The 96,113-nt window shown below is 58.7% G+C and carries 69 protein-coding genes and 19 pseudogenes; 62 read left to right on the forward strand and 26 right to left on the reverse strand.

The annotated features are described in order from the left end of the window. Positions 1-151: pseudogene (locus AB4Y40_RS36940) on the forward strand (IS630 family transposase); the annotation flags it as partial. A gap of 5 nt (positions 152-156) precedes the next feature. Here AB4Y40_RS36940 and AB4Y40_RS36945 read toward each other — a convergent pair. Next, positions 157-633 (reverse strand): hypothetical protein, encoded by a 477-nt coding sequence (locus tag AB4Y40_RS36945; RefSeq protein WP_368692136.1) that lies wholly within the window; start codon positions 631-633, stop codon positions 157-159. Next, a complete protein-coding gene (locus AB4Y40_RS36950; RefSeq protein WP_368692072.1) occupies positions 630-1,871 on the reverse strand; it encodes a site-specific integrase in 1,242 nt (413 codons plus the stop codon). Before AB4Y40_RS36950 ends, AB4Y40_RS36945 begins: the two co-directional genes overlap by 4 nt. Positions 1,872-1,996: 125 nt before the next feature. Between AB4Y40_RS36950 and AB4Y40_RS36955 the strand changes: the two are divergent. The 10 genes and pseudogenes from AB4Y40_RS36955 to AB4Y40_RS37000 form a co-directional block, all read left to right on the forward strand. After that, positions 1,997-2,125, forward strand: a pseudogene (locus AB4Y40_RS36955) (transposase domain-containing protein); the annotation flags it as partial. Positions 2,126-2,437: 312 nt separating this feature from the next. Further along, on the forward strand, positions 2,438-3,346 hold the full coding sequence (locus tag AB4Y40_RS36960) for a dimethylarginine dimethylaminohydrolase family protein (RefSeq protein WP_368692073.1): 909 nt from the start codon (positions 2,438-2,440) through the stop codon (positions 3,344-3,346). Beyond that, positions 3,343-4,686 carry an aspartate aminotransferase family protein gene (locus AB4Y40_RS36965; RefSeq protein ID WP_368692074.1) on the forward strand — a complete coding sequence of 448 codons (1,344 nt, stop codon included), beginning with the start codon at positions 3,343-3,345 and terminating at the stop codon, positions 4,684-4,686. Before AB4Y40_RS36960 ends, AB4Y40_RS36965 begins: the two co-directional genes overlap by 4 nt. Before the next feature lie 76 nt (positions 4,687-4,762). Continuing rightward, entirely contained in the window at positions 4,763-5,542 is a 780-nt protein-coding gene (locus AB4Y40_RS36970) for a transporter substrate-binding domain-containing protein (protein ID WP_368692075.1), read from the forward strand. 87 nt (positions 5,543-5,629) lie between these two features. After that, positions 5,630-6,877, forward strand: a complete 1,248-nt coding sequence (locus AB4Y40_RS36975) for a Zn-dependent hydrolase (protein ID WP_368692076.1) — start codon at positions 5,630-5,632, stop codon at positions 6,875-6,877. Between the two features lie 182 nt (positions 6,878-7,059). Beyond that, positions 7,060-7,827: an ABC transporter ATP-binding protein gene (locus AB4Y40_RS36980; RefSeq protein WP_368692077.1), complete on the forward strand. Its 768-nt coding sequence runs from the start codon at positions 7,060-7,062 to the stop codon at positions 7,825-7,827. 46 nt (positions 7,828-7,873) lie between these two features. Next, a complete protein-coding gene (locus AB4Y40_RS36985) occupies positions 7,874-8,560 on the forward strand; it encodes an ABC transporter permease (RefSeq protein WP_368692078.1) in 687 nt (228 codons plus the stop codon). Next, positions 8,557-9,255, forward strand: a pseudogene (gene hisM, locus AB4Y40_RS36990) (histidine ABC transporter permease HisM); the annotation flags it as partial. The gene AB4Y40_RS36985 and the pseudogene hisM, both read left to right, overlap by 4 nt. A 273-nt stretch (positions 9,256-9,528) precedes the next feature. Next, positions 9,529-11,691, forward strand: coding sequence for a N,N-dimethylformamidase beta subunit family domain-containing protein (locus AB4Y40_RS36995; RefSeq protein ID WP_368692079.1), 2,163 nt, complete (start codon positions 9,529-9,531; stop codon positions 11,689-11,691). A 198-nt stretch (positions 11,692-11,889) separates the two neighbouring features. After that, complete coding sequence (locus AB4Y40_RS37000; protein ID WP_368692080.1) at positions 11,890-12,837, forward strand: 3-keto-5-aminohexanoate cleavage protein; 948 nt, start codon at positions 11,890-11,892, stop codon at positions 12,835-12,837. Positions 12,838-13,016: 179 nt separating this feature from the next. On the opposite strand, the gene AB4Y40_RS37005 is transcribed toward AB4Y40_RS37000, so the two are convergent. Then, a complete protein-coding gene (locus tag AB4Y40_RS37005) occupies positions 13,017-13,907 on the reverse strand; it encodes a FadR/GntR family transcriptional regulator (protein WP_368692081.1) in 891 nt (296 codons plus the stop codon). Between the two features lie 263 nt (positions 13,908-14,170). Further along, positions 14,171-14,782: a PaaI family thioesterase gene (locus AB4Y40_RS37010; RefSeq protein ID WP_368692082.1), complete on the reverse strand. Its 612-nt coding sequence runs from the start codon at positions 14,780-14,782 to the stop codon at positions 14,171-14,173. A gap of 469 nt (positions 14,783-15,251) precedes the next feature. Between AB4Y40_RS37010 and acs the strand changes: the two genes are divergently transcribed. Next, complete coding sequence (gene acs, locus AB4Y40_RS37015) at positions 15,252-17,234, forward strand: acetate--CoA ligase (RefSeq protein ID WP_368692083.1); 1,983 nt, start codon at positions 15,252-15,254, stop codon at positions 17,232-17,234. Positions 17,235-17,299: 65 nt separating this feature from the next. Then, complete coding sequence (locus AB4Y40_RS37020) at positions 17,300-17,704, forward strand: hypothetical protein (protein ID WP_368692084.1); 405 nt, start codon at positions 17,300-17,302, stop codon at positions 17,702-17,704. 129 nt (positions 17,705-17,833) lie between these two features. Here the strand turns inward: AB4Y40_RS37020 and AB4Y40_RS37025 are convergent, their stop codons facing one another. Then, positions 17,834-19,237 (reverse strand): PLP-dependent aminotransferase family protein, encoded by a 1,404-nt coding sequence (locus tag AB4Y40_RS37025; RefSeq protein WP_368692085.1) that lies wholly within the window; start codon positions 19,235-19,237, stop codon positions 17,834-17,836. Positions 19,238-19,350: 113 nt separating this feature from the next. On the opposite strand from AB4Y40_RS37025, the gene AB4Y40_RS37030 reads away from it, so the two are divergent. From AB4Y40_RS37030 to AB4Y40_RS37050, 5 genes and pseudogenes are all read left to right on the forward strand, one after another. Further along, positions 19,351-20,676: an aspartate aminotransferase family protein gene (locus AB4Y40_RS37030; RefSeq protein WP_368692131.1), complete on the forward strand. Its 1,326-nt coding sequence runs from the start codon at positions 19,351-19,353 to the stop codon at positions 20,674-20,676. A gap of 47 nt (positions 20,677-20,723) precedes the next feature. Next, positions 20,724-22,248 (forward strand): annotated as a pseudogene (locus AB4Y40_RS37035) (CoA-acylating methylmalonate-semialdehyde dehydrogenase). A 936-nt stretch (positions 22,249-23,184) separates the two neighbouring features. After that, positions 23,185-24,336, forward strand: a complete 1,152-nt coding sequence (locus AB4Y40_RS37040) for a porin (protein ID WP_368692086.1) — start codon at positions 23,185-23,187, stop codon at positions 24,334-24,336. A 200-nt stretch (positions 24,337-24,536) separates the two neighbouring features. Next, on the forward strand, positions 24,537-24,812 hold the full coding sequence (locus AB4Y40_RS37045; RefSeq protein WP_368692087.1) for a transposase: 276 nt from the start codon (positions 24,537-24,539) through the stop codon (positions 24,810-24,812). A gap of 416 nt (positions 24,813-25,228) precedes the next feature. Beyond that, complete coding sequence (locus tag AB4Y40_RS37050; RefSeq protein WP_368692132.1) at positions 25,229-25,624, forward strand: carboxymuconolactone decarboxylase family protein; 396 nt, start codon at positions 25,229-25,231, stop codon at positions 25,622-25,624. Between the two features lie 11 nt (positions 25,625-25,635). On the opposite strand, the pseudogene AB4Y40_RS37055 reads toward AB4Y40_RS37050, so the two are convergent. Beyond that, positions 25,636-25,761: pseudogene (locus tag AB4Y40_RS37055) on the reverse strand (DUF1445 domain-containing protein); the annotation flags it as partial. Between the two features lie 526 nt (positions 25,762-26,287). On the opposite strand from AB4Y40_RS37055, the gene AB4Y40_RS37060 reads away from it, so the two are divergent. The 8 genes and pseudogenes from AB4Y40_RS37060 to AB4Y40_RS37095 all read left to right on the forward strand — a co-directional run bounded on the left by AB4Y40_RS37060 (position 26,288) and on the right by AB4Y40_RS37095 (position 34,245). Then, positions 26,288-27,097 carry a LysR family transcriptional regulator gene (locus AB4Y40_RS37060; protein WP_368692133.1) on the forward strand — a complete coding sequence of 270 codons (810 nt, stop codon included), beginning with the start codon at positions 26,288-26,290 and terminating at the stop codon, positions 27,095-27,097. Positions 27,098-27,198: 101 nt separating this feature from the next. Further along, positions 27,199-28,005: pseudogene (locus AB4Y40_RS37065) on the forward strand (IS5 family transposase). Positions 28,006-28,738: 733 nt separating this feature from the next. Next, positions 28,739-28,801 (forward strand): annotated as a pseudogene (locus AB4Y40_RS37070) (PT domain-containing protein); the annotation flags it as partial. Next, positions 28,794-29,000 (forward strand): annotated as a pseudogene (locus AB4Y40_RS37075) (PT domain-containing protein); the annotation flags it as partial. The pseudogenes AB4Y40_RS37070 and AB4Y40_RS37075, both read left to right, overlap by 8 nt. Beyond that, positions 29,000-31,063: a phosphocholine-specific phospholipase C gene (locus tag AB4Y40_RS37080; protein ID WP_368692088.1), complete on the forward strand. Its 2,064-nt coding sequence runs from the start codon at positions 29,000-29,002 to the stop codon at positions 31,061-31,063. The pseudogene AB4Y40_RS37075 and the gene AB4Y40_RS37080, both read left to right, overlap by 1 nt. A gap of 750 nt (positions 31,064-31,813) precedes the next feature. Beyond that, on the forward strand, positions 31,814-31,990 hold the full coding sequence (locus tag AB4Y40_RS37085) for a hypothetical protein (protein ID WP_342933371.1): 177 nt from the start codon (positions 31,814-31,816) through the stop codon (positions 31,988-31,990). A gap of 390 nt (positions 31,991-32,380) precedes the next feature. Then, positions 32,381-33,544 (forward strand): annotated as a pseudogene (locus AB4Y40_RS37090) (transposase). Positions 33,545-33,975: 431 nt separating this feature from the next. Continuing rightward, positions 33,976-34,245, forward strand: coding sequence for a hypothetical protein (locus AB4Y40_RS37095; protein WP_368692089.1), 270 nt, complete (start codon positions 33,976-33,978; stop codon positions 34,243-34,245). Between the two features lie 323 nt (positions 34,246-34,568). On the opposite strand, the pseudogene AB4Y40_RS37100 reads toward AB4Y40_RS37095, so the two are convergent. From AB4Y40_RS37100 to AB4Y40_RS37120, 5 genes and pseudogenes are all read right to left on the reverse strand, one after another. Beyond that, positions 34,569-34,979 (reverse strand): annotated as a pseudogene (locus AB4Y40_RS37100) (transposase); the annotation flags it as partial. Positions 34,980-35,212: 233 nt separating this feature from the next. Continuing rightward, on the reverse strand, positions 35,213-36,562 hold the full coding sequence (gene ltrA / locus AB4Y40_RS37105) for a group II intron reverse transcriptase/maturase (protein ID WP_368692090.1): 1,350 nt from the start codon (positions 36,560-36,562) through the stop codon (positions 35,213-35,215). 109 nt (positions 36,563-36,671) lie between these two features. Continuing rightward, positions 36,672-38,219 (reverse strand): annotated as a pseudogene (locus AB4Y40_RS37110) (IS66 family transposase). A gap of 51 nt (positions 38,220-38,270) precedes the next feature. Beyond that, positions 38,271-38,591 carry an IS66 family insertion sequence element accessory protein TnpB gene (gene tnpB, locus AB4Y40_RS37115; protein WP_368692134.1) on the reverse strand — a complete coding sequence of 107 codons (321 nt, stop codon included), beginning with the start codon at positions 38,589-38,591 and terminating at the stop codon, positions 38,271-38,273. Positions 38,592-38,615: 24 nt separating this feature from the next. Continuing rightward, the gene (locus AB4Y40_RS37120) at positions 38,616-39,032 is read right to left on the reverse strand and encodes a transposase (protein WP_368692091.1); all 417 of its coding nucleotides are present in this window, start codon (positions 39,030-39,032) and stop codon (positions 38,616-38,618) included. Positions 39,033-39,419: 387 nt separating this feature from the next. Between AB4Y40_RS37120 and AB4Y40_RS37125 the strand changes: the two genes are divergently transcribed. The 4 genes from AB4Y40_RS37125 to AB4Y40_RS37140 all read left to right on the forward strand — a co-directional run bounded on the left by AB4Y40_RS37125 (position 39,420) and on the right by AB4Y40_RS37140 (position 42,619). After that, positions 39,420-40,013, forward strand: coding sequence for a hypothetical protein (locus AB4Y40_RS37125; RefSeq protein WP_368692092.1), 594 nt, complete (start codon positions 39,420-39,422; stop codon positions 40,011-40,013). A 98-nt stretch (positions 40,014-40,111) separates the two neighbouring features. After that, a complete protein-coding gene (locus AB4Y40_RS37130) occupies positions 40,112-41,548 on the forward strand; it encodes a DDE-type integrase/transposase/recombinase (protein WP_368692093.1) in 1,437 nt (478 codons plus the stop codon). Next, positions 41,545-42,402, forward strand: coding sequence for an ExeA family protein (locus AB4Y40_RS37135; protein WP_368692094.1), 858 nt, complete (start codon positions 41,545-41,547; stop codon positions 42,400-42,402). The genes AB4Y40_RS37130 and AB4Y40_RS37135 overlap by 4 nt, the downstream gene beginning before the upstream one ends. Before the next feature lies 1 nt (position 42,403). Beyond that, on the forward strand, positions 42,404-42,619 hold the full coding sequence (locus AB4Y40_RS37140; RefSeq protein ID WP_028231560.1) for a hypothetical protein: 216 nt from the start codon (positions 42,404-42,406) through the stop codon (positions 42,617-42,619). 509 nt (positions 42,620-43,128) lie between these two features. On the opposite strand, the pseudogene AB4Y40_RS37145 reads toward AB4Y40_RS37140, so the two are convergent. After that, positions 43,129-43,659, reverse strand: a pseudogene (locus AB4Y40_RS37145) (IS5 family transposase); the annotation flags it as partial. A gap of 440 nt (positions 43,660-44,099) precedes the next feature. Between AB4Y40_RS37145 and AB4Y40_RS37150 the strand changes: the two are divergent. Then, positions 44,100-45,215, forward strand: coding sequence for a glycerophosphodiester phosphodiesterase family protein (locus AB4Y40_RS37150; protein WP_368692095.1), 1,116 nt, complete (start codon positions 44,100-44,102; stop codon positions 45,213-45,215). Between the two features lie 32 nt (positions 45,216-45,247). Next, a complete protein-coding gene (locus tag AB4Y40_RS37155; protein WP_368692096.1) occupies positions 45,248-47,629 on the forward strand; it encodes a pectinesterase family protein in 2,382 nt (793 codons plus the stop codon). Positions 47,630-47,763: 134 nt separating this feature from the next. On the opposite strand, the pseudogene AB4Y40_RS37160 reads toward AB4Y40_RS37155, so the two are convergent. Beyond that, positions 47,764-48,662: pseudogene (locus tag AB4Y40_RS37160) on the reverse strand (IS3 family transposase); the annotation flags it as partial. 35 nt (positions 48,663-48,697) lie between these two features. On the opposite strand from AB4Y40_RS37160, the pseudogene AB4Y40_RS37165 reads away from it, so the two are divergent. Next, positions 48,698-48,871, forward strand: a pseudogene (locus AB4Y40_RS37165) (IS3 family transposase); the annotation flags it as partial. 39 nt (positions 48,872-48,910) lie between these two features. After that, positions 48,911-49,687 carry an IS4 family transposase gene (locus tag AB4Y40_RS37170; RefSeq protein ID WP_368692135.1) on the forward strand — a complete coding sequence of 259 codons (777 nt, stop codon included), beginning with the start codon at positions 48,911-48,913 and terminating at the stop codon, positions 49,685-49,687. A 106-nt stretch (positions 49,688-49,793) separates the two neighbouring features. On the opposite strand, the gene AB4Y40_RS37175 is transcribed toward AB4Y40_RS37170, so the two are convergent. Genes AB4Y40_RS37175 through AB4Y40_RS37190 form a run of 4 tightly spaced genes read right to left on the reverse strand, consistent with a single transcriptional unit; the run spans position 49,794 to position 53,393 of the window. After that, positions 49,794-50,108 carry a hypothetical protein gene (locus AB4Y40_RS37175; protein ID WP_368692097.1) on the reverse strand — a complete coding sequence of 105 codons (315 nt, stop codon included), beginning with the start codon at positions 50,106-50,108 and terminating at the stop codon, positions 49,794-49,796. Positions 50,109-50,159: 51 nt separating this feature from the next. After that, positions 50,160-51,068, reverse strand: a complete 909-nt coding sequence (locus tag AB4Y40_RS37180; protein WP_368692098.1) for an NAD(P)-dependent oxidoreductase — start codon at positions 51,066-51,068, stop codon at positions 50,160-50,162. Positions 51,069-51,093: 25 nt separating this feature from the next. Then, positions 51,094-51,765: an HAD family hydrolase gene (locus tag AB4Y40_RS37185; protein ID WP_368692099.1), complete on the reverse strand. Its 672-nt coding sequence runs from the start codon at positions 51,763-51,765 to the stop codon at positions 51,094-51,096. Positions 51,766-51,800: 35 nt separating this feature from the next. Then, complete coding sequence (locus tag AB4Y40_RS37190; protein WP_368692100.1) at positions 51,801-53,393, reverse strand: glutamine amidotransferase class-II; 1,593 nt, start codon at positions 53,391-53,393, stop codon at positions 51,801-51,803. Positions 53,394-54,512: 1,119 nt separating this feature from the next. Between AB4Y40_RS37190 and AB4Y40_RS37195 the strand changes: the two are divergent. Both AB4Y40_RS37195 and AB4Y40_RS37200 read left to right on the forward strand, forming a co-directional pair. Next, positions 54,513-54,656, forward strand: a pseudogene (locus tag AB4Y40_RS37195) (ATP-binding protein); the annotation flags it as partial. Positions 54,657-54,791: 135 nt separating this feature from the next. Next, positions 54,792-55,232, forward strand: a pseudogene (locus AB4Y40_RS37200) (zinc-binding dehydrogenase); the annotation flags it as partial. Positions 55,233-55,553: 321 nt separating this feature from the next. On the opposite strand, the gene AB4Y40_RS37205 reads toward AB4Y40_RS37200, so the two are convergent. Both AB4Y40_RS37205 and AB4Y40_RS37210 read right to left on the reverse strand, forming a co-directional pair. Then, complete coding sequence (locus AB4Y40_RS37205; RefSeq protein ID WP_368692101.1) at positions 55,554-57,305, reverse strand: FAD-binding protein; 1,752 nt, start codon at positions 57,303-57,305, stop codon at positions 55,554-55,556. 152 nt (positions 57,306-57,457) lie between these two features. Continuing rightward, positions 57,458-58,537: a LacI family DNA-binding transcriptional regulator gene (locus tag AB4Y40_RS37210; protein ID WP_368692102.1), complete on the reverse strand. Its 1,080-nt coding sequence runs from the start codon at positions 58,535-58,537 to the stop codon at positions 57,458-57,460. Positions 58,538-58,821: 284 nt separating this feature from the next. Between AB4Y40_RS37210 and AB4Y40_RS37215 the strand changes: the two genes are divergently transcribed. The 7 genes from AB4Y40_RS37215 (at position 58,822) to AB4Y40_RS37245 (ending at position 67,438) form a co-directional block, all read left to right on the forward strand. Further along, positions 58,822-60,150: an MFS transporter gene (locus AB4Y40_RS37215; RefSeq protein ID WP_368692103.1), complete on the forward strand. Its 1,329-nt coding sequence runs from the start codon at positions 58,822-58,824 to the stop codon at positions 60,148-60,150. Positions 60,151-60,253: 103 nt separating this feature from the next. Beyond that, positions 60,254-61,465, forward strand: coding sequence for a CaiB/BaiF CoA transferase family protein (locus tag AB4Y40_RS37220; protein ID WP_368692104.1), 1,212 nt, complete (start codon positions 60,254-60,256; stop codon positions 61,463-61,465). 77 nt (positions 61,466-61,542) lie between these two features. Next, entirely contained in the window at positions 61,543-62,781 is a 1,239-nt protein-coding gene (locus tag AB4Y40_RS37225) for a CaiB/BaiF CoA transferase family protein (protein ID WP_368692105.1), read from the forward strand. A 65-nt stretch (positions 62,782-62,846) separates the two neighbouring features. Further along, on the forward strand, positions 62,847-63,629 hold the full coding sequence (locus tag AB4Y40_RS37230) for an enoyl-CoA hydratase-related protein (RefSeq protein WP_368692106.1): 783 nt from the start codon (positions 62,847-62,849) through the stop codon (positions 63,627-63,629). Positions 63,630-63,752: 123 nt separating this feature from the next. After that, the gene (locus AB4Y40_RS37235; RefSeq protein ID WP_368692107.1) at positions 63,753-64,682 is read left to right on the forward strand and encodes a dihydrodipicolinate synthase family protein; all 930 of its coding nucleotides are present in this window, start codon (positions 63,753-63,755) and stop codon (positions 64,680-64,682) included. A gap of 126 nt (positions 64,683-64,808) precedes the next feature. Next, complete coding sequence (locus tag AB4Y40_RS37240; RefSeq protein ID WP_368692108.1) at positions 64,809-66,419, forward strand: aldehyde dehydrogenase (NADP(+)); 1,611 nt, start codon at positions 64,809-64,811, stop codon at positions 66,417-66,419. A 359-nt stretch (positions 66,420-66,778) separates the two neighbouring features. Further along, entirely contained in the window at positions 66,779-67,438 is a 660-nt protein-coding gene (locus AB4Y40_RS37245) for an HAD-IA family hydrolase (protein WP_368692109.1), read from the forward strand. Positions 67,439-67,627: 189 nt separating this feature from the next. Here the strand turns inward: AB4Y40_RS37245 and glcF are convergent, their stop codons facing one another. Genes glcF through glcD form a run of 3 tightly spaced genes read right to left on the reverse strand, consistent with a single transcriptional unit; the run spans position 67,628 to position 71,500 of the window. Beyond that, positions 67,628-68,920, reverse strand: coding sequence for a glycolate oxidase subunit GlcF (gene glcF / locus AB4Y40_RS37250; protein ID WP_368692110.1), 1,293 nt, complete (start codon positions 68,918-68,920; stop codon positions 67,628-67,630). A 13-nt stretch (positions 68,921-68,933) separates the two neighbouring features. After that, positions 68,934-70,001: a glycolate oxidase subunit GlcE gene (gene glcE, locus AB4Y40_RS37255; RefSeq protein WP_368692111.1), complete on the reverse strand. Its 1,068-nt coding sequence runs from the start codon at positions 69,999-70,001 to the stop codon at positions 68,934-68,936. After that, positions 70,001-71,500 (reverse strand): glycolate oxidase subunit GlcD, encoded by a 1,500-nt coding sequence (glcD, locus tag AB4Y40_RS37260; protein ID WP_368692112.1) that lies wholly within the window; start codon positions 71,498-71,500, stop codon positions 70,001-70,003. The genes glcE and glcD overlap by 1 nt, the downstream gene beginning before the upstream one ends. 218 nt (positions 71,501-71,718) lie before the next feature. Between glcD and glcC the strand changes: the two genes are divergently transcribed. Beyond that, positions 71,719-72,498, forward strand: coding sequence for a transcriptional regulator GlcC (gene glcC, locus AB4Y40_RS37265; protein WP_368692113.1), 780 nt, complete (start codon positions 71,719-71,721; stop codon positions 72,496-72,498). Positions 72,499-73,284: 786 nt separating this feature from the next. Next, a pseudogene (locus AB4Y40_RS37270) lies at positions 73,285-73,439 on the forward strand (IS5/IS1182 family transposase); the annotation flags it as partial. 287 nt (positions 73,440-73,726) lie between these two features. On the opposite strand, the gene AB4Y40_RS37275 reads toward AB4Y40_RS37270, so the two are convergent. Continuing rightward, positions 73,727-74,800: a LacI family DNA-binding transcriptional regulator gene (locus AB4Y40_RS37275; protein ID WP_012406566.1), complete on the reverse strand. Its 1,074-nt coding sequence runs from the start codon at positions 74,798-74,800 to the stop codon at positions 73,727-73,729. A 299-nt stretch (positions 74,801-75,099) separates the two neighbouring features. Here AB4Y40_RS37275 and AB4Y40_RS37280 point away from each other — a divergent pair, with 299 nt between their 5' ends. The 11 genes from AB4Y40_RS37280 to AB4Y40_RS37330 all read left to right on the forward strand — a co-directional run bounded on the left by AB4Y40_RS37280 (position 75,100) and on the right by AB4Y40_RS37330 (position 86,770). Then, a complete protein-coding gene (locus AB4Y40_RS37280) occupies positions 75,100-76,599 on the forward strand; it encodes an ABC transporter substrate-binding protein (protein ID WP_368692114.1) in 1,500 nt (499 codons plus the stop codon). A gap of 100 nt (positions 76,600-76,699) precedes the next feature. Further along, positions 76,700-77,650: a carbohydrate ABC transporter permease gene (locus AB4Y40_RS37285; RefSeq protein ID WP_368692115.1), complete on the forward strand. Its 951-nt coding sequence runs from the start codon at positions 76,700-76,702 to the stop codon at positions 77,648-77,650. A gap of 12 nt (positions 77,651-77,662) precedes the next feature. Continuing rightward, a complete protein-coding gene (locus AB4Y40_RS37290; protein WP_368692116.1) occupies positions 77,663-78,523 on the forward strand; it encodes a carbohydrate ABC transporter permease in 861 nt (286 codons plus the stop codon). Then, positions 78,520-79,464 (forward strand): ribokinase, encoded by a 945-nt coding sequence (locus AB4Y40_RS37295; RefSeq protein WP_368692117.1) that lies wholly within the window; start codon positions 78,520-78,522, stop codon positions 79,462-79,464. The genes AB4Y40_RS37290 and AB4Y40_RS37295 overlap by 4 nt, the downstream gene beginning before the upstream one ends. After that, positions 79,464-80,234, forward strand: a complete 771-nt coding sequence (locus AB4Y40_RS37300) for an SDR family NAD(P)-dependent oxidoreductase (protein ID WP_368692118.1) — start codon at positions 79,464-79,466, stop codon at positions 80,232-80,234. The genes AB4Y40_RS37295 and AB4Y40_RS37300 overlap by 1 nt, the downstream gene beginning before the upstream one ends. Continuing rightward, on the forward strand, positions 80,227-81,048 hold the full coding sequence (locus AB4Y40_RS37305) for an HAD-IIA family hydrolase (RefSeq protein ID WP_368692119.1): 822 nt from the start codon (positions 80,227-80,229) through the stop codon (positions 81,046-81,048). Before AB4Y40_RS37300 ends, AB4Y40_RS37305 begins: the two co-directional genes overlap by 8 nt. Further along, a complete protein-coding gene (locus AB4Y40_RS37310) occupies positions 81,041-82,156 on the forward strand; it encodes an ABC transporter ATP-binding protein (protein WP_368692120.1) in 1,116 nt (371 codons plus the stop codon). The genes AB4Y40_RS37305 and AB4Y40_RS37310 overlap by 8 nt, the downstream gene beginning before the upstream one ends. A gap of 462 nt (positions 82,157-82,618) precedes the next feature. Beyond that, on the forward strand, positions 82,619-83,803 hold the full coding sequence (locus AB4Y40_RS37315) for a Tm-1-like ATP-binding domain-containing protein (RefSeq protein ID WP_368692121.1): 1,185 nt from the start codon (positions 82,619-82,621) through the stop codon (positions 83,801-83,803). Beyond that, entirely contained in the window at positions 83,800-84,633 is an 834-nt protein-coding gene (locus AB4Y40_RS37320) for a phosphoenolpyruvate hydrolase family protein (protein WP_368692122.1), read from the forward strand. Before AB4Y40_RS37315 ends, AB4Y40_RS37320 begins: the two co-directional genes overlap by 4 nt. A 34-nt stretch (positions 84,634-84,667) precedes the next feature. Further along, the gene (locus AB4Y40_RS37325) at positions 84,668-86,464 is read left to right on the forward strand and encodes an FAD-dependent oxidoreductase (protein ID WP_368692123.1); all 1,797 of its coding nucleotides are present in this window, start codon (positions 84,668-84,670) and stop codon (positions 86,462-86,464) included. 102 nt (positions 86,465-86,566) lie between these two features. Further along, a complete protein-coding gene (locus tag AB4Y40_RS37330) occupies positions 86,567-86,770 on the forward strand; it encodes a hypothetical protein (RefSeq protein ID WP_012406554.1) in 204 nt (67 codons plus the stop codon). A 9-nt stretch (positions 86,771-86,779) separates the two neighbouring features. On the opposite strand, the gene AB4Y40_RS37335 is transcribed toward AB4Y40_RS37330, so the two are convergent. Next, positions 86,780-87,841: an IS630 family transposase gene (locus tag AB4Y40_RS37335; protein ID WP_368692124.1), complete on the reverse strand. Its 1,062-nt coding sequence runs from the start codon at positions 87,839-87,841 to the stop codon at positions 86,780-86,782. Between the two features lie 936 nt (positions 87,842-88,777). Between AB4Y40_RS37335 and AB4Y40_RS37340 the strand changes: the two genes are divergently transcribed. The 6 genes from AB4Y40_RS37340 (at position 88,778) to AB4Y40_RS37365 (ending at position 94,943) form a co-directional block, all read left to right on the forward strand. Next, positions 88,778-90,601: an alpha/beta fold hydrolase gene (locus AB4Y40_RS37340; protein WP_368692125.1), complete on the forward strand. Its 1,824-nt coding sequence runs from the start codon at positions 88,778-88,780 to the stop codon at positions 90,599-90,601. Positions 90,602-90,657: 56 nt separating this feature from the next. Continuing rightward, the gene (locus AB4Y40_RS37345; RefSeq protein WP_368692126.1) at positions 90,658-90,909 is read left to right on the forward strand and encodes an acyl carrier protein; all 252 of its coding nucleotides are present in this window, start codon (positions 90,658-90,660) and stop codon (positions 90,907-90,909) included. Further along, positions 90,906-92,093 carry an acyl-CoA dehydrogenase family protein gene (locus AB4Y40_RS37350; RefSeq protein WP_368692127.1) on the forward strand — a complete coding sequence of 396 codons (1,188 nt, stop codon included), beginning with the start codon at positions 90,906-90,908 and terminating at the stop codon, positions 92,091-92,093. The genes AB4Y40_RS37345 and AB4Y40_RS37350 overlap by 4 nt, the downstream gene beginning before the upstream one ends. Before the next feature lies 1 nt (position 92,094). After that, on the forward strand, positions 92,095-93,186 hold the full coding sequence (locus AB4Y40_RS37355) for an amino acid--[acyl-carrier-protein] ligase (protein ID WP_368692128.1): 1,092 nt from the start codon (positions 92,095-92,097) through the stop codon (positions 93,184-93,186). Between the two features lie 413 nt (positions 93,187-93,599). Continuing rightward, positions 93,600-93,758: a hypothetical protein gene (locus AB4Y40_RS37360; protein ID WP_368692129.1), complete on the forward strand. Its 159-nt coding sequence runs from the start codon at positions 93,600-93,602 to the stop codon at positions 93,756-93,758. 87 nt (positions 93,759-93,845) lie between these two features. Continuing rightward, positions 93,846-94,943 carry an IS5 family transposase gene (locus tag AB4Y40_RS37365; protein ID WP_368692130.1) on the forward strand — a complete coding sequence of 366 codons (1,098 nt, stop codon included), beginning with the start codon at positions 93,846-93,848 and terminating at the stop codon, positions 94,941-94,943. Positions 94,944-95,115: 172 nt separating this feature from the next. Here AB4Y40_RS37365 and AB4Y40_RS37370 read toward each other — a convergent pair. Then, positions 95,116-95,292 (reverse strand): annotated as a pseudogene (locus AB4Y40_RS37370) (transposase); the annotation flags it as partial. Between the two features lie 618 nt (positions 95,293-95,910). Next, a pseudogene (locus AB4Y40_RS37375) lies at positions 95,911-96,113 on the reverse strand (IS630 family transposase); the annotation flags it as partial.

The raw sequence follows: 96,113 nt of genomic DNA on the forward strand, positions 1-96,113 counted from the left end.
CATTGCGCGTGGCGTATTCACCAGCACCAGGGATCTCGACAAAAAGCTCATGCGGTACATACTTCAATACAATAAGCAAGCACTCCCATTGAAATGGAAGTACTCCGATCCATCGCGGCGAATCCGGTGCAATTCATCTGGTTCAACGGACCTAACTCACGACACTAGGTCAACGTCGTCACGATGCAAGGCGAGCGCCTCGCCGATCCTCATTCCCGTTACCGCGAGGACGCCGAACAGGCAATGAAAAGTCCATCGACGCAAGCCATTCGCGGGCCTTAGCTTCAAGGCCGCAGCCATCAGGTCTCGGATCTCCTTCTCATTGTAGAGATATGGTCGCTTGCGTTGCGGCCACCGAATGAGATCCGTAGGCAGCACCTCTGTATTGGGTTCTGACATGCTCAGATAACGAGCGAACCCACGAACGTCGTCCAACCGTAGTGCAGATGTCGGGCGGTTGGCGCCGAGTTCGGTAGCCCATTCAAGAGCCAGCCTGTTCGTCACGATCGTTGCGCTGTGACCTTCCATGAATCGGACGAATTCGGCAAGGCGCTTCTCCTGATTGGTAAACTTGAGTCCTAACCCGCGACGCATTGCAACGTAGTTGAGAAGGGCCCTGCGGATCGCATTCATCTCACACCTCCTGGCCAGGGTAGCGCAACCGTACGCAGCTGCGAAACGTCGACCTTCGCGTAAATCCTCGTTGTATCGGGGTGCTCGTGACGTAGTAACTGACCAATTTGGGTCAGCGACGCACCGGACCGGAGTAACTGGGTCGCAAGACTATGCCGGAAAAGATGGGGGCCCTTGGAAGCAACATCGTCGATCCCAACACGTTCCAATGCCATTCGGGCGATGAGGTAGACCGCAGATGATGACGCGAAGCCACGATGCGGAGCCAATTGACGTATGAATACGCGCCTGCTGTTCGATCGCGGGCGGCTATGCTCAAGGTAATCCGCCACAGCGGCGCCAACCTCCATTGGCAACGGTAATTCAGCACGTCGTCGCCCTTTACCCTTAATGGTAAGCGTGCCGGCACGCCAGTTGATATCGGCCAGTTCAAGTAACGTGACCTCGTTCGAGCGCAATCCCAGCCGGGCCAGTAGCAGGAGCACCGCGTAGTCTCGACGCCCGAGCGATGTATCTCGACGGCAGGCGTCAAGAACTGATTGAACCTGGTCGGGCTGGAGATAGGTCGGAAGCGAGGAGAGTGTCCATCGCCTTATACTCGGGACACTCGCTGCGAGGTCACAAGTGACGTAACCACGGTATCGCAGGAATCGTGAGAAAGAGCGGAGCGTCCAGCACATGATTTGCGCGGATCGTGGACTGTGATCACCGACGTGCAGCTCAATAAAGTCCACCACATCTCTCGCGGTCAGCTTACTGAGGGACCTCGTGCTGTCGATGCGCTTCTCGCGCAAAAACATGCGGATCACCGGGAGATGCCGAATCACCGATACCCTTGCAAGACCGTGATCCTGCTGCAAATGATGCACGAAATCCTGCTCCACCAGATCGGCGAACCTGGACGGTGTAGGTTGTGCCGGCGGACTCGCCTCGATCTCGCGCAGGAGGGCAAGCATCCTCATCAGAGCCGGACCTTCAAAGACTGATGGGCGCAGCTGTCGTCGCCGAAACGGCAGATACGAACTCACGGTCTGTTCGTCGACGTCATAAGCGGCAATGTGTTTACGAGCAAGCCAATGGCTGAAGTCACACACGACGTGCAGATTGCGCCATGCACCTTGTTGGCAGTGCCCTTCGTGTTGCAATCGATCGGCAAACAGATCAATGTAATTGCCAAGTGGCCCTTCGCGAAGCTGCACCAGCAATCTTGGTCGACGATAGTACGTTTCGATGCCCATGTCCGTCGCTCCTTCCCGTCAACTGGCGGGGTCGAGCTCCAGACTATGCCGAATACTCATGCAAGGTTCGGCCTACTGTGCACGCTAATAGCTCTGCGTTCGGCATAGTTGGGCAATCGGCATGAACGGCAAAGGCCAACGGTATCGATCCCTACCGCTACCTCACGTGGCTGTTCCAGCGGCTACCTCTGGCGAAGACTGTCGACGACTACGACGCGCTGCTTCCCTGGAAAATGCCTGCCCACTTCCGCTGACCAACACCGCTACTACACATCACGCGCTCTGCCACCTCGCTCTGAGGGGCGTCCTTCGTGGACCGCATACGGTCAAAGCACCTCTGGTGCGGGGTATCAATCGTGCTCCGGACACAGTCTTCTGCTTGCAACCGAAGGTGCCGTTCATGAGTGTAACGGGTAGGGAAAATACTACCGAGCCCTTTGCCCACTAATCATTATAATGATTACCATGATGAGGTTTCAGGGACCGCGGGATAGTCAGGGCGAGGTCTTGACGCATCTGCGGTCCGGGCTAATGTCGGCTTAATCGAAACAATGGACAAACTTTTCATGAACCAAATCTCGTCGGGAAAGGTGGTAGAAGGTGTCGACGCGAACGCATTCCTCGATAGCGAATATGGCCGCCTCACGGAGGTGCTCGTATGCGATGCAACGTACTACGATTGGGCGCGCTCAAACACCATGGTTATTGGCGCGCTGGATGCGGGGAAGACCGCGGATGTTGCCGCCGCGATGAGCCAGCATCGAGAGTTGCGGTCCGCGCTTGCCGAAGCTGGTGTCATCTGCCGTCTTCTTGAGCAGGATCCACACCTCTTTTATCAAACGTATACGCGAGATAGCAGCGTCATGACGCCCTTTGGCTTGCTTCTGTGCCAGATGGCTAGACCCGAGCGACAGGGAGAGTGGGGGCCGATCGTCGACTTCTGCGCCTCGTCTGATATTTCGGTGTGGAAAAAGGTGACTGCTGGAAGTCTCGAAGGTGGGGATGTCCAGATCCTGTCGCCGGGTCAAGTACTCATCGGCGTGAACGAGGTACGGACAACGTATGCGGCGGCCCAGCAGGTTGCCGCATGGTTTGCAGAGGCGGGCTGGCAAACACGCTTTATCAAGGTTCCGGCGTACTTTCTGCACCTCGACGTTCTGTTCAGTGTTGTCAACGACAAGGTAGCGCTGTGCGCCACAGATATTCTCGACCCGGACGATGTTGCGTGGCTGCGAGAAAGGTATGAACTGGTTGACGTCGGTTACCGCGAGGTGATGAGCATGGGTGCCAATGCCGTCGCCCTTGGCGACGATCGCGTGCTTTCCTCCAAACAAAATCCTCGTGTCAACGCCGCGTTGCGGGCACAGGGTTTTCATGTGTTCGATCCGGACCTCGAGCAATTCGTCATTGAGGGCGGCGCCGCGCATTGTCTGACGATGCCGCTTCGCCGGAATCTTGTCGGGGGGGCGAAATGAGCAAAGTCGAACTTAAGGGCGGTACGACGATCGCCGCTCCGAAGTTGCCGAAGGTGCAGTATGGTCGAGGCGTCTATGTCTTCGATACGACCGGCAAGCAATACATCGATGGCTCGTCTGGACCGGCTGTCTACAGTCTTGGACACGGGAATGAGGAAGTCAACGAGGCCGTCGCTGCGCAACTCAGACAGATCGCCCATGGCTACCGGTATCTGTTCACCAGCGACCCTCTGGAAGAGCTTTCCGATCTTGTCCGGGAGGCGTGTGGGCCGGACTTTACGTCGATGGTCTTTGTATCCGGAGGGTCGGAGGCGGTCGAGTCGGCATTGAAGCTCGCTTTGCAGTATCACAGCGCGCTTGGCAACTCGAGCCGTCGACGCTTTATCTCACGCCAGCGGTCATGGCACGGGAACACTCTTGGCGCCCTTTCCATATCCGGTTTTCTCGAACGCAGGGCGCCCTTCGAGGGCGCTCTCATTCCCGCATCGTTGATCAGCCCGGCCAACGAGTATCGGCCCCTCGATGGCGTGTCCGCGGATGAGCTGGGCAGGGCCTGTGCCGGCGAACTGGAACAGGAAATCCTGCGCATTGGCGCCGACAATGTTGCAGCGTTCGTATTTGAGCCCGTGGTCGGCGCAGCAGGTGGCGTTGTTCCTGCGCCGAAAGGCTATGCCAGGGCCGTCAGGGAAGTCTGCGATCGTCATGGGGTGCTGATGATCGCAGACGAGGTGATGTGTGGCTCAGGTCGATGCGGAACTTGGCGAGCGCTGGAATTCGATGACGTGGTCCCCGACATCATGCCGATCGCGAAGGGACTGGGTGGCGGCTATATCCCACTGGGGGCTACCGTCTATACGAAGAAGGTCGCAGAAGTTATCAACGGCGCGTACGGTGGCCCTATGACGGGGCACACCTTCACTGGCCATACGGCCGCGTGCGCTGCTGGCGTCGCTGTCCAGAAGATTATCAAGCGGGATCGTCTGATCGAACGCGTCCAGACCGCCGGGCAGCGGTTCGGCGAGATGCTCAGAGCAGAGTTGGCGGACATCGGAGCCGTCGGCGATATCCGCGGTCGCGGCTTTTTCTGGGGCATTGAATTTGTGGAAGACCGGGAGCGCAAGACACCGTTCGCCGCCGAAAAGCAACTCTATCTCAAGGTCAGGCAGAGGTCGCTCGCGAACGGACTAATCTGCTACCCGTCTGGCGGCAATGTCGACGGAGTATTGGGTGACACGGTCATACTTGCGCCGCCCTATATTGCTACGGATAACGAACTTGCTGAGATCGTCGAAAAGTTTGCGAGGTCGTCCCGTGAGGCTCTTTCTGAGCTCGGAAGGTGAGGTCTGTACACGACCAGCGAAACTGGAAATCACGCGCTTCAGCCCCTGACTTTATTAAACAAAATCGGTGAACATCATGAAAAAGCTTCACGTTTTGCTGGCTGTCGTCATTACTTTCATTGTCCTGCCGTCGCTTTCGTTCTCCAAGGATATCTCGACGATTCGGTTCGGCACATCCCCCGACTATCCTCCCTTCGAATCCAAGTCGCCTGACGGCAAGCTCGTCGGTATCGATATTGATCTGGGGAACGCTGTATGTGCCCAATTGCATGCGAAATGTGAATGGGTCGAAGGTGATTTCGACGGTCTGATTCCCAGCCTGAAAGCGAGAAAAATCGACGTGATTCTCTCCGGGATGATGGCAACCGAGCAGCGAAAAAAGGAAATCGACTTTAGCGACAAGCTGTACAGCGCGCATAGCCGGCTCCTGGTGTCCAAGGCGAGCACGTTGCAACCCACAGCTGAGAGCCTTCGGGGCAAGAGCGTCGGTGTCTTGCAGGGCTCGGTTGAGGAGACCATTGCAAAAGCGCAGTGGGCTAATTCGGGGGTGACCGTCGTCCCGTATGCCAACCAGGATCAGGCGCTCGCAGACCTTGTCAATGGCCGTTTGGATGGCGTTCTGGTGGAGCAGATCCAGGCTGGTGTGGGCTTTCTCAAGACCGAGCGGGGTCGTGGATTCAAGTTTGCCGGAGGACCTATCGTGGTGAACGGCATCGCTGACTATACCGCCATGGGTCTTCGCAAGGACGACCCGACTCTCAGGCAGTCCATCAACGACGCGCTGCAAAAAATCCGGTCCGATGGAACATACACGACCATCACTCACAAGTACGTTGACTTCGACATCTCGAATTAACGATCTGTACTGAGGCAGGATCCTGTCTACCGAATAGACCTGGAAACACCGGAAGGCATCCAAAATGTATATCGATAGAGGTGCAACGTGAGCGACAGTATCCTGACGCTGTCTGATCTGAGAATTGACGGTCACCGACTTTGGCGCAGTCTGATCGACCTTGCGAAGATCGGTGCAACGCAGAAGGGCGGAGTTTGTCGACTGGCCCTGACACAACTGGACAAGGAAGCCCGGGATCTGATTGCCCGTTGGGCAACCGAACTGGGATGTACCGTGCGAGTCGACAAAATAGGAAACATCGTAGCTCGCCGCCGTGGGACGAACCCCGAACTGCCCCCGGTAATGACGGGAAGTCATATCGACACGCAACCGACTGGCGGGAAGTTCGACGGAAATTATGGCGTTCTTGCAGGTCTTGAAGTGCTGCGAACACTTAACGACCACGGACTAAGGACCATTGCGCCAGTGGAAGTCGTCGTATGGACGAATGAAGAGGGATCCCGGTTTGTTCCAGTGATGATGGGATCCGGCGTGGCAAGCGGGGCCTTTCCACTCGAGTACGCGCTTTCTCGCGAAGACTCGGACCAGATATCAGTCGAGGATGCACTGAAGTCTATTGGCTATCAAGGTTGCGTTGAGCCATCGTACTCGCCAAAAGCATATTTCGAGGCGCATATCGAGCAGGGTCCGGTTCTCGAAACGGCGGCCTGTACGATCGGTGTCGTCACTGGAGCGCTGGGTCAGCGATGGTACAACGTCAAGGTTCAAGGACAGGAAGCTCACGCCGGTCCAACTCCAATGAATCTGCGTCGGGATGCCTTGCTTGTCGCGGCTGACCTCGTCAAAGGGGTCAATCACATCGCAACCGGGTCTTCCACGAACGCGCGGGGAACTGTCGGCTGTATCTCTGTGTTCCCGAATTCAAGGAACGTCATTCCAGGCCAGGTGGCAATGACTGTCGACCTTCGTGCCGATTCTGCCGAGCTCCTTGACTTACTGGACACGCAGTTCCGAAAGCTATGCTCGGAATGTGAATTGCCCGTCGAAGTCGAACAGGTCGTTCATTTCGCTCCTCAGCCCTTCGACAGCTTCCTGGTGGATTCGGTCAGGCGGAAAAGCGCAGATCTTGGTTATCCGTCGATGGATCTGCTTAGTGGTGCCGGACACGATGCGGTTTATCTGGCCAGCATAGCACCTACCGCGATGATCTTCGTTCCCTGCGAGGGCGGGATCAGTCATAACGAAATCGAGAACGCATCTCCAAAGGACCTGGAGGCAGGGACCAACGTCTTGCTCCAGATGATCATCGAAGCAGCGGGAGTTGACGACGCATAGTCGCCGGCGATGCTGGCACACTCCGCTTGCGCCGCTGCAGCAGGAGACGGGCCATAGTACCAACATATGATCTGCGAGAGGCCGGGCCGCGTCAGTATCCATCGCTCAACAGGCGAGGGTCTGAGGCGGAGCACTGCCTGCCTGGACGCAGACTTCCTGCTGAGACACAGGATGAGTATTTTATGAACACACTAAGCATACGCGACATCACGAAAAATTTTGGCGAGCATTCCGTACTCAAAGGTGTGTCCATGGAGGCGCGCGCGGGAGACGTGATCAGCCTGATCGGCTCTTCCGGGTCGGGCAAAAGCACGTTCCTCCGTTGCATCAATTTCCTGGAGAGCCCCAGCGGAGGCATCATCAAGTTGCACGACGAGGAGATCCAAACCTTCCCCAACGCCCGCGGTGATCTCATCGTCAGAGACAAAAAGCAGCTGCAACGATTGAGAGCTCGACTCGGAATGGTCTTTCAGCATTTCAATCTCTGGGCGCATATGACGGTGCTGGAAAACGTGACGGAGGCTCCGCATCGTGTCGCAAAGGTCAGCCGTTCGGAAGCGCGCGACCGCGCGCTCCGCTATCTCGAGAGAGTCGGCATGCCGCGGACCCATTGCGACGCGTATCCATCGCACTTGTCCGGGGGGCAGCAACAACGGGTTGCAATTGCGCGTGCCCTTGCCATGGAACCAGACGTCCTCCTCTTTGATGAACCGACGTCGGCGCTCGATCCCGAACTCGTTGGCGGGGTTCTCAGAGTCATGCAGGGACTAGCGGAAGAGGGGAGAACGATGGTCCTGGTGACACATGAAATGGAATTTGCCAGGTCGGTGTCAAGCCGTGTCATGTTCCTTGACCAGGGGCGAGTAGAAGAGGAGGGCGCTCCCGAAGAGATCTTCGTTCGCCCCCACAGTCCGCGACTCCAGCGCTTCCTCTCGGGCAGTCTCAAATGAACCTACATCGATCACAAGGCGATTCCTGGATCAGAAGGAGCAGGGCATGCTAAGCGGTTACGGCACAGAAATATTTTATGGCGCCATGGAGACGCTGAGACTGTCACTGCTATCGCTTGTCGTGGCGTTTCTCGTGGGGCTCCTCGGCGCGACGGCCAAGCTGTCCGGAAACCGGCTAAGCTTCTTTCTGTCCACCTGCTACACCACGATCATCCGGGGGGTCCCCGATCTTGTACTGATGTTGCTGACTTTTTACAGCATTCAAATCGCGTTGAACGTGGTGACCGACCGCTTCGGGGCAGCGCAGGTTGACATCAGTCCGTTCTGGGCGGGCTCCGTGACAATTGGTCTGGTGTACGGAGCATATTTCGTCGAGACTTTTCGAGGGGCCTATCTATCAATCAGCCGGGGGCAGATTGAGGCAGCGATGGCATACGGGATGACCTATTGGACTGCATTTAAACGGATCGTCTTTCCGCAACTTATGTTGCACGCTTTACCTGGAATCAGTAACAACTGGCAGGTTATCGTGAAGGCAACGGCGCTGGTATCGATTATCGGGCTATCAGACCTTGTCAAGGCTGCGCAGAATGCCGGACGCAGTACCTTCAGCAGTTTCTTCTTCATGCTGGTTGCAGCCGGTGTCTATCTGGTCCTGGCTGCGATTTCTACAGTCGCGCTTGACCGGCTGCAGCGCCACTACTCCAGACATGATCGAGGCGTCTCACGATGATTGACTTACTTCGACAGTACTGGCTCCCTCTACTTGTCTTCGACGGTGATCACTTTAGCGGACTGATAGTGACGCTATGGTTGCTTGTTCTTTCAGTCGCGTTTGGTTTCGTACTTGCGGTACCTCTTTCCATTGCGCGAAATTCGTCCAATCGATATGTTTCCGAGACGGTAAAGGCATACACATTCGCGATCCGCGGGACGCCACTCTATGTGCAGTTGCTGTTGATCTACACTGGAATATATGGCCTCGAATTTGTGAGGGCAAGCGACATTCTGAGTGCTTTCTTCAGAAGTGGTATGAACTGCACAGTTTTGGCATTTTCACTGAGTACCTCCGCCTACACTACGGAAATATTCGCAGGCGCAATGCGGGCCATTCCTCGTGGGGAGATAGAAGCCGCAAGAGCCTTTGGAATGTCATCAGGCGCGATCTACCGTGTCGTGATAATCCCGGCCATGCTTCGCCGCGCATTGCCGATGTACAGCAACGAGATCATCCTTATGTTGCATGCCACGACGCTTGCTTTCACCGCGACGGTGCCGGAGCTCATGAAGGTCGTGCGAGACATGAACTCGGCAACTTACATGACGTTCTCGAGCTTCACGATCGCTGCGCTGATATACCTATCGATATCATTTCTGCTGATCGGTGCATTCAAGAAAGCCGAGAAAAAATGGCTGGCGTTCCTCGCGCCAAGGTCGACCGGTGCAGGTCGTGTGACGAATTGTCTATCCACACGCCGCAGTCAGCGCTTTATGGGACATTTCCTGACGCTGCTTCCGATAAGGTGGCCTCTGAAGCATCTCCGCCGCGATTCGGAATAGGGAATACTTGTAGGAAATGCAGGTTTCGTGTGACCGTAAAACCTTTATCGTCAAGCGAATCGTTAATCAATGGATGACGGAGTTTTCTGGCGCGTTTACTGGCAGTCTGCCTTGCGCGTTTGAATCAAAGGAGTTGCCGCAATGTTGAAAACTACCATGGACCTGGTCGGTTACAGCGATCGACTCTCGGCCGTATCGGGCGAATCCATCGACTTCAAGGTATCCAGCCGCCTGGAGTGCCCCTTCACGGCGCGACTTGTTCGAGTGATCCATGCAGACGTCAATCCTGCGGGGCCTGGCTTGCGTATGGTGGACCTGAGCCACATCTACTCGACCATCGCGCCGTCAGTCGAGCAGTTGATTCATCGAGGTTCCTGGATTCATGTACCCGGCGTACCGTGGCCTAACCCTGACAATGACTGGTCAATTTCTGTCCGGGTGTTGCCGACGTTAGCAAAGAACGGCTCACAGTGCATTATGTCGCAGTGGGATTCGGACAAGGCACAAGGATGGCAGATTGGGATCGATGGTGAGGGGGCCACTGCAACCTGGTCCAACGACAGTGGTTCAACTGTGAATCTGCGCGCGAATTGCCCGGTGGGAGCCCGATGGTCGGGTATTTCCCTCTGTTTCGACGCCAGAACGCGAAAGCTGAAGCTGTCTTTTACGCCGATTGATTCGCGCTACATCGGCTCGGAAGCAGTTGCAACCGTGCCTACCGGTGGTTGGAGCGCTCCCGCGCCTGCCGTTGCAATCGCGGCTCTCTCCGCCGATGCGCCAACGCTCCATTTCAATGGGCGTATCGAAGCACCGCGAATCCACGCTGGTTCGATCGTGATCGCAGCATGGGATTTCGCGCTTGGAATTGATACGGGAGACGTATTTGACTGCGGTCCGGGTGCCCATCACGGCCGAATCGTTAATCTTCCTACGCGCGCAGTTCGCTCCTCGAATTGGACCGGCCGCGAGTTCTGTTGGCGTGCTGCGCCGGATGAGTATGCGGCGATTCATTTTCATCAGGAAGATATTGACGACGTCAATTGGGAAACGTCCTTTACCTTCACTGTTCCTGACGACCTTCCTTCCGGTTCTTACGCGATGGCACTTGCAGACGACCGGGGAGTTGATCGCGACTGGCTACCGTTCTGGGTGAGCGCACGTCCCGGACGGCCGGGCCACGAACTCGCGATCGTCATACCGACGTACACCTATCAGGCTTACGCAAACTTTGCGCGCGGTAACTTTGATGAAGATTTCCGCGCCAAGGTGAATGCATGGCAAGCATATCCACATAATCCGGACGATCATCCGGAAGTTGGGTTGTCAACCTACAACCTGCACGCTGACGGCAGCGGCGTCGCCTTTTCTACCCGTCTGCGGCCCATGCTGACGATGCGCCCTGGTTTCATGACATTCAATGAGCCACGCGGATCAGGCTGTCGCCACTACATTGCAGATCACTATCTGCTCGACTGGCTCGAACACGAGGGTGTCGGGTTTGACATCGTGACGGACGACGATCTCGAGCGTCACGGTCAGGCTATGCTCAAACCTTATCGGGCGGTGCTCACAGGCACCCATCCTGAGTACCACACTGAACGCACACTTGACGCCATCGAGGGATATCTGAAGCAGGGAGGCAATCTTGCCTACCTTGGAGGCAACGGGTTCTACTGGAAAATTGCCCTGTCCGAACTGTTTCCCGGCGCGCTTGAGCTACGCCGTGGCAACAACGGGATCCGGAACTGGACCAGTTTGCCAGGCGAACTCCATAACGCATTCGATGGTCGACTGGGAGGTCTTTGGCGCGACAGCGGTCGGCCTCCGCAGCGGCTGGTTGGTATTGGATTCTCGGCGCAGGGGCCTTTCGAAGGCTCGTACTATCGCGTTCACGATGACGCGCGTGAACAGCCTGGAGGCTGGCTGCTTGATGGCGTCTCTTCGGGAATCATCGGGGATTACGGACTCTCGGGGGGCGGTGCAGCAGGGTTTGAACTCGACTCGACTTCAACCATTGCGGGTTCGCCAGAGCAATACACGCTCCTCGCGACATCCGAAGGGCATTCATCGGCATTCGGTGCCGCGCTCGACGCACTCACTGCGCATGACGAGTCGCTCGATCACGGCCCGCTTGGGTCGTTGATCAAGGCCGAGATGATCTGGTACGAGACAGGTTGGGGAGGATCCGTCTTTTCGGTGGGTTCGATAACCTGGTGCGGCAGCCTTTCACACAACGGGTACTGCAACGACATTGCAAAAATCATGAAGAACTACGCGATGCGCATGACGCGGCGCGACGCCTAGTCCCGGAAGTTTCAGCGGGCGACCGCATCCATCCGGGGATGGCCGCACGACGTTCTTTCACCACAGTGGCTGCCGGCGCAAATGCCGGTAGCTGCTGCTGACGTCTGGTTCCAGTTCGTGGCATCGCCCACAAAGGATCCACTGCGTTGCTGCGGAACAGTCGCTCGACTAATCGTCTTTTCGCTCTTAGAGGCAAGCATGTCAGACAAGCCAACGCATTCGGGACCTACCATCATCACCGCCGCAGTCACGGGATCTATCCATACACCGTCACTGTCCCCATATCTGCCGTACAAGGTCGAGGACATTGCTGCCCATGCTATTCAGGCTGCGGAAGCTGGTGCGGCCATCATCCATCTTCATGTCAGGGATCCCCTGAATGGTCAGCCGTCATCGAGCCCCGATCTTTTCCGCAGTGTCGTGGAGCAAATAGCGTCAGCCACGGACGCCGTCATCAACGTGACGACCGGAGGCAGTTCGTCCATGTCGATTGATGAACGCCTCGCCGCTCCGCTCCAGCTCAATCCGGAGATGTGCTCGTTGAACATGGGGTCAATGAATTTTGGCATGTTCCCGCTGGCCGAGCGGCGCAACGAGTGGCAATTCGATTGGGAAAAGCCGTTCCTTGAAGCGTCACGACAGACAATATTCAAGAACACGTTCGCTGATATTGAGGAGATCCTGTCCGTCATTGGCACTCAGCGAGGAGCTCGTTTTGAGCTTGAATGTTATGACGTCGGGCATATTCAGACTGTCGCGCATTATCGGTCCCGCGGGCTCCTAACCGGCCCGATCTTCCTGCAGTTTGTGCTCGGCATTCTCGGCGGAATTGATGCTGCACCGGAACAACTGCTCCATCTGAAGCATACTGCCGATCGATTGCTCGGGCGAGACTACGAATTCTCGGTGCTTGCCGGCGGTCGGCACCAGATACCGCTTGGAACGATGGGCGTGCTGCTCGGGGGCAATGTTCGTGTAGGCTTGGAGGACAGCCTGACAATAGGCCGCGGCAAACTTGCGCAAAGTAGTGCTGAGCAGGTGTCCAAGATTCGACGCATCATTGAAGAACTCGGTAAGGAAATAGCTACCCCGGACCAGGTTCGAGCGCGACTGGAGCTCAAGGGCAGAAGTCACGTAAATTTTTGAGCGTCTACGGCCGCAAGGTGCGCACGGCATGGCCCCGGCCCGGCTGGTCGAGGCCATGTGTGAATCCTCCGCAAACTGGAGGCCGCCACAAGGTCAACAGGCTCGGAAGCGACAGCGCTCGCCAAACGGCCAGCACCGCAAGGCCCCGTAGCGCCTGTGCGAAAGGGGTTGCCTGCTTCTCAACGGGTTGCCTTGGCTTTCTGCCGCTTAACGGGCGGCTCATCATGTGCTCCGCCGTTACGCTTTCCACGCCTGCTTTCGATGGATTCGGCCATTCCATGAAGATGGCGATGCATCAACGAGTGCACGTGCTCAACATCCCCACGGCGGAACATTTCGATCAATTCCTCGTGTTCCCTGATCACCTTCAGCGACGAATCCTCGTCGTCGAACGTGAGCAGATCTTCAATCATCTCCCTTTCCGCCCTGCAAAGGAACAAGCCGACGAATCGAAGCAACGGATTGGGACAATTTCTGGCTATGATTTCGTGGAAATCTATTTCCGCGTTCTTATGTCCGCGTCGGTCGAGTTCACCCCTGAGTCCCGCACGGCAGAGTTCGACCGTATTCTCGAGGGACTGCAGGACGTCCGGTGTCACAGATTCGCACGACGAACGCGCAATTTCAGGTTCGATACTTTCCCGGGCATCGTAAATGTGTTGCCATGTGAGATTGCGGAAATAGAGATAAGTTTGCAGTCCCTGTAACACGGTGTCCGTGGGTATATCCGCAAGACTGACGCCGCCGTTTTTCCCGGGCGTAACTTCGACGAGGCCGTGACTCTCCAGAATCGCGAGCGCTTCCCGTACCGTGGCTCTTGCCGAGCCGTAAGTCGCCATCAGGTCTTTCTCGCTCGGCAACCGATCGCCTGGACTTAGATTATCGCGGATAATCATTGCCCTGATGTCCTCGGCGATGTAACGCGCCTGTCGCATCGCAGTCCGCCCCGATCTTGCAGTAATACTTTTGGGCAGGACGACGCGGGACTGCTCCGTGGTTGCCGAGCGTGAGGCGGACTGGGCCAGGCTCGCCGAGGAGCGTGTTGTAGTTCGTCTAATCATCTTTGACATATGGTGACTCTCGGACCCGAATGGTCTGGCTGCAGCTTGTGCCGCCTTGAAACAGGAACAACGTTTCAAAATCGGCAGTTAGGCGCGCGCGATAGGCGCCGTTACGCTGGCGCGACAAGGAAACGCTCGAATGACACCGATTGTAATCTATGCAACCAAACGAACGTGCCGCTCAACAGCGCGCCTGCCGCTGCCGTGATGGGAAATCGTCGGCGGACGGAAAGAAATTTCCCCTCGCGAAGCGGTTGGTGCGACCACTCTGATCAGTTTGCCGTCGGTTTGAGCCTAGCCTCGTTCACCACGAACGTGCCGGCCGCGTTTGCAAGCAGCCGTCCAGACTCGTCGACCACCTCGGCGGTAGCGAAAGCGAGGCGGCGTCCCAACTGGGTCACCGAGCCGCTGGCCAATACGGTCGAGCCGTTAGCCTCCTGAGCTCCCATGAAGCGAACCGACATCTCGGCGGTCGCAGATACTTGCGTGGCGCCAAGAGCGGAGTCCACAGCCAGCGCCATGGCGCAATCGAGTATCGTGGCGAGTGCACCGCCATGCAACTTTCCGGTCGGATTGCCTGCAAACGACGATGCAGTCATCGATAACTGAACGAATCCAGAGCACGCTTGAACGACCGAGATCTTCAGCGTCTCGTAGATCGGAGACACCCATCCACGACCGGCCTGTACGCGCTGTAACCATTCGACCGTTCCTTCGTTGGATTGCCGGGTGAACATCTCAAGTGCCATACCATCCTCCAGGTGAGCGCAAAGGGTCGATGCACTCAAAGAAATTGATTTTGGGAAATCAGAGAAATCATTATAATGTTTTAACTTGGTGACGTCGAAGGCTGTATCGGCGTCACGCTTCAGATGCGCGTCCACTGTCCGGGCAGCGCGTTGGCTTGACGAAAGAAGAGGATGCTTGACCCCGATATGTTGGAGTGCGTGACGATCAGCGGGCCAAGGACTGCCGCTCCCAAGGCGGCGTTAGCGATGCTCCCGACTTGGCGAGGGCGAGCATCAGTGCCTCGCACAGGAGCGCGAAATGAACGCCAGTACGAATCCTGCATGCGAGCGCAAGCGTTCGGAAATAGTGGCGGTCTGGCCGTTCGATTGCGCAGTTGTGGGCCCGGTACGCCTTACACCCAGTGACGCAATCGATGATGTTGTGACAGCGGGAAACGCGGGGCTTCGCTGGTCAGAGCTATCGTGTCGTGATCGAGCAAGGATCCATTTTGAAGTTGCGGACCTGGTTGACGCGCTCCAGACAGTTGGCGTCGACTATTGCACTCGAGGCGGGAAAGACAAGCCGACAGGCAATCGGACCTTCCCAGTCGTTATAGAGGAACCAATGTCAACAATTAAATCTTTCTTGCAGGAACGCCGGATGTTTCCCGTTGCCGCGGAAATCAAGTCGCAGGCTAACGTGTCCGGCATGGACGCATACAAGGCGCTGTGCGCCGAAGCCGAACGCGATTACGAAGGCTTCTGGGCGCGCCTCGCGCGCGAAACCCTGAGCTGGCAAAAGCCCTTCACGAAGGTGCTCGACGAATCGAAGGCGCCGTTCTACACGTGGTTCGAAGACGGCGAACTCAATGCCTCGTACAACAGCCTCGACCGCCACGTCGAAGCGGGCAATGGCGAGCGCGTCGCGATCGTTTTCGAAGCCGACGACGGCACCGTCACGAACGTCACCTACAAAGACCTGCTCGCGCGCGTGTCGCGCTTCGCCAATGCGCTGAAGAAACGCGGCGTGAAGAAGGGCGACCGCGTGGTCATCTACATGCCGATGTCGGTGGAAGGCGTGGTCGCCATGCAGGCTTGCGCGCGCATCGGCGCGACGCATTCGGTCGTGTTCGGCGGCTTCTCGTCGAAGTCGCTCAACGAACGCATGGTCGACGTGGGCGCGGTCGCGCTCATCACCGCCGACGAACAGATGCGCGGCGGCAAGGCGCTGCCGCTGAAGAACATCGCCGACGAAGCGCTCGCCATGGGCGGCTGCGAGGCGGTGCACAGCGTGATCGTCTACCAGCGCACGGGCGGCAAGGTCGCATGGCACGAAGGCCGCGACCAGTGGATGCACGAACTTTCGGCGGCCGAGAGCGATACGTGCGCGCCGGTGCCGGTGGGCGCGGAACACCCGCTCTTCATCCTCTACACGTCGGGCTCGACGGGCAAGCCGAAGGGCGTGCAGCACAGCACGGGCGGCTACCTGCTGTGGGCCGCGCAAACGATGAAGTGGACCTTCGATCACAAGCCCTCGGACGTGTTCTGGTGCACGGCCGACATCGGCTGGATCACGGGCCACAGCTACATCGCCTATGGCCCGCTCACGATCGGCGCGACCCAGGTCGTGTTCGAAGGCGTGCCGACGTACCCGAACGCCGGCCGCTTCTGGGACATGATCGCCAAGCACAAGGTCACGGTGTTCTACACCGCGCCCACGGCGATCCGCTCGCTCATCAAGGCATCCGAAGCCGACGCGAAGGTGCATCCGAAGAGCTACGACCTTTCTTTGCTGCGCATTCTCGGCACGGTCGGCGAGCCGATCAATCCCGAAGCGTGGATGTGGTACTACGAAAACGTGGGCGGCAAGCGCTGCCCGATCGTCGACACCTGGTGGCAGACCGAAACCGGTGGCCACATGATCACGCCGCTGCCGGGCGCGACGCCGCTCGTGCCGGGTTCGTGCACGCTGCCGCTGCCGGGCATCATGGCCGCGATCGTCGACGAAACCGGCCAGGACGTGCCGAACGGGCAGGGCGGCATTCTCGTCGTGAAGCGTCCGTGGCCCGCGATGATCCGCAACGTGTGGGGCAACCCGGAGCGCTACAAGTCGGGATGCTTCCCCGAAGAACTGGGCGGCAAGCTGTATCTGGCCGGCGACGGCAGCGTGCGCGACAAGGACACGGGCTACTTCACGATCATGGGCCGTATCGACGACGTGCTGAACGTCTCGGGCCACCGCCTCGGCACGATGGAAATCGAGTCGGCGCTGGTGGCGAACCCGCTCGTGGCCGAAGCCGCCGTGGTGGGCCGCCCCGACGACACCACCGGCGAAGCCGTGGTGGCGTTCGTGGTGCTCAAGGCCACGCGTCCGCAGGGCGACGAGGCCGTGAAGCTCGCCAACGATCTGCGCGCCTGGGTGGGCAAGGAGATCGGGCCGATCGCCAAGCCCCGCGACATCCGCTTCGGCGAGAACCTGCCGAAGACGCGCTCGGGCAAGATCATGCGCCGTCTGCTGCGCTCGCTCGCGAAGGGCGAGGCGATCACGCAGGACGTGTCGACGCTTGAGAACCCCACGATTCTTGATCAGCTTGGCGAGACGCGATAGCTCAATCTGGATCGCATCCGGAAGCCGAAAAACCGAAGAAAACTCACCCGTCATGGAGACCCGCAATGGCAATCGACGCAATTGTCGCAAATATGGATGACGTCTGGTCGACAATGGACGATAGCCCGGATACTGAAGCGGGTCGCGAACAGCGCACGGCGCTTAAACAGTTGCTTCAGCGCATCAGGGATGACGGATATTCGCTGCTATTGATGAGCAATCTAAGCGCCGAGTATTTAAATCGTGCCATTGGCTCCGCGCTCGGACAGGACGGAGTGACGTACTTTTCCGCGATCCTTTCGTCGCAGGAATTCACTGATCGTTATGCCATTGCGCTGCACACGCTCGAGACTGCTCCCCATCGCGTCATCGCCCTGGGGAGCAGTGGCAAGGAATTGCAGGAAGCGCGGACGTTTGGCATCGCCCGGTGCATTCACCTCAATGAGGCACTGAGCCAATTGCCTTTGTAGAGAGGGGCTGACCGACATTCGCGTTAGAGATGGCACCGGAACCGAGGGGCCCCGCGCAGCGTAAAACCCGGCAAGTATCAAGCGGACAGTGTTCGGTTCGCTTTGTGATGCGCTTGCGAGCGGGGACGTTCAGCGTAGATAGTTTTTCATGAATGTCCACAGTTCCGGGATGTCCGAAGTTGCGGCGTTAAAGCGGAACCACGCTGACGCCGGTTCTCCCGGGCGGAAATACGACCCCGGTGCGAGCCAGATTCCCTTGGCAAGCGCTTCATTCGTTACCGCCATGCTGTCTTCTGGACGAATCGGCAACCGTGCCCATAGGAACAGACCAGCCTTTGGCATGTGGAAAATCTCCAGACCAGAATTGGTCATCGATTCGGCTACGCGCATGTGAGCATTAAAGAGCCGTTCGCGGATATGCGCGATATGGCGGTCATAATGCCCATCGATTAGCACATTTGCCACCGCGCGTTCTGTGACTTCCGATGAGGTAAGTCCAACTGCCATCTTGGTCAACGCGAATCGTGAAATGAGGTCTCGGCATGCCGCAATATAACCAACGCGCACTGCAGGCGTGATGGTCTTGGAGAAGCCTGAGAGATAGATGACATTCTTCAACCCTTCCATTGCAGCGAGGCACGGCGCTCCAGCAGGTGCCAACTCCCTGGAGATATCATCTTCCACAACCCAAAGACCTTCTCTATCTGCAATTTGAAGCAGTCGAAATGCAGAAGAAACAGAAAGCGAGGCACCTGAGGGGTTCTGCAGCACGGTGTTGATAAACATGCCCTTAGGGCGGTGTTCACGGACGATCTCTTCCAGTTGCGCGATGTCGATGCCATCAGGTGTGCACGGGACGCTCACGACATTGATGAAGGTTACCTTGAGAATCTGGAGGAGATTGCAGTAGCACGGGTCCTCCACAATCACGGTGTCGCCCGGTTGCAACAGAGTTCGGACGACGAGGTCTAGTGCCTGTGTGACGCCTTGCGTGAGCAGAATGTCCGAGCTTCCAACAGACAGCGAGTATCGGCGCAAGCCGCTCGCGATGTACTCGCGCAGCGCCGCCAGGCCGTATGGATGGCCATACCCCCCGATTCGTGGGCCAGGAACGCGACTTACGACGCGCAATGCGTGCTGAATGCCGCTCTCGTTTACCCAGTCATTCGGAATCCAGCCACACCCTGCCTTGATTGGTACGGAATGGTCTGCAAAAACATCCGATAGCAGCCATGATGCGTTCAAACTCGGCCCACTCCACGCGGGCGCATCTGGCGTGTGAGCCTCAGGCGTTGCCACGCGATATCCAGCGCCAGGTCGGGCAACAACCAGGCCAAGCGAAACGAGCCGTTGATACGCTTCCGAAACCGTGTACGTGCTAAGGGCGTGCGTCTTCGCGAAATTACGTACCGAGGGCAGTTTTGTGCCAGCGGGATAGGTGCCGTGACTTAATTCCTGTTCGATTGACGCGACAATCTGGTCAACCAGAGTGCCTTCGCTTTTTCGCACTCGCGAGAGGTTCAGCTTGAACATTTCAATACAGTCTGAGGGAAAAAATCAACACGGTTTGGTCGTTTGATTTGTGCTGTCCAGTGATTGTATCGCGCGACGTAGGTAGAGTAGGTGCCATCTTCACGGAGACACACATGAGCACTTCTAACATACCTGACCTCTCGAACTTCTGGATGCCGTTCACGGCGAACCGTCAATTCAAGGCGGCGCCGCGTCTTTTCAAGTCGGCCAAGGGCATGTACTACACGACGGTCGATGACCGCCCCGTATTGGATGCAACTGCAGGTCTTTGGTGTGTGAATGCCGGACACGGTCGCTCGGAAATTACGGAGGCGGTCGCCCAGCAACTCGCGACGATGGATTACGCGCCGACGTTCCAGATGGGCCATCCGCTCGCATTCGAGGCAGCGACGAAAGTAGCGGAGTTCATGCCCGCGGGTCTCGACCGCATCTTCTTCACGAATTCAGGTTCGGAATCGGTCGATACGGCCCTGAAGATTGCACTGGCCTATCATCGGGCACGCGGCGAAGGCCAGCGTACGCGTTTCATCGGCCGGGAGCGCGGCTATCACGGTGTCGGCTTTGGTGGCATCTCTGTTGGCGGTATTCTTGCGAACCGGAAGACGTTCTCGGGCAACCTGATGCCGCACGTCGACCATCTGCCGCATACACTGAACATCGCGGAGGCTGCGTTCACGCGCGGCCAGCCAACGTGGGGCGCCCACCTCGCGGACGCACTCGAACGCCTCGTGGCGCTGCACGACGCATCGACCATTGCGGCGGTTATCGTGGAGCCGCTCGCAGGTTCGACGGGCGTGCTTGTGCCACCGAAGGGGTACCTCGAGCGGCTGCGTGAACTGTGCACGAAACACGGCATCCTGCTGATTTTCGACGAGGTCATCACCGGCTTCGGCCGACTCGGCGCGCCGACGGCGAGCGAGTACTGTGGTGTAACGCCGGACATCCTCACGATGGCCAAGGCTATCAACAATGCGGCGGTTCCATTGGGCGCGGTGGCGGCTAGTCGCCTGGTGCACGACGCGGTTGTCAACGCGGGGGGTGAAAACGCCATTGAATTTTTTCACGGCTATACCTATACGGCGCACCCGGCAGCTATCGCGGCGGCAATTGCGACCTTTGACATATATAAGCGCGACCGCCTCTTCAACCGGGCGCGCGAGCTCTCTGGCGTCTTCGAGGATGCTGCACACGAGCTGCGTACTTCCCCGCACGTGAAGGACATCCGCAATCTTGGCCTCGTTGCTGGTATTGAACTCGAATCGCGGCCTGGTGCAGTGGGCGCCCGTGCATACGAAGTCTTCCTGAAATGCTTCGAGGCCGGCGTGCTCGTGCGCTACACAGGGGACATCCTTGCATTCTCGCCGCCGCTGATTATCGACGAAGAGAAGATTACCCAGATTTTCTCGACGGTTCGTGACGCCCTGCGCAACGTGGCCTGAAATCTCACGTCTGGCAGAAATTGGCCAGACAGCCTTGGAGTATGGAAATGAATGTTGTCAACGAGAGGGCAAGACTCGCTTCGAAGCAGGTCAGCCACTTCATCAACGGTCGGATAGTTGAGCCGTCGAGCGGGCAGTTTAAGGACGTGTTCAACCCCGCGACCGGTGAGGTGACCGGTTCAGTCGCGCTTGCTTCGGTAGTGGAAGTTGACCAGGCAGTGCAGGCGGCTAGGGCGGCCTTCCCGGGCTGGAGTGAAACGGCTCCGCTAAAACGCGCACGTGTCCTGTTCAAGTTCAAGGAGTTGCTGGACAAGCACCACAACGAACTCGCAATGCTCATCACGCGCGAACACGGCAAGGTGTTCACTGACGCCCAAGGCGAGGTGGTGCGAGGCATCGAAGTTGTGGAATTTGCCTGCGGTATTCCCAACCTGCTCAAAACCGATTTCACCGACCAGATCGGTACTGGCATCGACAACTGGAACCTGCGCCAGCCACTGGGTGTGGTAGCCGGCATCACGCCGTTCAATTTCCCTGTAATGGTGCCGATGTGGATGTTCCCCGTCGCATTGGCCTGCGGAAACACGTTTGTGCTCAAGCCGTCCGAGCGCGATCCGTCGGCGTCGTTGCGTCTCGCCGAATTGATGAAGGAAGCTGGTCTGCCCGACGGCGTCTTCAACGTCGTCAACGGAGACAAGGTGGCAGTTGACGCACTCATCGAACATCCCGATGTCGCTGCGCTGTCGTTCGTCGGCTCGACCCCGATTGCGGAATATATCCATACCGAAGCTTCGCGCCGCGGCAAGCGCGTCCAGGCACTCGGCGGTGCCAAGAATCACCTCGTCGTAATGCCCGACGCCGATCTCGACCAAGCCGTGGACGCCCTGATTGGTGCTGCATATGGCTCGGCAGGTGAACGTTGCATGGCCATTTCGGTCGCGGTTGCTGTTGGCAGCACCGCTGACGCGCTCATCGAGAAATTGATTCCGCGCGTCAAGTCACTGGTCATCAAAAACGGCGAATACCTCGATGCGGAAATGGGGCCACTGGTGACCGCCGAGCATAAGGCGAAGGTGGCGGGATACATCGCTTCGGGCGAATTGGAGGGCGCGAAACTCATCGTTGATGGGCGCGACCATCCGGTGTGCTCGGAGCCTGGCTATTTTCTTGGCGGCACGCTGTTCGACGGCGTTCATACGAGCATGAAGATCTACAAGGAGGAGATCTTTGGCCCGGTTCTCGGCGTGATTCGTGTGCCGGACTTCGCTACGGCGGTCAAGCATCATCAATGCACATGAGTTCGCAAACGGTGTCTCGCTATACACCACGGATGGTGGAGTTGCTCGAGCGTTTGCTCGGCAGATCAAGGTGGGCATGGTCGGGGTGAACGTGCCGATTCCGGTGCCGATGGCATGGCATTCGTTTGGCGGTTGGAAACGCTCGCTGTTCGGCGATCATCATACATACGGCGAGGAAGGTGTGCGGTTCTACACGCGCTACAAGAGCGTGATGCAGCGTTGGCCGGACAGCATTGTCAAGGGTGCCGAGTTCACGATGCCTGTCGCTAAGTAATGCTCCAGCCGCTGTGCCGGTTGCCGGGGCCGCGGTGATTGGCGGTGGTTATACAGCGGGCAGTCTCCGGCCACGAGAGAGCTTCGCGCCGTCGACCCGAACCTCACGCATTCTTAATGTCGTGAAAGTAAGGACGATGGCGCATTTTTTGGTCGGGCCGATAGGCTCGATGCAGATTCCCAAAACCATCAGACTCCTTCTCCGGTCGAACCGCTATCAGGAAGACGCGTGACTCAACCGGGCACGCGCTGCTGTGATGGAAAAGCGTCGACGGACGCAAAGAGAACATCCCGCCTTGGCGTGCCGAATGGTGCGACGACAGCCATCCCGATTTGCCGTCGGTGTGAGCCTTGCCTCGTTCACGACCAACGTGGCGCCCGCGCGTTCAAGCCGCCTTCAAGATTCATCGGCTACCTCAGCGGCAGCGAAAGCGAGGTGACGCCTCAACTGGGTCACCGAGTCGCTGGCCAATACGCTCAACCCGTTAGACCATTCGACGGTTCCTTCGTCAGATTGCCGGTGACCAAATCGCATGTCATACCACCTTCCCCTAAGCGTAAAGGGCCGACGCCATCCACCATTTCAAAATTAATTTTGACAAAACAGGGGAATCATTATAATGATTACCTAGCGGTGCCGATGGCGTCGTGTTCGGAGGGGCGCAACGCGCGGAAACCAGCGCCTCTGATCCAGAGGATCACCTGGGTGCCAGATTTCTCGTGATGCTGCTGCTGTTTTACAGGATCCCCTGGCGGGTGCCAGGGGATTATGACGTACGCTCTCTGAGCGTTCCAAGTATTGATTGCATAGGGCGGTAGATCAATTACAAAACAGGAGACGCTCGAAAGAAATGTTTAGGTATGCGTAATATTCGATGAAAGAATAGTAAATTCGAAAAATATCGTTACCAATTGGTAACCAGGTTCGGAGAATACGATGAAAGCACGCAACGTACTCGCAGCATCCGTCTTGTCGGCATGTGTCGTTCCCGCAATGGCGCAAAGCTCGGTAGCGCTCTACGGCGTGATCGACGAAGGCTTCGACTTCACCAACAACGTGGGTGGGAGCAAGGTCTACGAGCTCCAGAGCGGCTATGTTCAAGGTAGCCGGTGGGGCCTGAAGGGCACAGAGGATCTAGGCGGCGGTCTGAAGGCCGTGTTCCGGCTCGAAAGCGGCTACGATGTCAACAACGGAAAACTCGCGCAGGGGGGCTTGATGTTCGGGCGGCAGGCCTACGTTGGCGTCGCCAGTGATACATATGGCTCGGTCACACTTGGTCGTCAGTACGATTCGCTGGTCGATTTTCTGGCGCAAACCACCGCGAACGGCAACTGGGCGGGCTATCTGTTTTCCCACCCTTATGACAACGACAACACGGATAACACGTTTCGCGTAAACAATACCGTGAAGTACACCAGTCCGTCGCTCGCCGGCTTCCAGTTCGGAGGTACGTACAGCTTTAGCAACGACACAAATTTTGCCAATAATAGACAATACAGCGTTGGGGCGCAGTACACGAATGGCGCCCTGTTGATCGCGGCATCGTACCTGCAGGCCAACAATCCGTCTTCAACGGCCACTGGCGCGATTAACAACGGCGGCGACGAAAATTTTCTGGGCGAGCGCCTGCGCATCTTCGGTGCAGGAATTAACTATACGATCGGGTCGGCGACATTGGGCTTCGCATATACGAACACCGATGTCGCGCAACCGCTCAGCACCAGCTATGTGGGCGCGATCACACCGCCTGCTGGGTCGACCCTGTCGTCGCTGCGCTTCCAGAACTTCGAACTGAACGGGAAATATCAGTTTACCCCGGCGTTCTTTGTCGGCGCGATGTACACCTACACGCGGGCGGATTTCAATGCGACCACCGGAAAACTGCATCCCAACTACCAGTCGATCGGGTTGATGGCTGACTACAACCTGTCGAAGCGTACGGATCTGTACCTGCAGGGTGCATACCAGCACGTTGGCGGCGACAAGACCCAAACGGTGCTCGACGTCGCGTATGTGCCCGGTGCGGCAGGCGTTTCTTCGAACTCGAATCAGTTCGTGATTCGGGCAGCGTTACGGCACAAGTTTTGAGGCTTATAACGACTTAAGGCGCGGTTGCGGCTCGACGCGTCTTCGGGGCGGTGCGGCCGGGTCAAATCGTGCCGCTACCGGATGCTGGTGTGATGACGCCTGCTGTTGCTGAGACGCGAACGTGCCCGTCAGGCCGCATGCGGTGTCACACCAGACAGAACATGGGCAAAGCGTCGCGCTTTACATCCAGGAGACTTCCTATGCTTCAGTGTCCAGTTACCGATGAGCAATGGATTGTCGTGGCTCATCTGATCCCGCCGCATGGGCGTCAAGGCTGGGGGCGACCGGCACGGGATCGCCGCACGATTCTCGATGCAATTCTTTGGGTGACTGTCAACGGCGAACGATGGCATCGTCTGCCCAGAAGTTTTGGGCCGCCGCAGACGGCATACATGAAGTGGCTGCAATGGCGGCGTAGCGGAGTGATGGACAAAATCCTTGCGCTTCTCTCCGCCGGGGAAGATGGTCTGGGCTGACCGTGCATGTGTGGATGCGCATTGGAGTGTTTATGGTACGCCCCGCCGCGAATCCGCGCTGAGAATCGGGCATCGGAGTGGCCGGTCGCCTTTGGCCGGTCGATCAATCCTCGCCCGGGCTGCGAGAGATGCACGCGGTCAGACGGCATATCCGATTTGCATGAGCAGTCGCCATCGCGCGGACGCCTAGTCGGCCGCCTGATCGCACGCGAGCGTTGCGCATTGTTGTTGCCGGCTGCGTGCCCTCATCGACCGAGGTGCTGATACCCCCAGACGCTGTGGTTCATAGCGAGCGCGGACTCATCTTCTATGGCGACCGACTGTTTAAGAGACAAGCCTGTCGGCGACACTTCTGCTTCGTGTGGAAGATTGGCGCCCGATATGACATGAAAACCCCCCGGGAGTATCGTGAAACGATGAGCGATGAAATCCAGACGTCCGGTATCAACCGCCGCAAGCAAGTAACGGGTGCCGACTTCGTAGAGCGGGCCATGAGCTCAGTTGACGAATTTTCGGAGCCGCTGCAGGAATGGCTCAATGAGCATGCGTGGGGCAGCACATGGTTGAGCGACGGACTCGACCTGCGCACCAGGAGTCTGTGTACCTGCGCGATGCTTGCTGCTCTCGGCAGGGGTAACGAGCTTAAGGGACATATCTGCGGCGCCATCAACAATGGCGCAACCATCGTCGAAATCCGGGAGGTCTTACTCCACAGCGCGATATATGCTGGGGCGCCTGCTGCCGTCGAAGCGTTCCGGAACGCTCGCGAGGTGGTCGACGGGCTAGGACTGAATGTTCGGGCTCGGGCATAGCACGCACCAGATCAGGACACGTGGCGTTCAATTGGCAAGTCGGTAACCAGCATATGGCGTGGAGCGTGTCCGATTGCGAATGGCAACTTCACTGCCGTTACTGACAGCTGCGGTATCAGTCCGCACGCCCAGAAAACGGTCTTGATAGCGCTATCGATCTTGAGTCGCTGCGAGCCGGTAACGTCTTTCGATCTTCAGGAGCCCAGTACCGTCACCGTCGAAATGATGGAGGAGCCTTATGCCGATTTCGGGAGTGTCGTTGAGACGTATGGTCCAGGACTGGTTGGCACCCGACCCGAAGAGAGGATTTCGAATCAGCCACTACGGACGGTACGGCACGGGACGTTATGTTTGTGTCGTCGCAGACAACGGCAGCGGCTCGAAGGCGATGTTCTTTTTTCGCCACCGGGACGGAAGATGGTGCATTTTTCCACCCGATCCGGAGAGACCGGCCATGCGTGGTGAAGTCTCGTATGCGGAGGCTAGTGATGCAGGAGTTTAGGCTGGGAAAGTAGCGGCAGGGCGGAGCAACGGAATTCGCCGTGCGGCTTTCGGCGTCGATGGGATGGCCGAGTATCGTGTTTCCTTGTGGTCAGTCTTACAGCGGATTATTGCGCCGACCGTGTACCGGGGGTGAGAGTGAAAGTGAATGCTCTGTTGAACATGCTGGAACTGGAGACGTTTGCTGCGGTGGTCGAACATCGCAGCTTCGCGCAGGCGGCGGTTGCGCTGAACATCTCCTCCGCAGCAGCGACACGGCGGGTCAAGCGGCTCGAACAGTCGATCGGGGCGATGCTCCTGTTGCGCGAACCAGTCGTGCTGCCGACGAAAGCGGGAGAAGAGGTCTTTCGTCATTTCATGACGGTCCGGCTTCAGGAGGATGACCTGCTCCGGCGTGTCATGCCGGGGAGAGCGACGACAACAGCGCTTGCGCTTGCCGTCAATGCCGATTCCCTTGCCACCTGGTTCGAGCCGGTGACGCGCGAGCTGGCGCAACACCATGTGGCGCTCGAGATTGTCGTGGACGATCAGGACCACACGCTCGAGGCGCTGGCGCGCGGCGACGTCAAGGGGTTTCTGTGCACGCAACCGGAACCGGTTGTCGATCGTTTCGTGGCCGAGTCGATCGGTCAGATGCGCTACCTGTGTGTCGCCACACCGGGATTCGCGCGCGAACATTTCGGCGTGACGGTCGGCCGGTACCCGCGACACTATTTTCCTTCGCCTGTGGCGTTGCTCAATGCGATCCTGGACGATCTCGGCTACGGGCTGGTCCCCGCCATGCAGGCGGAGCCGTTGATCGGCTGCGGCAGACTGTTTACGCTCGCGTCAGGGCACGATCTGCTGATCGATCTGTACTGGCATCACTGGGAGCAGGAGCCCGAGCCGCTCGCGACGATCAGCGCACTGGTCATGGCGGCGGCGCGGCGGAGCCTGGTCCAGTCGGCACCAAGGGGCGAGGGCGCCAGTTGACGGGCCGTTGCGACTTAGAACCCTTAACAAAATGAACGAAGGGGCTGTTACCCCTCGATGAATGCTGTTAACCTTTTCATTGTTTCGACGACGAAAAGGACATGGCCAAGCCAATACTCGACGACGAACTGTGGGCACTCATCGAACCGCTGCTGCCCCCTCCCAAACCACGGCGAACCCGTTATCCGGGGCGCAAGCCGCTCGACAATCGTGCAGTGCTCACCGGCATTCTCTTCGTCTTACAGACAGGGCTGCGTTGGGACCTGCTACCTCGCGAAATGGGTTGCGGAAGCGGCATGAGTTGCTGGCGTCGCCTCCGTGACTGGCAAGCGGCTGGCGTCTGGGAGCAGTTGCACGAGGTGCTGCTTGCACGATTGCGCGCAGCTGACCAAATCGACTGGTCTCGCGTCATCGTCGACTCCTCTTCAATCCGCGCTGTGGGCTCAGGTCAAAAACAGGACCGAATCCCACAGACCGCGCGCGACCTAGTTCAAAGCACCATCTCATCACCGAGGCGCAGGGCATCCCGCTCGCGGTGATTCTGACCGGCGCCAACCGTAACGACGTCACTCAACTTCAAGCGCTGGTCGAGGCAATCCCGCCAATCGGCGGCAAGCGTGGCAGACCGCTGTCGAAGCCTCGGGTCGTTCAGGGCGACAGGGGCTACGACCACGACAAGTATCGACGTCCACTGCATGCCGTCGGCATTGCAACCGAAATCGCTCGGCGTGGTCAGCCTCATGGTAGTGGGCAAAACACGCTGGGTTGTGGAGCGGACCATCTCGTGGCTTCACAACTTCCGCCGACTGCGCATCCGCTTCGAACAGCTCGCTTTCATCCACGAGGCTTTCCTCAGAATCGCCTGCTGCATCATATGCTGGCGACACCTGCAAAAGTCATTCTGTTAACACCTCTTAGTGGTAGTGACGCTTTCCGTTGACCCTATCAGCCGCCCCGTCACGCTGCTCATCGGTGCACACGTCTCTTCATAGAATCAGTCGACGCGAACATAGTGGACGCGTCGCTACTCTCGATTATCGGCTTGACGCCCATCAGCCACTCGCTTGACAACCAGATGTCCGCGCTCGCGCAATACCGTGGTGCGGTAGGGGGTAGTGGATGCGAGCGTCGTGCAGACATCGACGCAGCAGGCCAGGCTTCCTCCTTACAACGGATCGGGCCGTTCTGAACTCGAGCGAGGCACGTGGGTGCGACATCGGCCGCCGCCTGCTGGCTGCCGCGAGCTCGCCGTTCCGCATCAGATTGGAGCTGTCGGACGCTTTCCGCACAATTTGCCATGCAGATGCCATTATGGACTGCTAAAAAGTCATGACGACAAGAAAGATGGAAGTTTGTCAACTTTGGCCGGACCAGCGAATGGTACCGTCAGAAATACGGACGCGATGCCAGTCGGATGCCGTGGCGCAAGGTCCATCTGTCGATCCGGAGATGAACGTCCACTCGATCGTGTTCACGGAAGACACCGTGTCCGATGAGGCCGGTCTGAAAGCATACTGGCGGTCGGTGTGAATGTGGACTGTGTGATCGCCAACGGTGCGTACTACAGCATCGCACAGGCTGAAGCGTGGTCAGTCAGCGGCGTGCTGCGGATGATTCCGCTACCGTCGAACGCGATCGATAATTTACTTTAACCAACCAACCAACCAACCAACCAACCAACCAACCAACCAACCAACCAACCAACCAACCAACCAACCAACCAACCAACCAACCAACCAACCAACCTCGTAGGGAAATAATGACTGGAAAATCTTTGATGATAAAGATGGCGGCAGCCATCCTTATCGCCTTATCTTTCGCGGCATGCTCGGGGAAAGGCCCAGACAGCGGCGCCCAAGCTACCAGCACGCCCCGCGCGCAAACCTACAGGTGTTCGAACTAATGGAACACATGCAAATTAGTCGCCGCCAGTTCATGCGTCTTGCGGCAGCCGCAGCGGGTACGACAGTCGCGTCGACTATTTTCCCTGGGGCTATCCAACGCGCACTGGCTACTCCGGCAAACAACGGTACCGGCACGATCAATGACGTTGAGCACATCGTTATTCTGATGCTCGAGAACCGTTCGTTCGACCACTACCTGGGCTCGCTGTCCGGCGTTCGTGGTTTCAACGACCCGTCGGTAACCTCGGATATCTGGTCTCAGCCGGACGGCAATGGTGGGATCGTTACGCCGTTCCACATTGATACCAACAACACTAACTTCCCGATCTGGAAGGGTCTGCCGCACTCGTGGCCGGATAGTCAAGCTGCCAACAATGGCGGCCGCATGAATAATTGGGTCCCGGCGAAAGGCGGGGCAACGATGGGTTACATCAACCGCCAGGACATTCCGTTTCACTACGCCTTGGCTGATGCATTTACTGTGTGCGACGCGTACCACGCATCGATGCCCGGCCCGACCTGCCCGAACCGTCTGTACATGCTGACCGGCAGTAACGATCCGCATGGTCTCGGCGGCTTTGGGCCGATTATCGATAACAACAACATTACCCAGTTCACCAATGGTCAGGGCAATATGTACGGTCCGGGCTGGGTGACCTACGCTGAATCGCTGCAAAATGCAGGCATCAGTTGGGGCGCGTACCGTCAAGGCACCGACAAGACGAGCAACGACAACAGCGATGGCGGTATGAACGTGCTTCTCGCCTTCCAGAATTTCGTCAATGCTCTGCCGGGCAATCCGCTGTACGACCGTGGCGTCAACCCGCGAACGCTGGCGCAATTCAAGCAAGACGTGCTGGCCAATACGCTGCCGCAGGTTTCGTGGCTGTTCGCTCCGCGAATTTTCTGTGAGCACCCACTGTGGCCGCCAGCATACGGCGTCGAGTGGATCGCACGTATTCTGGATGCACTGACGTCGAATCCGGATGTTTGGAGCAAGACCGCCTTCATCGTAACCTATGACGAGAACGACGGCTTCTTCGACCACGTGGCTCCACCGCGCCCTGCGGCTACGTCGGCCAACGGTTTGAGCACCGTGGAAACGAGCGACGAGATCAACCCTGGCGACGGCAACCCCTTTGGTCTGGGCAATCGTGTGCCGACGTTTGTCGTTTCGCCGTGGAGTCGCGGAGGTTATGTTTGCTCGCAGATGTTCGACCATACTTCGCTGATCCGCTTCATTGAACAGCGATTTGGCGTGCACTGCGGCAACATCACGCCGTGGCGTCGCGCAGTTTGCGGTGACTTGACTTCGGCATTTAACTTCAAGACGCCTAACGATGTTTTCCCGACTTCGGTTCCGACTATCAGTATGTCAGTGCCGCTGCCTACTAACGCCGTGGATTTTGCTGCTGTGACGGCAGCAAACATCAACAAACCTGTTCCGACGCCACCGGCAACGCCGGCCGGCAAGCCGGTGGTTGAGTCCGGCACTCGTCCGGCACGTGCAATTCCGTATGAGCTGTTCGCGAAGTGCGCGGTCACCGGTGGCGGCCCTGCAGTGCACTTCGGTAACACGGGTGGTGTCGGAGTGTGCTACCGCGTTGTTGACCGTCTGAACCTGTCGAATGCACCAAAGTACTACACGGTTGAAGACGGCAAGACCCTGGATGATTTCTGGACATTAACCAGCGGTGCATACGATCTGCGCGTCACCGGTCCCAACGGCTTCGTTCGCGAGTATGTTGATACTCCGAGCACCAGCGCCGCCCTGCAAGTTGAAACGTGCTACGGTAGCGATGGCGCGATCCGCCTCTCGCTGATTAACGTTGGTTCGGGCGATGTGAATGCCACGGTCAGCGACAACGCTTACAAGATGGCGCCGCAGACGACCAGGGTTCCGGCGGGTCAAACCGTTGAACTGCCGATCGATCTCACCGCGAGCATGAGTTGGTACAACTTTAGCATCACCCTTAAGGAAAACAGCAATTTCATGTGCAAGGTTGCTGGTCACGTCGAAACCGGTGCAGATAGCATTACCGATCCGGCCATGGCCTCGTAAGGTGTTGCAATGCAGTTGTAGTTCTGCTGATTTGCGGGATAGCTCTGCTAAGAGTTTAGCGAAAACTGGTTTGAATTTTGTTGCCGTAGCCAGCCAGCAGATCGGCTAGATTCTCATGATTTTCGTATTAAACTCAGCAGTTTAGGCGGAGATGTGGCGGGTTTTCGCTTATCCCGGCCACTCAGCATGGGTAGCCGAAATCTGACCGATACGGCTATTCCTCTTGGGCGGGGTGGAAGCGACGCACGATGACAAGGACATGCCAAGCAACGGCATCGAACGCTGCCTTCTCGGCGCATAAGGAAGGTTGCGTTCGCTCGTCCGCAGGTGGTCCTGGGCGCCTGCGATTTGCTGCTCGACCGTCGGCGAAAGTGACGAAGACGTCAAGACCAGCCTCGTCTATCGTGATGCGACGCTTCCCTTGTTCGCGTGGGGACGCTAAGCATCGCGGAGCTGAGAATCCAGTCGAACTCCGAGAACTCGTTCAAGATTCGGCAGTTCTCACGCTGGTTTCGGCGCCGGACGCGGTGCAGAAATTCTGCAATATCGAGCTTTTTGGTTCTGCAGATATTGCATTTAGCTATCCGGCGGTGTTCAGCCTTTTAATATCCAATGTTCCGCCTGGCCCCATTTGGAGTTCTATCGACCCGAAGCCAGAACTGTTACGGTATAGAGACCTGTTTCATTATCACAATTCGAACGAGCGGGCGATCTTTATACGCACTCGAGAGGGGGCACTTAGATATTCGCGTGGACGAGCACGATGGGTTCGATCTTTCGCTTGCAGGGCTGGACGAGCAAGGCGTTCTCCATAAGCACGCAAGGCTGACGGACGCCACCTTGCGAACCGAAGCGCAACTGGCCTTGAAAGACAGAAATGATGTGCCGCGCGGATTTTACGAGGCACTGGGTAATCTGCTTGCATGATCACTGCTAGGCGGCGGAGGAATCACTCGCGAAGAGATGAGGTGATTAAAAGCGAGAAATGCGTCCGCTTGTGAAGACGGTCCGACGTCGGAATGTCCCAGCAGACGCCGATGTGCCCGCCCCCCAAAGCCGTCAGCGCTAGTCTACGGCCGACCGGCGGCGGGACGGGCGTTCCGTTGTTGCTCTATTCGTACCGCGGCCTTTTGCCGATGCCTTGCGCCGGTGATTGATTAATTTCCGTCTACGGCTTAAGAAAAGAAACAAAGTAACTCCGCGTGATACCAGTGCGCTTAGCTAAATGGGGCGCGAAAAAAGCACCCGCTACGCGGGTGCTCCAGACTGCTGACAAACCATTAGCCTACGACCAGGGGTTTGTCGTTTAATGGGGTCATGCTGAAGAAACCGACGCCCTTCCAACAAGAACTCGAGATGGTGACGCTCGAGATGCTCGTGCCCAAGGACCACCTGCTGCGCAAGATCGAGGCGGCGGTGGACTTCGAATTCATCCGCGAGAAGGTTGCGCACTTGTACTGCGCCGACACAGCCGTCCAGCGCTCGATCCGGTGGTGCTGCTCAAGCTGCTGTTCATCGGCTACCTGTTCGGGGTGCGAAGCGAGCGGCAATTGATGTACTAGGTGCAGGTCAATGTCGCGTACCGCTGGTTTGCAGGCTTTCGCCAGACCGACAAGGTGCCGGACGCCTCGACGTTTTCGCAGAAGCGGCGGCGCTTCACCGACACAACTGTGAATCAGGCGGATCTTCGACGAGATCGTGCATCAGGCGATGGGACGTGGCATGGTCGATGGCCGCGTGCTTTGCAGCGACAACACGCATTTGAAGGCCAACGCCAACACGAACAAGTTTGACGTGGTGGAAGTGGCGCAAACGCCCGCGGCCTATCTGGCCGAATTGGAGGCGGCGATCGACACGGATCGGGCCGCGCACGGCAAGAAGCCATGAAGCGCGACGATGACGACGATCAAGCGCCGCCGAGGAAAGACATCAAGGTCAGTCGCGCCGATCCGAAAAGCGGCTACATGGTGCGCGACGATAAGCCAGCAGCTTCTTCGATCTGGACCACCGCACAGTGGACGCCAAGCATGCGATCATCACCGACACGCACGTGACGCCGGCCTCGGTGCATGACAGCTAACCCTATCTGGCGCGGCCGGAACGCCAGCACGACCAATCGGGTCGGCTACCGCGAATACAAATCCGATCCCCAGCTCTGCCGACGTTGCGCGGTGCGCCCGCAATGCACGAACAGCGTCAATGCGGTGAAGGTGGTGGTGCGCCATGGCCGGGAGCGCGCCAAGGAGCGTGTGGACGCGCGAAGGCTGATCGAGTTGGGCAAGGGCCCTTATGCCCGACGCCGAGCAGTGCCTGCTGGCTGCGGCGGCACAGAACATCAAGAAGATCGCGCTGCTGGTGGCGCGTCTGCGCTTTTTACGCGGCCTCTCACGCCCTCGCGCGACTTTGCAACGGCTCGTCGCACACCTGCAAGCCTGCCTGGACCGCTTCGCCCTACGACCAACCGAAATCGCCGTCACCTAAAACACAAAACCCCACGCTCCGGAATCTTCGCAAAGGTGGACAAGTTTATGGCGATAGTGGGAATGTTGTCGTTGAGAAGTATGGTCCAGGACTGGTTGGCGCCCGACCCGGAGAGAGGATTCCGGGTCAGTCATTACGGGCGATCCGGGGCGGGACGTTACGTTTGCGTCGTCGCAGACAATGGGAGCGGATCGAAGGCGATGTTCTTTTTTCGTCACCGAGACGGCAAATGGTGCATTTATCCTTCCGGTCCAGAGCGGCCTGCCATGCACAGTAAAGTCTCGTGTACGGAACCGAGTGGTGCAAGCGTCTAGGTCGGGAAAAGTACCGGCAGGCCTGTGAAGGAAATCGGCCCGTGGCTATCCCCATCTGCTGGATACCGGTTACGGTTTTCTGTCACGGTTAGTTCTGCAACGGATTACGCGTCGTTCTTGACCACCGGGCGCCCGGGCAAGACGACCATCGACCCGCGCCAATACCGGACGCTGCATGGCGTTGATGTTCCCGTGTCAGACGCGCTCGAAGAGCGAGGGGGAAAGTGGACGATGCTGAACACGCCGGACCATACGTTCGAGGCACTCGCGCGCGGCGACGTCAAGGGCTTTCTGTCCACGCAACCGGAACCGGTTGTCGATCGTTGGCAGTGCCTGAGCGTGCGAAAGAGAAAGGATACGAGGACGTTTCCAGCACTCGAACTTTGATGTGCCGTGGATGCACTGCCTGGCCCACCATGCGCGGCTGCGCACCGAGCGGCACTCGGAAAAATCTCATCGAATCAAACGTTTATCAGGTATTCAAGCTTTACGAGACTTCCTCGTACGATTTTGGACTCCAGGAGAGGACTCATATTTCACGCTTAGGGAAGGTCTGCACAACACGCTTTCAGAGCACTGATCTTCTTCCACGTTGGGCATATCAGCCGTAAGCGTCTGCTGACAGGTTGGTCGTCTGGCTTTTGAAGCATGATGACCTTCGTTTTCCGATACTCACGGCCTGCCCCCGAGCGTTTCACGCCTTGTTCAAAGCGCCTGCGCGACATCCAAAGGTTGCCCAGCGCAAACAGTGTCGTGATCTGCGCGGTGTTCTTCACCAATCCTCGGTACTGCGTCTTCGTATAGCCAAACTGCTGGTTGAGCACGCGGAACGGATGTTCAACCTTGGCGCGCACGCCAGCCTTCAGGCGCTCAATCTGGTTGTATATCGCGTCCAGACGATTGTTCAGGTCCAGTTGTCGACGCTTGCCTGGTCGCATCGCGACATGCCAGCGTACCGGGTTCGCCTGACAGCACTTCTCAATACCCTGATATCCGGCGTCAGCGTACACATCCTTTTCCTGGCCGTGCAACAGCGCTTCGGCCGCATTGATGTCGTGGACGTTGGCCGCCGTACCAATGACGGTGTGAACCAGACCCGACTCTGCGTCCACGCCGATGTCGGGTAAGCGCGTGCTGTTGCCAGCACGCCCCCCCCCACGAACCGGACGTGCGAGTCACCCCGCATCCGGCTCAAGCCATTCACCAGCACCAGCGTTGGTACCGGGCAATCAATCGTCAGTCGCGGCTCGACGACGGGCAAAGTAGGACGACCACGCAGGGTCACACGGATTGGCCTGGCCACGTACCTTCACCTGACGAACAATCGGAACCGCCGCAGCCCGGAGCAGCCGGGTTACACCCCGTGGGCTTCGGACCGGGCAGTAAACGCCCAGGTACGGTTCCCCTCTACGTGGAAGTATTTGTGTTTCACCCAGCCCGCGCCTTTCGTGGGGTCCCGACGCATCGCCCATTTCCACAAGAGGCGCCAGATGTGAGCATCTATCGACGTAAAATGAGCTTTTGAGACCACATGACGGTGATACATGGCCCAACCCCGAATCACCGGGTTGAGCTGTACGATCAGATTCCTCTGTGTGGCGCTCCCGTGCTGCCTCACGATTTCCCTCACCTTCTCCAGAAGTCCCTTCACACTTTTGTTGGCCGGTTTGATGAGTAGCTTACCCGCGTACTTGCGGACATTCTGCCCAAGGAAATCGAACCCATCGGCAATATGGGTGACTCTGGTTTTCTCTTCTGAGAGTTCCAGACCCCGAACGACCAAGAATTGCTTAACCGCAGGGAGTACGTTCTGCTCCAGAACGTCTTTCGACACTCCAGTCACAACGAAGTCGTCCGCATACCGGTTAACGTTGATCTTGAACTTTCGGCGCGCGCGTTCCGTCGGTCCCACGCTTGCATCTACTGCCGCTTCCGGTCCGTCCAGCGTCATATTCGCGATGACGGGCGAGATGAGACCTCCCTGCGGAGTTCCCGCCTCAGTCGCGAACAGGGTTCCTCCATCGATAAATCCAGCCTTAAGCCATTGTTGCAGGACCACCTTATCCATCGGAATGTGTTGAAGAATCCAGTCGTGACTAAAATTATCGAAACAGCCACGTATGTCTCCCTCCAGAATCCACTCCGGCGACTTGCGCTTGGCCAGAGTGGTAAAGCAGCATTCGATAGCATCGGTAGTCGAACGTCCGGGCCGAAACCCGTACGAGTTCGGATCCGCCAGGGTCTCCGCCATGGGCTCCAACGCGAGCTTCCATAGTGCCTGCATTGCTCTGCACAGCATGCGGGGAATTCCGAGGGGACGCTTCTTGCCATTGCTCTTGGGGATGTAGACGCGACGAAGCGGCAACGCACGATAACCGTGGTGTTGCATTGCTTCCATCCCTTTCCATCTGGCCGCCGGGGTCGACCAGAGCTTGCCATCTATACCCGGCGCTCTCTTGCCGCGATTCTCAGTCACTCGTTTCACGGCTAGCATCTTGCCGCTGTGCGAGCGGGTCAGCAGACGCTGCAGGGCTTTGACCTTGCCCCATCTGCCTTCCTTGGTTGCCTTGGCGATACGCACCTGAAGTCGCTTCACCTCATCCGTGATGCGAGGCCAATCAGCCTGAAGCCACATCTCTGTGGGACGCGAGGGTGCACCAGCTCCGATTGCCCCTGCTTGCGCAGTGCCACCAGTTACCGTCATCTGCCTTCCCTCGTATAACGATTAATCAAGTTCTCTCGCCATGAATGACCACGCGGAAGCGTTCGAATGAGGCCGTAGTTCCGGGAGTTGACGGGCGCGGAGGGAGCGGCTATCGAATGGGCCTGGCCCTCGCGGCCGCAGGCAGGTGCGGTGCGACGTTCCAGGGCAGCAGCTCGTCGATGCGGTTGGCCGGATGCTCGGCAATGTGCTCGAGCACGTAGGCGAGATACGCTTCGGGGTCCAGACCGTTCAGACGTGCGGTCCCAATGAGGGAGTACATCGCTGCCGCCCGCTCGCCTCCGCTGTCGGAGCCGGCGAACATGAAGTTACGGCGACCAAGAGCGACCCCTCTTAATGCCCGCTCGGCAAGGAGGTTATCGATTTCCGCACGACCGTCGTCGCAGTAGCGCACGAGCGCCGGCCAGCGGTTCAGCGCGTACTGGATCGCTTTCGTCGTGTCAGATTTCGCCGAGAGCGTGACGAGCGTCGCCTCGAACCAGCGTTTGAGGTCATCGAGCAACGGCAACGCCTGCGCCTGGCGCACACCGCGACGTTCATCCGGTGGCTTGCCGCGGATCTGTTCCTCGATGGCATAGAGCGCACCGATGCGGCGCAGGGCTTCCTCTGTCAGCGTAGTGGGTCGTACTGCGTGCAGGTCATGGATTTTCCGCCTCGCGTGCGCCATGCAGGCAATCTCCTGAATCCGGCCGTGACGATACAGTTCTTGGAAGCCAGAGAACCCGTCGGCCTAAAGCAGTCCCTCGAACTTCGCGAGATGCTGCTGCGGATGTTGGCCCGACCGGTCGGGGGAGAACGCAAACCAGACAGCCGGCGTCTCTATCGAAGCGCTGTTGCGATCGTCGCGCACGTAGACCCAGAGGTAACCGGTTTTGGTGCGACCGTTACCCGGTGCCAGCACCGGCAGCGGTGTGTCGTCCGCGTGCACCTTGACACCGCCCAACACGTAGCGGCGCACCGCGTCGACCAGCGGTTTGAGCAGCCACGTCAGGCTGCCCAGCCAGTGCCCCATCATGCCGGGCTCGATCTGGACGCCGTCGTGCGCGTACATGACCGACTGCCGGTAAAACGGAACGTGGTACATGAACTTCGATGCGACGACGTGGGCGAGCAGTCCCGGGCCCGGCATGCCACGCTCGATGGGACGGCTGGGAGCGGCCGCCTGCACGATGCAGTCGCAGCACGCACACGCGAGCTTCGGACGGCGGTGGCGGATGACACGGAAGTGCGCACGCACGTATTCGAGTTGCTCGGCGACGTCCTCGCCCAGCAGCTTGAGTGTGCCGCCACATTCGGGGCAGTTTTCTGCAGCCGGCAGATGAACACGCTCGTCGCGTTCGAGGTGGGCGGGCAGCGGTTCGCGAACGGGAGCTTCGCGGTGTGCTCGTGTTTTCTTCGGCGCCGCTGCGGCGGCTGCCCCCTCGTCGGCCTGCAGGTCTTCGAGCTGCAGTTCAAGCTGCTCGATCTGGCGATCGAGCTTCTCCGACTTGCGGCCGAACTGCATGCGGCGCAGCTTCGCGATGGTCAGCTTCAGGTGCTCGATTTCGATGGCGCGCGATGAGAGCTGCTCGCGCAGATTGGCAACCATCGCCTTGAGCGCGTCAACGTCATCGGGAAGATCGGCGGCCAGAGCAGACATTCAGCCAGTCTACACGGCGCAGCCTTGTAGAGCCCACCACGTAATGAACGTTTACAACGCGCTGCGCGGGCGCACCGCTTCGACTGGCTGCCGCCAGTCGAAGCCTTCCAGCAGGAGGGATAGCTGCGCGGTCGTCAACGCAACGACGCCGCCATCGGCACGTGGCCACGCGAAACGTCCTTTTTCCAGACGCTTCGCGAACAGACATAGGCCACCATCACACCAGTAAATCGCCTTCAGAAGATCGCCGCGGCGCCCTCTAAAAACAAAGACATGACCCGAGTATGGGTCACGGTCGAGCACCGTCTGCACTTTCACCGCCAGGGAATTGAAACCGCAACGCATATCAGTTGCGCCCGCAGCAATCCAGATCTTCGTATTGCCCTGGCAATCCGATCATTTCAGGCAATCCCGAAGAAACCGCTCGGCCAGATCCATCGACAGTCCACAGATTCGAACACGCCGCTTGCCGACTTCGATCTCCACTTCGCAACTTGCGACCGTGCCGACCGGTTGTCGCTCAGTTGCTGCCCTCGCAGCCGCATCGATAATATTCACCGGCAGCATCACAGCATTGTCAGCGCCCGGCACGTCACCCGTGTGTACGGCCACTGACACTGCAGCCTTAGCCTGCGCTTCGAGATACCGCCGCCGCCACTTAAACACCATGTTGTCGTTCAGGCCTTGCTCGCGTGCAATCTGCTCCACGCATGCTCCAGGCTTGAGCGTCATTTCGACAATCGAGCGCCGGAACTCCGGCGTAAAATTCGGGCGCTTGGGCGCCGCAGTTACCACTTCGTCCGACCTGTCCACAATAGAGTCCTCCAAATATTTGGTGGACTCTATGCTGCCCAGCTCTCGTCATGCTTTCACGACGGCCATGATCGAATGCTTACGACCACGCGGAAGTCAGCCCGCTTTCGCGTCGGGCGATGTTTCAGCCCGTATCCCGGCCGTTACAGCCAGGCGTTTGCTTTTTCCGCAATCCTCTACCCGCAGCGCTAACAGCGTTCCTCGCGGTTCGCCTGCCGTTTCCGGCAGCGCTACGGGCTTACCCTGGGCATGAGCACGCAAGTCGATGGGGATTCGGGGCGTTTTGAGCGACTTGCGTGATGTAGCTGAGGGGATCTCCCTCAGGCATCTTGCACAAACGACGCCCAAGGGAGAGTCTCGCGTTTTCCAAGACCCGAGACCTTTGCAGTGTGCCACACGAGTGCCCGTAATCCTGACTTCTACCGCCTGCTGCTGCGGATCGATCAAGACTTCGCCGAGCAAACCCGCTCGCAGCACTGCCGCCGCTGCAGAGGCGTTCTGCACAGCGCCCGCTATCGCCGCAAACCACGCGGCCTTACCCGGCAAGCCCGCGCCGAGTGCGGCGATTTCCGCTACAGCTTCTGCTGCGCCGAGTGCCGCCGTCGCACCACGCCGTTCTCCGTGCGCTTTCTCGGCCGTCGCGTCTACGTTGCCGCAATCATGGTCGTCGTCAGTGCCACGCGCGCCAGTGCCGGCACGGCTGCCGCGATGCATCAGCTCGGCGAGCTGGGCGTGCCGCGCGCAACGATCGCGCAATGGCGGCACTTGTGGCACTGGTGGCAGACCGACTTCGTCAGCACGCCGTTCTGGACGCTTGGGCGGGCGGCGTTCGTGCCGCCCGTCGAGACCGTGCAGGCGCCGGCGAGCCTGCTCGAGCGCTTCGCTGCGGCGTTACAGCCTGAGCCGCTGCTGTGCCTGCTGCGCTGGCTCTCGCCGCTCACCAGCGGCAGCGCCATGAGCACCGTGCATGAGGGACGGTAGCCGCCCGCAGAACTTCTCGCTCGCCCCCTCCGAACAGCGCTTGTAGTCTCGCCTCTCCCCTGAATCGCGGCGCGGTGCGCCGCATCTTTGGAGAACGCATGACTGAACTTCACGATCTACCCGTGCGGGATCGTTGGGCGCGCCTGCGCTTCGCGATCGTCGGCCCCTTGCTTGCAGCACCGCCCGAGTCGGGGCAACTGCGCGAACTCATCACCGCACTGGCCGCCAGACGCTGGCGTCATCCCGTCACTGGTGATGATATCCAGTTCGGCCGCTCGACCATCGAACGATGGTTCTATCAGGCCCGCAAGGCGCCACACGATCCGGTGGCGAGACTGCGCAACCGCAAGCGCCCCAGTGGCGCCGGCGCAAACCTGTCGCCTCAGACGGTACAGGCGATCCGCACGCAGTACCGCGAGCATCCCGGCTGGACCTGCCAGCTGCACTTCGATAACCTCAAGGTCACGCTCGGTGCGGCGAACCTGCCGTCGTACACGACCGTGCGCCGTTACATGCGTGCGCAGGGCCTGTTCCGGGAACGCCAGCCCCGGCACACGAGCGCCGGCGCGATGCTCGCGCGCGATCGCCTCGAGAAGCTCGAGGTCCGCAGCTTCGAGGTCGAGCAAGTCAACGCGCTCTGGCATCTCGACTTCCATCACGGCTCGCGCAAGCTGTTCACCCATGACGGCCAGTGGATCACGCCGATGCTGCTGTGCGTGATCGATGACCGCTCGCGCGTCGTCTGTCACGCGCAATGGTTTCTCGATGAGACTGCGCGCAGCCTGATCCACGGACTCGCCCAGGCGTTCCAGCGCCGTGGGCTGCCGCGCGCGCTGATGACCGACAACGGTGCGGCAATGCTCGCCGAGGAGACGACTGCCGGGCTGCTCGCGCTCGGCGTGCTGCACCAGACAACGCTGCCATATTCTCCGTATCAGAACGCGAAGCAGGAGACGTTCTGGGCGCGTATCGAGGGGCGCGTGATGGCCATGCTCGAAGGCGAGCCCAATCTCACGCTCGAACTGCTCAACCAGGCCACCCACGCCTGGATCGAGCGCGAGTACCATCACGCGCATCATTCCGAGATCGGCGGCACGCCGCTCAAGCGCTACCTGGCCGGTCCCGACGTGCGGCGCGAGTGTCCCTCCAGCGATGCACTACGGGCCGCGTTTCGCATTGACGTGACACGAACCCAGCGGCGTTCGGACGGCACCGTGAGCCTGGCCGGCACGCGCTTCGAGATCCCCTCAGCTTACCGGCACCTGCAGCGCGTACGCCTGCGCTACGCACGCTGGGACCTGAGTCGCGTCGATCTCATCGACGCCGACAGCGACGCCGTGCTGTGCCCGCTGCGACCACTGGACAAGGCCGCCAATGCCGACGGCCAGCGCCGTCGCATTGATGCCGTCATTGTCGAGCCGCCACCGGCCACTGCGCCCGGCATCGCACCGCTGCTGCGCCAGATGCTGGCCGAACATGCGGCAACCGGGCTGCCGCCGGCCTGGATTCCCGCTGACTGGCAGGAGGGCGCATGAGCCAACGCCTGCAAGCCCTCTACGGCCTGAAGTGGAACCCGTTCTCGCCGGAGCTGCCGCTCGAAGCGCTGTACGTGCCGCCCCGCGTCGAGAACTTCTGCTGGCGCATCGAGAACGCGCTCGTGCGCGAAGGCGGCTTCGCGATGATCCACGGCGAGCCCGGCACCGGCAAGAGCGTCGTCATGCGCGTGCTGGCCGAGAAGCTCGAGCGGCTCACCGATCTGATGGTCGTCTCGATCAATCACCCGCAAAGCAGTCTCGCCGACTTCTATCGCGAGATGGGCGACATCTTCAATCTGGAGCTCAAGGCACACAACCGCTGGGGCGGCTTCCGGTCGCTGCGCGAGCGGTGGCTATCACATCTGCAGAGCACGCGCCGACGTCCGATCCTGTTGATTGACGAGGCCCAGGAGATGAGCGCCGGCGTACTCAACGAACTGCGGCTCATGGCCAGCGCCCGCTTCGATTCGCAGCCGCTGCTGTGCGTGGTGCTCGCCGGCGATACGCGCTTGACCGACAAGCTGCGGCGCGACGAACTGCTGCCGCTGGGCAGCCGCATCCGATCTCGCCTGGCGACCGAGAAGGCCACGGTGGATGACCTGCTGGCCTGCCTCGATCATCTGCTCGCGAGCGCCGGCGCCCCGCAGCTGATGACGCCGCCGCTGCGCCACACGCTGTGCGAACACGCGCTGGGCAACTACCGCGTGCTCACCACGCTTGCCAACGATCTGCTCGCCACCGCCGCGCAGCGGGAATTGACCGAACTCGACGAGAAGCTGTACTTCGAGGTCTTTGCCCCGTCAACACCATCCTCGCGCCGAACGCCCGCACGTCAACCTAATGGAGCCCGATGACATGTCCCGTAAAACATCACCTCACAAACCCGATGCGGCCCGACGCCTGCCGTTGCCCGAACTCTCCGACGAGGCCGCCTACATGATGCAGTTCTTCATTGAAGACTTCTATCTCTGGTTCAGCCGCGCCTACGCTACCCAGATCCGGCGCTACCGCGAGCCTTGGTACCGCGGTCCGACGCAACCGCCGCATCAGGTCGTCGACGAGCCGTTCTGAAACAACAACGGGGGCTTCATCGCCCCCCGTTTTACTTCGTCCTTTCAACATCATTTAGCTTGCCCATTGCCCCATCGATTCACGTGCTCACGCTCACTTACCCTCCTTCCGCATGAATTTCAGAGCGGAGCGGATCCCTCCTATCCGCCGACGGCAGATTGTCCATGATGGCCCAGCTCACATAGGCCATGCCTCGCCGCGTGCCATTTTGGCTCAAGCCTGTCAGCACATTTGGCTTGTACAATGATGACGACGTTTAACGGAGGTTCACATACGTTGATCGTTGCCGCTCGTCCCTAGCCCCTCACCCCCCCTGTGCTGGCAGATTCCGCTTTCCCTCGCGGGTCGGCGTACCGAAATCAATCGGCGGTTACATTGTTCCCAGAGCTTCACACCGAGCTGTTACCGGCTCCGCATGTCTGGGTAGAGAACGGTTGATGGAACAACCGGTTTAATCACAACGGACAACTCGTTGAGTTAGACAGAAATTCAAGCGACTTTCAGGTCGCATGCGCCTTCATCCCGAAATACCATTGATTTCCCTTCTTCGTCTGGTGCATCTCCGCGTCTCGTTTGCCAGAGTCGTTTTTCGTCGAAGTGGGTGCGCTAATCAAGGTCGCATCGACCGCTGACCCTACCTTCAACATCAAGCCTTGTTCACTCAGGATCTCATTAACCACTGCGAGCATCTGCGCGGCCAGACTGTGCGTTTCGAGAAGGTGACGGAACCGCAGAATCGTGCTCTCGTCCGGCAAACGCGTCATACCTTCGCCCAGCCCCGCAAACTCACGAGACAGCGGCACGTCATAAAGCGCCTCTTCCATCGCCGGGTCTGACAGACCAAACCACTGCTGCATGAAGTGGATCTGCAGCATTGTCGCAACCGCAAACGGCGGCCTTCCAGTCTTACCCTTCGGATAGTGCGGTTCAATCAACGCAATCAACCTCGACCATGGCACCACGCGCCTCATCTCATCGAGAAATTCCCACTTGCGCGTGCGTTTCGTTGAAAGATCCAGACCAAGACCCAGCTGTGTCATCGACGAACTCCTTGGACTTGCCTATCCTCCAGGATAGGCCAACCAGTCCTCAATGTCAGGACTTTTGCAGACCTTCCTTAGATCGCACTTACAAATGAATCAATATTAGAAATTCTTAATCGCATAGAAAAACATTTTATATCAGTGCGGCTGGCAATTAGTGATACCGTGGTATTCATTTTGCATCGCATGGAGAATCCAGTTTTTTCGCCCTTGTGCGCGGCAATGAATTTGCGCAATTACAGCAATCCCCGTCTGGCCCTTGATGGCCGTCGGTGCCGACGATGATGGTCGTTGACGATCGGAAGTCAGAGATCTACACGTTCACTGGGCGGAGTTGCAGAGATTTAGCTCTTAACGGACTTCTAACGCGATATTGAGAACAGGAAATACTGAAAATTTCCTTGTTTTGTTATCAGTGCGGCAATGGAGGACGCGGCATGAATATAAAGATATTCGCAATATCCATGATTATGTCTTTTACGCCAGTAGCTGCCAGAGCGGATACTCCTTTACCGGTGATACCCTCCAGCTACGTAGTCGACAAAATTACTCAAAGGATGTTCGAGCCATCGAGTACCTCTTCCGATCTTGTCCTGCTGTCCGCCCACCGCGGATATTGGGAAAAATATCCTGAGAACTCGTCTTACGCCCTACAAGATGCTTGGAACCGCGGATACGAAACTGTTGAGATCGATGCGCGATTTACCGCCGATAAACAGGTGATTGTCGCGCACGATTTTAATATAGACCGTATTTCGACAGGATCTGGCGCGGTGAGCAGCCTAACATATTCGCAACTTAAGCAGGTCGATCTGAAGGATCGGCATGGAAAAGTGTTTTCAGATGCAAATGGTAATAAAGGAAAATTCTTGAGCTTCTCAGAGGTTTTGGATCTTCTTGAACAGTACGTCACCTCAGACGGACTAGGTTATGTCGTTATTGTTGACATCAAGACGGCGCCCGGCGGGTCCGGCCTGGAAATCATGCAGAAACTCCTGGACCTTATAGCTGCCAAAAATAATCCCTCACTAAGCAAGGCCGTTGTAATCAAGATCAACGCGAGAGATGCGGTTGATCTCGGGTCTGTACTGAGTCGAACTACATACAATCCCAACGTGAACGGCGGCTTGGTTCTCGTAGAAAATCCTGACGCCGACAACGTCAAGATATCAAATTATGATCCCAATCAGGACGTTAACTACGGTCAGTGGAACACCGCGCCATTCCCTATACAGTTCGAGATGAATCAATACTATAGAGGTGATGGTCTCGAAAATTACTTCCATTATGCAGATCAGCAAAAGGGATTTGCTACGTATATAGAAAGCAATCTATTTCCAGAAGGAGTGGCTACCGCAGCCGGAATGTGTTGCGTAGCTCACATCACGGACCCGAAGTCTACAGCGTCGGCCCCAATCATCCCGGATTATCGAGGTGATCCGGAGATGGCAGTTATAAATCCTACCAACCTGATAACAACAGACTCGGTCGATGCAGTAGGGGATATGCTGCAGGCATTGAGGCGACGAAATATCAACTTACTAAAGCGATAGATTATTCCTGTCTTTTACAAGGTGGCTCCGTCATGTCAAAGCTTTTTAGACTCTTTGTGCTGCATGGCACTGCAATTGCTGGGCTATATATAACCGCAGCATCCGCGCAGACATGCTCCAACGAAGCAGAATGCCGGCAATCGGCAGGTGCCAAGCAAATACAGTTACTAACACCTGTTGTAGTGCCAATACAATATGACTATCCAAAACTAATTATCCATAACCATGGGCCAGATTTCGACACTGACTATCAAGTTCCTAACGGAACAACGATAGTTTACGACTTCTACACGGATCGCAATTCCTTCAACCTTCCCAGCCAGACGTCGATTATCACGAACGAAATAGCGCGGCTCGATCCAGCGAAGGGTTTTACAATTCTCGTTATTCACCGGACCCGTGATAACTTCGCAGCGGGCGGGGGCGCATCGGTCTCGCTACTCAGTTCGGCGGATAATACGGCTTATGCCTCCTTCATGCTTGGGTCTCAACCAAGTGCTACAGGGCAGAAGTGGTCCTTTGGTAAAAGCTTGCTGCAAAGTAAGCGTCCTCAGACAGCTTACTGGCAAAAGCCTTGGGACATGAACATTCTCGGACCAACCGGAAGCTTCTCAGGTACCGAATGGGTTTATTACACGTTTACGCCGGACGGTAAGGTCAAAATCGATCTGTTTGCGCCATATACATACTCTCTTGCCTTCACGGCGTATCAGTGGGATGAGGCGGTACTTGACAGCGGCTTCCCGCACTTTGCGTACAAGGCTGGAGGGCCAACCTCACGACCAAATCAAGCTCCGTTCGGCTCTGTTGGCCCCTTGATGGTTGGTGCCGTGAATGTGCCTGGTCAAGGTTCTCCGACCCTTACTCCAGTCCAGGCTTTGCCAGGATTTGAACGTGCGGTCGTGTTCTCCGGGCCATTGTCCAATCGTGAGATAGTTGCCTTTCAAAAATCACTCAAGGGCAGCCTGTTTCTCGATGTCGACATGCTTCCCTGCAACAGCGGCGCTTTCCTCGCCGGAGAAATCCGCACGCCTTGTGGCAAGGGCAGTCCAGGCAATCCTCCCGCCGATGTCAGTAGCATCACTCCAGTTGGGCTAAATACCAATGTCGATCCCAAAGGGGTTACCCTAGCTGCCAACGACGGAGGGGGAGGTAGTTTTTCGACGATCAAGGCCGCAGTTGACGCGCTTCCGCCAAGCGGCGGCGTGATCCGGATCCCACTTGGCGTCTATACCGAGACATTGGACATTACGAAGCCGAACGTGAAGCTGATCGGCACCGGCACTGACGCATCGCAGGTTTTGATCACCGGCAATCACTCGGCGAACGCGACCGATCCGGGGACTGGGCAACCGTATGGAACGGCTGGCAGCTACACCGTGGCTGTGGACGCCAACGATGTCTACCTCAGCAATCTCACCATCCGGAATTCAGCCGATTACGAAGCTCCCGATTTTGGCGCCAAGGGCCAAGCTGTAGCCTTACGCTCGAACGGAGACCGGGATGTCTATCGAGCGGTACGATTACTTGGTGGCCAGGATACGCTGTACGTTAATGGGCCGGGGCGAGCTTATTTCAGCAATTGCTACGTCGAGGGAAATGTCGACTATATCTTCGGTAATGGTAAAGCAGTGTTTGATGGTTGCACTCTCAAGACCAAGATTCATGACGGCCTGATCGGTGAAGCGACGATTACCGCACAAAAGCGTGAGAGCGCCAGCGAGGCTAGCAGCTTCGGCTTCGATCACACGAAGAGCCCATATATGTCGAACGCTTGGCTAGGCCGTCCGTGGGGAAGTCACTCAACCGTCTACTTCCTCAACTCCACGATGGGACCGCAGCTTACCAGCGATGGCTGGATCGAGTTCATCCCGCCGCTGAACGGGCTGCCGGGCACTAACAATCTGCCGACCTCCACCTATCGTGAATACAATACGCGGTATGCCGACATGAATGGCCAAGGGGCCGCGCCGTTCGATATCGGCCAGCGCGAGACGACGTCGCCGAAGAGCAACGTCGCGCTGAGTTCGGCGGAGGCTGCCGCACTAGCACCTGACATTTATCTGGCTGGCACCGACGGTTGGCAACCTACCTTGGTGAGCGACGCCAGTCCGAACCTTGGGCAGCAGGTGCCAGTTCCCACTCCAGCCGCCGGGGGCCCCCAAGCCCCGCTGATCTCCGCAACGGTCGGCGGCAACGGCAACGTGCAGGTCACTTGGGCTGGCCAACCTGCCAATCCCGCAGAAACGGGTTATGTCATTACTGCGCGGCAACATGGCAAGAGTTGCGGACCGTTCCAGCTGCCGGCTTATGCTTATAGCGGGTATGTTGAAGTTGCCTTTAATGGCTCTGGTGCAATTAGCGCGGGGGCGAATCGGTTAAGGTGTCGGGCTGAACGAACTGAGAACCGATGATGAGCAAGCTGAAGAGCCTGGACGAACTGTTTGCTGGCCGTCACTTTGACCGCGATGTAATCATTCTGTGTGTTCGCTGGTACCTGCGCTACAAGCGGAATTTTCAAGCTAGTTGTCGCCTCAACGATTAAATTTCAGGCGGCCTTCTTCTCCCGGAGACGGTTTGGGGCGCCGCCCTGGTTGTCGCTTCGATCTGGGTTCAGGTGCGCAGCATGTACCCGCTGCCAGTTGCGCGTGGGGCCTTTCCATCGCAGCGGGTTGCGTTGCCGTGCAGTCTCATAGAGCGCCACTCGTCGATCCAGAATGTTCTGGTCGAGGTTGGCATGGCGCTGCGCCGGCGTCACGAACTGGATCGCGCTGTGACGATGCTGTTGTACCAGCGCACCAGCGCGCCCACCCAGGTGCGCGCGGCGAGCAGGGTATCGAACGCCTTGAGCGGGTAAGCAGGTCGGTACTTCAAGGTCTTGAACAGCGACTCAGAATAGGGGTTGTCGTTGCTCACGCCCGGGCGACTCAATGACGGCATGACACCCAGCGCCTGGAGGGTAGCGAGCATCGTCGCACCTTTCATCGGGCCGCCGTTATCCGAATGCAGAATCACCTGGTTGGGCTGTATCGCTTCGCGCGCGCAGAGGTCCTTGAGAACTTCGCTGGCCAGCGCGCTGCTTTCCTCGGCATAAACCTGCCAGCCGACGATCTTTCGGCTGAAGACATCCAGAAACAAGTACAGGTAAAAATACTGTCCACGGATCGTCGTCGGCAAATACGTGATGTCCCAGGAATACAGCTGGTTCGGCGCATCGGCGCAAACCGAACGGGGTTTGCTGCGAGCGTGGGCCGGCCGCTCGCTGCGCCGGTGGGCGAGTTGCCTCTCGGCCTTCAGTACCCGGTAGAACGTCGATTCCGAGGCGATATAGCGTTGCTGGTCTGCCAGTCGCGGCACGATCTGGCTTGGCGGCAGATGACCGAATTCGGCCGAGTTCGCGACTGCCAGAAGCTCGGCGCGTTCCTCGGCAGAGAGCTTGTGGCGCGGCTCGTGGTGCCGTAACGAGCGCCCGTCCACCGCGTCAGGTTCACGGCACGAGGTATCGCACGCATCGCGAAGCCGTGGCGGACTTGTTCGAATACATTGAAGTGTTTTATAACCGCAGTCGTCGTCATTCATCGCTTGGCTTCATGTCGCCAACTCAGTTCATGCAAGACTGGCTTGCGGCTCAGCGGACAAAGGATACGGCTGCATAACCCGGGGCCTCTGGAAGGCGAAAAACCAAGGGAAGCTCACTGTTCTATACCGCCTACGATCTTTGCACGCATTTCCTCGTGCGCACGTGCGTCGACAGGCTCGCAGGAGACGGGCAGCACACGATCGCGAAGGCGATGCAGCAGGTCCAGGTGAAGGGGCTGCATCGCGTTGAGCTTCGTGACGCTAAAAGCCGCCCTATGATCGTCACACTTGAGCTTCGCTATCAGCGAATGACGGTATTGCCGCCTGTTGGCAAACAAGGCAGCTACCCTGCGTTACAGCTGACTGTCCTTCACGCCCAAGAGCGTGACCCACCGCCTGGGCGCCACCGCATTGAATGGAAGCTGATCACCGATCTGCCAGTGAGATCACGTGCCGAGGCAATCGAAAAACTCCACTGGTACGCCATGCGCTGGAAGATCGAAACCTTCCACAAGATTCTGAAATCGGGCTGCAGGGCTGAGGAGTCGAGGCTTCGTACAGCGGACCGACTCACGAACCTGATCGCGGTATTCTGCGTCCTGAGTTGGCGTATATTCTGGCTCACGATGATTGGCCGGTCCGCGCCACAGGCAGCAGCCGAACTCGCTTTTACGCAAACCGAAATCGAACTGCTTGAACACGTGGTTCGCGAACCGCATCACAACGCACAGGCACCACCACTTGTACGCAGCGTCATGAGGCTCGCACAGCTCGGCGGTTACCTTGCGCGCGCCAACGATCCTCCGCCAGGAAATACTATCATGTGGCGCGGGATGCGACGTCTAACCGACATCCAACTTGGCTACGAACTTGCACTAAAAGGAAGTGGGTAATAACAAGGTGCACCGTACGCTTACATCCTTGCGCACTTGCCACGCGAAGATAAGCGTCGACGTCATTGACCTGAACGTGAGAGAGCGGCCGCCCAAACTGCTCGTACTAATGTAGAAACCGCTTGATGTGGCGAAAGTAAAGCCTAATTGTCGCTTCGCTCAGGTCGCGCTCGTGGCTCGCCCATCTGCAGTATTCATCCAGTTGCGACTGGAACGCGATCTGCTGTGCCGGCTGATGAAGACAGCCAAGATAGCGTAGCCAGCCGCGAGCGTTGACAATGATCCTTCTCCGTGTCCAGCGGCTGTCGAGATTGCAATGGCAGAGCTCATCACGATTTCCGCCAGAGAACACGGCCGATTCAATCGTGACCTGCAAGGCACTGCAAGCGACCCAGAGAATATCCCACGCTTTGCGCAGCACTGTTAGCTGCGAGTCACCTCGCTGCCTAGCAAGAAAATAGTGCTGAGAATCTCAGGAGCGCGCAATATGAGGTAATGTTAGAAGACCGTCACCAAGCGATACTGCGGTTTGAAGTTTCTGTGATGCCATGTTAAGCGTTGGCAACACAATTTCTTCTTGCTCCGCCAATTCCAACGTGTACCCAATATCCTTGGAAGCATTGGTAATTGAAACCGAAAGGACGTCTCTATCTTCGCTTAGAAGAAAGGTCACAAACTTCTGAAAAATGCCACTGTTAGTTGACCCCTGACTAACAATATCACGGAGGAGTCTCAGATCAATATCTGATTTTTTCGCCAGCTGACAGGTCTCAGCGACGACAGCAGCAATGCCCATCGTCATCCCATTATAGATGAGCTTGAGTTTATGACCGGCCCCCACGCCGCCCGCGTGAATTATCCCCTCGCAAAACGAGGCCACGACACCAGATACTGTTGGATAGATATGTAGATCTGCGCCGACAAGTGCATTGAGTTTTCCTTGAAGGGCCTGTTCAGGACTTCGCGTTACAGGCGAATCAACGAAATGGATGCCGCTTCGTGCCGCATCTTTTGCAAGAGCATGAGTTGATGAGGGCTTGGAGGTTGAACAGTCAATAATGACGCTGCCTGACAACAAATATGCAAATAGCCCATTGGGTGGTTGGCAAATCGACTCGACCTCAGTACTCGAAGGCAAAGAGAGGACGACAATACCTATCTTCGCCATTTCTGCAACAGACATACACTCGCTAGCGCCCAACTTGAGCAAACAATCCACACCATTTCTATTTTTGTTTGCCATAACATGCAGTCGTGCACCATGACGTATCAGGTTTATCCCGATCCCCGTGCCAATCCGACCGACTCCGATCAGGGCGATATCTTTACCATCCACATTGGGTTCGGTACTTCGTATTAATCTCGACTCGTTCATATGCATCACACTTTCCTTTCAGACGTCGAATTTATAAGATTCCATTTTTTTCGAAAATACCCTCCAATTCGAAGTGGGAGCGAATGAGGTAATCCGGTTGGGCATCACGCAGCCGCGCATCGGAAACCGCGCCGCCGGTAATGGCAACGCTCTTGAGATGCAGAGTTCGTGAAATGCTGCATTCTTCTGGTGTATCACCCACAATAAATGTCAGACTTGGATCGATACCCATTTTTTTAATGTAGATGGCCAATTTTTCACCTTTAGTCACGTCCTCGTACTGAGTAGCACGATTATCGTAGGCCAGGACGTCAGTGATGTAATTCTGGATGCCCAGTCGTCGCAACGCAATCTTAATGGGGCCGCAAATGTGATTACTTAATACAATTACCCTCATGGAATTTTTCTTCGCCAACTTGAGCATCTCACTCACTCCATCTCTTGGCAAAACTGATCCAACACGGGATTCATAGTAATCGTGAAAAAGTGCGTTGCCATCGTTTTGAGCGATGGCAATTTCATTTTCGGTCAACCCCAAATTTCGATAGAGGACAGAAAATGGGAATTCACACTTTTCCTGGAAGATGGCAAGATCGAGAGACGGCTTGTTGAACCGAAAAATAATTGAATTGATCGTCTGCAGTATAAGTTCCGTGTCATCGAGTAACGTGCCATTCCAATCGAGAACAAGTGTTGATTTCATTTTTGATCCACAAAGTTGCTTTTAAATTAAAAAGGTCAAACTGTCTTTTCAACCACTATTTTGTGAAAATTTCGCGCCGCCATCCTCAGCCCGCTCTGCGTTGGCATACGCAACGTAAACGGCGAAAGATCGTTACAATCATCAGCACCAGGCAAAACTGCAATCAATGACCGCAGCGGCAAATAGGTGACGCTGCCTGCTTTGATGAATAGGGCAATTTCCTGCTCGATAATGCGAATCATGCTGGGGTCCATGTTCTGCAACGACAGGCCACATTGTCTTATGTGATCAGGCAACCTACGCCATATTTTCCAAAAAGCCAACTCCTCCATGTGCTGTATCCCAACGCCATAGTAGTTAGGTGCGATAATCGGCGGTGAGCCAATCACCCAATGGACGCCGCTTGCGCCTGCGTCGATGAGTTTTTGGGTTACATCTTTGCTGGTATCGGCGCGAATGAGGGCTTCGTCCACGATGACAATCATTCTTCCTGACACGCGAACATCAATAACTTGATATTTCTGGTTAATGAGTGACTTGCGTTGATGAGCATCACTGATCAGTGTGCGCTGGGATAAATTTAACCTGACGACTTCCGCCCTTTCATAATTTTCTGGATCTTTCTTGGATAGCTGTGAAAAAAGTCCGTCAGCATATGGTCTACCGGTATCTGGCATCGATGAAATGATAATCTTCTCCCTATGAGGGCCATACCCGATCTTTTGAGGCACCAGCTCGCTCAGTTCAGAACCTATTTTGTAGCGCGTTGACTCATGGCATTGATTTTTGTTTTTTGTCTCAAGGTTTCCAATATAGATTGACTCGAATGCGCATAGGGTAGCGGGATGTTTTTCGTCACCGACAAAATGATCCGTCAAAAGTCCGGTTTGCGCGTCGATTACCTTTATGTGACTCGGCAAGACTTCCTCGTATTCACCGTCAAAGTCAATGAAGGCCCCATTTTCTGATGCAAACAATATAAACTTGTCCGTCGTCGTCATGAAATCCAATGGGCGTATCCCCCCTTGATTCCTATATGCAACGAGGTTGCCATGCCCATCCAAAAGCAGAGCACTGACAGCCCCATCGATTCGAAGATCAATTTCTCGAAAAACTTTTTTATAATTGATGGGCTCACCAAATTTCCAGTAGTCTCTTCTGCAAATTAATTCGACAAATCGCATGAAAATCTCGGCATCGTCATTTCCGCGTGGTAAGATGCCGTGTTTTTGTAATTCATCTTTCAAGTCATGACCGTTAGCCAAAGCGCCATTTAGTGAAATAGAGATAAATGTGTTCTTCTCATTGTGATTGAATTCACTGTTTGATCGTGGTTGCACGTTAGACGGATCACTTTTTACTGGGGTATGACTATGAATGTGCGCCAAGCCTACAGAAGCAGGGTGGCTGATTGTTATGGAATATTCGCTTTGTTCTATAGGAATATATTTTGATGGGAGGCAATTTGAGCGATATCGCGTTGTGCCTGTTTTTTCCATAAACACTAATAGGTCGGCGCCGCATTGCCCCCTATTTGCCAGCTTTGCCGCCATCTTCCCCAGACGGCTAAGTACCGTTTCATCTGAAACACTGTCTGGTAGTTTAAATGCTGCTGCAATTCCTGCCATATTTTATTTTCTCCTAGGTTCATTTAGAAGTACTGGCGAGTTGTGTAAAACGATGACTGACCGCTTCAAGAGGCTTGTTCAGTGTTGCCTTTAAACTGCAGCATGTGATGCGATGCGCAACAAACCTTGTCAAATAGGCTCGATTGCCTCGCTGGCCGTTTGCTGCTCGCTGTACCGTTCGCTCCATTCCGGTGGTCAAGCTGTTGAGGTTATGCCTTACAAATTTTCGTCTCAAAAGATCGTGCATGGCACGAACCCGTTACTGCGGAAGCCGCAGCGGTGCGGGCGGCAGCGACCCGTTGTTTGCAAGTCTCATACCAACGCTCTTTTCCGGTCAGATCCGCGCCCCTCAGGGTCAGCCTAGGCGTACATTCAAACCGGACAAGCCCGCCATTTGCTGGCTTAGAAGCTCGAACAACACGAGTCAAAGGGGCGTTAACGCCTGCCGTTCTCTGTAATCCCGGAAATGCGACCTCCACCAATACCGCCGGAGAAGCATGAGGAACTGCTCTGCTGCAGTGCAAGGGGAGGCAACGCTTGCGTAGCCTCAACATACAAACCAGACAATTCCGCCAATTTGTTGCGCTACCGATTGGTGGCGCCGGGAATTCAGACAGGGGTGTAAGTAGAGCGACTGGCTACTATCCACGGCGTCAGAATAGTTGTCGGTGTGCCAAGAAGGAAAGCGACCGAAGGTCGTCGTACATGCTGTATCCGTGATGAGGGTTGGCCCCTCGGTTGCGCCGATCAGGCGATGATACGAAACCACCCAGAGCTGCACTCGTTAAGAGCGGGGGAAGAGGCTCAGCTGGGCCGTTGGTCCGTTCGCATGCGCGTGAGGCATGATTGTGAACTGGAGCCGTCGGTCAGGTAGCGGGATTCGGCTGGCTGGCGTGTGCAGCTTGCGGCCACACGCCAAGGCGGGAGCTCGTGTCATGGATCGGCGATATGGAGCCAATCCGTGATCGGCGTAATGAAGCCACCTGAGGATCGGCGTATAGGAGCCATGGCATGATCGGGGTATTGGAGCCAGTCTATGATCGCCGTAAAGAAGCCACCTGATCGTCGTCACGCAGTGGCCAGTAGTTCCGGGATATAGGCGGTTCGAACTTTCCCAGTCGGTACCTTCGCGACAGCACCATGGCTTCGACGATCCTTGACCGACTGCTTCATCGCTCCAAACTTCTCGAGTTTGAAGGCACGAGCTATCGCCTGCGTGAAGCCGCCACCAGACTTGCCGTCACTGGGGAATCCGACGCATAATCCGCTCGTCCTGCCTGGGGGAATTTAGCCGCCCACAAGTGGAATGATATGAACGGCCCCGCCTACCGTGAAGGCGCCTGATGGGGCGGATCCTCACGGGCCGTTCATATAGAGGAGTTTGAACTGCCCATCCGGGCGAAGAAGTTCGGCATGACGCACTTCATCAACCCGAACGAAGTCGAGAACGTCGTCGATCACATCGTGCAGCTGACCGATGGCGGTGCCGACTACTCGTTCGAAGGCATCGGCAACGTGAAGGTGATGCGTCAGGCGCTCGAATGCACGCACAAGGGCTGGGGCCAGTCGTTCATCATCGGCGTCGCGGCGGCGGGCGAGGAGATCAGTACGCGGCCGTTCCAACTGGTGACGGGCCGCGAATGGAAGGGCTCGGCGTTCGGCGGCGCGCGCGGCCGCACCGACGTGCCGAAAATCGTCGACTGGTACATGGAAGGCAAGATCAACATCGACGATCTCATTATGCATCGGCTGCCGCTCGAGCGTATCAACGAAGGCTTCGACCTGATGAAGCAAGGTGAGTCGATCCGCTCCGTCGTTATATACCAGGACGGTCAGTAGGCCCCGGCCCCGGATCCGCCATACAGGCCGTACAGAGCAGGAATATCAACGTCCCATGCATGACGGATTTGAGTGCCCATGTGCCGGTAAAGTCGCGAGGAAAATGTCTTCTAACAGGCCAGGAGTTCCGAACAGCTCGTTCGGCGGTCGTGTACGTTCCGGAGGGTATCGCGACAGCTGCTTCTCCTTTTGTCTTCCAGCGGACACTTCAGCGATCCATCTAAAAGGCTGGCTCCGCCTGTTGGCGGGGCCGAGCGTTCGGCGGGGCGAGGCGACATTGGCTGCATGTCCCGACTGTCGCCGTGTGCCCTGTCTGCCCTGTTACGAAAGCGACGGCTGCCACTCCAGGTTCGGGAGATCGGATAGGCTCGCGCGCACAATGCCGGACCTGGCCTTGCTGTCCAGAATGATGCTGAAACCGAGCGCCGGATCGCGCTCCGGGTAGTCACGGCGAAAATGTCCTCCGCGACTCTCGCGACGTTCTAGCGCCGCGCTCGCCATGAGTCTGGCCACCAGGATCATGTTCGCGCACTCGATGGCCGCGATGCGATCCCTCGGACTGACGATCCGCGACTGCGTGAGGCGCTCCTCAAGGTGTGCGCAGACCTTGAGTAGTGCATTCAGGCCGTCGGCGTCACGAATGATGAGCAGATGACGGTTTGCCGCACGCTGCAGTTCAGCGTGGATCGATTCTACTAATTCTGATCCCGTTTCATGGTGTGCGAAACGGCGTTCAAGTTGTCCGATTTCCATCTCAACGTCCAGGATGTCCGGCATCGGAACGCGCTTCGCCCGTGCTGCGGCGGCAATGCCCGCGCGTCGCCCAAAAACCTGGCAGGTGACCGCCATGTTTCCGCCAAGGCGGTCTGCTCCGTGGGGGCCGGCTGCCACTTCACCAGCTGCGAAGAGGCCGGGGAGCGACGACTGGCTATCTGGATCAATCAGGATGCCGCCATTGACTGCGTGTGCTGAACAGGTAATCTGGAACCTGTCCTTGTGCAAATCTACACCGCGATCCTTGTACCATTGCCACGTCAGCGGCCACATGTTCGTGATGCTGCGGGTCTTGTCTGCAAAGAGGGTCTCGAAGTCGCAGTCAATGAAATCCATATAAACACCGCCTTCGTCGGACCCTCTGCCGTCGTTGATCGCCTGCTGGATGGCGATTTCAATGTAACGGGAGATGTCACTCGCGCTAAACGGGAAGTGCTTTGCCTTCTGCGCGATGACAGCCTCGGGCGATAGTCCGGCGGGAAGGTAATCGGCGAGGAACGGCTTGCCATTGCGGTCGGTCAGTCTGGGCTGTGCATCCCACAGATAGTTGCCGAACAGGTTGACGAACGGCGTGAGTGTGCTGACACCTGCCTGCATGAACTCAAGGTTGGCAAGCCGTGCGCCGGCCCGGTAAGCCATGGCGTATCCGTCGCCCGTGATGTCGGTCGGGTAAAGATTCTTCGCGAAGATCTGGCTGGCTCCGCCGGTGGTCAGGATGGTCGACTTCGAGCGGATGATGAGCGGAACGCCATCGGCGCCGAGCGCGATGACACCGACACATTGACCGTCGCGCACAATGAGATCGACGATCATGGTGCGGTCCAGCACACCGATCTGCCGCCGGCTGGCCTCCTGACCTAGCGCCTTGACGATCGGCTTGAAGTGTTCGGGGATCACATGGGAGCGGGGTCTGGATGAAAAACATGCCTGGAAGACGAGGTAGCCGTTCCCGCTTTTCTCGAACGTGACGCCGTACTTCTCCAGATACTGCATCGCGTCCCCGGCCTCCTGCGCGAGGATTCGGGCAAGCCGCGGGTCCGCCATGTCCTGTGCGGCATTCAGGATGTCCTCGACGAATACATCAGGGCCATCGCCGACCTTTCCGGCGTCGTCCGGCACGTTGAATGCACCCACCTCGGCAACGCTATGGAACGTTGCGCCGGACTTCCGGAATTCTCCCTTGATGGCGACGAGCACTGATGCGCCACTGGCTTGGGCTTCGAGCGCTGCGCGAAGGGCTGCGCCCCCGCCGCCGACGATCAATACATCAGTGGAAATGGCGCGTGATGGTTGGGTCATGAGGTTTCCCCTGTTATGCGGATCTTGACGAGGCCCGCGGCCTGCTGTTCGATGTAAAGTTGCTCATAAGAATGAAAGCGCTTTCAAATATCATTGTAGTGCAATGCGGTGAAGCCGGGAGATGGTGTTAACGCTGAGCGTCTTGCCGTCGGTCATTTCGGGCCACGGGCGCGTGGTAGCGTCCTTGTTCGCGGCCTGGCGGTCGAACTGCGTGCGACCAGGCGGTAAGGCAGCGCCGTATTCAGCGGTATCGGCACCCCCTCAACTGCACTGACGAGGTAATCCGCCGCGGACCGACCAATTTCCCTGGCGGGTGTTGCAATCGTAGTCAGCGGGGGCTCAAGTTGCGCGGCGAGTTCGATGTCGTCGAATCCGGTGACCGAGATGTCATGGGGCACACGCAGGCCCATGGTTCGCGCTTCTGCAAGAGCGCCGACCGCCAGCGTGTCGGTCGTGCAGATTACGGCTGTGATTACTGGCGCCGCGAGGAGCAGTTCGCGCAGGCCCTCGCGTCCCTGCGAGATGGAGTGGGCGCAGTTCACGACGCGGGACGCTTCCAGTGCGTGACCTGCCTCGCGCAAGGCACGACTCACGCCGGCAATTCGGGCTTTCGTGCGGTCGCTGGCGAGCTGCGTGTTGGCAACGACGCCAAATTCCCGGTGCCCAAGCCGCAGAAGATAGCGCGCCATGTCATAAGTGGCGCTCTCATTGTCGATGCCGATGGCAGGTACGCCCTGCTGTGACTCGCAGACGTAGGTTGTCAGAACGGGCGTGCCACTGCGCACGATCGTTTCGCAGGTTTCTGGTAGATGCGAATTCCCCACCAGGACCATGCCATCCACCCCGCGATCGATCAGCGTTCGCACCTCGTGAAGCTCGCGATGCGGATCGTATTGCGAAGCAGCGATCAGCAGCGTGTAGTTCAACTCGGACAGGCGGCTTTGCAGCGCCTCGATGCCCTCTGCAAAGATGCTGGTCGCAAGCGTTGGCACGACGACCGCCATGGTGCGGGTACGACGGGATATCAGCGATCTTGCAGCGTTGTCAGGTGCATACGCCAAGGCTGATATGGCCTGCTGCACTTTCTGGCGGAGCACTTCGCGCACTTTGTCGGGGTGGTTGAGGACCCGGGAGACCGTTGCTGGCGACACATCTGCGAGGCGCGCCACGTCTGCGATTCTTGCCTTGCCGTTGCCGGAAGAGTCGGCGATCAGGTTCGCGATGTTTGCCATATTGTCGCTGCTGGGGCGCTGTTGTTGAACGTCGAGACCGCGATTCCCCGCCCGTCAGTCCTGAAAACCGACGCCGGCGAGGGGTGCGGGCGTTTACCCTGCCAACAGAAAATCTTGACAGTTTTCCTCCGCTGGAACAGTATAGCTGAAAGCGCTTTCAATAAATCAAAAAAGGGCTTCCTTGACGGGGCATGTTCGACAGGTGAGTTGCCTGGCGATGCGTCCACGCCGAAGACCGTCAACAGACGGTCGATCAAATTAAACGCGGTGTTCAGGAGACAGATATGGAAGCAGGACTCGGTGGCACGAGGTCGGGAGGTTTTGCTGGCGCGCCGGCAGCGTCGGGCAGACGCGTGACGTGTGGTCTTGGGGGAGGCGTACTGCTCGAATGGTACGACTGGAACGTGTACGGGGTCATGGCGGCGTTCCTCTCGCCACATTTCTTTCCCTCCACCGATCCGGTCAGCTCGCTGCTTGCGGCGCTTGCCGTGTACGGTGCGGGATTCCTTGCGCGCCCCGTTGGTGCCGCCATTCTCGGACCGATCGCCGACCGGATCAGTCACAAGAGGGTCATGATGATTTCAGTCTCGGCCATGGCACTCTCGTCGTTGCTGATCGCAATACTTCCGACCTATGAACGCATTGGCACCTGGGCCGCATTCATTCTGTTTGCGATCCGTGTGATCCAGGGGCTGGCAACCGGCGCGGAGGCGGGCGTGGCGAATGCGATTGCCATCGAACTCGCTCCGCCGGGACGGCAGGGCCGATATCTCGGGCTCGTTAGCGGCACATTTATTCAGGCCGGGATTTTCGGTTCCACACTGGTCGCTTTTCTGGTCAGTGCATCCGTGACCCGCGCGGAGCTAATGGATTGGGCGTGGCGTATTCCCTTTGCTGTTGGCGGGGTCCTCGGCCTCGCTGTCATCTGGTTGCGCAGTGCCGTACCGGAGACGCTCATCAGGTCGGCCCTTCATCGGCGGGACGAACTTGAGCAGGTCCAGCAGACTACGGGCGGGGTATGGAAAACGCTCTGGAAGGTGCGGCTTTCCCTGCTGGCAGTCGTGCTCGTAATTGGGTCCATCCAGATTGCGAACTACGCGTGGAACACGGGGTTGCCGAACATGGCAAACGCCGTCTTCAAGGAGAACAGCACGGCCGTCTTCGGCATCACGACAGCGATGGGGATCGTCTGGATCATTTCGGGACCGCTCATTGGGGCGCTCGCCGACAGGATCAGGCTCTCGCGTGCGTTCACGATCCTCCGGCTGCTGCTCATCCCTGCGTTCTTCGTCACGCTGCTCTACACCAAACCGAATGTCGCGCTGTTCGCGCTCATCATGATTGGCGGCGGCGCCATCGTCGGGTTCAACATGAGCCTCTATAACTATGTGGCGACGACCCTCATGCCGAAAAGCGTGCGCACGACCGGTGTGTCAGTGGGATACGCGCTGGGTGTGTCGATCTTCGGCGGGCCTTCGGCATACCTGCTGGTCTGGCTTCAGCACCATCATGCCGCGTGGATGTTTCCTGTCTACGGTTCGATCGTCACTGCGCTGAGCGTGGTGGTGTACTGGAGCGCCAAGCGCCGCGGGATGACCTACGCCGCGGACTGATCCATGCTGGACGGGCAGTGAAGTCCCACTAGTGCGAGCGGTTACTGATCAATAAGTCCTGCATCGCGGCGTGGCCGCCTGCAGGCAACTGTGAGGTTATGTCATGAATCATCTCAAGGGGCTGCGTGTCGTCAGCTTCAACCATTTCCTGATGGGTCCTGTCGGAATCCAGTTTCTGGCGGACATTGGGGCGGACGTGATTGCGGTGGAACCGACCGAAGGCGCGTTCCAGCGCAGCTGGGGCGGTGCGAACAAGAGCGTCGATGGGCAGACCATGCTTTTGCTGTCTGGCAACCGGAACAAGAAAAGCCTCGCGCTCGACCTGAAGGACCCTCAGGGGCTGGCGATCGCGCGCAAGCTGATTGCAACCGCCGATGTGCTCGCGGAGAACTTTCGGCCCGGCGTGCTTGACAAGCTGGGCCTGGGCTACGACGCGGTGCGTGCGATCAAGCCGGACATCATCTACGCATCGGCATCGGGCTATGGTGCGGACGGCCCCTATGTGAATCGCCCTGGGCAGGACCTGCTCATTCAGGCGTTGTCGGGCTTGGCAACCATCACCGGGACGCCTGATGGCGGTCCACGTGCGGTCGGTGTGTCGGCAGCGGACCATCATGGCGCAGCGCTTTTTGCAGCCGGGATTCTGGCGGCGCTCGTGCGGCGCGAACGGACCGGCGAGGGCGGGCGCGTGGATGTCAGCCTGCTGTCAGCAGCGATCGATCTGCAGCTTGAGTCATTTACCTGCTACCTGAATGGCCAGCGGCCCGATGACGTCAGGCAGCCGTATCCGCTTTCCGGTTGGTACTTCGGTGCGCCATACGGCATCTACCGGACCCGCGATGGCTACATCGCGATCTCGCTCGGAAAACTGTCGACGCTGTATGACGCGCTCGACTGCCCTGCCGAGAGCCGGATCGATGACTCCGACGCCTATGTGCGGCGCGAAGAAGCAGCCCAGGTGATTGCCGGTGCAGTGCGTGGATTGACGACAGACGAATGTGAAGGGCGCTTTGTAAAGCAAGGGATCTGGCATGCCCGTGTCAACGACTATGCGGATGTTGTCGAGGACCCACAGGTTCGGCACAACCAGACCTTCAGGACCGTGCGCGGTGCAACGGGCAGTGACATCACGCTGGTGTCGCACCCCGTCAGATATGACGGATGTACGCCCGAGGTGACGCTCGCGCCCCAACCGCTGGGCGCGCAGACCGAAGAGATCCTGCGCGAGCTCGGCTACGACGACGGAGCGATCGATGGGCTTCTCGCGAGCGGAGTGATCGCGGCAGCGCCGGCTCCTCAGGAGAGCGGTGGATGAGGCGATTGCGGTATGTATCGCTGGTCCGGGGCGCATTTGCCATCCCGGTTGTGAGGAAATGAAATGGAGTGCCTGAAATGACCTCAACGACGAATGTACTGGAAGGTCTTCGCGTACTGAGCTTCTGCCACTATCTGCAGGGGCCGGCCGCCGGTCAGTACCTGGCGGACATGGGCGCGGATGTCGTCAAGGTCGAACCGCCATCGGGCGCGTTCGAGCGTCACTGGGCCGGTGCGGACACTTTTGTGAAAGACGTCAGCGCCTTTTACCTGTGTGGCAACCGGAACAAGCGCAGTCTTGCGATCGATGTCAAGCAACCAGAGGGACGCGAGATCGTGCTTCGTCTGGCTAGGGACTTCGACGTTGTGTTGGAGAATTTCCGTCCTGGTGTCATGGACCGGCTGGGTCTTGGCTATGAAGATATCCGCAAGGTCAAGCCTGACATCATCTACGCGTCCGCCAGTGGATTCGGTACCTCAGGGCCGGATCGGGACCGCCCGGGGCAGGATCTGCTGGTCCAGGCCCGAACGGGACTCGTCGCAGCCACCGCGGTTGCGGGAACTGCGCCGACCGCGGTCGGATGCGCGGTCGTCGATCAGCATGGCGCATCGCTTCTGGCGATGGGCATCCTTGGCGCATACGTCCGACGCCTGAAGACCGGCAAGGGCACCCGGGTCGAGGCTAGCCTGCTTAACGCCGGTATTGACCTGCAGGCCGAGGCCCTGACGCTGTACTACTCGGGCAATCGCGACGCGAACATTCTCCGCCGCGACTCGCACCTGGCGACATGGTTTCATGCGGCCCCGTACGGGGTTTATCGGGCCGTCGACGCCCATATTGTGCTGTCGTTGAACGAAGTCGGAAAACTTGCGCAGGCACTCCGGAGTGACGAGCTGGCAACCGCAGCGGCTGGCCTGGTGACCGGATCGGCTTATACGGAGCGCGACGCGCTCGCAACGCTGATCGCTGCGGCGATTGCACCGTTGACCTACGACGCATTGTCCAGCGCGTTCGATGCGGCAGGCATCTGGTACCAGAAGGTGCAGAACTATGACGAGCTTCGCCACGACCCCCAGGTGGTGCACAACGAGTGCTTCAGGGAAGTCAATGTCGGTGAGCGCGTTGCGACGCTCGTGGCCCATCCGTTGCGATACGACGGCAGCACACCCGGGTTACGGCACCTCGCGCTGTCGGCAGGAGAGGATACCTCCGACGTGCTCGCTGAGCTCGGCATGGGCGCCGACGAAGTGGAAGAACTGGAACGGCGGGGCATCGTCAGGGCGACTGCTGCAGCGGATGCGACCAGCTGTTGCTAACGGCAAATTTGAGCTGATCGCGCATTGTGCGTGCAACAGGTTAAATGGGAATGAGAGGGACCGAAATGAACGATCAATGGACAACGATTGAGACGACATCGCCAGTGGACGGTGTACTGCTCGTCAGGCTGAACCGTCCTGCGCAGCGCAACGCGTTGAGCGCGGGCCTGCTGAAGGAGGTGGCGCAAGCCCTGTTGCAGGCGCAGAGCGATCCCGGCGTGAGGGCTGTTGTCGTGACGGGTAACGAGAAGGTCTTCTCCGCTGGCGCGGATATCAAGGAGATGCAGAAGTACGGCTTTGATGCACTGAGCAACCATGAAAGACAGGCTGCATGGGATGCGGTCGCGGCGTTCAGGAAGCCGGTGGTCGCGGCAGTCCAGGGCATCTGTTTTGGCGGCGGCCTCGAATTCGCGATGCTGGCAGACATCATGATCGCAGGCGTTGGGACCGTCTTCGGACAGCCCGAAATCACCATCGGCATCCTACCAGGCGATGGCGCGACACAGCGATTGACGCGGGTCGTAGGCAAGTCGCTCGCGATGCAGATGATAATGACAGGCGAGCCTGTCACGGCTGAAGTCGCACTGCGAGCGGGCCTCGTCAGTGAAGTGGTTTCAGTGGACAGCGTTGTCGAGCGTGCGGTCGAGATCGCGTCCGTGATCGCGCGCCGGGCGCCGGTGGCCCTGCAGCTCGCGAAGGAGGCAGTGCTGGCGTCGTATGAGACAGCACTGTCGGCGGGGCTGACCGTCGAGCGCCGGGCGATACGATACGCCTTCACGACGCGTGACCAGCAGGAGGGGATGAACGCTTTCGTTGAGAAGCGCGCGCCGGAGTTCCTCGGGCACTGACGTACCGGGCCCGGTCGCCCAACGGCCTGGCAGTACAGTGCAATTCTTCAGGAAGTGTGGCCTGTCGCGATAGCGATATCCCGATCAGCGGCGCATTCCGCTCAATCGATAGTTCTACAGATCATGAACAGAAAACCTAGTACGAAATTCACGGGCGTGTTCCCGGTCGTTCCCACCATTTTCCGCGACGACGGCGCACTGGACCTGGATAGTCAGCGACGCTGCGTCGATTTCATGATTGATGCTGGCTCGGACGGGCTTTGCATTCTGGCGAACTACTCCGAGCAGTTTTCGTTGACAGACGCAGAGCGGGAACGTATCACGACCGCGGTGCTCGATCACGTAGCGGGGCGCGTCCCGGTCATCGTCACCACGAGCCACTTTTCGTCGATGGTCTGCGCGCAGCGCAGCCGGCACGCGCAGGATGCGGGCGCCGCGATGATCATGGCGATGCCGCCTTACCACGGTGCGACGTTTCGTGCGACCGAGGCTGCGGTGGTCGGCTTTTTCTCCCAGGTATCAGATGCAGTCGATATCCCGATCATGGTCCAGGACGCGCCGGTTGCTGGCACACCGTTGTCCCCCGCATTTCTGGCCCGGATGGCCCGGGAGATCGACAACCTGTCGTACTTCAAGATCGAGGTGCCGCAGGCTGCAGCGAAGCTGCGGGAGCTCATCCGGCTTGGCGGCGATGCAATCGTGGGGCCGTGGGACGGTGAAGAAGCCATCACACTGCTCGCGGATCTGGATGCAGGCGCTACGGGTGCGATGACGGGTGGCGGCTATCCCGATGGCATCCAGCAGGTACTGCGTGCGCATGTCTCGGGTGATCGGGAGGGCGCTCTGAATGCCTATGAACGATGGCTGCCGCTGATCAATTTCGAAAACCGGCAATGTGGCCTCGCGGCATGCAAGATCCTCATGAAGGAGGGTGGCATTATTGACTCCGATCATGTTCGACATCCGCTCTTGCCCGTCGAGCCGCAGACACGCGCCGGATTGCTGGAGATCGCGCGACGACTGGATCCCATGGTGCTTCGCTGGGCGCGCTAGGAACGTTCATCTCGCTATGCAGTAAATGCATTCGCCGGTGCATCGGTTCTTCGCATGTCCTTGTGAGCCCCGACAAGCGTGGACGCCGGTTCGCGTGTGGGACTATTAATTTCAGAGGAGTATGAAATGACCTTGACGGGGGAAATGCTCGTCGGCTCTGCCACGGTACGCGGCAGCGATGGCAGCCAGTGTGCATTCAATCCGGCGACCAACGCTGGTATTCTGGAACCCAGGTTCGGGTTAGGTGGCCCAGCAGAAGTCGAGCGCGCGGCGCACCTCGCAGCGGGAGCTTTCGACGTCTATCGCACATTGCCCCTCGAGAAGCGTGCGACATTCCTCGAGACGATTGCCCGAAATATCCTGGATATCGGTGATGAACTGATCGGGCGCGCGCATGCGGAGACGGGACTGTCCGTTCAACGTCTGGAAGGTGAGCGCTCTCGCACAGTCGGCCAGTTGCTCATGTTCGCGAAGGTCGTGCGGGATGGCCATTTCCTCGGCGCGACCATCGATCATGCACAACCCGAGCGCGGGCCGTCGCCGCTCTCGGACCTGCGCCTCGCGAAAATCCCGCTCGGGCCGGTGGCTGTATTCGGCGCGAGCAATTTTCCGCTCGCCTTCTCGGTCGCGGGGGGCGACACGGCTTCAGCGCTCGCGGCCGGTGCGCCGGTAATCGTCAAGGCGCATGGCGCACATCTCGGGACGTCGGAACTGGTGGGGCGCGCGATACAGAAAGCGGTCACGGAGCAAGGCTTGCCGGAAGGGGTGTTTTCGTTGCTCTTTGGTGCTGGCCGTCAGATTGGAGAAGCGCTGGTCGCGCACCCCTTCATCAAGGCCGTAGGCTTCACCGGCTCCCGACAGGGAGGTCTCGCGCTGCTCGCGATCGCGAACGCGCGGTCCGAGCCAATTCCGGTGTATGCCGAAATGAGCAGTATCAATCCGGTTTTCCTGTTTCCTGGCGCACTCGCGGGCCGGGCGGAAACCATCGGCAGGGCATTCGTCGACTCACTGACGTTGGGCGCTGGGCAGTTCTGCACGAATCCGGGCCTGGTGCTGGCGATCGACAGCCCTGATCTGGAGCGTTTCGTGAATGCTGCGGCCGACGCACTGGCCGTGAAGCCTGCGCAAACGATGCTCACGCCGGGCATTTTTGACGCATTTGTGAGCGGCAACCGAAAGCTTGAAGCAATGCCAGACGTGACGGTAGTGGCGCATGGGCAGTTGGCTGGTGAGCGCCACAATGCCGCACGCGCGGGGTTGTACATCACCGACGCATCGCGTTTTCTGGCATCAGGGGAGCTCCGCGAAGAAGTGTTCGGGCCGGCCTCGATAATCGTTCGGGCGCGCAATTTCGACGAACTCCTCCAGATTACTGAATCGCTCGAGGGGCAACTGACCGCGACGATTCAGATAGACGCCAACGACTACGAGGACGCGCGACGACTGTTGCCTGTACTCGAACGCAAGGCCGGCCGTATTCTCGCGAACGGTTTCCCGACGGGCGTGGAAGTCTGTCACGCCATGGTTCATGGCGGTCCGTTTCCGTCGACGTCAAATTCGATGTTCACGTCCGTGGGTGCGACAGCGATCGACCGGTTCCTTCGCCCCGTGTGCTATCAGGACGTGCCCGACTGCGTGCTACCGGTTGCGTTGAAGACCAGGAATCCCCTGAAGGTCTGGTGCCTCATTGATGGGGAAGTTCGTCCACCGGGAGATTCAGCAAAGGTCGAAGCATAGAAAGGGCGGGGCGTCGAGTGATCTCGCTGCCTCTTTTGGCTCGCCACGATACCGCACCCGGTTTCCAGTGGTCTATGGTCGCGATCGTGAAGGATGCAAATGCGACGTGGGGTTAGATATGCGGGACAAGGTTGACACTCGGGGCCGTGGCGTCGCAACCGAACCTTCGCCAGGCTGCTACACGTCCTGGCGCTGTTACGCCGCGATCTCGCGGCCGCACAGGGTTTGCGATGGTGCTATTCGCACTCTTCGCAAACTCCATCGTATTGCTACGGAGGCTGCAGTTGCGCTGCAGCCAATATGAGCTGCCGGGCCATCGGGTCCAGTGATTGTCTTTGAGTTTTCAGAAAGTTTGATCCATGTTGCTTCGAAATACCCAGCTTCGCGCATCCTGCCTCCTCTTTGATATGGATGGCACTCTGCTCAACTCCCACGCGCCGACCGTCCGAGCGTACACGGAGTGGGCAAACCGTTACAGCCTGGACCCTCTCCACGTACTTCGCCAGTCCCAAGGACGGCGCACCATCGATTCATTGCGCGCGCTGGCGCCTCCTGATGCAGATCTGGAATCCGATGCACTCACCGTCATGCGCAGGGAGCGGGAGGACACCGCGGGCATCGTTGAGGTTCGGGGAGCGGGTACATTCCTGCGCGGTCTTCCAGCAGAGCGCTGGGCAATCGTGACCTCGGCCGACAGGATACTGGCCCACAACCGTATCAGAGCTGCCGGTTTGCCGATGCCCGACGTATTGGTGACTGCGAACGACGTGCAAAAGGGCAAGCCGTCACCCGACGGATATCTACTCGCGGCACATCTGTTGAATGTTGAGGCGGCCAACTGCATCGTGTTTGAGGACGCCCCGGCAGGCATCGAGGCGGGATTGAGGGCCGGGGCGCGGGTCGTTGTGGTGGCATCACCTCTGATGGAGGGCAGGCTGGAACAGCTTGACTATGTGGAGGACCTGAGCGGTGTGACGATATCGCTTGAGGGCAACGACCTCATTGTGCACATCGCCTGATCTGATGTGCGCGCCGCGGGCCATATGGTAGCTTGGCAATTTTGCTGCGGGTGGGGTGGTCGGGCGCAGCCGCGATGGATTTTTTTGCAGATATCGTACCGGTACGTATCAGACGATGCCGAGGATGCGGATTTGCGCAGTCGTCGGCTAGTGCCGGACAATCGGGGCTACGACACGCGGCAGAGAAAATCATCGGGCTCGCGGGGCCGGCAGCCGCTCAGCGGTTGAGGTGGCCTGGTATGACGCACTGCTGCAATCCAGTGCTTCGTCAATGAGCTCGACCCAGTGGCGTACGCGCGTTCTGCCCGCACCATCGAGATGCATCTGACAACCGATGTTCGCCGTCGCGATGATGTCCGGCTGTCCGCTTTCGAGCGCTGTCAGCTTGTTATCGCGCAGCTTTTGCGCCAGCTCGGGCTGCGTGATCGAATACGTGCCCGCTGAGCCGCAGCACAGATGACCGTCGGGGACGGAGGACAGATCGAAGCCGAGCCGCGTCAGTACGCTTTCGACTGCGCCGCCGAGCTTCTGCGCATGTTGCAGCGTGCAGGGACAATGAAACGCGACGCGCAACGCGTTGGCATCGCCGGCCGGCTGCAGGGCGTCGAGCGGCTCGGCCGCCAGCACTTCGACGAGGTCGAGCGCCAGCGCGCTCACACGCGCGGCCTTCACAGCGTAGAGCGGATCGTTGCGTAGCAAGTGTCCGTATTCCTTCACGAACGCGCCACAGCCGCTCGCCGTCTGCACGATCGCTTCGGCGCCTGCTTCGATTGCGGGCCACCATGCGTCGATATTGCGGCGCGCGCGGTCGAGGCCCGCGTCCTGCGCGTTCAGGTGATAGTCGGTGGCGCCGCAGCAGCCCGCTTCGCGAGCGGGCGTCACGCTGATACCGAGTCGATCGAGCACGCGCGCCGCCGCGGCATTCGTATTGGGCGACAGCGACGGCTGCGCGCAACCTTCGAGCATCAGCACGCGGCGTGCGTGACGCGTCGAGGGCCGCGGTTTCGCGGGCACGGTGGCGCGCGCCGGAATCTTCGCCTGCATCGCGGCGGGCAACAGCGGCCGTACGGCGCGGCCCGTCTTGAGCAGCGCATCGAATACAGCGGGACGCGGAATCACAGTGCGCAAGCCTTTGCGCGTCAGGCGTTCGCCGACAGGCCGTTCGATGCGCCGTTCGAGTTCCGCGCGTCCGATATCGAGCAGCCGGTGATACGTGACGCCCGACGGGCACGTCGTTTCGCAATTGCGGCACGTGAGGCAGCGGTCCAGATGCAATTGCGTCCTGTCGGTGACGGGCTCGCCTTCGAGCAGTTGCTTGATCAGATAGATGCGCCCGCGCGGTCCGTCGAGTTCGTTGCCGAGCAGTTGATACGTCGGACACGTCGCATTGCAGAAGCCGCAATGCACGCACGAACGCAGGATGCTTTCGGCTTCCTCGGCATCGGGCAGGGCTTTCGCGTGAGAGTCGAGATTCGTTTGCATGAGTGCGCTCGCTTCAGAGATCGGCGTACAGTCGGCCAGGATTCAACACGCCATTCGGATCGAGGCGGTGTTTCAGTTGACGCTGATAACGCAGCAGCGGTACGGCGAGCGGCTGGAACGGCTCGCGTTCGCGCGACGGCGTGAAGCAGGTAGCATGTCCGCCCGCCGCATGCGCAAGCTGGCGGATTTCGGCAGTGGGTGCTTCGCTCTTGAGCCAGCGCTGCGCGCCCGCCCAGTCGATCAGCACGTCGCCGGGCAACGGCATCAACGGCGTCGCATTCGGCAGCGACAGACGCCACAGCGGACGCGGGTCCGCGAAGAACGGCAGCTGATGATCGCGCAACGCATCCCAGAACGCGCAGTCGATCTCCTCGCCGCCGATCCGCTCTACAGCCGATTTCACCGATCCACTGCCGCCTTCGAGCCGCACATGCAGCTTGCCGTCGATATAACAGGCGCCGCTTAACGGCAGCGCGGCCTTGCGCCATGCGGACAGTTCGCGCATCGCGTCGTCGACGCCCAGCGTGAGCGCAAAACTGCGACGCTCGCGCGGCCTCGGCAGCACTTTCAGCGACACTTCCGTCAACACGCCGAGCGAACCGAAGCTGCCGGCGAGCAGGCGCGACATGTCGTAGCCCGCGACGTTCTTCATCACCTGGCCGCCGAAGCGCAGATGATCGCCGTCGCCCGTAATTACGCGGCAGCCGAGCACGAAGTCGCGCATCGAGCCCGCCCACGGGCGGCTCGGACCAGAGAGCCCACTCGCGACGGCGCCGCCTGTCGTGCCTTCGCCGTCGAAAAGCGGCGGCTCGCACGGCAGCATCTGGTTCGCGTCGTCGAGCACCGCGTTCAGTTCGACGAGCGGCGTGCCCGCGCGCACGGTGATCACGAGTTCGGTCGGGTCATACGCGACGATGCCGCGATGCGAACGCGTGTCGAGTTCCTCGCCTTGTACGTCGTGGCCGAGAAAGCGCTTGCTGTCGCTGCCGCGTATGCGCAGCGGCGTGTGCTGCGCAATTGCGGCCTGAACCTGCGCGATGAGGCGCGCGCTGTCGTCCATTGAATCGAATTCGCGTCGCATCAGAAGCGCTCCAGCTCGGGAAACGGCAGCTTGCCGTGATGAATGTGCATCGCGCCGAACTCGGCGCAGCGATGCAGCGTCGGAATGTTCTTGCCGGGATTGAGCAGGCCGTCGGGATCGAATGCGGCTTTCAGCGAATGGAACAGCGTGAGTTCTTCGCTGCTGAACTGCACGCACATCTGGTTGATCTTCTCGCGTCCCACACCATGCTCGCCTGTGATGCTGCCGCCCACGTCGACGCACAGTTCGAGGATCTTCGCGCCGAGCGTTTCGGCGCGTTCCATTTCGCCGGGTGCGTTTGCATCGAAGAGAATCAGCGGATGCATGTTGCCGTCGCCCGCATGAAAGACGTTCGCGACGCGCAGGCCATATTCGTCCGACAGCGCCGCGATACCGCGCAGCACGCGCGCCAGTTCGCGGCGCGGGATCGTGCCGTCCATGCAGTAGTAATCGGGCGACACGCGGCCTACAGCGGGAAACGCATTCTTGCGGCCGGCCCAGAAGCGCTGGCGTTCGGCTTCGTCCTTCGCGATGCGGATGTCGGTTGCGCCCGCTTCGCGCAGCAATGCGCCGACGCGATCGCAGTCTTCCTGCACGTCGGATTCCGCGCCGTCGAGTTCGCATAGCAGGATCGCTTCGGCGTCGACGGGATAGCCCGCGTGGATGAAGTCTTCGGCGGCGCGGATCGCGAGGTTGTCCATCATTTCGAGGCCGCCAGGAATCACGCCCGCGCCGATGATCTGTGCGACGGCCGCGCCCGCTTTTTCCACATCGTCGAAGCTCGCCATGAGCACCTTCGCGCTTTGCGGCTTGGTCAGCAGTTTCACCGTGACTTCCGTGACGATGCCGAGCATGCCTTCGGAGCCCGTCAGCAACACGAGCAGGTCGAAGCCGGGCGAATCGAGCGCTTCGGAGCCGAGCGTCAGGCGCTCGCCGTCGATGGTCATGACTTCGAGCTTCAGGATGTTATGCACGGTCAGGCCGTATTTCAGGCAGTGCACGCCGCCCGCGTTCTCGGCGACGTTGCCGCCGATCGAACACGCGATCTGCGACGACGGATCGGGCGCGTAGTAGAGGCCGTGAATCGCGGCGGCCTGCGAGATCGCGAGATTGCGCACGCCAGGTTGCACGCGTGCAATCGATGCTTCGGGGTCGATGTGCAGAATGCGGTTGAAGCGTGCCATCACGAGCAGAATGCCCTGCTCGAGCGGCAGCGCGCCGCCCGACAGACCTGTGCCGGCGCCGCGCGCGACGACGGGCACCTTGCGCGCGGCGGCGAATTTCAACAGCGCCTGCACCTGTTCGATCGAGTCGGGCAGCGCGACCATCATCGGCGTCGTGCGATAAGCAGAGAGGCCGTCGCATTCGAACGGGCGCAGATCTTCCCGGTCGTGCAGCAGTTGCATGCCGGGCACGACGCGCTGCAACTCGGCAACCAGCGCGGCTTTATCGTGCGAGGGTAGGGGGCCGTCGATCCGTTCGTCGTAGGCGTAGCTCATGGGGTGTCTCCGTGGACGCTCATGCCTGTTCGCGTGCCGCTTGTCCGTGTAGCCGCCGATTGTTCCCGTTTCGTATTGTGATGTCGATGGATGAACCAAGTGGTCGTACCAGTTTTTTGGCGGCATCGGTCCGTTGAGTTGATCAATCTAGCCATTTAAAAGGGAATTCTCGATATCATTGCTTTCATGAAAAATCAGTTCTGAAAGTGGTCATACCAGTGTTTGCAAATACGGAAAACAGCGCAAGAGAGGCCGATCGCAAGATCGCCGATGTGGTCGCGGAGCGCATCGAACGACTGATCGTCGATGGCGTACTGAGAGCGGGGCAGGCGTTGCCATCCGAGCGCCGCCTGACAGACAAGCTCGGCGTATCGAGGACGGCACTGCGCGAAGGGCTGAAGCTGCTGCGCGCGCGAGGCATCATCGAAACAGCACATGGCAAAGGTTCGTTCGTCGCGACTCTCACCGCGCAGCCGCCGCAATCGCCGCTGATGCATCTGCTCGCTTCTCAGCCGCGCACGCTCTACGACCTGTTCGAAGTGCGCGGTATGCTGGAAGCGGAATCGGCGCGTCTCGCCGCACAGCGCGGCACGCCCGCCGACTACATGATGATCACGCGCCGCTACGAGGAAATGCTCGCCGCACACGACATGGCAACCGATGCGGCCACCCACGCGCGCCTCGACCACGCGTTTCATCTTGCGATCTGCGAGGCGTCGCACAACCCGGTGCTCGTGCATACGCTGAGTTCGTTGACCGAGCTGCTGCTGAGTTCGGTGTTTGCGTCGGTGAACAATCTTTATCACCGGCAGCCGCATCGCAAGCGGATCGACCGGCAGCATGCGCGCCTGTACAACGCGGTGACAGGCAAGCTACCGGAGCAGGCGTATCGGGCAGCCGCGGATCACATCAACGGCCTGCGCGACAGCTTGCAGGAGATCGAACAGGAGGAGCAGCGTCTGGTGCGGGCGACGCTGAGGCTGCAAGGGTGGAGGTGACGCGCGTTGCCTTAAGAGACGCTTTCAGCTGCGACGTGTCTCGCCGTCTGCCGGATGTAAATCGACAACGTAGTGGGTGGTAAAGCTCTTCCCTGCCTGTGCGCTGGCCAAAACCGGCAAAGTGTTGTGAATGAAAGAGTCCTACGTTGAAGGCCTGGCCAGCCACGGCGGCCCCGAGTCATGCGTGCGCACCCGCGAGGGAGCTGGCGAAGCGTTCGCAGGAGTACGCGCGGGCCGGGATTGAGCCGCGTAGCGGAGCCTCGTGGCGAGAGCCCCGAGATGTTCGGGGTGCCGGGATGCCGGGCAGATATCGACGGCGACACCGTTGCTGCCGTATTGGCGAGTCAGTAGCGGACCCCGCACAGTCCGAGACCCCATGCACGTGCGGAAACACTTTGCTCGAGAACCGGGAGAACCCACGCTCTACTGCGCCCTCTAGGAAGCGTTGGGCGCAGTGCGCATCGTTAAGCCTGAGGGCGCACGACGATGAGTCATGAGCGCGGGAAGTCGGACTGCTGCGTAGTACATGGGAAGCTGCCGAACAAGGCTGCGGGTGAAGCTCCTGCGGCAGCATGCGCCCGCCGGGCGTGCTGGCACTGGAAGACAAGCTCGTCCAGCTTGCCACGGTCGAGGATACTTAACGTGGTCTATGAACAGGATTTCCTTCAGTCCATCATCACTGGGTCAAGATAGCATGAAATCAACAGGAAGATTTCTGAGTGCTGGCCCAAGTACTACAAGCTGGTCAATCCCCTTGACCTGCAGACCGATATCTCGCCCAACAGCGGCAAGCGTGGCAGACCACTATCGAAGCCTCGGGTCGTTCAGGGTGACATAGGTTTTCGATGTCCACTACATGCCGCCGCATCGCAACCGAAATTGCTCGGCGCGGTCAGCCTCGTGGTAGCGGCCTTGGCAAAACACGCTGGGTCGTGGAGCGAATCTTCGACTTGTTACGGTTCTTGGCGCGCTGATTGGTGAAGTCGCGAGGCATCGTCATGGTGGCGATCCTCGTCTCCTCGTATGTGTGGTGGCATAGTGCCGACATTGCTACAACGATGGGTGGAGTGATGGCTACGTAGAGAACATCCGATCGGGATTGTCTCCCGCAATGCAGCGACGGCCATCAGATGTCGGCACAGCCGTTCGTCACGACAGCAATATCGATGCAAGTCGCGGGAGCAAACATGCGCCCGCATGGGGCTACCTCGGATTGTCATCGGAAAATTCAACGCTGCATCGGTGGCAATTGTCTGGTCCGTGGCTTCGCGGTCGATGCCCGCACAACGAGACGGTACGGAAGCGCCATGCTCAGAGGTATCGGAATCCCGTCAATTGCGTTTAGAAGATGGTCTGCGGCCGCCTGACCGATTTCCCCGGCGGGCATGCTGATCGTCGTTAGTGGTGGTTCGAGCTGCGCGGCCAGCTCGATATCATCGAAGCCAGTGATCGACAGGTCCTGCGGCACGCGCAACCCCATTTCGCGCGCTTCGGCAAGTGCACCGATCGCCAGCGTATCGGTCGTACAGATGATGGCCGTAATAGTGGGGTCGCGGAGAAGTAGCTCGCGCAGTCCCGCTCGTCCATGCATGACCGAGTAGTTCGCCTTGATGATGCGCGAAGTGTCGAGGGCAATGCCAGCATCTTTCAGCGCTCGCCGGATGCCCACCACGCGCGCACGGGAACGATCGCTTGACGTCTGCGTGTTCGCGATGATTCCAAATTCGCGATGCCCGAGGCCGAGAAGATATCTCGTCATGTCATAGGTGGCGCTCTCGTTGTCAATCCCGATCGCGGGCACGTCGTCGCGGGAATCCGACACATAAGTCGTCAGAAAGGGTATCCCGCTGCGCCTGACTGCCTCGTAGGTCTCTGGCAGGTGCGTATTCCCCACCAAAACGATGCCGTCGACGCCGCGATCGGTCAACGTCCGGACCTCCTGCAGTTCGCGGTCGGAATCGTATTGGGATGCTGCAATCAGAAGTGTGTAGTTGCGCTCGGAGAGGCGGGTTTGCAGGGCCTCAATGCCTTCCGCAAAGATGCTCGTGCGCAAGGTGGGAACCACGATGCCGACCGTGCGGGTCTTGCGGGACATCAACGCCCGCGCAGCGTTGTCGGGTTTGTAGGCCAAGGCTTCAATCGCCTTCTGCACCTTCTCACGAAGCGCAGACCGCACGATCTCCGGATGATTGAGCACGCGCGATACGGTGGCTGGCGACACCTCAGCCATACGGGCCACTTCTTCAATCCTCACCTTGCCGTTACCCACTGCTTTGGCTTTCGATCGCTGACTGCTTGGCATGTTTTTGCGGTGCAAAGGTTACAAAGGGAAGATCGGCGGCACGGCTGGTGCCGGCGTTTCCGGGATGAGGCGAAGCAGGGCGGACAGCGTTTACCCTGCCGGCAGAGTCCTTGACAATCGCCTTCGTCGAGCAGAATATACCTGAAAGCGCTTTCAGTACTACGGGCGATTTCCATCTCCCAGGGTAGCGCTACAAACGATGACGGTGCCGAAAGCTGGCGTAGCCTGTCTGCCCTAAAGGCCCACGATCATCGGTGCAAGGCCGCAATCCAATTACATGTGGCACTCAGGAGACAAAGATGAACGCAAGGCATGGAGAAACCACGCCGGCAGGTGTCGTCGGCGTAACAGCAGTGTTGGACAGATGTACTGGAGCGCGAGCGTCGCTCGCATTCGGCAGACATTTTCGCAAGAATTGTGATCAACGTCTTGCGCGTCGCCGCGTGCGATACGGCCTTTTCAGGGCCATTGTCGCGGGTGCTGTCGCTTTCTGCGGGTTCGGAATCACTGAAAGCGCGTTCAGCGAAACCGTCAACTGGCGTCAGTTTGCGGGTACCACCATTACGTGGGCGTACGACATCCATCCGTATGCGGATGCGGTTGTGGCCCAGTTGCCCGAGTTCGAGAAGCTTACCGGCATCAAGGTAAAACCTGAACTCTATCCGGACGACACTTACTGGAACAAGCTGACGGTTCAACTCACGACCAAATCTCCTGCCTGGGATGTCGTTGGCACGGGGATCCAGCCTGAGTGGGATCTCACGCCCGCTGGACTGCTGGAGCCGCTGAACAAATACCTCGCCGATCCGAAGCTGACCGACGCCAGCTACGATTACAACGACTTCTTCCCGGCCTTGCGCAGCGCCCTCACGTGGACAATCAAGGACGGCCAGATCGCTACACCCGGTACAGGCGACATCTGGGCGATCCCGCATGCTTTCGAGAACATCCAGCTTCTCTATCGGAAGGATATCCTGGACAAGTATCACATCAAGGTCCCGCAGACTCCGCAGGAGATGGTAGCGGCCTGCACCGCATTGAAGGCGGCTGATCCGGCCATCACGCCGCTGGCGGTCCGTGGTGTCCGTTTCTGGAGCAGCATCCATACTGCCCCGATTTCCATTGCCGCATCGTACGGCGTTCGTGATTTCATCCAGAAGGGTGACAAGCTCGACACCGGTCTGGATTCGCCGGCGTCGGTCCAGTTCCAGAAGGACTACGTGGCGATGATCAAGATCTGCGCGGCGCCGTCCTTTGCGAATGACAACTGGTACCAGGTCGTCGACGGAATTTCCACAGGACGTACCGCCATGGCGATTGATTCCAACATGTTCGGCTTCTGGAACGACGTCGCAGGGAAGTCCTCAAGCGGTCAGATCGCTTTCGCGCCGCCACTGCACGCCCCGGGTGCGAAGAGCTTCCAGTCGAACATCTGGATCTGGTCACTGGCAATCAATGCTGCGTCGAAGAACAAGGGGGCAGCGTGGCTCTTCGTGCAGTGGGCAACGTCAAAGCAGGTGGACCTCAACGGCGCGCTGGCGGGCAAGCTGGTCAATCCGCCGCGTGTCTCGACGTGGAACGACAAGGCATGGCTGGCTTATGCGAGCCAGCCCCAATTTAACAACTTCGTCGATACCTTCAAGGAGGTGCAGCAGCGCGCGTCCTTGCTCTTTACGCCGCGCGTAGGATTCAGCACGGCAATGAACGACTGGGCCGTGGCCATGCAGAAAATGGTCAACGGTGCCAACGTCAATGACACGATGCGTGCGCTCGCAAAGGACATCCAGGCGAATCTCTAGCTGAGAGGCGGGTAGTAACTTCCGTTACGCAAAGCCTGCGTCGTGGCTCGCGAAGCTGCGATGCAGGACTTTCTCAGGACAGACATTCAGGGAAAGAAACATGTACGAGGTTCAACAGATGTCTCGCGCAACAACATTTGCTTCACGAGAGCTCGCCAGAGAGCCGGCAGAGCCGGTTGGTCGCCGATCTGCCGACTGGTTCAGTCTGGTGGCCGTAAGCCCCGCCGTCATCATCCTGGTGGCTTTTCTGTTTCTGTTCTTTTACGGGGTGTACCAGTCACTCACCAATCTGAGATTCGGGGTGCCTGTTATGCACTTCGTCGGCTTGAGGAACTACGCGGTGCTGCTCCAGAGTGCAGACTTCTGGAACAACCTACGAGTCACGTTGACGTATGCGTTCGCCTGCGTGTCGCTCGAAGCCGTAATCGGACTTGCCATCGCAAGGCTCTTTGCGTCTGAGGTGCTGCTCGCACGCGTGCTGAGACCAATGGTGTTGCTGCCGCTGGTGTTACCGCCGATGAGCGTCGCACTGATGTGGACCACCATGATGAACCCCCAGGCAGGCATCCTGAACTACCTGCTCTCTCTTATGGGCCTGGGGCCATTCGCCTGGATATCAAGTGAAAGTTCGGCGCTTGCGTCGGTCGTCCTGATCGACGTCTGGACGTTCACGCCATTTTTCACGCTGATCATCTTTGCCGGGCTTCAGGGGATTACGGACGATATCCGGGAAGCGGCCCGCATCAATGGGGCAAAGGCCTGGAGCATCTTCTACCGGATCGAGTTGCCGCTGGTGGCACCCTACATTCTGGTCGCTGCCCTGTTCCGGCTGATTGAATCCCTGACGCAGTTCGACATCATCTTTGGGACCACGCAGGGTGGGCCCGGCGACAGTACGGCAGCGCTCTCTGTGCAGGCATACATTACGGCGTTCCAGGACATGAACTTCGGTCGTGGCGCAGCGCTGATGGTGGTGAACTGGCTCGTCGTGCTTGCCAGCGCGATGCTGCTGGCGAAACTGTGGCGGGCGGTCCGCCGTCGCGTGAGCTGAGGAGTTGATCCCATGACTATCCATCGCTCGTACGGTATCCGTTTCGGCCTCAATCTGCTCGTGCTGGGTGGTGCAGCGATCATTGCCTTTCCGATTGTCTGGATCGTGCTGATGTCGCTCAAGACGCAGGGGCAGGTCATGGCCTGGCCGCCGCAGTTCGTTTTTCAACCCACGCTTGAAAACTTCCGCGTGCTGTTCGACGCAGCGCAGTCCGGCGCGACGAGCTATGGCTCGCTGAAGGTCGACTTCCTGCATCCGGTGATCAACAGTGTGGTCATTGCCCTCGGTTCGGTGATCGTTTCCCTGCTGGCAGGCGTCCCCGCGGGATATGTGCTCGCGCGCAAGGACATTCCGTTCAAGGAAGACATTGCGTTTTTCATCCTGGGATTCCGGTTCGCTCCAGTCCTTCTGGTGGTCATTCCGCTCTTCAACGTGTTCCAGGCGATCGGCCTATACGACACGTATCTCGGGATGATCTGGGTCTATCAGGTCATCACGCTGCCCATGATCGTGTGGTTAAGCCGCTCGTATATCGAAGATATCCCAAAAGATATCGAGGAAGCGGCTGCGATGGACGGGGCGAAGCCTGCGCGTGTGGTGCTGCATATCGTGTTGCCGCTGCTTAAGCCCGGGCTGATTGGAGCGTCGTTACTGGTATTCCTGCTTGCGTGGCACAACTTTGCGCTCGGGTTGATGTTGAGTTCCGACAAGGCACCGGTCACGGTGGCGCTGCTGAAGCTGCTGAATCCCGGCCTTCAGTTCTATCCGGTGATGGCCGCGGGCCTCGTCGTGACCATGGCAGTCCCGGTCATTCTCATCCTGCTTGGCCAGAAGCACCTCGAACGTGGCCTGACGATGGGAGCCGTGAAATGAATGCGACCCCCCGTCCTCTCATGTTCTTCGGAACCACAAATCTCGACTTATGCTTTGAAGTCGAGCACCTGCCTGCGGCAGGCGAATCGGTCATGGGCACGCTCGCCCGCTACGCAGGCGGCAAGGGGGCCAATCAGGCGGTCGCCGCTGCCAGGCTTGGCGCTGCGCCACGATTCTTTACGCGAATCGGTGGCGACGAGGCGGGAGACTTCCTGCTGCGCTCGCTGGAAGAGGCTGGCGTGATCGTGGATGCAGTCGAGATCGCGTCGGGAGAACCGTCCGGATCCGCACTCGTGGCAGTAGGCAATGACGGCAGCAACGTGGTCATCATCGACCCGGGTGCAAACCGGCACATCACGGTTGCGAGTATCAGCCATGGCGCGAGTTTCATCTCGCGGGATACCGTTGTCGTCGCAGAGATGGGACTGCCACTGCCGGCTCTCGAATACCTGTTCTCGCTAAAACGTGAAGTTCCGTTCACGCTCGTCTTCAACCCTGCGCCCGTGCAATCGGGTATGAGCCGGGATGCATGGCGGGCCGTCGATATCGTCACGCCGAATGCAGCGGAGGCGTCGGAGCTCACGGGCATTCACGTCGTGGACGATAAAACGGCGCGAAGCGCCGCCACTGCGCTGCTCGAACTGGGTCCCCGCGCTGTCGTGATCACGCTGGGCGAACAGGGTTCCTGGTATGCCGATATCGAACAATCCTTCGGGATGCCGGCGTTCCCCGTACAGGCGGTCGATACAACCGGTGCCGGGGACGCCTTTACCGGTGGCCTTGCGGCAGCGATCGCAATGGGACGTCCGATTCGTAGTGCGATTTGCCGGGCCATGGCTGTCGCGGCGATCTCGGTCACACGCCACGGCGCACAGATCGCGATGCCCTCGGCTCGCGAAGTCGACGACTTTTTGCAACCCATCATGTCACTGGAGTCGTAATGTCCGCACCATTTTCCCTATCAAGCCGAACCGTACTCGTGACCGGCGCCGGCGGCGGCATCGGCGCTGCCATCACATCGGCCTTCCATCAGGCGGGCGCGCGGGTCGTGGCCACCGATACGAACCTCGATGCCTTACGCACAATCCTCGCGCGCAGCCCGGAACTCGAGGGCGTCGTTCCGATGGCGATGGATGTGACCGACGAGGCGGACGTTGCAAATGTCATTGACGAAGTGACTGAACGCTTCGGCCCGCTTCAAGTCCTGGTGAATAACGCCGGCGTGAAATCGGCGGAGCCTTTGCTGACGGGAGATAACGAAAAAACGAAGCGAACGCTCGAGATCAATGCGAACGCGATCCTTCTCTGCTCGAAACTTGTCGTGGCGAGATCCATGCGTCAAGGGGGCGGTCGCATCATCAACATCGGCTCCTCCCTGTCATCGCAGGGCGCTGTATTCAACTATCAGGCGGGCGGCGCTGACTACTGCCTGTCGAAGGCAGTGGTGCATGACCTGACGAAGCTGCTCGCGTATGAATGCGCACCGCTCGGAATCAACGTCAATGGCATCGCGCCAGGCATCATCGATACGCCGATGCACGGGCGTCCGCGGGAAGAGACCGAGGCACGACACAGCGGACGCATTCCTCTCGGCCGTGTCGGCATACCGCAGGACATCTCGGGCCTGGCGCTTTTCCTTGCGAGCCCGGCAGCCGATTACATCACCGGGCAGATCATCCATGTGAACGGTGGGATGCTGATGAATGGATAAGCAAATGCAAATGCGGGCCTGGCCGCGCATCCGTGGCGTTGTCTCGGATCTCGATGGCGTTGTCTATCGCGGAAAACAGGCGATCAAAGAATCGATCGAGGCTTTTCAAGGGTGGCGCAGGCTCGGCGTGCCGTTCTGCTTCGTCACGAACAATTCGACGCACACCGAGGCTGACGTGGTGAAAAAGCTTGCGGACATGGGACTTCCGATCGAGTCGCAGGAGGTGGTCACGTCCGCTGGCGAGACAGCGCGCCTGCTTCGCACCATGTGGCCGGAAGGGACACCAGTGTATGTGATCGGTGCAGAGTCGCTCACGAACGCGGTTGCCGGGGCAGGTATGAACATCACCGACCGTTCGCCAGCAGCGGTGATCATGGGACTAGACCGCGCGATTTCGCACGAGAAGATGCGCGTTGCGGTACGGGCCATCCTGGACGGTGCCACATTGATTGGAACGAACCCGGACCTGTTGTTGCCCACGGCCCAGGGATTCGAGCCGGGGGCGGGAGCACAGCTGACTGCCGTGGCGGTGGCGGCACGGGTAAAGCCCATCATTGTGGGCAAGCCGGAGACGCACATGATTGAAGCAGCGCTGGCTCGCCTGGGCACAGCGCGCGAGGAAACCATCATGGTCGGCGACCAGATTCCCACCGATATCCAGGCGGGCAAGCGCGCCGGGTTGTGCTCGGTGCTCGTTATGACGGGTGTCCCAGCCGTCGAAGATCCCGTGCTTTTGCCGCCCGATTTTGTCGTTCAAAGCCTGCGGGATATTCCTGTCTTCAACGAGAACGCACTGGGAGCGAGTCATGGCTGAAGTTCAACTCGAAAGTGTCCGGAAGAGCTATGGTGGGATGGAGATTCTCCACGACATCGATCTGTCGATCCGCCACGGCGAATTCGTTGTCTTCGTGGGTCCGTCGGGATCAGGCAAGTCGACGCTGTTGCGCATGATCGGGGGCCTCGAGCAGATCACCGGCGGACGGCTTTCCATCGATAACCAGGTGGTCAATCATCTCGACGCGGCTGATCGAAATCTCGGCATGGTGTTTCAGAGCTACGCCCTTTACCCGCATCTAAGCGTGCGGGACAACCTGGCATTTCCGCTGCGCATGGCGAAGGTGCCTCGTGACGCGATCGGGCCGCGGGTTGAAGAAGTCGCCGGCATGCTTCAGATCGCGCACCTGCTCGATCGTCGGCCAAAGCAGCTCTCGGGCGGTCAGCGCCAGCGTGTGGCGATCGGGCGCGCCATCGTCAGGGAGCCCAAGGTCTTTCTCTTTGACGAGCCGCTGTCGAACCTCGATACGGAGCTTCGCGTGCAGATGCGTGTGCAGATCGCGAAGCTGCACCGTGAACTCGGCAACACGATGATCTATGTCACCCATGATCAGGTCGAGGCAATGACCATGGCCGACAAGATCGTTGTGCTTCGGAACGGCCATATCGAGCAGGTCGGAACGCCGCACGAGCTTTATCATCAGCCCAGCTCACAGTTTGTGGCCGGATTCATCGGGTCCCCGCGTATGAATTTTCTCAAGGCAGCCTGTGTGAACACGGGCCCCGGAGGGGTGACCGTGAGTCTGAGCAGCGCGGCCCCGGTCGTGTTGCCGGTCGAGGCGGACGGTGTTTCACCCGGTCAAGCTGTCACGGTCGGCGTGCGTCCGGATGACTTCACCGCGCCAACCAGTGACCACGATCAGCTGCGCGTGGAGCTCGATGTCGACTTTGTCGAACATCTCGGCAACGCGACTTATCTCTATGGAACAGTGGGCGGTGAGGCACTTGTTGCACGAGCCCCCGCGGAAGGAAACTTCGCAGCTCCAATGGGGCGAGTCGCGCTGTCAGTTGCGAAGGGCGATTGCCACCTCTTTGACGCAAGCGGGCAAGCGTTGCGGCGCAGGAATGTCCCACGGGCGTGGAATTGACGTGTCTGGTTGCAGGCGAAGGCGGCGGTATGGTCAGAACCGTTGTCGCGCGGCGGACGTACGGCCAGTGGCTGGAGAGAGCAATGGCGGATGCTGAGAGGTCGCTTCGTGCAATGGTGGAACACTGGCTCGCACCGGACCCCTCGGGCCGGGTGCGGGTCAAGCGATTCAGCCATCGACGCACCGCGCAGGCGCGTTACGTGTGCGTCGAGACAGTAAGAACGGGGCAGTTGGTAGAGATGTTTTTCTTTCGCCACGGCGACGGCACCTGGCACGTCTTTCCGCCTCCGCGAGAGCGGCCCGCTATGCGCGTCGCTGGACAGTACGCATATCTCTAAAATGAGCGCTTAGCGTTCTCCACAACGAACTGATTAATCAAGTATCGTTTGTCTTGAAATATGCACTACTAATCTATTGGCATTGGACGAAACTCAAATGACATCGCCATCTGGAAATGATGCAGTGGCCATCATCGCCACATTGGACACCAAGGGTGCCGAGGTAGCTTTTGTGTCGAAAGCACTGGGGCGGCTCGGTCGATCCTGTCGGATTTTCGATATCGGTACCGCCGGACCGTACGCGCGTGAGCTACTTCCTGATGAGAAAGGCAATGATCAATCGAATGGTCAGCGGAAGTCCGCATCCGGCATGCTGGCCAGAATTGCGGGATTGGTCCGCGACGAACTTGAGATGCGAACGAAGTCCGGTGAAGTGACGGCGGTTCTTGGCATCGCCGGAGGCAAGGGCAGCGCAGCGTTCGGGGCGATCGCGGGTGATCTTCCGTATGGCTTTCCCCGCATTCTTGTATCAAGCGCGCGGCCCGCACTTTTGGCGGAACTGGCCCGTCAGAGTGACATCCTGTTTTATCCGACGCTTGTCGATCTGTTCGGCATTAACGACTTCACAGAACGTGTGCTGAACAACGCAGTAAATGCGATCGCGGCGATGCGTTTTCAGCCCGCCCGTCGACGCGCCCGGAAAGTGGTTGCCATCACGGCGTTCGGCGTGACAACGCCGGCTGCCTCCGCCTGTGTTGCCCAGCTTCGAAACTCAGGCGTCGATTCGATCGTATTTCCCGCGAACGGTGCGGGTGGACGGACGATGGAAAAGCTGGTGCGCGCTGGCGAATTCGATGGCGTCATTGACCTCACGACCACGGAGCTCGCGGACGAGCTGGTGGGGGGGGCGGCGAGTGCCGGGCCGGAACGACTGACGGCGGCAACCGAGTCAGGCGTTCCACAGCTGGTTGCGCCTGGTGCTGTCGACATGGTGAATTTTGGCGCGCCAGACACTGTGCCGGCGCAGTTCGAAGGGCGAACCTTCTACTCACATACGCCATTTACCACGCTCATGCGCACGACGGCACAAGAGAACAGGGAGATTGGGCGCATTACTGGTTGCAAAATCGCCAGGGCAAAAGGACCTACCTGTGTCCTGTGGCCGCGCCGCGGTGTGTCCGATTACGACCGCGAAGGTGAGGCATTCTTTGATCCGCCTGCAGATCGCGCATGGTTTCAGGGCGTCCGCGAGGCGCTTCCGCCGGCCATTCCCGCGATCGAGATCGATTGCCACATCAATGACCCTGCATTTGCGCACGCCGCAGTGTCGTGGATGACTAAACAGCTTAACCAGGAAGTCCGGCCATGAAAATGTTTACCCGTACGTCAATTCGCGACGGCTTGCTCCGACAGGTCGCTGAAGGCAGACCAGTCCTTGCGGCGGGAAGCAGCTGTGGTCTGGTTGCGAAATGTGCGGCTTTGGGTGGGGCCGACCTGCTGGTCGTGTACAGCACCGGTCTTTCCAGATTGATGGGGTTGCCAACGAGCCGTATCGGCGACTCGAATGCCAGGACGGTCGAACTTGCCTCGGAGATTCGCAACGTCGTGGCCGACGTACCGGTGATCGGCGGGGTGGAGGCGTGGGACCCGCTGCGGCTCGATCTCGACGCGTTGCTGGATCGCTTCTGGCAGGCGGGATTTTCCGGGGTGATCAACTACCCGACCATCTCGACGATGGGCGAGACGTGGCGAAATCGCCGTGGCCGCGTGGGCCTGGGATTCGAGCGCGAACTGGAGATGATTTCGCTCGCACGGCGCAAGGATATCTTCACGATGGCCTACGTGGCCACTGCGTCGGACGCGAGAAGCATGGCCGAAGCGGGGGCGGACTGCATCGTTCCGCACGTTGGTGCGACGCGAGGTGGGCTTGCAGGGCACGAAGGAGGCCAGAACATTGCCACGGCTGTCCAGCGGATCAACGAGATCAATTCCGCAGCGCTTGCGGTTCGCGACGACGTCATCCTGCTCGCCCACGGTGGGGCGGTCGCCGAACCGGAAGATACGCAGGAAGTCTATCGATCAACGAAATGCGTTGGTTTTGTCGGCGCATCTTCCATTGAACGAATCCCGATCGAGCGAGCAGTGAAGGCCGCAGCCGAGGCATTCAAGGCGGTGTCGCTGGACGAACGCCTTACCTGAGCAACCCGATCTACTGTTTACATCCGAGCCCGTCATGATGAGCAATTCAACAACGTTACGTCAGATACAGACTCCATCAAAGTCAGCGCCGCAGAAGGAGGAGGATGTCGATCTCCTTGTCATCGGTAGTGGCGCTGCTGGCCTGTCTGCGGCCCTGTTCGCCGCAAAGCAGGGACTCAGCGTGCTCGTCTGCGAGAAATCGCAACGCCTTGGCGGCACTACGGCGTTGTCCAACGGCATGATCTGGATTCCATGCTCGCAGCAGGCAGTCAAGGCTGGCATCAAGGACTCACTAGACCAGGCGCGCACATATCTGAAAGGGGAGCTGGGCCAGTTCTATCGTCCGGACTTCATCGAAGCCTTGCTGAACGACGGCCCGGAGGCGATTTCGGAGCTGGAGAAGGATACCGAGGTACGCTTCGCACTTGCTGCTGCACCTGACTATCATTCTGCCCGGCCGGGAGGTGTCGACAAGGGACGTGCGTTGTCCCCCGTCCCGTTTGATGGTCGGCGGCTCAAGGATGATTTTGAACTCATCGGCGATCCGATCCGCGTTGTGCTCGGTGGCATGATGATCTCGTCCAGCGAGATCAACAACTTCCTCAGTCCGTTCCGGTCTCTGAAGGCCCTCCGGCACGTGCTTCGCAGAGTGAGTCGCTATTCGGCCGACCGCATGCGCTTTCGTCGCGGGACCGAACTGAGTGGCGGCAACGCGCTGATCGCGCGATTCCTCGTCAGTCTGCGTCAGCGGCAGGTCACCATCTGGACCAGTGCATCGCTGCGCGAACTCATCATCAGGAATGGTCGTGCGATCGGTGGCGTCGTGGAGGGGCCGTCTGGCGCTGTCAAGGTCAACGCGCGGTACGGCGTTGTGTTAGCCACCGGTGGATTCGCCAGGAATCCGGTGCTCAGATCCGAACTTAGCGGCCTTCACCCCCACGAGCAGACTCTGACGCATCCTGACGTAACCGGGGATGGCATCAACCTGGCTCTCCAGGCTGGCGCCTCAGTTGATACTGAGGTGCGCAGCGCGGGTTTCTGGACCCCAGTGTCGCTGCTCGGTGAAAACGGGAAGCAGCAAACTGTCCCCTATGGCTGGCTGGACCGCGGGCGGCCCGGGGTCATTGCGGTTGGGCCCGATGGGCGCCGGTTCGTCAACGAGTCGAACTCATACCACGACATCTGTCTCGCAATGTTCGACCATGGCTACCCGAAAGATGATCGGTTCTTCTTCATCTGCGATCACGATTTCATCCTGAAGCGGGGAATGGGCCATATCCTGCCTTGGCCGTGGACACTTGCCCTCCGCAAATACGAGCAGCGCGGATACATCCAGACCGGTTCGACTATCAATGATCTTGCTTTGCAGATTGGAATTGAGCCAAATGTCCTCCAGGCGACGGTTGATCAGCACAACCACAACGCCAGCAGAGGCATCGACCCAGACTTTCAGCGAGGCGAGTCAGCGTTCAACCGGACACTGGGCGATCCAGCCGTTGGCACGAAAAACCCGAATCTCGGGCCGATACAGAAAGCACCCTTCATCGCCCTGCGTATTTTGCCGGCCACCCTCGGTACCGCGGTGGGGCTGAAGACCGATACCGACGGCCGGGTGCTGTCTGTCGAAGGCTGGCCAATTGATGGACTGTTTGCATGTGGGAACGACATGACGTCCCCAATGCGCGGAATCTATCCCGGCGCTGGCATTACGATCGGACCGGCTATCGTGTTTGCGTACCGGGTAATAAATGCAATCGTTCGGCAAAGGGAAACGGGCCATGAGAGCCCAAGTCCGGACGATGCGCAGCTTCAGAATCATGTGGTTCGATGAGCTCTACCACCTCTCATCTGTTACTGAAGATGAGGAAAGGAACCTCATGGTGAATCCACGTGGTCGATCTGTCCAGATCGAATCTGTACTGGAGGCTCATTCATGTCGAAAGTCAATCCTGCAAAACCGGATGGACTGTCAGCGTCAGATTGGGAGATTCTCGCGCAGGGGTTGAATGCTCTGCTGCGTGAACGAACTGTCGCTTACCAGATAGCAGTCAGCATTGCTGTCGCGCGCGGTTTTGTCCGACCCGAGGTCGGTGATTTCGGGTTGCCGGATATCCTTCGGCTCAGCAGGGCGATCTAGTCGACTGCGTCATTGAAATGGCACTGGTCGAATTCGTCGTGATGGATCATCGTATTTCCATTTGATCGGCTTGGGATTCTTGTTGTGCTCGCGGATGTAGCGCATCAGCTTGCGGTCCAAATCCTTCACCGTGGTGAAGATGCCTCGCACAATTACATCGCGCTGGATGCGCGAGAACCAGTTTTCGACCTGATTCAGCCAAGAGGTATAGGTTGGCGTGTAATGCAACCGCACGTTGCGGTGTTGTCGCAAGAATTCGTGCACGCGCGGTGTCTTGTGGCTGCTGACGTTTTCGCAGATCACATGGATCTCTTGTTTGGGCCGCTGGCTGGCGATAACGTCGGTGAGGAAGGCCACGAACTGTTTGCTGGTATGGCGCGGTGCGGCCTTGCCGATGACTTCCCCGGTTGCCGTATTGAGCGCAGCGAACAGGCTAAGCGTGCCGTTACGTTTGTATTCGAAGCCATGGCTCTCGACGCGCCCTGGCGACAGCGGTAGCATCCGATCCTTACGATCCAGAGCTTGAATTGCCGTCTTCTCGTCCACGCAGAACACCACCGCATGTGCGGGCGGGTTCAGATACAGGCCGATAACGTCTGCAGCCTTGGTCTCGAAGTCAGGGTCGTTTGAGACCATATGCGTATCGAGTCGATGGGGGCGCACGCCGTGCTTGCGCCAGATGCGCTGTACCGTCGAGGCGCCTACATCGCCCAGAGCCGCCGCAAGCTTATAGCTGCTCCAATGCGTCGAGCCGTCCGAGGGCCGGTGCTTAAGCGTGAGATTCAGAACCCGCGCCTCGAGCTTTTCAGGCGGATGCACAGGAGCTCGTCCCGGATGGCGCGCGTACAGGCCTGCCAACCGCTCCGCCAAAAACCGACTCGACCAACGAGTAATGAAGCGCGAGTCACATCGCAGCCGCTGCATGATCGCCTCACGTGCTTCGCCTTCATCAAGCATCAAGATCAGCCGTGCACGCCGCGCGTCCGCTGCGCGCACCGTTTGGCTACGAGTTGCTGACAGCAATTGTTTGCGCTCAAGCGTGGTCAAATTCATCTTTTCCATGCGTTTCATTGGATACCAAATAAGGTGCTTTTTCAATGACGCAATGGACTAGTGTTGGAAGTCCGACTTAGCAAAACCATCATCGCGCATATTTCTCGCATGCATGCATCCGTTACGTGAATCAGTGTTATCCAAACAATCGATTTTGTAGTCGACACGGAAATGCCGCATAGTGCGTCCCGCAATGCACAGTACAGCCACCCACTATCCGCGCCATGAACGCAAATTTGCATGAGCTGCCTGAACGCAACTGGCGCGTCCGGCGCAAATATTGCTCTCCGAGTACCCTTTACCATCGGAGCCGTGATCCTCTTTATGAGAATGGGCCCGCTAACCCGCAACATCCGACCTGAAGCTCGGTGTACACCGCCCTCCGCACAGATAAATCGTTGTCAGCACAATTTGGTAGCGACCACGGATTTTTCCTTTGGCTCCAGCGGCCCAATTTCTCTTCGAAACTATTCGAAAACATTTTGAGATTTACGACATTATATTTTTTTAGGAAATTATTGTGCACCGAAAATTATTTAGCTCGTCTACCCACTCATATCTATCTTGACTTCGACCGGTCCATGGTTCATACGCCGGGGCCATTCGTCACTCGTGGCGGTCGACGTGTGAGTGATTCTAAAATGGCGATTGAAGTCAGTATGACATTGACAAGCACTCTGTTGTGCGTCTACGAGAACGTGCTCCTTCAAACGTGGTCGCGTCTTGGGGGGCGACACCGAACGCCTTGAGCGCTGAGAACTCCGGCACGCGAAGTTGGGCGCGAAGTTCATTGTCTCGACGCGCAGGCTTTGCGCAATATCGGGCTCTATAAATACCCGCGATTTGGTGCGATCGGTGTATGCATCTTCTCGGACTCCGTCTTTCGGAAACCGAGCAAATATCGCACTCCGAAATTAAACATCCCAGATATGGGAATTTTTGGATTGGTCCCTTATGCAAGCTGTCGTCTTCGGCGACTGTGCCGGGTGGCTCCATCCCGCCCCAGGACAGCACGGTGTCGTGCTGTGCAATGCGTTTGGCTACGACGAACTATGCACGCATCGTGCGTGGTTACAGTTGGCCGAAAGACTGGCCGCGCAGCAAATGCCCACGCTGCGTTTCGACTATCCGGGAACCGGCAATTCACTACATGTTGAAGAGGATCCGGATCGCGTCGACGCATGGATCGGCAGCATAGCCGATGCGCTCGGATACCTGCGCACGGTATCTGGCGTACAGCGCGTCTCGCTATGCGGGTTCCGGCTAGGCGCGATGCTCGCCACGCTTGCCGCCGAACGGTTGTCCTGCATTGATGGACTCGTGCTGCTCGCCCCCGTGCTGTCCGGGAAAAAATACCTGCGCGAACTCCATGCGCACCATCAACGCTGGCTCAGCGCACGCGCCCTTAACAGAATGTACACGGCGCCAGACAACATGAGCACGGTCAGCGCGTTAGGCTTCGGGCTTCATGGTGACGACATCGACAGACTCGCGGCGATCGATCTGCGCAACGACAGAACAGCATCCGTACGACGCGTACTCCTGCTCGAGGCGAACGACCGCGAAAGCGGTGACGCATTGAGCGCACGATATGATGCGTATGGCGCCGCCGTCGAGCGTGCGCCGTTCGATGAACTTGATGACTTCCTCGTCGAGGCACGCTTCAGCAAGCTTCCGGCTCGTGCGTTCGCGACCGTATCGGCATGGCTCGCGGGCGACGTCGACGGAAATGGCGATATCGACGCTTCGGCAGCTTCTCAGCGCATACTGAATCAGTCCGTGTTACTCGCCATACCCGTCGCTCCCACATTGGCCGGTCCAAATTTCACGGAGCAGCCAGTTTCTGTCGGCGCATGCTTCGGCGTGTACTGCCGCCCGCGCGACGCTCTCGAAAATGCTCCCGCGGTGCTGTTCCCAAACACGGCCGCGAACCACAACATCGGCGACGGCCGCTGCTTCGTGCTGTTCGCCCGCCGGCTCGCCGCAATAGGTATCGCGTCGCTGCGAATGGATCTGGCCGGTCTCGGCGACAGCGCCCCAGAAGAATGCACTATTACAGCGGAGTCGCTCCATTCGCAAGACGCATGTGCCGATGTGATCGCCGGCGCGAACTGGCTGCTCGAACAGGGCTACGCGACAGTCGTTACATTCGGTATCTGTAGCGGTGCTTTCGTTGGCCTGCATGCGTGCGCGGCGCACCCGCAAATCGTCGGCGCGTTCGGCGTGAATCTTCAGCAGTTCATGTGGCAAGACGACCAGCGGGTGCGAAACAGCAGCGCTATGGCGTCGAACCGGACGCTGCGGCAAGCCGCGCTTAGCGCAGACAAATGGAAGCGCGTCTGGGGCGACAAGGCATCGCTCGCTAGCGTGGCACATGGGCTCGCGGCGCGGGCGACACGCCGTTTGGAGCGTCGCGTCGCCGATTTGATGGACGCGATCATCGGTTGGTCGTTCTCGCCGAACAATGCTCGCCGACTCCTCGAACTTCTCCATGCGAAAGGTGCCGAAGTGCGGCTGCTATACGGTGAGTTCGATCACGGTATCGACGAATTAAAGCTGCAGTTCGGCGCAAATCTTCGTGGTCTTAGGCGGCTCCCGCACGTACGTGTTGCGATGTTGCCAATAGACGATCACTCGCTGTTCACGCGCGCCGCGCGCGAGGCTGCCATGAGTGATGCGCAGCGGTGGTTGCTCGAACGGTTCTGCAGCCTGCCAGATACTTCGTCTGATGCACCCCACTCGCCGCAATTGAAGATGGTGCCCACGCCGACTGGCTAGCCGTAGCCCGTTCCACGAGTTTCGACAGCCTCTTCACTGCACATAATGGTATCCAAATGAAAAAAACGCTGCGTCGTATCATTTGCGAATCGGTTCACTTGCGCGGATCGCCTGAGACGCTCAGCGATGAAGCCGACTTGTACGCGGCCGGACTCGAATCCATAGCGACTGTCCATCTGATGCTTGCGATCGAAGAAACCTTTGAAGTCACGATTCCCGACGAGATGCTCGCCCGACAGTTGTTCTCGAGTATCAACTCGATGGCCGACGCGATCTCACAGCTACAAAAACAAAAGGTGACGGTATGAACGCGCAGCTTGCCCACGAAGCGGCACTGCGGGTCGCCCGGATAGCCGCCGAGAATGCGCACGCAGTCGATCGCGATGCACGCTTCCCGGCCGAGGCTATCGACGCACTGCGAAAGGAGCGTCTCCTGTCCGCATTGGTCCCAGCGAGTTCCGGCGGCGCCGGTCTAACGCTGACCGAAGTCGCGTCAGTCTGCGAAATCATCGCGCAAGGCTGCGCGTCCACTGCGATGATCTACGCAATGCATTTGACCCAGGCGGCATGCGTGATCTCGCATTGCCGCGACCGGCCGTGGCAGCTCGCTTTTGTCGAGAGGCTGGCCCGTGAGCAGTTGCTGCTCGGATCGGCGACCTCCGAGGCGACAACCGGTGGAGGTCTGCGCGCCAGTACGTGCGCAGTACAGTATGACGGCCAACGGTTCCGCATCGAGAAGGACGCGCCCACGATCTCGTATGGCGCTTACGCCGACGCCATTCTCATTACCGCGCGCCGTGCGGATGACTCGCCGCCCTCGGATCAGGTGCTAATTGTCGCGTCGCGCGCCCAACTCGCACTAGAGCCGCAAGGCATCTGGGACGCGCTTGGTATGCGAGGCACCTGTAGCTCGGGATTTCGTCTCGTTGCGAACGGTGATGAAGAGCAGATTCTGCTCCCTCCATTCCGCGACATCGCCAACCGCACGATGCAGCCGGTATCGCATACGTTGTGGGCCGCCGTGTGGACAGGCATCGCGACCGATGCGCTGCGGCGCGCAAACGAGTACTGCCGCGCTCAGTCGCGCACGTTGCCGGATGGCATGTCGCTTGCCAGAGGGCGGCTTGTTCGTGCAACCGAGCAGTTGCAGATGATGAAAGCACGCGTGAGTACTGCACTTGCCGCAGCGCAGACTGTGCATGCAGCCAAGTACGACACAAGCGCAACGGAATTGCCGCTGACCGTTCAACTCGGCTTCATGGCTGATATGAATAGCCTGAAAACCGGCATCTCGTCGGCCGCACTTGGGATCGCACACGAAGCGATGATGATCTGCGGGATCTTTGGATACCGGAATGGCGGCCGTTATAGCATCGGCCGGCATTTGCGCGACCTTTACTCCGCACCTCTAATGATAAATAACGACCGGATTGACCAGAACACCGCCAGCCTGCTGCTTGCGCAGCGCCCGTCACAATTAATAGAGGCATGACATGAGCGCACCTTTCGCATCTTCTGTCCCAGACCATACACGCGGTGATGCCCCCGTATTGGATGTCAAACGGCCGTTGCGCGACCGGTTGATCGCAGCCGGTCTGCTCGTCGACACCGGCGAAAACGGCCTCTATGGACACAACCATATCTACGAAGGCATCGTCGAACGCCTGACCTGGCTGATATCCAGCATGGCTGCGGACCAGCATCCGGAAGTTCTGCGCTTCCCGCCAGCGGTGCCACGCAAGGACTTCGAAGACAGCGAATACCTGAACAACTTTCCGCACCTCGCCGGCACGATTCACGCGTTCTGCGGCGATGAGCGAGACCACCGGCGCCTGTTGCGGGCGCTCAACAACGTGCCATCCGGTCCCGGCGACGAGCGAAGCGACGCCTGGCTAGCCCAGCAAAAGCCAACGCGCGCTGTGCTCACACCCGCTGCGTGCTATCCGGTCTATCCGGTCATCGCGCGACGCGGCCCGCTACCGGAAAATGGACTCACTCTTGACGTGTTGTCGTACTGCTTTCGTCACGAACCTTCTCTAGACCCGACGCGCATGCAAATGTTCAGAATGCGCGAGTATGTGCGGATTGGCTCGCCAGAAGATGTTCAGGCTTTCCGCACGACGTGGATCGAACGCGGCCATGCACTTACAGGGATGTTGCGCCTGCCCGCCGAACTCGACGTTGCGAACGACCCATTCTTCGGCCGCGGCGGCAAGATCGTCGCGGACAGTCAGCGCGCGCAGCAGTTGAAATTCGAACTGCTGATTCCGGTAACGGACCCGCAGCGCAAAACCGCCTGCCTGTCGTTCAACTATCACATGGACCACTTCGGTCGGATATGGAAACTGCGTTGCGCGAATGGCGCCATCGCGCACTCGGCCTGCATCGCATTCGGAATGGAGCGGCTCGCGCTTGCGCTGTTGCATCATCACGGGTGCAACGTCGATGCGTGGCCCGACGACGTGCGTCAACTACTCTGGGGCGATAGTCACGAGCGCATTGCTGCTGAACTAGAATGCTGGCGACAGCCAGCTGACGCACCCGGAAGTGATGTCAATGGCGACGAAAAACAACAAGTCTATTGATGACGCGGAGGCGCTCATCCTGCGGGCAGGTCACGATGATGAAAGCGTCCCGGATGTCCCAGGATCGCCTTCACGCTTGTGGCCGCCGGCGTTTTCCGATGACCGAAATTTGTCGGCAAGGACGAATTCGCTCTCTCACAGTCGCCGGTTCCGTGCGGCGGTCTAATCATGCGCTATTTGTAGGGAATCCAACATCATTGTTCGATAGCCGACGCAAGTGCGCGACGCAATTTGACTGACGCCAATGCGTCATTAGCGTCTGTGCTGGGGGTTCCGGGCGTTTGCGCCACACATGGCCCGGAAGGTGCTTGGAGACGAGTTGCGCGCAGTGAAAGTGCGGTTCATGGTTGCCTGCCGACAGTGGCGCGAGTCGCAGCACTGAAACCCTGGTAACTTTTCGGAAAGGATCGGTCATGTCCAAAATGAAGAAGGTGCTGTGTAACGGTGTGCTGATTGCTATGCTAATCGGGGTGGCGGAAAATGCCGCCGCCGCGTTGGAACATGAGTGCGTTCCGTTCGACGCGTTTAGTGCTGTCTTCTGTTCAATCATTGGGGACGGCGATAAAGGTTAGCAGGCCGCTGAATTACCGCTGAAGCACGTCATCGCGCAGAGTTCGTGAAGCGTTGATAGATGGACCACCACTTGCCCCACGGAGATCATGCGCGGCGCCGACACATTCAGCGAGAGTCTGTTTTCCATGCGCGAGCTGGACGACTTCGTCCCCAAGTCACATCCGTTGCGTTCGATCCGCGTAATGGCGAACGACGCGCTGGCGAGGATAGATCGACTGTTCGCCCAGATGTACGAAGCGGAGATAAAGGGCGGGCGGCCGAGCATCGCTCCAGAGAAGTTGCTGCGGGCCATGCTGATTCAGGTGCTTTTCAGCATCCGCTCCGAGCGCCAACTGATGGAGCAAGTCCAGTACAACCTCTTGTTTCGCTGGTTCATCGGCCTGGCAATGGATGACGAGGTGTGGGTGCCCACGGTCTTTACGAAGAACCGCGAGCGTCTGATTAAGCATGACGCGGTGATCGAATTTTTTAACGAGGTGGTGGCCATCGCCCGGAAGAAGTGCCTGCTCTCGGGTGAACATTTCAGCGTGGACGGCACGCTGATCCAGGCGTGGGCGGGACACAAGAGCTTTGTACGCAAGGACGGCGACGATCAGGACAACGACGGTGGCGGCGCGAGCGACTTCAAGGGCGAGAAGCGCAGCAACGAGACACATCAGTCGAGGACCGACCCAGATGCGCAGCTCTATCGCAAAGGCAAAACGGCCAGCGAATTGCGGTACATGGGTCACACCCTGACCGATAACCGGCACGGCCTGGTGGTCAACGCACGCGTGACACGCGCCGACGGGCATGCCGAGCGTGAAGCGGCCAAGATCATGATCCACGACGCACGGCAAGTGGCAGAGGATCCGAACGTAGAAATCACGTTGGGTGCAGACAAGGGTTACGATGCCCAGGAATTCATCGAGGCGTGCCAACAGATGAACGTCACACCGCACGTGGCGCAAAACACTTCGGGGCTGCGTTCGGCAGTGCCCGATACGATCGCCTCGAGCGTGGGCTATGCCATTTCGCAGCAAAAGCGCAAGTTGATCGAACAAGGCTTCGGCTGGGCCAAGACCGTGGGCCGCATGCGCCAGGTGATGGTGCGTGGCTTGAAGAAGGTGGACCAGATGTTCGTGTTGAACATGGCGGCCTACAACCTCGTGCGCATGCGCTCGCTGGCACAAATGCGCCCATAGTGGCGCATGAAGGCGGCAATGAGGCCAGAAGTCGGCCTCACGGCGCTTAAAAAAGGTGCATTCGCGTTGAAATTGCACAATGCGAAAGATTTAGCAACGGTGGGCGCGTAAATCGAATACGCCCGCTTCCGTCGCGGGTGTATTTCCGCAACCTGCTAATCTAAGCCTCCTAGCCATCGGTCATCAGCGCAGCGCCTTCCTGCACGCCGGCGAACAGCTTGTCGGCCAGCTTCGCCCCACGACCCGGCGTATAGGCATAGCAACAGATCGGGATTCCCGTGCCTGTCATCTGACACCACAGGTAACTCTTCGTCTGTGACTTGCGCCCTTCCTCCTTGAGCATCTGGAATAGAAACGATCACTTTGCGCTGCCAGCGGTGCTGTGAAGCGGGTTGGACCCGCGCGGGGCATACCTGACCTGTCAACTGGAGAACTTGAATCCCGGAAAGCGACTGAGGCCCCTCGCGCGTCTTTCATCGGGGTCCGGGCCATTGGCCCAATATGACCGGTTGTAGTTACGCAGTCCTTCACCTTCTCACATGACGTTGGCAAGGCAACATATTGCGATAGAAGACCCGATGAGCTCTTGCGCTTAACGGGGAAGCCCTTGTAGTTATTTCTGAGCCAGAACACTGATATGTATGGACCGTGTCAAGTGGCCAAATGTGGTTCTCCGAGATTTAACGGGTCAAGGGATGGCGTGAGCCCGGCGTAGCGGACCCTTGACGCGACGTTGGCTTTCCGTGCTATGCATTGGTCGTGAGTGCGGAGTTTGCGCGCTCACGACCAATGCGAGGCGAGACCGTCTCTCTGGCGGTCATCAACAACAGGATGCTTGGGCCAGGACCGGGCGGCTATCCGACGGTTGATCATTCTGATATGCGCGGGTTGGTTACCGCATGACAAACGAAACGTCGGGGAGCTGCCTCAATCTAGTTTCGAGGGTTGTGCTGTTTCCAGTTGCCTCCTAGTCCGTTGAACCAGATGAATTGCACCGGATTCTCCGCGATGGATCGGAGTACTTCCATTTCAATGGGAGTGCCTGCTTATTGTATTGACGTATGTACCGCATGAGCTTTTTGTCGAGATCCCTGGTGCTGGTGAATACGCCACGCGCAATGACGTCGCGCTGGATGCGGGCAAACCAGTTCTCGACCTGATTCAGCCATG

The organism is Paraburkholderia sp. EG287B (genome assembly GCF_040965595.1).
Lineage (GTDB): Bacteria > Pseudomonadota > Gammaproteobacteria > Burkholderiales > Burkholderiaceae > Paraburkholderia.

Coding starts and splice junctions, on each gene's coding strand:
- AB4Y40_RS36945 (WP_368692136.1), bottom strand. CDS start 633: ATGAATGCGATCCGCAGGGCCCTTCTCAACTACGTTGCAATGCGTCGC.
- AB4Y40_RS36950 (WP_368692072.1), bottom strand. CDS start 1,871: ATGGGCATCGAAACGTACTATCGTCGACCAAGATTGCTGGTGCAGCTT.
- AB4Y40_RS36960 (WP_368692073.1), top strand. CDS start 2,438: ATGAACCAAATCTCGTCGGGAAAGGTGGTAGAAGGTGTCGACGCGAAC.
- AB4Y40_RS36965 (WP_368692074.1), top strand. CDS start 3,343: ATGAGCAAAGTCGAACTTAAGGGCGGTACGACGATCGCCGCTCCGAAG.
- AB4Y40_RS36970 (WP_368692075.1), top strand. CDS start 4,763: ATGAAAAAGCTTCACGTTTTGCTGGCTGTCGTCATTACTTTCATTGTC.
- AB4Y40_RS36980 (WP_368692077.1), top strand. CDS start 7,060: ATGAACACACTAAGCATACGCGACATCACGAAAAATTTTGGCGAGCAT.
- AB4Y40_RS36985 (WP_368692078.1), top strand. CDS start 7,874: ATGCTAAGCGGTTACGGCACAGAAATATTTTATGGCGCCATGGAGACG.
- AB4Y40_RS36995 (WP_368692079.1), top strand. CDS start 9,529: ATGTTGAAAACTACCATGGACCTGGTCGGTTACAGCGATCGACTCTCG.
- AB4Y40_RS37000 (WP_368692080.1), top strand. CDS start 11,890: ATGTCAGACAAGCCAACGCATTCGGGACCTACCATCATCACCGCCGCA.
- AB4Y40_RS37005 (WP_368692081.1), bottom strand. CDS start 13,907: ATGTCAAAGATGATTAGACGAACTACAACACGCTCCTCGGCGAGCCTG.
- acs (WP_368692083.1), top strand. CDS start 15,252: ATGTCAACAATTAAATCTTTCTTGCAGGAACGCCGGATGTTTCCCGTT.
- AB4Y40_RS37020 (WP_368692084.1), top strand. CDS start 17,300: ATGGCAATCGACGCAATTGTCGCAAATATGGATGACGTCTGGTCGACA.
- AB4Y40_RS37025 (WP_368692085.1), bottom strand. CDS start 19,237: ATGTTCAAGCTGAACCTCTCGCGAGTGCGAAAAAGCGAAGGCACTCTG.
- AB4Y40_RS37030 (WP_368692131.1), top strand. CDS start 19,351: ATGAGCACTTCTAACATACCTGACCTCTCGAACTTCTGGATGCCGTTC.
- AB4Y40_RS37040 (WP_368692086.1), top strand. CDS start 23,185: ATGAAAGCACGCAACGTACTCGCAGCATCCGTCTTGTCGGCATGTGTC.
- AB4Y40_RS37045 (WP_368692087.1), top strand. CDS start 24,537: ATGCTTCAGTGTCCAGTTACCGATGAGCAATGGATTGTCGTGGCTCAT.
- AB4Y40_RS37050 (WP_368692132.1), top strand. CDS start 25,229: ATGAGCGATGAAATCCAGACGTCCGGTATCAACCGCCGCAAGCAAGTA.
- AB4Y40_RS37060 (WP_368692133.1), top strand. CDS start 26,288: ATGCTGGAACTGGAGACGTTTGCTGCGGTGGTCGAACATCGCAGCTTC.
- AB4Y40_RS37080 (WP_368692088.1), top strand. CDS start 29,000: ATGGAACACATGCAAATTAGTCGCCGCCAGTTCATGCGTCTTGCGGCA.
- ltrA (WP_368692090.1), bottom strand. CDS start 36,562: ATGACGGTAACTGGTGGCACTGCGCAAGCAGGGGCAATCGGAGCTGGT.
- AB4Y40_RS37130 (WP_368692093.1), top strand. CDS start 40,112: ATGACTGAACTTCACGATCTACCCGTGCGGGATCGTTGGGCGCGCCTG.
- AB4Y40_RS37135 (WP_368692094.1), top strand. CDS start 41,545: ATGAGCCAACGCCTGCAAGCCCTCTACGGCCTGAAGTGGAACCCGTTC.
- AB4Y40_RS37140 (WP_028231560.1), top strand. CDS start 42,404: ATGTCCCGTAAAACATCACCTCACAAACCCGATGCGGCCCGACGCCTG.
- AB4Y40_RS37150 (WP_368692095.1), top strand. CDS start 44,100: ATGAATATAAAGATATTCGCAATATCCATGATTATGTCTTTTACGCCA.
- AB4Y40_RS37155 (WP_368692096.1), top strand. CDS start 45,248: ATGTCAAAGCTTTTTAGACTCTTTGTGCTGCATGGCACTGCAATTGCT.
- AB4Y40_RS37180 (WP_368692098.1), bottom strand. CDS start 51,068: ATGCATATGAACGAGTCGAGATTAATACGAAGTACCGAACCCAATGTG.
- AB4Y40_RS37185 (WP_368692099.1), bottom strand. CDS start 51,765: ATGAAATCAACACTTGTTCTCGATTGGAATGGCACGTTACTCGATGAC.
- AB4Y40_RS37190 (WP_368692100.1), bottom strand. CDS start 53,393: ATGGCAGGAATTGCAGCAGCATTTAAACTACCAGACAGTGTTTCAGAT.
- AB4Y40_RS37205 (WP_368692101.1), bottom strand. CDS start 57,305: ATGACCCAACCATCACGCGCCATTTCCACTGATGTATTGATCGTCGGC.
- AB4Y40_RS37210 (WP_368692102.1), bottom strand. CDS start 58,537: ATGGCAAACATCGCGAACCTGATCGCCGACTCTTCCGGCAACGGCAAG.
- AB4Y40_RS37215 (WP_368692103.1), top strand. CDS start 58,822: ATGGAAGCAGGACTCGGTGGCACGAGGTCGGGAGGTTTTGCTGGCGCG.
- AB4Y40_RS37220 (WP_368692104.1), top strand. CDS start 60,254: ATGAATCATCTCAAGGGGCTGCGTGTCGTCAGCTTCAACCATTTCCTG.
- AB4Y40_RS37225 (WP_368692105.1), top strand. CDS start 61,543: ATGACCTCAACGACGAATGTACTGGAAGGTCTTCGCGTACTGAGCTTC.
- AB4Y40_RS37230 (WP_368692106.1), top strand. CDS start 62,847: ATGAACGATCAATGGACAACGATTGAGACGACATCGCCAGTGGACGGT.
- AB4Y40_RS37235 (WP_368692107.1), top strand. CDS start 63,753: ATGAACAGAAAACCTAGTACGAAATTCACGGGCGTGTTCCCGGTCGTT.
- AB4Y40_RS37240 (WP_368692108.1), top strand. CDS start 64,809: ATGACCTTGACGGGGGAAATGCTCGTCGGCTCTGCCACGGTACGCGGC.
- AB4Y40_RS37245 (WP_368692109.1), top strand. CDS start 66,779: ATGTTGCTTCGAAATACCCAGCTTCGCGCATCCTGCCTCCTCTTTGAT.
- glcF (WP_368692110.1), bottom strand. CDS start 68,920: ATGCAAACGAATCTCGACTCTCACGCGAAAGCCCTGCCCGATGCCGAG.
- glcE (WP_368692111.1), bottom strand. CDS start 70,001: ATGCGACGCGAATTCGATTCAATGGACGACAGCGCGCGCCTCATCGCG.
- glcD (WP_368692112.1), bottom strand. CDS start 71,500: ATGAGCTACGCCTACGACGAACGGATCGACGGCCCCCTACCCTCGCAC.
- AB4Y40_RS37275 (WP_012406566.1), bottom strand. CDS start 74,800: ATGCCAAGCAGTCAGCGATCGAAAGCCAAAGCAGTGGGTAACGGCAAG.
- AB4Y40_RS37280 (WP_368692114.1), top strand. CDS start 75,100: ATGAACGCAAGGCATGGAGAAACCACGCCGGCAGGTGTCGTCGGCGTA.
- AB4Y40_RS37285 (WP_368692115.1), top strand. CDS start 76,700: ATGTACGAGGTTCAACAGATGTCTCGCGCAACAACATTTGCTTCACGA.
- AB4Y40_RS37290 (WP_368692116.1), top strand. CDS start 77,663: ATGACTATCCATCGCTCGTACGGTATCCGTTTCGGCCTCAATCTGCTC.
- AB4Y40_RS37295 (WP_368692117.1), top strand. CDS start 78,520: ATGAATGCGACCCCCCGTCCTCTCATGTTCTTCGGAACCACAAATCTC.
- AB4Y40_RS37300 (WP_368692118.1), top strand. CDS start 79,464: ATGTCCGCACCATTTTCCCTATCAAGCCGAACCGTACTCGTGACCGGC.
- AB4Y40_RS37305 (WP_368692119.1), top strand. CDS start 80,227: ATGGATAAGCAAATGCAAATGCGGGCCTGGCCGCGCATCCGTGGCGTT.
- AB4Y40_RS37310 (WP_368692120.1), top strand. CDS start 81,041: ATGGCTGAAGTTCAACTCGAAAGTGTCCGGAAGAGCTATGGTGGGATG.
- AB4Y40_RS37320 (WP_368692122.1), top strand. CDS start 83,800: ATGAAAATGTTTACCCGTACGTCAATTCGCGACGGCTTGCTCCGACAG.
- AB4Y40_RS37325 (WP_368692123.1), top strand. CDS start 84,668: ATGATGAGCAATTCAACAACGTTACGTCAGATACAGACTCCATCAAAG.
- AB4Y40_RS37330 (WP_012406554.1), top strand. CDS start 86,567: ATGTCGAAAGTCAATCCTGCAAAACCGGATGGACTGTCAGCGTCAGAT.
- AB4Y40_RS37335 (WP_368692124.1), bottom strand. CDS start 87,841: ATGAAACGCATGGAAAAGATGAATTTGACCACGCTTGAGCGCAAACAA.
- AB4Y40_RS37340 (WP_368692125.1), top strand. CDS start 88,778: ATGCAAGCTGTCGTCTTCGGCGACTGTGCCGGGTGGCTCCATCCCGCC.
- AB4Y40_RS37345 (WP_368692126.1), top strand. CDS start 90,658: ATGAAAAAAACGCTGCGTCGTATCATTTGCGAATCGGTTCACTTGCGC.
- AB4Y40_RS37350 (WP_368692127.1), top strand. CDS start 90,906: ATGAACGCGCAGCTTGCCCACGAAGCGGCACTGCGGGTCGCCCGGATA.
- AB4Y40_RS37355 (WP_368692128.1), top strand. CDS start 92,095: ATGAGCGCACCTTTCGCATCTTCTGTCCCAGACCATACACGCGGTGAT.
- AB4Y40_RS37360 (WP_368692129.1), top strand. CDS start 93,600: ATGTCCAAAATGAAGAAGGTGCTGTGTAACGGTGTGCTGATTGCTATG.
- AB4Y40_RS37365 (WP_368692130.1), top strand. CDS start 93,846: ATGCGCGGCGCCGACACATTCAGCGAGAGTCTGTTTTCCATGCGCGAG.